This is a genomic window from Serratia sp. PL7, assembly GCF_945957435.1.
Window position 1 is genome coordinate 1 of record NZ_CAMFLB010000023.1, and the last position, 115,343, is coordinate 115,343.

Annotated in this window: 103 protein-coding genes, 1 tRNA gene and 3 pseudogenes (1 of these 107 running past the window's edge); 65 read left to right on the top strand and 42 right to left on the bottom strand. The window is 52.9% G+C overall.

The genetic code is table 11. The features are described 5' to 3' along the window. Positions 1-426: 426 nt before the first annotated feature. Both N6G83_RS43165 and bglF read right to left on the bottom strand, forming a co-directional pair. Positions 427-1,827 carry a glycoside hydrolase family 1 protein gene (locus N6G83_RS43165; RefSeq protein WP_260524165.1) on the bottom strand — a complete coding sequence of 467 codons (1,401 nt, stop codon included), beginning with the start codon at positions 1,825-1,827 and terminating at the stop codon, positions 427-429. A 23-nt stretch (positions 1,828-1,850) separates the two neighbouring features. Further along, entirely contained in the window at positions 1,851-3,728 is a 1,878-nt protein-coding gene (gene bglF / locus N6G83_RS43170) for a PTS beta-glucoside transporter subunit IIABC (protein ID WP_211136718.1), read from the bottom strand. Positions 3,729-4,360: 632 nt separating this feature from the next. On the opposite strand from bglF, the gene N6G83_RS43175 reads away from it, so the two are divergent. Further along, positions 4,361-5,110, top strand: coding sequence for an NAD(P)-dependent oxidoreductase (locus N6G83_RS43175; protein ID WP_211136719.1), 750 nt, complete (start codon positions 4,361-4,363; stop codon positions 5,108-5,110). 53 nt (positions 5,111-5,163) lie between these two features. Here N6G83_RS43175 and N6G83_RS43180 read toward each other — a convergent pair whose 3' ends face one another. The 3 genes from N6G83_RS43180 to N6G83_RS43190 form a co-directional block, all read right to left on the bottom strand. Further along, positions 5,164-5,400 (bottom strand): DUF4282 domain-containing protein, encoded by a 237-nt coding sequence (locus N6G83_RS43180; RefSeq protein WP_024485043.1) that lies wholly within the window; start codon positions 5,398-5,400, stop codon positions 5,164-5,166. 192 nt (positions 5,401-5,592) lie between these two features. Beyond that, positions 5,593-5,820: a sulfurtransferase TusA family protein gene (locus N6G83_RS43185; protein WP_024485057.1), complete on the bottom strand. Its 228-nt coding sequence runs from the start codon at positions 5,818-5,820 to the stop codon at positions 5,593-5,595. A gap of 5 nt (positions 5,821-5,825) precedes the next feature. Next, the gene (locus N6G83_RS43190; RefSeq protein ID WP_211136720.1) at positions 5,826-6,860 is read right to left on the bottom strand and encodes a YeeE/YedE family protein; all 1,035 of its coding nucleotides are present in this window, start codon (positions 6,858-6,860) and stop codon (positions 5,826-5,828) included. 249 nt (positions 6,861-7,109) lie between these two features. Between N6G83_RS43190 and N6G83_RS43195 the strand changes: the two genes are divergently transcribed. Next, on the top strand, positions 7,110-7,802 hold the full coding sequence (locus tag N6G83_RS43195; protein WP_074030011.1) for an HAD family hydrolase: 693 nt from the start codon (positions 7,110-7,112) through the stop codon (positions 7,800-7,802). A 619-nt stretch (positions 7,803-8,421) separates the two neighbouring features. On the opposite strand, the gene N6G83_RS43200 is transcribed toward N6G83_RS43195, so the two are convergent. The 7 genes from N6G83_RS43200 to N6G83_RS43230 all read right to left on the bottom strand — a co-directional run bounded on the left by N6G83_RS43200 (position 8,422) and on the right by N6G83_RS43230 (position 14,532). Next, the gene (locus tag N6G83_RS43200; RefSeq protein ID WP_199061580.1) at positions 8,422-9,666 is read right to left on the bottom strand and encodes a vWA domain-containing protein; all 1,245 of its coding nucleotides are present in this window, start codon (positions 9,664-9,666) and stop codon (positions 8,422-8,424) included. A 283-nt stretch (positions 9,667-9,949) separates the two neighbouring features. After that, positions 9,950-10,525 carry a TerD family protein gene (locus N6G83_RS43205; protein WP_024527710.1) on the bottom strand — a complete coding sequence of 192 codons (576 nt, stop codon included), beginning with the start codon at positions 10,523-10,525 and terminating at the stop codon, positions 9,950-9,952. A gap of 72 nt (positions 10,526-10,597) precedes the next feature. Continuing rightward, positions 10,598-11,176 (bottom strand): tellurium resistance membrane protein TerD, encoded by a 579-nt coding sequence (gene terD / locus N6G83_RS43210; protein ID WP_211136703.1) that lies wholly within the window; start codon positions 11,174-11,176, stop codon positions 10,598-10,600. A 56-nt stretch (positions 11,177-11,232) separates the two neighbouring features. Next, positions 11,233-12,276, bottom strand: a complete 1,044-nt coding sequence (locus N6G83_RS43215; RefSeq protein ID WP_024527708.1) for a TerC/Alx family metal homeostasis membrane protein — start codon at positions 12,274-12,276, stop codon at positions 11,233-11,235. 23 nt (positions 12,277-12,299) lie between these two features. Next, on the bottom strand, positions 12,300-12,755 hold the full coding sequence (locus N6G83_RS43220; RefSeq protein ID WP_024527707.1) for a tellurite resistance TerB family protein: 456 nt from the start codon (positions 12,753-12,755) through the stop codon (positions 12,300-12,302). A 23-nt stretch (positions 12,756-12,778) separates the two neighbouring features. After that, on the bottom strand, positions 12,779-13,945 hold the full coding sequence (locus N6G83_RS43225; protein WP_211136704.1) for a TerD family protein: 1,167 nt from the start codon (positions 13,943-13,945) through the stop codon (positions 12,779-12,781). Beyond that, positions 13,945-14,532, bottom strand: coding sequence for a TerD family protein (locus tag N6G83_RS43230; protein ID WP_024527705.1), 588 nt, complete (start codon positions 14,530-14,532; stop codon positions 13,945-13,947). The genes N6G83_RS43225 and N6G83_RS43230 overlap by 1 nt, the downstream gene beginning before the upstream one ends. Positions 14,533-14,855: 323 nt before the next feature. On the opposite strand from N6G83_RS43230, the gene N6G83_RS43235 reads away from it, so the two are divergent. The 12 genes from N6G83_RS43235 (at position 14,856) to N6G83_RS43290 (ending at position 26,925) form a co-directional block, all read left to right on the top strand. Then, complete coding sequence (locus N6G83_RS43235) at positions 14,856-15,920, top strand: ATP-grasp domain-containing protein (protein WP_024527704.1); 1,065 nt, start codon at positions 14,856-14,858, stop codon at positions 15,918-15,920. Between the two features lie 3 nt (positions 15,921-15,923). After that, a complete protein-coding gene (locus tag N6G83_RS43240) occupies positions 15,924-17,054 on the top strand; it encodes a phosphoribosyltransferase domain-containing protein (RefSeq protein ID WP_211136705.1) in 1,131 nt (376 codons plus the stop codon). Then, entirely contained in the window at positions 17,047-17,820 is a 774-nt protein-coding gene (locus N6G83_RS43245; RefSeq protein ID WP_211136706.1) for a hypothetical protein, read from the top strand. The genes N6G83_RS43240 and N6G83_RS43245 overlap by 8 nt, the downstream gene beginning before the upstream one ends. A gap of 1 nt (position 17,821) precedes the next feature. After that, positions 17,822-18,901 carry a cysteine protease StiP family protein gene (locus N6G83_RS43250; protein WP_074030004.1) on the top strand — a complete coding sequence of 360 codons (1,080 nt, stop codon included), beginning with the start codon at positions 17,822-17,824 and terminating at the stop codon, positions 18,899-18,901. Then, a complete protein-coding gene (locus tag N6G83_RS43255; RefSeq protein WP_211136707.1) occupies positions 18,901-19,857 on the top strand; it encodes an HpcH/HpaI aldolase/citrate lyase family protein in 957 nt (318 codons plus the stop codon). Before N6G83_RS43250 ends, N6G83_RS43255 begins: the two co-directional genes overlap by 1 nt. A 2-nt stretch (positions 19,858-19,859) precedes the next feature. Further along, the gene (locus tag N6G83_RS43260; RefSeq protein ID WP_024527699.1) at positions 19,860-20,333 is read left to right on the top strand and encodes an HTH domain-containing protein; all 474 of its coding nucleotides are present in this window, start codon (positions 19,860-19,862) and stop codon (positions 20,331-20,333) included. Between the two features lie 385 nt (positions 20,334-20,718). Then, positions 20,719-21,357 (top strand): vWA domain-containing protein, encoded by a 639-nt coding sequence (locus N6G83_RS43265; protein ID WP_021807361.1) that lies wholly within the window; start codon positions 20,719-20,721, stop codon positions 21,355-21,357. A 20-nt stretch (positions 21,358-21,377) separates the two neighbouring features. Continuing rightward, positions 21,378-22,022: a TerD family protein gene (locus N6G83_RS43270; protein ID WP_024527698.1), complete on the top strand. Its 645-nt coding sequence runs from the start codon at positions 21,378-21,380 to the stop codon at positions 22,020-22,022. Then, positions 22,019-22,657: a vWA domain-containing protein gene (locus tag N6G83_RS43275; RefSeq protein ID WP_074029991.1), complete on the top strand. Its 639-nt coding sequence runs from the start codon at positions 22,019-22,021 to the stop codon at positions 22,655-22,657. The genes N6G83_RS43270 and N6G83_RS43275 overlap by 4 nt, the downstream gene beginning before the upstream one ends. A 96-nt stretch (positions 22,658-22,753) precedes the next feature. Beyond that, positions 22,754-23,794, top strand: a complete 1,041-nt coding sequence (locus N6G83_RS43280) for a TerY-C metal binding domain-containing protein (protein WP_065683507.1) — start codon at positions 22,754-22,756, stop codon at positions 23,792-23,794. After that, positions 23,794-25,395, top strand: a complete 1,602-nt coding sequence (locus tag N6G83_RS43285; protein WP_211136708.1) for a PP2C family serine/threonine-protein phosphatase — start codon at positions 23,794-23,796, stop codon at positions 25,393-25,395. The genes N6G83_RS43280 and N6G83_RS43285 overlap by 1 nt, the downstream gene beginning before the upstream one ends. A gap of 30 nt (positions 25,396-25,425) precedes the next feature. Then, positions 25,426-26,925, top strand: a complete 1,500-nt coding sequence (locus N6G83_RS43290; RefSeq protein ID WP_199061590.1) for a helix-hairpin-helix domain-containing protein — start codon at positions 25,426-25,428, stop codon at positions 26,923-26,925. 100 nt (positions 26,926-27,025) lie between these two features. Here the strand turns inward: N6G83_RS43290 and N6G83_RS43295 are convergent, their stop codons facing one another. Next, positions 27,026-27,622 (bottom strand): response regulator transcription factor, encoded by a 597-nt coding sequence (locus tag N6G83_RS43295; RefSeq protein WP_211136709.1) that lies wholly within the window; start codon positions 27,620-27,622, stop codon positions 27,026-27,028. A gap of 56 nt (positions 27,623-27,678) precedes the next feature. Next, positions 27,679-27,957, bottom strand: a complete 279-nt coding sequence (locus N6G83_RS43300) for a FaeA/PapI family transcriptional regulator (protein WP_024527692.1) — start codon at positions 27,955-27,957, stop codon at positions 27,679-27,681. Positions 27,958-28,732: 775 nt separating this feature from the next. On the opposite strand from N6G83_RS43300, the gene N6G83_RS43305 reads away from it, so the two are divergent. From N6G83_RS43305 to N6G83_RS43335, 7 genes are all read left to right on the top strand, one after another. Beyond that, a complete protein-coding gene (locus N6G83_RS43305; protein WP_074029986.1) occupies positions 28,733-29,281 on the top strand; it encodes a fimbrial protein in 549 nt (182 codons plus the stop codon). Between the two features lie 44 nt (positions 29,282-29,325). Next, positions 29,326-30,051, top strand: a complete 726-nt coding sequence (locus N6G83_RS43310; RefSeq protein WP_211136710.1) for a molecular chaperone — start codon at positions 29,326-29,328, stop codon at positions 30,049-30,051. Continuing rightward, positions 30,026-30,586, top strand: coding sequence for a fimbrial protein (locus tag N6G83_RS43315; RefSeq protein WP_074029985.1), 561 nt, complete (start codon positions 30,026-30,028; stop codon positions 30,584-30,586). Before N6G83_RS43310 ends, N6G83_RS43315 begins: the two co-directional genes overlap by 26 nt. Positions 30,587-30,593: 7 nt before the next feature. After that, positions 30,594-31,313 carry a molecular chaperone gene (locus N6G83_RS43320; RefSeq protein ID WP_211136711.1) on the top strand — a complete coding sequence of 240 codons (720 nt, stop codon included), beginning with the start codon at positions 30,594-30,596 and terminating at the stop codon, positions 31,311-31,313. Then, positions 31,310-32,038, top strand: coding sequence for a molecular chaperone (locus N6G83_RS43325; RefSeq protein WP_211136712.1), 729 nt, complete (start codon positions 31,310-31,312; stop codon positions 32,036-32,038). Before N6G83_RS43320 ends, N6G83_RS43325 begins: the two co-directional genes overlap by 4 nt. A gap of 61 nt (positions 32,039-32,099) precedes the next feature. Then, a complete protein-coding gene (locus N6G83_RS43330; protein WP_211136713.1) occupies positions 32,100-34,685 on the top strand; it encodes a fimbria/pilus outer membrane usher protein in 2,586 nt (861 codons plus the stop codon). Continuing rightward, positions 34,685-35,788, top strand: a complete 1,104-nt coding sequence (locus tag N6G83_RS43335; RefSeq protein WP_260524166.1) for a hypothetical protein — start codon at positions 34,685-34,687, stop codon at positions 35,786-35,788. Before N6G83_RS43330 ends, N6G83_RS43335 begins: the two co-directional genes overlap by 1 nt. 98 nt (positions 35,789-35,886) lie before the next feature. Here the strand turns inward: N6G83_RS43335 and N6G83_RS43340 are convergent, their stop codons facing one another. After that, a complete protein-coding gene (locus tag N6G83_RS43340; protein ID WP_211136714.1) occupies positions 35,887-36,333 on the bottom strand; it encodes a hypothetical protein in 447 nt (148 codons plus the stop codon). 1 nt (position 36,334) lies between these two features. Then, positions 36,335-37,120: a winged helix-turn-helix domain-containing protein gene (locus tag N6G83_RS43345; protein ID WP_211136715.1), complete on the bottom strand. Its 786-nt coding sequence runs from the start codon at positions 37,118-37,120 to the stop codon at positions 36,335-36,337. Positions 37,121-37,522: 402 nt separating this feature from the next. Here N6G83_RS43345 and N6G83_RS43350 point away from each other — a divergent pair, with 402 nt between their 5' ends. After that, positions 37,523-37,903: a hypothetical protein gene (locus N6G83_RS43350; protein WP_211135730.1), complete on the top strand. Its 381-nt coding sequence runs from the start codon at positions 37,523-37,525 to the stop codon at positions 37,901-37,903. A 139-nt stretch (positions 37,904-38,042) separates the two neighbouring features. On the opposite strand, the gene N6G83_RS43355 is transcribed toward N6G83_RS43350, so the two are convergent. The 8 genes from N6G83_RS43355 to N6G83_RS43390 all read right to left on the bottom strand — a co-directional run bounded on the left by N6G83_RS43355 (position 38,043) and on the right by N6G83_RS43390 (position 45,381). Further along, positions 38,043-38,849 carry a hypothetical protein gene (locus N6G83_RS43355; RefSeq protein WP_211135729.1) on the bottom strand — a complete coding sequence of 269 codons (807 nt, stop codon included), beginning with the start codon at positions 38,847-38,849 and terminating at the stop codon, positions 38,043-38,045. Between the two features lie 191 nt (positions 38,850-39,040). Then, positions 39,041-39,547 (bottom strand): fimbrial protein, encoded by a 507-nt coding sequence (locus N6G83_RS43360; RefSeq protein ID WP_098929240.1) that lies wholly within the window; start codon positions 39,545-39,547, stop codon positions 39,041-39,043. Between the two features lie 59 nt (positions 39,548-39,606). After that, positions 39,607-40,086, bottom strand: a complete 480-nt coding sequence (locus tag N6G83_RS43365; RefSeq protein ID WP_098929241.1) for a fimbrial protein — start codon at positions 40,084-40,086, stop codon at positions 39,607-39,609. A 14-nt stretch (positions 40,087-40,100) separates the two neighbouring features. Next, complete coding sequence (locus tag N6G83_RS43370; RefSeq protein WP_211135728.1) at positions 40,101-40,619, bottom strand: fimbrial protein; 519 nt, start codon at positions 40,617-40,619, stop codon at positions 40,101-40,103. Positions 40,620-40,734: 115 nt separating this feature from the next. After that, the gene (locus N6G83_RS43375) at positions 40,735-41,481 is read right to left on the bottom strand and encodes a fimbria/pilus periplasmic chaperone (RefSeq protein WP_282440813.1); all 747 of its coding nucleotides are present in this window, start codon (positions 41,479-41,481) and stop codon (positions 40,735-40,737) included. An 82-nt stretch (positions 41,482-41,563) separates the two neighbouring features. After that, positions 41,564-44,089, bottom strand: a complete 2,526-nt coding sequence (locus tag N6G83_RS43380) for an outer membrane usher protein (protein WP_211135731.1) — start codon at positions 44,087-44,089, stop codon at positions 41,564-41,566. A 127-nt stretch (positions 44,090-44,216) separates the two neighbouring features. Continuing rightward, the gene (locus N6G83_RS43385) at positions 44,217-44,795 is read right to left on the bottom strand and encodes a fimbrial protein (protein WP_260524167.1); all 579 of its coding nucleotides are present in this window, start codon (positions 44,793-44,795) and stop codon (positions 44,217-44,219) included. A 34-nt stretch (positions 44,796-44,829) separates the two neighbouring features. Beyond that, complete coding sequence (locus tag N6G83_RS43390; RefSeq protein ID WP_098929244.1) at positions 44,830-45,381, bottom strand: fimbrial protein; 552 nt, start codon at positions 45,379-45,381, stop codon at positions 44,830-44,832. An 872-nt stretch (positions 45,382-46,253) separates the two neighbouring features. On the opposite strand from N6G83_RS43390, the gene N6G83_RS43395 reads away from it, so the two are divergent. Further along, positions 46,254-47,987 carry an O-antigen ligase gene (locus tag N6G83_RS43395; protein WP_260524168.1) on the top strand — a complete coding sequence of 578 codons (1,734 nt, stop codon included), beginning with the start codon at positions 46,254-46,256 and terminating at the stop codon, positions 47,985-47,987. 14 nt (positions 47,988-48,001) lie between these two features. Further along, entirely contained in the window at positions 48,002-48,589 is a 588-nt protein-coding gene (locus N6G83_RS43400) for a response regulator transcription factor (protein ID WP_211135939.1), read from the top strand. A 72-nt stretch (positions 48,590-48,661) separates the two neighbouring features. On the opposite strand, the pseudogene rhuM reads toward N6G83_RS43400, so the two are convergent. After that, positions 48,662-49,405: pseudogene (gene rhuM, locus N6G83_RS43405) on the bottom strand (RhuM family protein); the annotation flags it as partial. A gap of 298 nt (positions 49,406-49,703) precedes the next feature. On the opposite strand from rhuM, the gene N6G83_RS43410 reads away from it, so the two are divergent. The 14 genes and pseudogenes from N6G83_RS43410 (at position 49,704) to N6G83_RS43475 (ending at position 68,165) form a co-directional block, all read left to right on the top strand. Next, entirely contained in the window at positions 49,704-49,967 is a 264-nt protein-coding gene (locus N6G83_RS43410; RefSeq protein ID WP_071682755.1) for a PAAR domain-containing protein, read from the top strand. A gap of 90 nt (positions 49,968-50,057) precedes the next feature. Further along, complete coding sequence (gene tssC / locus N6G83_RS43415; RefSeq protein ID WP_211135940.1) at positions 50,058-51,518, top strand: type VI secretion system contractile sheath large subunit; 1,461 nt, start codon at positions 50,058-50,060, stop codon at positions 51,516-51,518. A 24-nt stretch (positions 51,519-51,542) separates the two neighbouring features. Continuing rightward, positions 51,543-53,285, top strand: a complete 1,743-nt coding sequence (gene tssF, locus N6G83_RS43420; protein WP_211135941.1) for a type VI secretion system baseplate subunit TssF — start codon at positions 51,543-51,545, stop codon at positions 53,283-53,285. After that, positions 53,282-54,310 (top strand): type VI secretion system baseplate subunit TssG, encoded by a 1,029-nt coding sequence (tssG, locus tag N6G83_RS43425; protein WP_211135942.1) that lies wholly within the window; start codon positions 53,282-53,284, stop codon positions 54,308-54,310. Before tssF ends, tssG begins: the two co-directional genes overlap by 4 nt. 18 nt (positions 54,311-54,328) lie before the next feature. Further along, complete coding sequence (locus N6G83_RS43430) at positions 54,329-56,074, top strand: type VI secretion system baseplate subunit TssF (protein WP_211135943.1); 1,746 nt, start codon at positions 54,329-54,331, stop codon at positions 56,072-56,074. A gap of 20 nt (positions 56,075-56,094) precedes the next feature. Beyond that, the gene (gene tssI / locus N6G83_RS43435; RefSeq protein ID WP_260524169.1) at positions 56,095-58,077 is read left to right on the top strand and encodes a type VI secretion system tip protein TssI/VgrG; all 1,983 of its coding nucleotides are present in this window, start codon (positions 56,095-56,097) and stop codon (positions 58,075-58,077) included. A 30-nt stretch (positions 58,078-58,107) separates the two neighbouring features. Then, a complete protein-coding gene (locus N6G83_RS43440) occupies positions 58,108-58,824 on the top strand; it encodes a DUF4123 domain-containing protein (RefSeq protein ID WP_094982562.1) in 717 nt (238 codons plus the stop codon). Then, positions 58,824-59,957, top strand: a complete 1,134-nt coding sequence (locus N6G83_RS43445) for a hypothetical protein (protein WP_260524170.1) — start codon at positions 58,824-58,826, stop codon at positions 59,955-59,957. Before N6G83_RS43440 ends, N6G83_RS43445 begins: the two co-directional genes overlap by 1 nt. A 13-nt stretch (positions 59,958-59,970) precedes the next feature. Then, complete coding sequence (locus N6G83_RS43450) at positions 59,971-63,864, top strand: RHS repeat-associated core domain-containing protein (protein ID WP_260524171.1); 3,894 nt, start codon at positions 59,971-59,973, stop codon at positions 63,862-63,864. A gap of 1 nt (position 63,865) precedes the next feature. Next, a complete protein-coding gene (locus N6G83_RS43455) occupies positions 63,866-64,246 on the top strand; it encodes a hypothetical protein (protein ID WP_209529072.1) in 381 nt (126 codons plus the stop codon). A 52-nt stretch (positions 64,247-64,298) separates the two neighbouring features. Next, positions 64,299-64,484, top strand: coding sequence for a hypothetical protein (locus N6G83_RS43460; RefSeq protein ID WP_209529191.1), 186 nt, complete (start codon positions 64,299-64,301; stop codon positions 64,482-64,484). Positions 64,485-64,644: 160 nt separating this feature from the next. Continuing rightward, entirely contained in the window at positions 64,645-65,427 is a 783-nt protein-coding gene (locus tag N6G83_RS43465; protein WP_209529070.1) for a DUF4253 domain-containing protein, read from the top strand. A 442-nt stretch (positions 65,428-65,869) separates the two neighbouring features. Continuing rightward, positions 65,870-66,238 (top strand): annotated as a pseudogene (locus tag N6G83_RS43470) (hypothetical protein). 262 nt (positions 66,239-66,500) lie between these two features. Next, a complete protein-coding gene (locus N6G83_RS43475; RefSeq protein ID WP_209529068.1) occupies positions 66,501-68,165 on the top strand; it encodes a DUF262 domain-containing protein in 1,665 nt (554 codons plus the stop codon). 233 nt (positions 68,166-68,398) lie between these two features. Here the strand turns inward: N6G83_RS43475 and N6G83_RS43480 are convergent, their stop codons facing one another. Then, positions 68,399-68,857 (bottom strand): very short patch repair endonuclease, encoded by a 459-nt coding sequence (locus N6G83_RS43480; RefSeq protein ID WP_209529066.1) that lies wholly within the window; start codon positions 68,855-68,857, stop codon positions 68,399-68,401. Between the two features lie 243 nt (positions 68,858-69,100). On the opposite strand from N6G83_RS43480, the gene N6G83_RS43485 reads away from it, so the two are divergent. Together N6G83_RS43485 and N6G83_RS43490 are read left to right on the top strand one after the other, a co-directional pair. After that, positions 69,101-70,504 carry a DNA cytosine methyltransferase gene (locus N6G83_RS43485; protein ID WP_245209473.1) on the top strand — a complete coding sequence of 468 codons (1,404 nt, stop codon included), beginning with the start codon at positions 69,101-69,103 and terminating at the stop codon, positions 70,502-70,504. Positions 70,505-70,596: 92 nt separating this feature from the next. Next, on the top strand, positions 70,597-71,835 hold the full coding sequence (locus N6G83_RS43490) for a type II restriction endonuclease (protein WP_209529062.1): 1,239 nt from the start codon (positions 70,597-70,599) through the stop codon (positions 71,833-71,835). A gap of 478 nt (positions 71,836-72,313) precedes the next feature. On the opposite strand, the gene N6G83_RS43495 is transcribed toward N6G83_RS43490, so the two are convergent. The 3 genes from N6G83_RS43495 to N6G83_RS43505 form a co-directional block, all read right to left on the bottom strand. Beyond that, a complete protein-coding gene (locus tag N6G83_RS43495; RefSeq protein WP_209529060.1) occupies positions 72,314-74,797 on the bottom strand; it encodes a toll/interleukin-1 receptor domain-containing protein in 2,484 nt (827 codons plus the stop codon). Positions 74,798-75,272: 475 nt separating this feature from the next. Further along, positions 75,273-76,487: a phage integrase central domain-containing protein gene (locus tag N6G83_RS43500; RefSeq protein ID WP_209529058.1), complete on the bottom strand. Its 1,215-nt coding sequence runs from the start codon at positions 76,485-76,487 to the stop codon at positions 75,273-75,275. A gap of 164 nt (positions 76,488-76,651) precedes the next feature. Beyond that, positions 76,652-76,746 (bottom strand) — tRNA-Sec (locus N6G83_RS43505). 174 nt (positions 76,747-76,920) lie between these two features. Here N6G83_RS43505 and N6G83_RS43510 point away from each other — a divergent pair. The 3 genes from N6G83_RS43510 to N6G83_RS43520 all read left to right on the top strand — a co-directional run bounded on the left by N6G83_RS43510 (position 76,921) and on the right by N6G83_RS43520 (position 79,119). Then, entirely contained in the window at positions 76,921-77,505 is a 585-nt protein-coding gene (locus N6G83_RS43510; RefSeq protein ID WP_021181316.1) for a DJ-1/PfpI family protein, read from the top strand. 506 nt (positions 77,506-78,011) lie between these two features. Next, the gene (locus N6G83_RS43515; protein ID WP_209529054.1) at positions 78,012-78,176 is read left to right on the top strand and encodes a hypothetical protein; all 165 of its coding nucleotides are present in this window, start codon (positions 78,012-78,014) and stop codon (positions 78,174-78,176) included. 10 nt (positions 78,177-78,186) lie between these two features. After that, positions 78,187-79,119, top strand: a complete 933-nt coding sequence (locus N6G83_RS43520; RefSeq protein WP_209529052.1) for an Rpn family recombination-promoting nuclease/putative transposase — start codon at positions 78,187-78,189, stop codon at positions 79,117-79,119. A gap of 366 nt (positions 79,120-79,485) precedes the next feature. On the opposite strand, the gene N6G83_RS43525 is transcribed toward N6G83_RS43520, so the two are convergent. The 8 genes from N6G83_RS43525 to xylF all read right to left on the bottom strand — a co-directional run bounded on the left by N6G83_RS43525 (position 79,486) and on the right by xylF (position 90,750). Further along, on the bottom strand, positions 79,486-80,838 hold the full coding sequence (locus N6G83_RS43525) for an amino acid permease (protein WP_211134892.1): 1,353 nt from the start codon (positions 80,836-80,838) through the stop codon (positions 79,486-79,488). A gap of 80 nt (positions 80,839-80,918) precedes the next feature. Then, positions 80,919-83,285, bottom strand: a complete 2,367-nt coding sequence (locus N6G83_RS43530) for an Orn/Lys/Arg decarboxylase N-terminal domain-containing protein (RefSeq protein ID WP_260524172.1) — start codon at positions 83,283-83,285, stop codon at positions 80,919-80,921. Between the two features lie 96 nt (positions 83,286-83,381). Continuing rightward, a complete protein-coding gene (locus N6G83_RS43535; RefSeq protein ID WP_029710806.1) occupies positions 83,382-84,071 on the bottom strand; it encodes a helix-turn-helix domain-containing protein in 690 nt (229 codons plus the stop codon). A gap of 259 nt (positions 84,072-84,330) precedes the next feature. Then, complete coding sequence (locus N6G83_RS43540; protein WP_211134890.1) at positions 84,331-85,677, bottom strand: esterase-like activity of phytase family protein; 1,347 nt, start codon at positions 85,675-85,677, stop codon at positions 84,331-84,333. Between the two features lie 115 nt (positions 85,678-85,792). Next, positions 85,793-86,971 carry a D-xylose utilization transcriptional activator XylR gene (gene xylR, locus N6G83_RS43545; RefSeq protein WP_074030883.1) on the bottom strand — a complete coding sequence of 393 codons (1,179 nt, stop codon included), beginning with the start codon at positions 86,969-86,971 and terminating at the stop codon, positions 85,793-85,795. Positions 86,972-87,022: 51 nt separating this feature from the next. Continuing rightward, positions 87,023-88,207, bottom strand: a complete 1,185-nt coding sequence (xylH, locus tag N6G83_RS43550; RefSeq protein WP_024527305.1) for a xylose ABC transporter permease XylH — start codon at positions 88,205-88,207, stop codon at positions 87,023-87,025. Next, positions 88,185-89,726, bottom strand: a complete 1,542-nt coding sequence (locus N6G83_RS43555) for a xylose ABC transporter ATP-binding protein (protein WP_115160111.1) — start codon at positions 89,724-89,726, stop codon at positions 88,185-88,187. The genes xylH and N6G83_RS43555 overlap by 23 nt, the downstream gene beginning before the upstream one ends. A gap of 28 nt (positions 89,727-89,754) precedes the next feature. After that, positions 89,755-90,750, bottom strand: coding sequence for a D-xylose ABC transporter substrate-binding protein (xylF, locus tag N6G83_RS43560; RefSeq protein WP_179248597.1), 996 nt, complete (start codon positions 90,748-90,750; stop codon positions 89,755-89,757). A gap of 376 nt (positions 90,751-91,126) precedes the next feature. Between xylF and xylA the strand changes: the two genes are divergently transcribed. The 4 genes from xylA to N6G83_RS43580 all read left to right on the top strand — a co-directional run bounded on the left by xylA (position 91,127) and on the right by N6G83_RS43580 (position 95,577). Continuing rightward, the gene (gene xylA / locus N6G83_RS43565) at positions 91,127-92,446 is read left to right on the top strand and encodes a xylose isomerase (protein WP_211134889.1); all 1,320 of its coding nucleotides are present in this window, start codon (positions 91,127-91,129) and stop codon (positions 92,444-92,446) included. A gap of 51 nt (positions 92,447-92,497) precedes the next feature. Continuing rightward, positions 92,498-93,949 (top strand): xylulokinase, encoded by a 1,452-nt coding sequence (gene xylB / locus N6G83_RS43570; RefSeq protein WP_211134888.1) that lies wholly within the window; start codon positions 92,498-92,500, stop codon positions 93,947-93,949. Positions 93,950-94,105: 156 nt separating this feature from the next. Further along, positions 94,106-94,657 carry an isochorismatase family protein gene (locus N6G83_RS43575; protein ID WP_065683450.1) on the top strand — a complete coding sequence of 184 codons (552 nt, stop codon included), beginning with the start codon at positions 94,106-94,108 and terminating at the stop codon, positions 94,655-94,657. Positions 94,658-94,659: 2 nt separating this feature from the next. Then, positions 94,660-95,577: a GlxA family transcriptional regulator gene (locus N6G83_RS43580; RefSeq protein ID WP_211134887.1), complete on the top strand. Its 918-nt coding sequence runs from the start codon at positions 94,660-94,662 to the stop codon at positions 95,575-95,577. Here the strand turns inward: N6G83_RS43580 and N6G83_RS43585 are convergent. Then, positions 95,574-96,566 carry an acyltransferase gene (locus N6G83_RS43585; RefSeq protein ID WP_211134886.1) on the bottom strand — a complete coding sequence of 331 codons (993 nt, stop codon included), beginning with the start codon at positions 96,564-96,566 and terminating at the stop codon, positions 95,574-95,576. The genes N6G83_RS43580 and N6G83_RS43585 overlap by 4 nt on opposite strands. Before the next feature lie 229 nt (positions 96,567-96,795). Here N6G83_RS43585 and N6G83_RS43590 point away from each other — a divergent pair, with 229 nt between their 5' ends. Beyond that, positions 96,796-98,040 carry an MFS transporter gene (locus N6G83_RS43590; RefSeq protein ID WP_065683537.1) on the top strand — a complete coding sequence of 415 codons (1,245 nt, stop codon included), beginning with the start codon at positions 96,796-96,798 and terminating at the stop codon, positions 98,038-98,040. Between the two features lie 45 nt (positions 98,041-98,085). Here the strand turns inward: N6G83_RS43590 and N6G83_RS43595 are convergent, their stop codons facing one another. The 4 genes from N6G83_RS43595 to N6G83_RS43610 form a co-directional block, all read right to left on the bottom strand. Beyond that, positions 98,086-99,624: an aldehyde dehydrogenase family protein gene (locus N6G83_RS43595; protein WP_211134885.1), complete on the bottom strand. Its 1,539-nt coding sequence runs from the start codon at positions 99,622-99,624 to the stop codon at positions 98,086-98,088. A gap of 219 nt (positions 99,625-99,843) precedes the next feature. Further along, entirely contained in the window at positions 99,844-101,685 is a 1,842-nt protein-coding gene (selB, locus tag N6G83_RS43600; protein WP_211134884.1) for a selenocysteine-specific translation elongation factor, read from the bottom strand. Beyond that, positions 101,682-103,073, bottom strand: a complete 1,392-nt coding sequence (gene selA, locus N6G83_RS43605) for an L-seryl-tRNA(Sec) selenium transferase (protein WP_173410065.1) — start codon at positions 103,071-103,073, stop codon at positions 101,682-101,684. The genes selB and selA overlap by 4 nt, the downstream gene beginning before the upstream one ends. Positions 103,074-103,144: 71 nt before the next feature. Then, positions 103,145-103,795 carry a DcrB-related protein gene (locus N6G83_RS43610; RefSeq protein ID WP_260524175.1) on the bottom strand — a complete coding sequence of 217 codons (651 nt, stop codon included), beginning with the start codon at positions 103,793-103,795 and terminating at the stop codon, positions 103,145-103,147. 239 nt (positions 103,796-104,034) lie between these two features. Between N6G83_RS43610 and N6G83_RS43615 the strand changes: the two genes are divergently transcribed. From N6G83_RS43615 to N6G83_RS43695, 17 genes and pseudogenes are all read left to right on the top strand, one after another. Then, positions 104,035-104,775, top strand: coding sequence for an XRE family transcriptional regulator (locus N6G83_RS43615; protein ID WP_223500593.1), 741 nt, complete (start codon positions 104,035-104,037; stop codon positions 104,773-104,775). Between the two features lie 456 nt (positions 104,776-105,231). Then, on the top strand, positions 105,232-105,774 hold the full coding sequence (locus N6G83_RS43620) for a hypothetical protein (protein ID WP_161713242.1): 543 nt from the start codon (positions 105,232-105,234) through the stop codon (positions 105,772-105,774). 3 nt (positions 105,775-105,777) lie between these two features. After that, positions 105,778-107,358, top strand: coding sequence for a DUF3383 domain-containing protein (locus N6G83_RS43625; protein ID WP_211136100.1), 1,581 nt, complete (start codon positions 105,778-105,780; stop codon positions 107,356-107,358). A gap of 9 nt (positions 107,359-107,367) precedes the next feature. After that, positions 107,368-107,808, top strand: a complete 441-nt coding sequence (locus N6G83_RS43630; RefSeq protein ID WP_161713244.1) for a DUF3277 family protein — start codon at positions 107,368-107,370, stop codon at positions 107,806-107,808. 2 nt (positions 107,809-107,810) lie between these two features. Beyond that, a complete protein-coding gene (locus tag N6G83_RS43635; RefSeq protein WP_161713245.1) occupies positions 107,811-108,218 on the top strand; it encodes a phage tail assembly chaperone in 408 nt (135 codons plus the stop codon). A gap of 11 nt (positions 108,219-108,229) precedes the next feature. Next, a complete protein-coding gene (locus tag N6G83_RS43640) occupies positions 108,230-108,406 on the top strand; it encodes a DUF6889 family protein (protein WP_161713246.1) in 177 nt (58 codons plus the stop codon). Beyond that, on the top strand, positions 108,396-110,186 hold the full coding sequence (locus N6G83_RS43645; RefSeq protein ID WP_211136101.1) for a lytic transglycosylase domain-containing protein: 1,791 nt from the start codon (positions 108,396-108,398) through the stop codon (positions 110,184-110,186). Before N6G83_RS43640 ends, N6G83_RS43645 begins: the two co-directional genes overlap by 11 nt. Beyond that, the gene (locus N6G83_RS43650) at positions 110,186-110,794 is read left to right on the top strand and encodes a phage baseplate protein (RefSeq protein ID WP_161713248.1); all 609 of its coding nucleotides are present in this window, start codon (positions 110,186-110,188) and stop codon (positions 110,792-110,794) included. Before N6G83_RS43645 ends, N6G83_RS43650 begins: the two co-directional genes overlap by 1 nt. Then, entirely contained in the window at positions 110,791-111,102 is a 312-nt protein-coding gene (locus N6G83_RS43655; RefSeq protein WP_161713249.1) for a phage baseplate plug protein, read from the top strand. Before N6G83_RS43650 ends, N6G83_RS43655 begins: the two co-directional genes overlap by 4 nt. Continuing rightward, on the top strand, positions 111,099-112,187 hold the full coding sequence (locus N6G83_RS43660) for a hypothetical protein (RefSeq protein WP_211136102.1): 1,089 nt from the start codon (positions 111,099-111,101) through the stop codon (positions 112,185-112,187). The genes N6G83_RS43655 and N6G83_RS43660 overlap by 4 nt, the downstream gene beginning before the upstream one ends. Positions 112,188-112,189: 2 nt before the next feature. Continuing rightward, complete coding sequence (locus tag N6G83_RS43665; RefSeq protein ID WP_211136103.1) at positions 112,190-112,540, top strand: hypothetical protein; 351 nt, start codon at positions 112,190-112,192, stop codon at positions 112,538-112,540. Positions 112,541-112,680: 140 nt separating this feature from the next. Beyond that, positions 112,681-113,027, top strand: a pseudogene (locus N6G83_RS43670) (hypothetical protein). A 204-nt stretch (positions 113,028-113,231) separates the two neighbouring features. Beyond that, positions 113,232-113,576 (top strand): hypothetical protein, encoded by a 345-nt coding sequence (locus N6G83_RS43675; RefSeq protein ID WP_260524173.1) that lies wholly within the window; start codon positions 113,232-113,234, stop codon positions 113,574-113,576. 42 nt (positions 113,577-113,618) lie between these two features. Continuing rightward, positions 113,619-113,996, top strand: a complete 378-nt coding sequence (locus N6G83_RS43680; RefSeq protein ID WP_211136104.1) for a hypothetical protein — start codon at positions 113,619-113,621, stop codon at positions 113,994-113,996. A 100-nt stretch (positions 113,997-114,096) separates the two neighbouring features. Then, entirely contained in the window at positions 114,097-114,711 is a 615-nt protein-coding gene (locus N6G83_RS43685; protein WP_237657403.1) for a Gp138 family membrane-puncturing spike protein, read from the top strand. After that, positions 114,708-115,061: a hypothetical protein gene (locus N6G83_RS43690; RefSeq protein WP_161713255.1), complete on the top strand. Its 354-nt coding sequence runs from the start codon at positions 114,708-114,710 to the stop codon at positions 115,059-115,061. Before N6G83_RS43685 ends, N6G83_RS43690 begins: the two co-directional genes overlap by 4 nt. Next, positions 115,058-115,343, top strand: partial view of a baseplate J/gp47 family protein gene (locus tag N6G83_RS43695; RefSeq protein WP_211136106.1) — the beginning only. Its footprint extends 908 nt past the window's final position; the window shows 286 of its 1,194 coding nt (coding positions 1-286); its start codon is at positions 115,058-115,060; the stop codon falls past the right edge of the window. The genes N6G83_RS43690 and N6G83_RS43695 overlap by 4 nt, the downstream gene beginning before the upstream one ends.

Below are 115,343 nucleotides of genomic sequence, written 5' to 3' on the forward strand. Positions count from 1 at the left end.
GACTATCAGTTACAGAAATTACCTGGCCATTGCCGCCAATCAGCTCCCTTTTAGGCAGGACAAAGCGATCACTGCACCCGACCGCAACACCGTGGCAACTCCCTTTTGGGCAGGATAAAGCGATCGCTGCACCCGACCGCAACACCTTGGCAATTCCCTTTTAGGCAGGACAAAGCGATCGCTGCACCCGACCGCAACACCGTGGTAACTCCCTTTTGGGCAGGATAAAGCGATCGCAGCACCCGACCGCAACACCGTGGCAATTCCCTTTTAGGCAGGACAAAGCGATCGCTGCACCCGACCGCAACACCGTGGTAACTCCCTTTTGGGCAGGACAAAGCGATCACAGCACCCGACCGCAACACCGTGGCAGCTCCCTCTCCCTGTGGGAGAGGGTTGGGGTGAGGGGCATGTTTCCTTCAGTAATTACTTAATTTTCAAACTGCTGCCGTTGCTGTGGATCACATCGCGATACCAGTAGAAACTCTTCTTGCGGCGGCGTTCCAGGCTACCGTTGCCCTCATCATCGCGATCGACATAGATAAAGCCGTAGCGCTTCGCCATTTCCGCTTTGGAAGCGCTGACCAGATCGATCGGCCCCCAACTGGTGTAACCCATCACCTCAACCCCATCGTCGATCGCTTCTGCAACCTGCACCAGATGGTCGTTGATATAGTCAATGCGGTAATCGTCGTTGATGCTGCCGTCGGCCTCAATGCGGTCTTTCGCCCCCAGCCCGTTCTCGACGATAAACAACGGTTTCTGATAGCGGTCATACAGCACGTTGAGCAGATAGCGTAGCCCCACCGGGTCTATCTGCCAGCCCCATTCCGAGCTTGCCAGATGCGGGTTAGGTACCATGTTGAGGATATTGGCACGGGCGGTCTTGTTCTGTTCTTCGTCGGTGGTCACACAGCCACTCATATAGTAACTGAACGAGATAAAGTCGACGGTTTCGCGCAGCGCCTGCTTATCTTCCTCGGTGATCGTCACCTGAATGCCGTTCTCACGGAAGAAACGTTTCATATAGGCCGGGTATGCACCGCGCACCTGCACGTCACCAAAGAACATCCAGTCGCGGTTCTGGCGTTGGGTTTCCAACAGATCTTGCGGCTTGCAGCTCAGCGGATAAAGAATGCCGCCCAGCAACATATTACCGATCTTACCGTCCGGCACGATCTCATGGCAGGCTTTTACCGCCTTGGCGCTGGCCACCAACTGATGGTGGATCGCCTGGTAAATCTCGCTTTTGCTGCTGTCTTCAGGCAGGCCCACACCGGTGAACGGCGCATGTAGCGACATGTTGATCTCATTGAAGGTCAGCCAGTGTTTGACCTTATGCTTGTAACGCTCGAACACCGTGCGAGCATAACGCTCAAAAAACGCAATAAGCTTACGATTACCCCAACCGCCATACTTTTGCGTCAGTGCATAGGGCATTTCGTAATGTGACAGGGTGATCAGCGGCTGAATGCCGTATTTTGCCATCTCATCGAACAGCCGATCGTAAAATGCCAGCCCGGCTTCATTCGGTACCTCTTCGTCCCCTTGCGGGAAGATACGAGTCCAGGCGATCGAGGTACGCAGGCACTTGAAGCCCATCTCGGCAAACAACGCGATATCTTCAGGGTAACGGTGGTAGAAATCGATCGCCACATCCTTGATACCGCTGTCTCCGGCAACGCGCGGCGTCAGCCCCCCAAAGATCCCTTGGGGTTGCAGATCTGACGTTGAAAGGCCTTTGCCATCCTCCAGATACGCCCCTTCAACCTGATTTGCCGCGACCGCGCCGCCCCATAGAAAATGCTGTGGAAATTTGCAACTCATCGCTTTCTCCTCAAAAAACCTGATTAACGTAATAGTGTCAGCAACGGTGCCTGTTCCTGCACCGGGCTTTGGCCGCTGGTAAGCACATCGACATAGTCGTCGCTGTTGCTGATGATGATCGGGGTGGTGGTATCGAAACCTGCGGCACGGATCGCCTCTTGATCAAACTCGATCAGCAGATCGCCCTGTTTAACGCGATCGCCCTCTTTGATATGGGCGGTAAAATGCAGACCGTTAAGCTTGACGGTATCGATACCCACGTGGATGAGCACCTCGGCGCCCTCATCCGATTCGATGCCGATGGCGTGCTTGGTTTTGAACAGCGATACCACACAGCCATTGACTGGGGCCACCACACGGCCCTGGTGCGGCATAATGGCCACGCCTTTACCCAGCAGGCCGCTGGCAAAGGTGGCGTCCTGAACCTGCTCCAACGGGATGATGTCGCCAGCAATCGGGCTGGTAACCTGCTGCTTGCGGTTGAGCGGTGCCTGTGGAGTTGGGGCTGCTGCCGCTTCAACCGGTTGTTCCGCTGGCGGTACGATGCCGAACAAATAGCTGGCAATGGCTGCAAACACAAACGACACCAAGGTACCGGCGATCGCCCCCAAGACCGTCGCATCAAAGCCGCCCGCCGGAATGATCTGGGCAAAGGTGAAAATACTGACCAAACCAAACGAGTAGGTTGCCGTGTGGAAGTAACCGATCACCGCTCCACCCAACGCCCCGCCGATACAGCCGAAAATAAATGGTCGTTTGTTTGGCAGCGTGACTCCGTATACCGCAGGCTCGGTAATCCCGAAGATACCGGCGGTAACGGCAGAGCCCGCCATCACCCGCAGCTTGGCATCGCGGGTACGCAACATCACGCCCAACGTGGCCCCCACTTGCCCCATCACCGCAGGTAACAGCAGTGGAGACAGGGTGTCACGGCCAAACACGCTCATATTGTTGAGCATCAGCGGTATCAGCCCCCAATGCAGGCCGAAGATCACACAGACCTGCCAGGCTGCGCCCATAAAGGCACCGGCAACGATCGGGTTGAAGGCATAAATGGCCTGATAACCGTTGGCCAGCATGTGGCTCAGCCAGGTGGCCGCCGGGCCAATCAGTAAGAAGGTGAGCGGCACCGTGATCACCAGACACATCAATGGCGTCACAAAATTACGCAGTGCGCTGTGCAACACGCGGTTAAATAGCGGCTCCAGGCGGCAGGATACCCAGGCGGCAAAAATGATCGGAATGACCGACGAGCTGTAGTTGATAAAAGTAATAGGAATGCCGAGGAAATACTCCGGCTGAGCCCCCGGGACCTGTGCCGCGTCAAAAGCCCCCATCATCAACGGATGAGTCAACGCCCCACCGATGGCCATGGTGACAAAGACGTTACCGCCAAATTTCTTACCGGCGGTGTAACCCAGCATGATCGGTAAGAAATAGAACAGTGCGTCGCTGGAGGCAAACAGCAGCTTGTAGGTGCCGCTACTCTCCAACAGCCAACCACAGGCCAGGCTCAACGCCAGGAAGCCCTTGAGGATCCCCGAGGCCGCCATCACACCGAGCAGCGGGGTGAAAATGCCGGAAACCACGTCGATAAAACGGCTGAGCAGGTTTTCCTGTTTATCTTCTTGTGCATTGGCTGGCGTTTCCTCACCTGCGCCAAGCTGGGCATTCAAGGCGTTATAAACCTCTCCTACGTGGTTACCTACCACCACCTGAAACTGGCCGCCGCTTTCCACGACCATAATGACGCCTGGGTTTTTCTTCAACGCCTCCGCATCTGCCTTGCCGTGTTCTTGCAGTTTAAAACGCAGACGGGTGGCGCAATGCACCAGGCTTTTCACATTGTCGCGGCCACCGACGCCGGCCAAGATCTCACTGGCTAATTCCTGATATTTCATGGTTGTATCCTTAACGCTTAACCTTGCTGCTCCCCAGCTACGGCGATGGCCAATCGTCGTGGAGGAATTCAGCGCAAAAAAAAACCTAAACCTCGCGGCCTCTGATCCCAACGTGGGGAAACAGAAACTCGAGGTTTAGGTTTTGCCTGCTAAAGCAGTGACAACCCTAAATCGGTTGAGCTATGACGGTAACATTCTGTTTTTCAGTGCGGCAAGGCTTTCCGCCGTAAAGTTGCCGAAGTGTGATCTGGTAGACAAAATCCCCCTACCGTACTCCCGCGTTTTAGTGTCGGTAATAAGCCATAAAAAAACATTATTAACACTTACCTATTTCCGAAGTGTAATTTACAGTAAAGGTATGTCTAGATAGGCAAAAAAACATAACCAATAATGACTAAAGTCATTAAATAACATTGAATTACGATTTTATTTCAACCTATTTGTTTCATTGAGTTTATGATTATACTCCTTTTTGAGTAGTGAAAAACCCGCCTTAAGTCCCCCTAAAACTCCAAGTATTATCTTAATTTACGCAAAAAATACATCAGAAAATCTAACTAAAAGATGGACAAAAATAGTTCAGAGTATTATTACTAGTCTCCAGAAAATTTGTTTTAGGGAAAGCAGTCGCCATGGCATTACGTACAGAACTTGGACGGGTGTTAATTACTGGTGCCGGTGGCCGAGTGGCGACAGCGTTCAGGCAGTTCGCTGGCCACCGTTACGACTTTCGCCTGGCGGAAAAAGAAGCAGGCCTGATCTCTCATTTGCGGCCCAATGACGAGTTACTGACGTTCGATATCACCGATATCGAGGCTTGCCGGGCTGCCTGCATCAACATCGATACCGTGCTGCATTTGGCCGCCGATCCTTCTGCGGATGCAGATTTTTGTTCTTCACTGATGAACAACAACATCCTTGGTACATTCAACATCTTCCGCGCAGCGAAAGACGCAGGCTGCCAACGCGTGGTGTTTGCCAGCAGTGCACAAGCGGTGGAAGGCTACCCACTGGATTACCAGGTGCGCCCGGACGATGCGCCGAAGCCGAAAAATATGTACGGGGCTAGTAAGGCGTTTGGCGAAGGGATCGCCGCCTATTTTGCCCATCAGGAGGGGCTTTCTGCACTGTCGGTGCGGATTGCCAACTTTACGACGTTGGAAGCGGGCCAGCAGATCAGCGCGCGGGATATGAGCGCCTTCCTGAGCCACCGGGATGCCGCCGATCTGCTCGATCGCTGCATCCGCGTTACCCACGTGCAGCATGCGGTGGTGCATGGCATCTCTAACAACCGCTATAAGCGACTGTCGTTAGAGGAGACCACGCGACTGCTGGATTACTACCCCGAGGACGATGCGTTTACCCTGCTCGGGTTTAGTTAAGCGGGCGCAGCACGGCAGCGAACCCGGTGAAGGAATGTCTGCCGTTCACCACATTACGGCTTTTCAGCAATCTTGCGCAGATACTCGTTATTTTTGAAGGCGATGATCACCATTTCAAAACCGACACGGGTAAACACGCCACCAATGATGATGCCCAGCAGACCACGGAAAAACTCACCATAGAACATCGAGCCAATCCCACCGACCAGAATGCCCAGCAGGCAAAGCCAATAAACGCCGGTAATGATTTTCGGCGTCAGCATCGCATCAAAAAAGAAAATATTTTTCATCGTGTATCCCTTCATTCGTTAAGGTTGACCGTTCCTGAGCGGCAAAGCGCCCTCAAGCTGGAATGAAGTATACTGGCCAAAGATGACAAAAGGTAAGAATACATGATGGATTGTTTTCCCTACGTTTAAAGACGTAGCGATGCTCAAGCCGGCTCTAACCCGGAAAAAACTCCCAAGTTAGAACAGATAACTCTACCCCTTCTGAATACTAATCTGCCAGCGGGCATCACCGGTCTGCTGGAAATCCGTCACGCTGTGTCCTGCCTCAACCGCCCAGCGCGGCAGATTTTCCGTGGCCTGAGCGCAGTCATATTCAATCACCAGCAGGTCACCTGAACCCAATTGCTCAATGTGCTTTTTGGCTTCCATCAGCGGGAACGGGCAAAGTTTACCGGTGGTATCCAGAGTGATCGTTTTCATAGTCCTCAAGCCTCTTTTGTTTTAATCGATTGATTCGGAAGAATAATAGTGAAATAACTGACCACCCAACTGCCCAACAGGATGCACGGAATAAACAGCCAGCCCTGCCAGGAGAACCAAGCGGTATTGACGATGGTATTACCCAGCATACAGCCCCCAGCCAATCCGCTGCCGATCCCCATCAATCCGCCCCCAAACAGGCTTTTGACCATTGTCGGGAGGCCGGGCGAGCGCAGCCGCAACTCCTGGCTTCCCCAGGCAGCCACCAGCGCACCGGCAAAAATCCCGATTAGCAGATAGCCTGCCCAGCCAAAGAAGCCGGTTTTACCCTCGGTGATTAACGAAAACAGCTGTGCGCTGGGGCCACTAATCCCCAGACCGCCAACCCGGCCCGCCTCTAGGCTGGAAGGCCATGCCAGCAACGCAATAACGCCGATCAATACGGCACTGACGAAGGGATGCCAGCGTGCTTCGAACAGCCAGTGGGCAATGCCCTGCTTGCGCGGTTTAGGTTGCGGAACGGGGAAGGATTTACGTTTCAGGTGGCGCCAGACCAGCACACCGGTCAGCACGGTTAGCACCGCTACAGCAGGCCAGGGAGACATGCCGAACGTCTGCATCAGCGAAGCGTCCGGTAAGGCAGGGGCGTTGATGGGCGCGAACAGCTGTTTGCCACCCGGCTGGCGGATATACCAACTGGCGACCACAAAACCGATCACGGCAATCATACTTCCGGCCAGCCCTTCGGCAGCGCGATAGTAAGCTCCTGTGGAACAGGAGCCTGCCAGCCCCATGCCGATACCGAAGGTTACCCCACCGACCAACGTCGCCAACCAGCGGAAATCCCCGCCGGGCAGTTTAGCCCAACCGAGGGCCACGAAGGTGAACAAGCCGATACTTTGCAAGGTGATGATAATGAGGATAGCGAGGGTCATGCGCCCGTCGCGGAACAGATAGAGGTCTCTCAGACCGCCGGCCATACAAAAGCGCCCGCGTTGCATGATAAATCCAAGAAGGAAACCCAGAAACAGACCTGTCATAAGGGAAGACTCCTTTTTATGGCGATGCCATAACCAGATTGTAAAAGGCGTACCCTGGGTAGGGCGCAGGCATTTTACTCGCTAGAGACAGAGAAATCACATAAATAGGAGGGTTATTGAGGAAGTGATCGTGTTTCCGATGTTGGTGCAGGCCAGGTTGGCAAAAATTCAACCTGCGGGGGAGTTCTGCTATCATCCACAATAATGTGGGGAAAGCCCGGTGTTGCACAGTTGAGGTATGATTTAAAGATGGATACACAGGCAAGCCGTACAACGCCAGTTTTGTCGGTTTTTGATTTTGACGGCACGCTGACACACCACGACAGTTTTATCCCATTTCTGCGTTTCGCTTTTGGGCGTCGCGTATTTGCCCGGCGCTTATTGCAGCTGGCGCAGCCTGCGTTTAAGCATATGCGCAAAAAACTCACCCGTGACGAACTAAAAGAAACCCTGATCAAGGTTTTCCTGACGGGGGTGGACGAGCACTGGTTCCGTCAGCAGGCGGAAGCCTTTTGTTCGGCCTATTGGACCAAGCTGATGCGCCCTTCCGGGCTGATTGCGGTTGCCATGGAGGTCAGTTCTGGCGCTGAAGTCACGATTTGTTCCGCTTCACCGGCCCTGGTACTACAGCCGTTTGCCGATCGTTTGGGCATCAAGCTGATTGGTACTCAGTTGGAAGTGGTCGATGGGAAGCTCACCGGGCTGATTACTGGCCATAATTGCCGCTGTGGGCAGAAGGTTGAACGCCTGGAAAGTATCTATGGCCCACTGGGGAACTATCATCTCAGAGCCTGGGGCGATACCCGTGGGGACTATGAACTGTTGGCTGCGGCCCAGGATGCACACTGGCGGCATTTCCATCCGGCCTGGTCAAAGCGCCGCTCTGCGGTCAAAAGGCTGCGCGTTGCAGAGCCTAATGTGATCAGCAAGACCGATCAGTAATCCATCCCTTCAGCAATCCGTTTCGCCCCTCACCCCAACCCTCTCCCACAGGGAGTGGAGTTGGTTCTGAGCAGCAGTCAGGTACCGTGATCGACCTGCTCCCTCCGCGAAAAACAGCTGGTACGGTCGCGTGCTCGATAAAAGAGTGCTGGTTTAATAGGGTGGTCAGGTAGATTGCTGCAACCAATCGCACACTCGATCGGTCCCCTCTCCCTGTGGGAGCGGAGCTGGTTCTGAGCAGCAGTCAGGTGCCGTGATCGACCTGCTCCCACCGCGAAAAACAGCTGGTACGGTCACGTGCTCGATAAAAGAGTGCTGGTTTAATGGGGTGGTCAGGTAGATTGCTGCAACCAATCGCACACTCGATCGGTACCCTCTCCCTGTGGGAGCGGAGCTGGTTCTGAGCAGCAGTCAGGTACCGTGATCGACCTGCTCCCTCCGCGAAAAACAGCTGGTACGGTCGAGTGCTCGATAAAAGAGTGTTGGTTCAATGGGGTGGTCAGGTAGATTGCTGCAACCAATCGCACACTCGATCGGTCCCTCTCCCTGTGGGAGAGGGTTAGGGTGAGGGGCCATCGCGGTACGTTATGTATTTATTTAACTGTCTGATATTAAGAAGTTAAAAAATAATCCGGTCCGCCTTGGCGGCGTCATACCACTCTTTAAACTCCTCCAGCAGCAGATCGTACAAACGGTCTTCTTTCATCGTGGCAAAGTCATCAATCGCGAAGAAGTTGGTGTTATCCACCCGGCGATCGGTGAAGGTATCCAGCTTTTCCAGCACGCCGTAGTTCGAGCCCCCCAGGCCGACAAACTTCCAGAAAATCGGATAGTTGGCCGAGCGCTTGATCGCCTCTTTGATCTGGCGCGTCTTGCTGATGCCGCCGTCGGTAATAAACACCACGTATACCGGCATATCACTGTGTTTAAACGTATCGATCAGCTCTTCCATCACCGGCGGCTCATTATTGGTGCCGCCCAGCTTTGGCAGGATTTCCCACATTGAGCGCTTGCCGCTGCCCTGGATCGCCTTGATATAGCCATCAAGATTATCTAACGTCACATCGGGATATTTGGCATGTTTTTCGGCAAAGCCCCAAACGTCCATCGAGCCATCATCATCAAACTGCACGGCCAGCACGGCGATGCGATCCAGTACCGCCTGCACATTGCCCTTTTTGAACTGCCCGGTCATCGATCCTGAAGCATCCAGCACGAACGCAACCTTGGCCTTTATCGACTGCAGATTGAATTTAGCCAGGCTGACGGTGACGTTCTTCGCCAGGCTCACCAAATGCGGGGCTTTATCCTGCAGTTTTTTCTCCAGGCTGACGGTCGGCGGCGGAGTAGCAGGCGCAGCTGGCTGAGCTACATCAACACCATAGTTTAACGCCAAGGGCTCCAAGCCACCGTTAAACCCTTGCCCCAGAGCACGCAGCTTCCAGTTACCGGCATGGCGATAAATTTCGGCCACAATCAGCGCTTTCTCCTGACGGCCTGGGGTTTCTACGCTGTATTGGGCAACGTTCTGCGCATCCATTTTCAGGTGTTGTAGCCCAGAGATAGCGTCCAAACCATCAATCACCAAAGTGATGGCAATCTTGCTGACATCGGCGTCAATTTTGCTTAGATCTAACGATAGGGTGCTGCTTTGGTGGGTGGTTTGTAAAACGACGCTGCGGTTAGGGGTAGCGGTTTGATTGAAGAAGATAAAATCGGCATCGCCACGAACTTTACCCTCGGCATTCAGCAGGAATACCGCGGTATCAGGCTCACTCTTAAAACCAGGGTTGGCGGGGTACTGCAGTGTCAGGTTGAGCGAGGTGCCATTGACCACCAGGTTCTGGCCGGACTGTAAAATCATCAGGATAACCTCCTGTTAAAATAGCTTTTCCATAACGGGGATATTGGCGGGTAGGCCCCTCACCCCAACCCTCTCCCACAGGGAGAGGGAGCTGAAAGCCCCTGCTCTGCAGGAAGAAAGAAGATCATCTCAGCAAAACTTGAGCGCCCCCTCATCTAAAGTCGCGTACAAGGAGAGGGAGCTGAAAGCCCCTGCTCTGCTGGAAGAAAGAAGATCATCTCAGCAAAACTTGAGCGCCCCCTCATCCAAAGTGAGCGCGAAGAGAGGGGGCTAATTCAGTGTCTTAGATATTCACGCCATGCTGCGAGGCCAGCGCGGACAGGCCACCGGCAAAACCTTGGCCCACGGCCTTGAACTTCCACTCGGCACCGTGGCGATACAGCTCGCCGAATATCATCGCAGTTTCGGTAGAAGCATCTTCAGACAGGTCGAAGCGAGCGATTTCGGTGCCGTTATCGTTGTTGTAAATGCGCATGTAGCTGTTGCTGACCATGCCGAAATTCTGTTTACGCGCTTCGGCATCATAGATGGTGACGGCGAAAACCAGTTTCTTGACTTCAGCAGGCACTTTGCTCAGCTCAATTTTGACCTGCTCATCATCGCCATCGCCTTCACCGGTGCGGTTGTCGCCCTGGTGCTCAACGGAACCACAGGTGCTCTTCTTGTTGTTGAAGAAGATAAAGCTGCTGTCGCCCAGCACTTTACCATCATCACCAACCATAAATACGGAGGCGTCCAGGTCAAACCCTTGGCCATCGGTGACGCGCGCATCCCAACCCAAGCCAGCCATGGCAATGTTCATGGTGGGTGCTTCTTTGGTCAGGGATACGTTACCGCCTTTTACGAGAGAAACTGCCATTTTAAAGCTCCTGCTTTGTAGGGGATGATACGGGCAGTGGTGTACTGCCCGTCATATTAACCAGCTTATCGATCAGGACGCGTTGATGCCGTACTGAGCACACACGGAAGCCAAGCCACCGGCATAACCCTGACCCACCGCGCGGAATTTCCACTCGGCACCGTGGCGATACAACTCACCAAACAGCATGGCGGTTTCGGTAGAGGCATCTTCTGTCAGGTCATAACGGGCCACTTCGGTCTGGTTGTCATCGTTCACCAAACGGATAAAGGCACCGGATACCTGGCCGAAGCTCTGACGACGAGCCTGTGCATCGTGGATAGTGACCACAAACACGATTTTGTCGACATCAGTTGGGATCATATCCAGTTTGATTTTCAGAGACTCGTCATCGCCGTCGCCTTCACCGGTACGGTTGTCACCGGTATGAGTCACGGAACCGTCCGCAGAGGTCAGGTTGTTATAAAAAATGAAATCAGCATCACCGCGCACTTTCCCGTTTGCGGCCAGCAAGAATGCAGAGGCATCCAGGTCAAAGTCTTGACCATCGGTGGAGCGTGCATCCCAACCCAGACCAATCAACACATTCTTCATGGTTGGGGCTGCTTTACTCAGGGAAACATTACCGCCTTTAGATAAAGAAACACTCATTGTTCTAACCTCTCAAAAAGTAAACTCATTCAAATGGATTTCAGCTGGATAGGAGATCAGCTCTCCTTTTTCTCCTCGGCGTCGGGCTTGCCTGGGAACATGACGCTCGCGAGAATACCCACCGCAAGAACGCCCAGCACGACAAAGAGACTAGCCGTTGCTGAAATGCTGTACCCATGATGCCAGATGTGGTCGGTGGCATTAAGACCCAGTTTCACCGCAATGAAGAACAGCAACACAATAACGGCTTTTTCCAGATGCGTCAGGTACTGCTTCAGGGCTTCCAACACAAAATAGAGCGTACGCAGACCAAGGATGGCAAACATCATGGCGCTGTAAACAATCAGCGGTTCACGGCTTACCGCAATGATGGCCGGTACCGAGTCAAACGCAAACATCACGTCGGACAGTTCAACCACGGCCACACACAGCATCAGCGGTGTAGCATACCGCCAGGCTTTGGCACCACGGCCAATGGTGACATCCTTGTTTTCCGGTTTAGCCAACTCCTCATCAACTTCTTTCTGGCTTAACAGGAAGTCGTGACCTCTGAGCTTCGGCCAAATCGGGAAGAACCGTTTCACCATGCGATACGCCAGGTGCTGCGAGTAGTCTTCGATCTCATCGCCGTCATCGCCACTGCGTAACATCATAACCGCCGTCCAGGCCACGATCAGCGCAAAGACAATTTCAACGTATGGCCCGAGGCTGAGCAAGCCGGTACCGATGGCAACGAAGATGCCACGGAACACGATGGCCCCGATAATGCCCCAGTAGAGCACGCGGTGACGGAAACGATCCGGCACGGCGAACCACGAGAAGATCGCCATCATGACAAACAGGTTATCAACCGACAGCACTTTCTCTAACGCATAACCGGTGACAAACAGGCTGGCCACTTCGGCGCCGTGGTGGATATACAGGAAGCCGGCAAACGCCATCGCCACCGCGACCCAGAACACCGACCATAAGGCTGCGCTCTTGAGCGAAATAGGCTTGTCATCGCGGTGCATAAACAAGTCAATAAAAATGGCCCCGACAGCCAATACTATGAAAACAATGACGGTCTCGGTCGGGAAGCCGATGTGCGTGGATACCATATTAACCTTCTGAAGATATTACATTAAAGACCGAATTCGGCCGCATCAAAGCCCAGAGCAGCCACAATTTCGCGTACCGCTTTTTGCTCATCCTGATCGAAGTCACCGTCGCTTTTGGCTACGGCGATACCAACACGGATGGCCAACTGGGCCGCTTCCGGCTGATCTTTCAGCGCCAGGATGTACTTCATGGTTTCACCTTTACCAATTTCGACATCGAACTCAAAGCTGGCGATCAGTTTGTTAAAGAATTCGATGACTTCCGTAGTCTCGAAAACCTTCAGCTCATCGGATGCGTGGAGGAAACCGATCATCTTCTGTTTTTCTTCAGAGCTGACGCCATCGCTGGCCACGGCGATACGTGCGCACACGGCCACGGTACCCTGCATGAACTTTTTGTTCTTGAAACGGCCAACCTGCTTGGTCAGCTCGTCGCGGCTGGCATTGAATGCCCCTTTAACCTTGTTGAAAAAACTCATGGTGAAATCCTCTGTGAAATTGATTACTTTGACCCTGCTCTCCAGCTGAAACCCCAGCCGAAAGCCTGATCCATGTCACTATGACCGTTAAAGAAGCGGTTGATACGCTCAACCTTGATACTGCCGTTCTCGTTAACCAGGCGTGCAATGGCACACATGTTGCGGTTGTTCTGGCCTTCCGACATCCGCGTTTCAATCGGTGGCTGCTCTGGCACGTGCAGCGTCACAACGCCGTCCGTTTTATCCCAGCTCGCGACCCCTTCGTAGATGAAGGCAAACACCAGCACTTCGCGGATATGTTTCCATTCACCCCCGTTGATATGCAGCCATTCGCCGTCCGAAACATCACCGGTACGGTCATCACCTTGCAGTTGGACAAACGGCTCGCGGTTGTAGTCACCAAAACGCTTACCAAGCGCCTGGATCACCGTTTTTTCCCCGTTGGCCATTTCAACAAACGCCCCGAGATCGAGATCGACGCCCTTGTTCGAACTGAACATCGCCCGTAAACCCGTCGGGCCGCTGCCGCGATGCCAGTTCAAGTTGATACGGATTTGCCCAAAGTTATCCCGCTTGGTCAGGCTGATAGCCGGTTTTTCTTTGGTCAACGACACTTTGCTCAGGCTGATTTTGGCTGGCTCCGGCGTTGGGGCCGGTGCAGGCGTTGGCGCTGGAGCCGCTGCCGGTGCAGGAGCATCCGCCACATCCACACCAAAATGTTCAGCCAGCGGTTTCAGCCCGCCGTTGAAGCCCTGAGCGATAAAGCGGAACTTCCATTCGCTGTTACGACGGTAAAGCTCACCCAGGATCAATGCGGCTTCCTGGCGGCCATTCAGCTCAACGGTGCCCACCAGCAGCACTTCGTTATCCGCTTCAATCTGGATCAGCAAACGTTGCAGGCCCGCGACGGTTTGAACCCCTTCACAGGTCACCGTAAAGGCGACTTTCTGCACGTCTGGGTGCAAACGGCTGACGTCTACCGCGAAGTTGGAGTTATGACCTTCTTGGGTCAGGGTAACCGTGGCGTCATCGCTCTTGGGCTGACCATAAAAGATCATGTCCGCGTCGCCCTTCACTTTGCCATCGGCATACAGGCGGAAAGCGGAGGCATCAACCGGTGCGCCGGACACCACGCGCACGGTTAATAATTTAGCTGGAACTGGGGCATTGGCCCCCGGAGTCATATTCATTAGCGCACCACGGTAGCGACGATGTCAGCATGCATGTCATCAATGGTTCTGCCGCTGCAGGCTTTGCCATGCGCGGTAAAATCCCACTGGCCATTGTTACGACGAAGTGAAGCAATCACGATACCGGTATGAGCGCCCTGCTCTTTCAGCTCATAACGTGCCAGCTCCTTGTTGGCCTGATCGACCACGCGGCAAAACGCGTTTTCCACATCGTTGAACGACTGCCCACGGAAGCTGTTGACGGTAAAGGCCAGGTATTCCACCTGAGCAGGCAGTTTTGCCAGCTCGACCAGGATGACTTCGTCATCACCATCGCCTTCGCCGGTCAGATTGTCGCCGCTGTGCACCACTGCGCCACAGCGAGACTTGAGCTGGCGGAACCAGATGGTGTCGATGGTCTTGCCATCTTTGTCCAGCAATACGCAGCCAGCATCGAGATCGATGGCATCACTGCCGCCGCCGAACATCTTGCTCAACAGGCCACCTTTCTTCTTGATCGGATCCCACCCCAGGCCGAAGTGCAGCTGGTTGATGGCAGATGACTGCTTGCTGAGCGAAACGGTCTGGTTCTTGGTTAATGAAACCATGGTCTAAGTTCCTTCAAGTTGGTATTGAAAACAGTGATTTTTTTACACCAAATTCCATGAGTAAAAAATCATATCATGATGTTGTTCTTGCACAACCCATTTTTGCTTTCAAACAGCCTTAATTTAGTTAAATACATATTTTATATTGATTTATTTTTTTCACACTTGGTAAACCTTTGGCCGAAACATTCATTTTATGCCACTTTTCAAGGTATCTTTTCACTTCCAGACTGACATCATGTTATGATTGACATCGCCATCGGGTGGCCTCAACCCACAGCGATCCTTTTAACCATCAAGCCTTGAACGGTAAAAATCAAAAAATGACACTCAAAATGTGGCTTATGGAAGGTTTATCTTCCCAGCGGGATATTATTCAAGGCATCGTTTCATTGGTGAAAGCCAAGCAAACTGCCGTGACGGTGGTTGCCTCACACCGTAATGAACGTAACGAGATCCTCTCCCAGGCAGACGTCGCCTTGTTCGAACCGAAAGAGGACGAACAGCGGCTACCCTTCATTCTGTCTACGGTGAAACAGTGCGGCATCCAAGCCATCCACACGGGCCGCAACACGCAGTGGTTCGAGGCCCATCGGCAACAGATCGAGGCTGCCGGTGTCACACTGACCACCGGTGCCACCAGCCAGGCGATGTTTGAGCTGGCCGATGACAAAGTGGCATTTGCCCAGGCCATGGAGCAACAAGGGCTGCCTGTCGTCCCCTCTCTGCGCATTGAGTCGGTGGCCGAGCTGCGCGATCTGATTAGCCGTTCCCCTTTCTCTGGCGCGCAGCTGTGCGTCAAACCGGTAAAGGGTATTTATGGCATGGGATTTTGGCGTTTTGATGAAAGCGTGGGCCCAATGGCCGCCTTTACCCATCCGGAAAACCGCAAAGTGAACCCGCAACGCTACCTCAGCGCGCTGGCGGACGCTGGCGAGTTTGAGCCGTTGGTGCTGATGCCTTACCTGCCTGGCCCTGAATACTCCGTCGACATGTTGGTTGATCGGGGCACGGTTCTAGCTGCCGTGGCACGTAGAAAAGAAGGGGCGCTGCAATATCTGGAAAACCACGGCGAGGCGTTTGAACTCGCTAAAGCCTGTGCCACCGCGATGCAGGCCGATGGCCTGGTCAACGTGCAAACCCGCAACGACACCAGCGGGCGTCCGGTGCTGTTGGAAATCAACCTGCGCCCGTCTGGCGGTATCGGTTATACCCGTTTCAGCGGCGTCAATCTGCCGGGCCTGTTTGCCCTGTATAAGCTTGGCGTAATGAGCCAGCAGGAAGTGATTGATGAGGCCAAAGCCGCATTCTCGCCAGCGATCGTCCGCTCTATTACCGATGTCGTCAGATATCACCCCGTGCTCGACAATCTGCTGGTGAAGGACTAACCCATGCTAAATACCTATTCCCGCACGCTGTCTTGCGGCACGCTGAAAGTAACCCCAACGGGCGGCACGATCGCGCTGGATGAGCTGTTTGACGTAGCCGAAAGGCGCAACCCGAAACGCGCGTTTCTGTTCGTCAGCAAGGTGCTTGGCCGCCATATTCCGGTGAAGCCGAGCGTTATGCGTGCCGTCTATCAGCAATTGGCCGTGCTGTTCCCGGCCTGTGAGCAAGGCCCGGTGCTGTTTATCGGCATGGCGGAAACCGCCGTCGGATTCGGTGCAGGTGTGTTTGACGAAGTCCGGGGCAGCGTTAGCGACCCAGTGTACCTAACGTCCACCCGTCACCCGGTAGAGGGGGGGGAGCTGCTGTGCGAATTCAAAGAAAATCACAGTCACGCCACCGACCACCTGCTTTATCTGCCACAGGATGCCGAACTGCGCCGCCGCGTGCTGGAAGCTAAAACAGTAGTGCTGATCGATGATGAAGCCACCACCGGCAACACCTTCATCAACCTGCTCCAGGCTTTACAGCAGGATGCCGGGTTACACAACATTGCCCGCGCCATCACCGTTACGCTGACCGACTGGAGCGGCGACGCCCTCGCCCAACGCAGCCCAATCCCTATTCAGTATGTGTCATTGGTTCAAGGTGACTGGCACTGGGAAAAAAATCCCGATGCTCCGGTGCCGGTGATGCCCGCAGTCAACGTAACCGCCACCGGCAGCGTACCGATCACCGGTAAACAAAGCTGGGGCCGTTTGGGTATCTCATCGCCAAGTGCGGATCTGGGGCGCGATATTCAGACGCATCCAGGGGAGAAATTACTGGTACTGGGCAGCAGCGAATTTGTCTGGGAGCCCTTCCTGCTGGCAGAACGCCTGGAAAAACAGGGGGCCGAGGTTAAGTTCAGCTCCACCACCCGTTCGCCGATTGCCACCGGGTTCGCCATCCAGTCCGCCATCGCCTTTGGCGATAACTATGGGCTGGGCATCCCCAACTTTGTCTACAACGTGGCCCACCAGCAGTTTGACCGGATCCTGTTGTGTATCGAAACCCCTGCGGCAAGCGTTGATCCCGCGTTAATTGAGGCGTTAAAACAGGTCGCCCCAACCGTTGAGGTCGTAAGCTATGAATAAGCCGGTCATTTTCTCCGATCTGGACGACACCCTGTTCCAGACGCGCCGCAAGATGGTCGATGAGCTCGACCTGGCCCCGTATCGCACCGGCGCCCTGGATCGTAGCCTGGAGCCACGCAGCTTTATGACCGAAGAACAGTCGATGCTGGTGGACTGGATGCTGGAGCATGCGGAGCTTATCCCTGTGACCGCACGTGGCACCGAAGAGATTGCCCGGGTGAGTATCCCGTTCAAGTCATGGGCGGTTACCACGCACGGTGCAGTGATCCTCACCCCACAGGGGCAGCCAGATCAGGCATGGCAGGCGCTGATGCTGGAAAAACTGCAACCTTATGCTGCCAACCTGCTGGGGATGCAACGCAAGATCACCGAGCTGATGGCCGAACGCAACATCAATGGTTGGGCGCGTATCAACTATGAATACGGTGACACGCCGGTCTATCTGGTGATGAAGCACCGCGATAGCACCCGCCTGGACGAGCTTTACGCCATCGCCGATGAGATTGAGCAGTTGTTCCCTACCAGCGGCTATTACGTCCACCGTAACAGCAACAACGTTGCCTGGCTGCCGACCGTGGTAGAGAAAGGGCTGGCAGTGACTTTCCTGCTGGAAAAACTGCGGCTTGAACGCGGCGTGTTCCCGGTTATCGGGTTGGGCGACAGCCTCAGCGATCATCGTTTTATGAAGCTTTGCACCTGGTTTGGCCTGCCGCGCCAGAGCCAGTTTGCCGAAGCGATCTCCCGCCATATTTTCGGAGAGCAGTAATATGTCTGATTTTGTGCCCTTTTCCGGCTCATACCTGCCCGAGGACGTTCACTTTCTGCTGCAACCGGTAGAAATGGAAATGACGCCGGTCGATCAGAAAGAACAGCTGATCCAGTCCGGTGCCCGTCACTACTCGGAGATGTTGAGCCAGGAACCGGAGCCGACCCCTTCACACCTCGATCTGTTTGCCCGCGCACTCGACCAGGGAGCAGGACGCCTGGCAAAAGAAGTCTCGATGCTGGCCCTTGCGCTGATTGAACGGTTCGGCGATACGCCGATAGTTCTGGCCAGCCTGGTGCGTGCCGGTGTTCCGCTGGGGGTGATGCTCCAGCAAACGCTGCGGGCGATGGGCAAAGAGTCGTATCACTACGGCATCAGCATCATCCGCGACCGAGGCATTGATTCGGTGGCGCTCGACTGGATTGAAGCGCGCCACGGCACCGAAGGGATAGTGTTTGTTGATGGCTGGACGGGCAAGGGAGCCATAACCGGCGAACTGATCCGCTCCCTCAACAACCGGCCTGGTTATCCTGCTCAGCCCCGCCTGGTGGTACTTGCTGACCCGTGTGGGTGTTCGTGGCTGGCCGCCAGCGACGACGACTGGCTGATCCCGTTTGGCATTATGGGCGCGCCGGTTTCCGGCATGATCTCACGCTCCATCTGGTCAAACGAAGGCCTGCACGGCTGCGTACAATGCGATCATCTCGCCCAGTTTGAATGCAGCCGTCTGCTGGTGGATACCGTGGCACAGTATCGCGCAACGCTAGACACAGCGGCGCTTGAGCCCTGCACGCAGGATGCGGAGAGAAAAGCGTACCTGAAACAACAAAGTGAGAAGGTGGTTAACCACCTCGCCGAAAAATATCAGATTGCCAGTATTAACCGAATTAAACCAGGGATCGCAGAGGCTACGCGCGCTGTGCTACGCAGAGTACCGGATCACGTCTTGGTCCGTGCGGTAGACGATCCCGACGTCGCGCTGCTGGTTTATCTGGCACGCGAAAAGGGGCTGACCATTACCGAAGTCGGTGATGAGATCGGGCAGTACCGTGCGGTAACCATTATCAAGAAGGTGCTCTAATGAACCAACGACTTTCCCCTTGGCGGCTGGGTGCTTCACTCTATATGCCCGCCACCAGAACGGATATCGCCGATACGATCCTCAATAGCAAGATCGCCGGTTTACGCTCGCTGATCGTCTGCCTGGAAGACGCGGTCAGCGATGAAGATATTCCCCAGGCGCTGGAAAACCTGCGCGAACTGACCCAAACCTTGGCCAAAGCCAAGGCCGCAGAGGGCAATGATCACTGGCCGCTGGTGTTCGTACGGCCTCGTCATAAAGAAATGGGGAAACAGCTGCTGGCGAGCATGGATTTCAGCGCAGTGGACGGCTTGGTGCTGCCCAAATTCACGCTGGCTTCTCTGCCTTACTGGTGGAACATGATGCAGGACTCGCACCTGTGCATGATGCCCACGCTCGAGACAGAAGAAGTGTTTGACGTGCTGCAAATGCGTGAGCTAGCCAATACCCTGCATCACCACCCGTGCTATCGCCGCATCATCGCCCTGCGTATCGGTGGCAACGATCTGATGAACGTGGTGGCACTCAGAAGGCCACGTAACCTGACGCTGTATGACGGCCCGATGGGTTATGTGATAAAAATGCTGGTCGCCGTGTTTTCCCCACGTGATTTCGCCCTGACGGCACCGGTTTGTGAGCATATTGACGATCATCAGATTATGGATAGGGAATTGGCGCTCGATATCGCCCATGGCCTGGTCGGCAAGACGGCGATCCATCCGAATCAGATCGGCAAGATCGAAAAGGCGTTGATGGTGCAGGCAAACGATCATACCGATGCGTTGCGGATCCTTAACTCCTCGCAGGCGGTGTTTAAATCACAGGGAACCATGTGCGAACCGGCAACCCATCGCCGTTGGGCGTCAGAGATCCTGGCGCGTGCTCAGGTATACGGAATTGCCAGCGAGTCATCTCAGGAAAGCCACCGGTTTAGCATTAACGCAGGCAGTCATTAATCATGCAACTCAATACGCGACAGGCACGGATCTATAAGCTGGCTATTTTGCTCAGTGCGGGTAAACCCGTATCCGCAGACAAGATCATCACAGAGTTAGACTGCTCGGGGCCAACCCTGACACGCGTGCTTAAGGAACTGAGGGAATCCTATGAGGCGGAGATCAAATACCGCAAGGCCACTCACTCCTATCAGTTGACTGCACCTGGGCATTTAGACAAGAAGACGTTTCGCCGTATGCACGATGCGCTGGCGGCTAACTCGGAGCTGAAAACCAGCGAAACCGTCAGCCGGGTGTATCTGGATAAAGAGAAGAAAAAAGCCGTGTCGCTGTCATTGAAAATGTCGGTGCTACGCAAAATCGATCGCTTATCCAGAGTGACGGAAACGACCCGCAGCGAAGCGGTGGATATGGTTGTCGAGCGCTGTATCGACGACCTGGTGCGCAGCATTCAGGCCAGCAAGCAGAAGCCGTAATACCCTCACCCTCTCCCACAGGGAGAGGAAACCGATCGAGCAAGTCTGAAAACTCGGAAACGCACCTTGGATAAGGGGACGATCGAGTTTCCTCTTTACTTCCAAAAGAGCCAGGGCTAGCAGCTGCCTCTTCCTATACGAAATGAAGGGGGCAGTCTGTGCTACAACTCAACGACATCCTCTACATCAGCTCTGTTACAGATCAACTCCAGTACCCGACCACAACTCCGCGCGGGCTCCCTCTCCCTGTGGGAGAGGGTCGGGGTGAGGGGGAGAAAGCGATCGCAAAATAAACAAATCTACTCCTGCAAACGTGGGTATTTCTGTTGAGATAACGACCAGAACACTTATTATGTAAAAACTCGGCACTCAATAAGGGAATACGATGAGAAGACTTCCGGTCTATCTGTTACTTGATACTTCGGGCTCCATGACGGGCGAACCCATTGAAGCGGTCAAAAATGGGGTGCAAACGCTGCTCTCCACCCTGCGACAAGATCCCTACGCCCTTGAAACCGCCTATGTTTCCGTCATTACCTTTGATTCTTCCGCACGCCAAGCGGTGCCCCTCACCGACCTGCTGAGCTTCAAGCTGCCAGAACTGGTGGCCAGCGGCACCACCGCACTGGGTGAGGCCCTCTCCCTGGTCGCCACCAGCATCAGCAACGAAGTGCAGAAAACCACCGCCGAAACCAAAGGCGATTGGCGCCCGCTGGTGTTCATCATGACCGATGGCTCACCAACGGATGACTGGCGCAAGGGCGTCAGCGACTTTAAAGCCGCCAGAACCGGCGTGGTCGTTGCCTGTGCCGCTGGCCACAGCGCCGAAACCAAAGTACTCCAGGAAATCACCGAGATCGTGCTCCAGCTGGATACGGCGGACTCCACCTCGATCAAAGCCTTCTTTAAATGGGTGTCGGCCAGCATTTCCGTCGGCAGCCAAAAAGTCGAGTCAGGTAAAAAGGAAGTCATTGGCCTGGACGATTTACCGCCACCACCACCCGAAGTTAACGTTGTTCTATAAAACATATTCAAGGAGATTTTATGTCAGTCAGTTTGCGTAAAGGACAAAGCGTCAGCCTGCGTAAAAACGAACACGACCTTTCCTCAGTCACCATTGGGCTCGGCTGGGATATCAATGAAGAGAAGAAAGGCCTGCTGGGTGGTCTGTTTGGCAAGAAAGAGCCGGAGTATGATCTCGACGTCATCGCCTTCCTGTGCAATGCCCAAGGCAAAGTCGCCGATCTGGGCGATGTGGAAAACGGTCGGCCTTCACTGGTTAACGGGGATATCATTTTCTTCAACAGCCTGCGCCATAAGTCTGGCCACATCTGGCTGACCGGCGATAACCGCACCGGCGCTGGCGACGGTGATGACGAGCAGATTATCGCCCAGTTGAACTCCCTCGATCCCAAGTACGAAAAAATCGTTTTCATCGTGCAGATTTATAACGGCTTGGAGCTGAAACAACACTTCGGCAAGGTACAAAACGCCTTTATCCGTGCGGTGGATGCCAAAAACGTGGAAATGGCGCGTTTCGATCTTTCGGGCGGGGCCGCCTTTGATGGCCAGCGTTCCATGCTGTTTGCCGAGCTGGTGCGTGAAAGCACCGGCTGGAAGCTGAACGCCATTGGCGAACCTTCCGAGTCCGACTCCTTCGTGTCCCACTTGAAGAACTACCTGCAATGAGAAGATTACCCGTTTACCTGCTGATTGATACCTCCGGGTCGATGCGCGGGGAATCTATCCATGCCGTTAACGTGGGCATTCAATCAATGATGAGCGCGCTGCGCCAGGATCCGTATGCGCTGGAAAGCGTGCATATCTCCATCATCACCTTTGATAACGAAGCCCGGGAGTTTATCCCGCTAACCTCATTGGAAGAGTTCCAGTTCAGCGACATTGTCGTCCCCAGCGCAGGTGGCACCTTCACCGGGGCCGCGCTTGAGTGCCTGATCCAGTGCGTAGATCGGGATATCCACCGCTCCGATGGCGATCAGAAAGGCGACTGGCGGCCACTGGTATTCCTGATGACCGATGGCACCCCGTCAGACAGCTATGCCTATGGCGAGGCGATCAAAGAAGTCAAAAAACGTTCCTTCGGTTCCATTATCGCCTGTGCGGTCGGGCCGAAGGCCAAGCATGAACACCTCAAGCAACTGACCTCTCAGGTTGTGGCCCTCGAAACGCTGGATTCAACGGCCTTTTCCGGCTTCTTCAAATGGGTGTCGGCCAGCGTCGCGTCAGGCAGTTCCAGTGCGGGTGTTAACGCCGGGCAGGATAACCTCCCGCCACCACCACCGGAAATACAGCTGGTTCTGTAGCCAACAGGCAAAGCCTCTACCCGGAGCTTTGCCTGTTTTTTCATTGCCCCATGACGCGCATTTGCAAGAAGCATCCGCCTGACGAGGTTTTTAACCATGAGAAGACTGCCCATCTTCCTGGTCTTGGACTGCTCAGAGTCCATGATCGGGGAAAGCCTGAAGAAAATGAATGATGGCCTGCAAAGGATCGTCAGCGACCTGAAAAAAGACCCCCACGCGCTTGAGACCGCCTGGATATCGGTGATTGCCTTCGCTGGGGTGGCAAAAACCATCGTACCGCTGGTGGAGGTGGTGTCGTTTTATCCCCCTCGCCTGCCGATCGGCGGTGGCACCAACCTGGGCGCGGCATTGCGGGAACTGACCCGTCAGTTGGATCAACAGGTCAGAAAAACCACCCAGGAACGCAAAGGCGACTGGAAACCAGTGGTGTACCTGCTCACCGATGGCCGCCCAACGGATGATACCGCCCCCGAAATCAAGCGCTGGAAAGAAAACTACGCCAATAAGGTCAACCTGATCGCCATCGGCCTTGGCCCTTCGGCGGATATGAACATCCTGCGGCAGCTGACCGACAACGTCTTGCTGTTCACCGACAGCCAGGAAGGGGATTTCGCCCAGTTCATCAAGTGGATCACCGCTTCTGTCTCAGCCCACAGCCGCAGTGTGGGGGAAGATGCGCCTCCGTTGCTCACCCACACCGATCATATAGTGCGGCTGGCCAAAGACGATATTGCCAGAGCCTACGACGAAAACTGCGTCACCCTGACGGGCCGTTGCAGCAAGTCACGTCGCCCTTATCTGATGAAATACGAACGCCCGGCCATCAACCTCTCCTCGCTGGATTTCAAGCTCAATATCAACGGCTTCAACCTCAACGGCTGCTTCCCGATCGATGAGGATTATTTTGCCTGGAGCGACGAATCGGCATCCGCCATTCAGGTCAATACCAGCGAACTGCACGGCGTGCCGGGTTGCCCGTACTGCGGCAATGCCAGCGCCTTTGCGATGTGTACCTGCGGCAAACTACTGTGTGTCAACGGACCCGATGACGTTATCTGCCCATGGTGCGATAAGGGACTGACGTTCAGGGAAAACGGCGGCGACTCCGATTTCGACGTGACGCGAGGGAAAGGCTGATGCAAGACGTGGAGAAACTGCGCCAGAACGTACTCATGCTGATCCTGGCAGAAACGGGCGCAACAACGGATGACGCCCAGCTTGCCAGCCTGCAAGCCGATGATGAGATCGGCACCTTGCTGACCAACCTCATCACGAAAGTGACGGCCAAGACCCCCGTAGCGGTTGAGACAACAGAAGCTTCGCCGTTGGTTGCCAATGACGATACCTTGGCCGACGAACCTAAAGTGGTCCTCACCAAGAGCGATGACATCCCTGTTGTCGCCCCAGATATCGCAGGTCTGCCAACACCAGACGACTGGCAGAAAGCACCGTTTGAGCCACTGGAAGTGCAAGGAGATGCCACATTGCCTGAAGAAAGCGCCAAAGAAAACCTGAAGCCAGGCCAGATCCCGTCCGGCACCGCTACCCCGATTAGCACACCGCAGAACAATCAGCCGCAGGCAAAAATCAACGTGGCTAATGCCCGTACCGGCGTCCCCTTCCACTCTGAAATCGATATCGTGCTGGATGATGGAATGACCGCCGAAGTGCTGGCCGTCGCGTTCTCTAAAGATATCGGCATCACCTTTGATCCGGCGACCTCTTCACTGGCAGGCACCGCCACCGAAAGCGGCGACTTTGACATCACGGTTACCTGGTCTTGCCCTGCTGCGCCGCAATGCACCACCCAAGTGCCCTTTATCGTTAACCCCGACCCGCGCAGCCTGTGGAAAATCCTCGAGCCGCCTGCCGATTCGCGCTATTTCAAACCGCACGTCGCCCATCAGCAGATCCTGGAGCCTGGCGTAAACATCGTGGCGGCCAGCCGCAGAGGGCGTTCACATGAACATGCGGGCACCTTCCGGGACGATGACTTCTACATCGCCAGCAATAGCGATAACGGCTGGAACGTCATGTTGGTGGCCGACGGAGCCGGTAGCGCTAAAAACTCGCGCGAGGGCTCGCGTATCGCGACTCAAACCGTGGGCAACTACCTGACTAATCTTTTGAATAGCGACAAAGGCCAGGAACTCAAAGCCTGCGTTGAAAACTGGGGAACTGACGATCAGCGGATAGTCTGGGAGGCGTTTAATCGCCTATTCCGCCAGGCCGCGATCATGGCCGTCAACAATATCAGCAATGAATCCATCCGGGCCGAAGAGAGCGCCAAATCCTATTCGACCACGCTGCTGGTCACCGTTTCCTTGCGTACTGGGGCCGAGCTGTTCGCCGCCTCTTTCTGGTTGGGCGACGGTGCCATTGCGGCCTACGGGCCGGTGGGCAAAGTGCGCGTACTGGGCACGCCAGACAGCGGTGAGTATGCGGGCCAAACGCGTTTCCTGGATGCCGATGCCGTGAACGATGCGAACTTCAGTAAGCGCATCAGCATCGGAAAATGGACCGAGGTCTCTCATCTGGTACTGATGACGGACGGAGTCTCCGATCCCCGGTTTGAAACGGATAATGGCCTGCAAAATAGCCAGAAGTGGGATGATCTGATCGCGGAGCTGACGCCCTGCCTGAGCGACCCTGCGCAGCCCGCAGAGCGGCTGGCCGAATGGCTGAACTTCTTCTCCCCGGGCAATCACGACGATCGAACCCTAATCGTGGCGTGGTGAATGGATTGGACTACATAGCGGGTGAGTGAAATGGCAAATATTATTACCTGTACTACCAGGGATGGCGAAACCATCCAGTATGTCGATGAGATCATCGGCTCCGGCTCGATGAAGGACGTCTACTTTTCGCCGGATAAGTCATACGTAGTCGCGTTCTATAAAAAGCCGCAGAACGAGCAGGCGAAAGAACGCATTGAGATGATCACTGGCCGCTACCGGCAGAACATCTTTGAGCAAGCCGGTGGGGATTACTGGCAAGGGCTGTTTTGTTGGCCCACCAGCATAGTGGAACACGACGGCAAAATCGGCATCGTGGTGCCCACCTACCAGAGCCACTTCTTTTTTAAGTACGGCTCCAAGAATAACGACTTCCTGGGGATTAAAGGCCGCGAGAAGGAAGGCAAATGGTTTGCCAGCGCCAATAACCAGAACAAGTTCCTGGATCCGCGCGAACGTGGCAACACCCTGAATTACCTGAAGGTATGCCTGCTGCTGACCCGGGCCGTCCGGCGTATGCACGCCGCTGGCCTGTGCCATAGCGATCTGAGCTATAAAAACGTGCTGATCGACCCCGAACAGGGCCACGCCTGCATCATTGACGTCGATGGGTTAGTGGTGCCAGGTAAATATCCCCCAGACGTGGTGGGCACACCGGACTTTATTGCCCCGGAAGTGGTGAAAACCAGCCACCTGCCGAAGGAAGATCCGCAGCGCATTCTGCCAAGCATTGCCACCGACAGGCATGCATTATCCGTCCTTATCTACATGTACCTGTTCTTCCGTCACCCGCTGCGCGGCGGCAAGATCCATGACATGGACGATGAGATGCGCGATGAATCGCTGGCCATGGGTGAAAAGGCGCTGTTTATTGAACACCCGACGGACCACAGCAATGCGGTCAAACTCAACCAGGTCAGCCCTTCTTCGCTACCTTGGGCCGATCCGCAGAAAGTGCCCTACACCATTATGGGCCCCTACCTGACACCGCTGTTTGAAAGGGCGTTTATCGAGGGTCTGCATGAACCCACAAGACGGCCAACTGCCGATGAGTGGGAAACGGCGCTGGTGAAAACGGTGGATCTGATCCAGCCGTGCCAAAACGCTGCCTGCGAACAGAAATGGTACGTGTTCTCCGGTAAAAACCGCCCAGCCTGCCCATATTGTGGTACGCCGTTCAAGGGTAAGCTGCCGATCCTGAACCTTTACTCCTCGCGTAAAGCCGGGAGCTTCCGCCCCGACGATCATCGCCTGATGGTATGGAGCGGCCAGTCGATTTACGCCTGGCACGTTAACCGCCTGATAGCCCCCAACGAACGCACGCCGGACGCGCAGAAAAAACGCGTGGGCTATTTCGTATTCCATAACGATCAGTGGTGGCTGGTGAATGAAGGCATCAGCGGGCTGCTCTCCTTGCCGGATAAAAACCCGGTGGCGATCGGTGACAAGCTGGCGTTGAACGACGGTGTCCAGTTCGTGCTTTCCACCGAAGAAGGCGGCAGGCTGGTGGTGGTGCAGTTGGTGGAGAACTAAGCTTTGGTGAGTGCGGGGTGTGGCCCACCTCGCACTAGGTTATGGGGGAAAGGAAGGCCCACATCTGTACCCCTTAAAAAAACAACCATTAGTGCTTTCATTAACCTTTCACCCTTGGCGTAACATCCTCTCCCACAGTGCTCCTCAATCTATCTGGGCTGCATTGCCACAACCAGTGGTACAGATCGTGACTGCGCTGGAATCCCAATTTTCGCATGGATGCCTGTTTATGGGCGCTGACGGTCTTGGTGCTGATCTGCAACTTTCTGGCGATCTGTGTAGGCGATAAGCCTGCTGCTATCGCCTGCAAGACTTCTCGCTCTCGCCGAGTGATCTTTTCGTAGTCAGGTACGTAGGGGGCATTATTATTGAGCTGCACGTCTAACAGACTATCCAGCAGTTGCATCACCGCCTCGGGTTTATCATTCAGGCCGATGTCTCCCTGTTGATAGGTGACCCCTTCTGTATTTTTTTTCCGTATGAGGATTTGGTAGTGTTGATACCCATCCCCCCTCCAGTCGGCGTTGTTCTTGACAATCAGATCCGCAACGTTCAGATCAATAATACTCTTACCGTCTGCATGGATAAATAGAGGGGATACTCCCCGGAGATAAAAATACCTTTCAAAAAGGTGGCGAATGCCTTGTAAGAAATAAAAATTGTTGCCCCACAGAGCAATGACCATGTGTGAGTTCATATTGACCCCTTCGCAGCCTAATTCTTTTTAAATAGTACCGTTGATTATGCGATACATCATTGGGATAAATCCCTAGCCCAGGTAGGTGTTGCAATACACCAGCGTAAGCTCTTTTGGTCTGGCACCGATGAGACATACGCCTTCTTTTTCTTTACCAGTTTCATCAGGTAGTAGCGAGAAACATAAATGTTGGTATCACAGTAATCGGCAATATCCCGGGTCTTGGGCCATTTATCTTGCGGAGGCAATGTGCCGAGCGGGCAATCAACACGGCTCAACACCTGCAACGCCGTCAGAACCTTGTCGAAGGCTGCATTATGTTTTTTATATTTCATTAGGTTAAACCTTTTCTCTTACGAGCTTTCGTGATGAGTCAGCCCGCGTTACAGGCCAAAGCCCACCGGTCAAAGCGGCAAACGGCATGCAGGTCCCGTCTGCTTGGCTTTCTGAGCGTATTTAATACCACATCGGAGTAAAGTATTTATAAACGTTACAATAACGAGTTTTAAATCTGACAAAATTAAATTTGCGATATAAAAATCCAGTTCAATAATGATGAACACGATAATAACTCGCAATTTAGCCATAAAAACCACCTGCCAAGGCATTTATTGCGAAATTGCTTTGCTTATCAAAAAACACTTTTCAAAAATAAGGTTGGCCGTGATAATCCCGGCCTAAATTGATGAACAAGAAACATCTTAAGAATATATGAAATAAGCGTAGAGATTAATCCTAACAAAAATGAAAGATCAGGCTTTCGATTTAGATAATTATTGGGTCCGGAAAACCGTCCACGTCCAGCTCAGCCAAACTGTGTATCCAGTGATGGAAAGGCAGCAGCACACTGAAATTTAACAAGTCTTTCACGCTTGATGGATAGCCAACCTCTCTCAATCCATTAGGCACAAAGTCTTGGCTTAAAAGCGCATAGGAATAGCATCAGGATGCTTTGCTCACTTCTTAAAAAAACTGACGGCATCAGTAGTGATGATTTTATTGAAGATACTTTGTCTGTTCGGATTGTTCAGATAAATGATGGCTCGTGGCTAATAATCAGCTACGAAATGATTGCATTCACTTTTTTAATACGTAAATAAGGAATTCATTATGCGTAAGTCTATTTTTACTCTGGCTCCGGTTGTTGCAGCTCTGTTGGCAGGATCTGGCGTGGCTCAGGCCGCGTCTAACGCCCAGATGACCATTACCGCCAACGTTGTGGCAGCGACCTGTGACGTTTCTCTCTCCAACGCTAGCCTGGACCTCGGTAACCATTCCAAATCTGCCTTCACCGCTGTGGCAACCCCAGTTGCCAACAGTGTGAAAACCTTCACCGTGGGTCTGAACAACTGTGAAACCCCGGCAGCAGCAGGCGATCAGGCAAGCCTGATTGTAAGCGGCCAGACGCTGGGGGGTAACCCGAACATCTTTAACAGCACCGGCACCAATACCGGCGTCATGTTAAGTGAAGTAACCACACCAGCAGCCTACATTACCGCTGGCCAAAAATTATCGGTAGCCAAAGCAGGTGAGACCCCGGAAGCAGGCGATTTCAACGCGAAATCCTTGAGCCTGCAGGCTGGTTTGGCCTCTACGTCTCTCACGCCGGATATCGGTATGGTTAGCGCCCCAATCCTGTTCAGCTTTGCCTACAACTGATGTGTTCCAGCGGGCCGATGGCCCGCCTTTTCGTGAGCCACAATATGACACGCTTTATCTCCCTGTTTTCGCTGCTAGTGGCCCTGCTGGGTGCGCCGTTGGCTGGCTGGTCCGCCGGGTTTGGCATTAATGCCACCCGCCTGATTTACTCGGAAGGGGCCAGCAGTATCAACGTAACCGTCCGTAATACCCTCAGCGATAAGCCTTATCTGGTGCAAGCCGCGATCAGCAGTAAACAGGATGCACAGACCGCCGCCCCGTTCACCGTGACGCCGCCGCTGTTCCGTCTGGAACCTCAAAGCACCAATCAGTTACGTATCGCCTTTACCGGCCAGCCGCTACCCGGCGATCGGGAGTCGGTGTTTTATTTGCATGCCACCGCGATCCCGGCCAGTACGCAAACGGATCCGGCTCAGCAGCGCAATGACGTGCAAGCCCAACTGCGTTTCGGCGTAGGCAACATTATCAAGCTGTTCTACCGGCCTGCGAGCCTGAGCGGATCCTCTGCCGCCGCCCAAAAAGAGTTGCAGTTCTCCCGCGTGGCTGGGGGGCTGAAGGTGACCAATTCCTCTCCCTATTTTGTCAGCCTGGCCGCCTTGAGGGTGAGTGGGCAACAGCTGGCCTTGGACACGCCGGCTGCACTCATGATCCCCCCTTTCGGCAACCATATCTGGCCGGTTAAAACGCCGTTGGCAACCGGCAAGCGAGTGCAGTGGCAGACCATTAATGATACCGGAGGCACCGATGCGTTCAGCGCAACGTTACCTTAAGACCGTGCTGGCTGTCGTGCTGGCAGGCGGTGGAGCGGTATCCGCCCCGGTGCAGGCCGTGACGCTGGATTTCTCCGCCGTGCTGACCAATGGCACCTGCACGCTCAGCCTGGATAAAAGCACTCTGCCTTTGGGTGTCATCGCTAAATCTCAGCTGCGCCCAAACCAGCTGGTTGCTCCACAGCCCTTTACCCTGTCCGTGCAGGACTGCACCGGTTCTGCGGGCGGCAGCCTCAAGCCTGTCGTGACTATCACGGGCACCGGTACCACCCAAGACAGTAAATGGCTGTTTCGCAATGCCGGATCGGCGGCGAATACCGGGATATTGGTGATCCAGAGTGCCTCCGTGCCGGATTACAGCCAGCCCGAAGTCAAAAACAACAGCGTGATTTCACTGGCGAACCCCGGACAGATACCGGTCAACCAGACGTTCACCTTTTATGCCGGTGCCAGTTGTGGCGGCGGCACCGGGTGTGCCGCAGTCGCGACCGGTGACGTGACGGCCACTCTGATGTTTGAGTTTGTCTATCAGTGAGGGCCCGATGACACAGCGATTTCATCAGGTGCTATCAAGCCTGCTGTTCACTTTTAGCCTGTCCGCACAGGCCGGGAGCGGCGGCATCAGCCTGGGGCAGACACGCGTTATTTTTTCTTCAGCAGATAAAGCGCAAACCCTCACCGTCAGCAATAGCGGGCAACAGGCTTATCTGATCCAGGCCCGAGTACAAAACGGCCTGGACGATACGACCCCTGCGCCGTTTATCGTTACGCCACCGCTGTTCTCGCTGCAAGGCGATAGCCGCCAACTGCTACGACTATTGCCACAGGGTGCCACGCTGCCCACCGACCAGGAGTCGCTGTTTTATCTCTCTATCTCGGCCATTCCTGCACAGGCTGAACCCGTAACGGCGGCCAATCGGCTGTCGGTAGGGGTACGTTTTGTGATCAAGCTGTTTTATCGCCCGCAAGGGTTGGCGTTGCCAGCGGACAACATCCCTTGCCTGCTGACGTTCAAGCGTGAAGCACACGGCGTGCGGGCCATCAATCCCACCGGCTATTTTCAGACCCTGGGGATGTTGGCTGTTGACGGGCATACCGTGGCGCTAGACCAACAACCAGCGATGGTGCCTCCGCACAGCAGTATCACCCTGGCCGTTGACGGGCCGGTGAATAAGGTGGCCTGGCAGACGCTCACCGACTATGGCGGGCTCTCCCAGACCTGCCAGCAGACAGGCTCAGCCTCCACGGAGACCACACCATGAAATACCCGATTTATCTTCTGATGGGCCTATGCCTGTTGGTCAACAAAATGGGCCTGGCACAGGACAACGTCTCGCCGGGGATATCCTTTTACGTGCTGCGGGTGATTTACCCGGAGGGCGAAAAACAGGGCGTAACGCTGACCGCCTACAACAAAAGCCCCGCCCCGTACCTGATGCAATCATGGATCCGCCCGGTCGATCCGGCCACCGGGGATGTGGATCTGAGCTGGCATGGCACCCCGGTGATGCCGTTTATTGTCACACCGCCGCTGGCTCGCCTGGAAGCGAACGGTGAACTGGCGCTGCGTATCCGCCGCAACGATATACCGCTGCCTAACGATCGCGAATCGGTTTTTTTTATCTCCATGAAGGCGCTGCCCACCCAGCAGCCCGACGGTGAGCAGATGGTGATGACGGTCGTGAGCAATATCAAACTGTTTTATCGCCCGGCGGGATTGATGAAACGCGCCGTGGCAGACATGGCCCCGAAGCTGACCTTCAGCCGGGCAGGCGACCAACTGACAGCAACCAACCCGACCCCCTATTGGCTCACCTTCTCCCGCCTGGCGGTGGGGAATGTGGCGTTGGACAAACCGGCTCTGCGCCTGATGGTACCGCCTTTCGGCAAGCAGTCTTACACCCTGCCCGCCACCGCGAGCGGGAAAGTCAGCTGGCAACTGATTGATGAAGATGGCTGGGATACCCCGGTTGCCCAACAGGATTGACGATTTCGCCCTTCCTGGCTCGTTACCGAGAGCCACGTTCTTTCAGACGGATAGGATAACCATGAAAATTCACCCTCTTGCTCTTTCCCCATTTCTGGTGGGCAGCGCATTGATTGCAGGCACGTCTCCAGCCTGGAGCCGCGACTACTTTGACCCGGCGCTGTTGTCGCTGGGTGGTGGCCTGGAAGCCGTCACCGACCTGAGTGCGTTTGAAAGCGCCGGACAGACCCCACCGGGGACGTATCTGGTGACGGTGCTGGTCAACCGCAGCGAACGTGGCCAATACCGCGTCGTGTTCACCCCGGGTGATAAGGGCCAGGTCAGCCCGGAATTGACCCCAGCCTTCCTGGCGGAGATGGGGGTCAATACCCCCGCATTGCCGGCTTTTGGCGGGTTGCCGGTCGACAAGCCCGTCAGTGATCTGGCCACCCTGATCCCTGATGCCCGAGTGCACTTTGATTTTCAGCAGCAGCGCCTGGAACTCAGCATTCCCCAGGTGGCGATGAAGCCGGACGCCAGCAGCGTGGTTAACCCTGCGCTATGGGACCAGGGCATGACCGCGTTTTTACTCAACTATACCCTCAACGGCGGGCGCAGCCGCCAGGACGGACAATCGGGCCAATCCACCAGCGAACAGACCAACCTGTTCCTTGGGCTGCACAGCGGATTGAACTGGCAGGCCTGGCGCCTGCGCAGTGACATGACCTACACCCACAATAATAGCCGCAGCGGCTATGGAGACACGCAACGCAACCAGCAAACCCGTTTCTCAAATACCTATCTGCAACGCGATATCCAGGCCTGGCGTTCGGATGTGCTGGTTGGGGAGAACAATACCGGCAATGACGTTTTCGACAGCATTCCATTTCGCGGGGTGAAATTGAGCTCCAGCGAAGACATGCTGCCGTTCAGCCTGCGGGGATTTGCCCCGGTGATCAGCGGCATTGCGCAGAGCAACGCACGGGTTACCGTCAGCCAGAACGGGAACGTGGTGTACCAGGCGTATGTCGCCCCGGGGCCGTTTCGGATCAATGACCTGTACCAGACTGGCCAAGGGGGAGATCTGACGGTCACGGTGACCGAAGCGGATGGCAGCGTACGTACCTGGACCCAGGCCTTCTCGGCGCTGCCGGTGATGCAACGTCCGGGTGGGCTGAAGTACGAACTGACCGCCGGGCGCTACAACGGCGGCATCACCACCGGCTCCAGAGAGGCCCATTTTGCGTTGGGCACCCTGATTTACGGGCTGCCTCATGACATTACGCTGTACGGCGGCGGGCTGATAGCGGAGAAATACGCCTCGGCGGTGGCGGGCAGCGGGATTTCGCTGGGGGATTTCGGCGCCATGTCGGCGGACGTGACCCTCTCATCGGCCCGCATGTATGACGAAAGACAGAGCGGCCAGTCATACCGGGTACGTTATGCCAAAAGCCTGCTCAGCACGGGCACCTCGGTGGATCTGACGGCTTATCGTTACTCCACCCGGCACTATTACAACTTTGCCGACTTCAACAACAGCGGTTATCAGCTCAGTGAAGGCCAGGTGCCCTGGGCACTGGCCCGACAGCGTTCGGATTTCCAGGTGCGGGTAACCCAGCAACTGGGGGATTTTGGATCGCTGTACCTGTCGGGTGCGCGCAGTGATTACTGGGGCGATGAGCAGGTGAACAACACCCTGTCGGCGGGTTACACCGGCAGCTGGCACGGCGTGAGCTATGGCCTGGCCTACAGCGTTGACCGGATAAAATCCGACGGGGATTGGCCGCAGAATCGCCAGTTGGCGTTCAATATGCAGGTACCGTTCAGCCTGTTCAGCGCACAGCCCGCCCTCAACCGCAGCTACGCCAGCTACCAGATGACGCACGACAGTGAAGGCCGTGTGCGGCAACAGGTGGGGGTGAGCGGTTCGGCGGCAGAAGACCGCCTTTCCTACAGCCTGATGCAGGGGTGGAGTAACAACAACCAGAGTGGTGACGGGGGGAGCACCAGCAACCTGAATCTGGGTTGGCAGGGGAGCCAGGGCATGGTCAGCGCCGGGTACAGCCACAGCAGCCGCTATAACTCACTGAATGTGAGTGGTAACGGGGGTCTGGTGGTTCACCCCAACGGGGTGACGCTGAGCCAGCAACTGGGCACCTCGGTGGCAGTGGTTCGCGCACCGGGCGCTGCCGGGGTGAGCGTGATGAACGGCGGGATCCGCACCGACAGCCGCGGGTATGCGGTGGTGCCGTACCTCTCGCCTTACCAGAACAACACGGTGAGCCTGAACCCGTCGACGCTGCCGGAAGATGTCGACCTGCCGCAGAGCAGCGCCAATGTCTATCCCACCAAAGGGGCGGTGGTAGCGGCTACGTTTACTCCACGCACCGGCTATCAGGCGCTGATAACCCTGACCCAGGCTGGCGTGCCGGTACCCTTCGGCACGCTCGTGACACTGGCCGGGGAAGGGGCGGAGATCAACAGCGGCATCGTGGGTGATGCAGGCCAGGTGTACCTGAGCGGGTTGCCGGAACAGGGGAAATTGCGCGCGGTGTGGGGCCGTGGGGCTGCACAGCAGTGCCTGGCCCACTTCAACCTGAGCAAGGCGGCAGTATCAGCAAACAATCCGGTGCGCATGCTGAATGCGCAATGTGAGGAAGGACAGTGATGAAACAGCGTTTAATAAAGACAGCATCATGCGGTATCGCCAGCATCGCCTTAATGATGCCCCTTGCTGCCCCCGTTCTGGCGGAAACCATCACCATCGGCAAGGGTACGGGGATCCTATGGGAGGGCATGCCGTTTAACGCGACATTAACTGGCCCTCTCGATCATCCACAACTGAATCCCATATACGGACTCTTGTCAGTCTCTAGATCATCGACCCGGTGTATGGCTTCAAATGAATTGAAGAACATTGGTGGCTATTTGGCCTTCCCACTGACCGGGGTACCTGGAGTCGGATTGATGCCTCGGGCCTCGGGTAGCGCCACTTATACCCTAAATAACAATTCACAGGGGAAGTTGACTGGCACCATTGGCCAGCCGGAAACCAGAGGCTCCTCGACGTCACAAGATAATATTATCTCGCCACCAAACTATACATGGTGCCTGCCCCCTGCCATGTCGATAAATACGGCATTTTACTCGGGTTCGGGTCCTCGTACGGCAACGCTCTCAGGCACTTGGGTTCTGGTGGCAGACGGCAGCCAAAAAGCTGGAGAGGGGTCGGTTCCACCCATGTATTTTGGCAGCTTTTCCGCCACTGGCTCGGGGGATAGAACTACCTCTATATTGCCCACCAATATTTCCCTGCGCATCTCCACGCTGGAATGTAGCGTGAATACCCCGACAGCCATTAACTTTGGTTCGGTCATTCGCAATACCCAGGTTAATGCAGAACTGGCGGTAAAGCCCGTGCAACTGGTTGCCACCTGCGGGCAGCCTACTGACCAGATAAATGCCAATATCAATCTGCAGTTCCGCGCCATCAGCGGTCTGTACAACACTACCGCTTCACGGCTGGCATTAAATCAAGGGGGAGGCTATATCACCGGAGAAATTGATAACGGGGTGACCGGCAGTGGCGACTGTAAGGCAACAACCGGCCTACGCTTTGATAACTCGCTCATAAAACTGGGCAGTATCGCCAGTGCGGAAAGCAGCAAAACCTTGACCAATCAGCTCACCTGGCGACTGTGTTCGGGAGGCAGCAGCGTGCCAATCGGTGCGGTCACGGCCTCTACGGAAATGCTGGTAACGTTTAACTGAGCCGCATTTGGCGCTGCTGACGGTTGGGCTGATTTCCAGCCGTCCAGCGTATTAGAGACGAGCCTAGTTTACGCTGGATATAAATTGATATTACTGACTTAAGCTTCTGTGCACATCATAAGGATTTCATTAGGTAAGGAAATCATGTAAACGCCATAATTTAATTTTGTTAACTTCATTTTTATGTTGTCAAATTTTAACACATCAAAAATATCAGCAAACTTACCCCCCCCTCCTCTAATATAGAAGGAATAATAGTCCCCCTCTTTACTATAAGTAAAGTTAACAACACCATCTACATGAGTCGGCATGGCATTTGGACATGAATAGGACCCTGATATCAGCAGATATCCTTGATTTTTTCCATTAATGGATAGGAACAGATCAAAAGCGCTAGTCTTATTACATATTTTAGTTTCCACTTCACGATGCACCTGTGCTCGACAGGTAAAAAATGGCCCCTGCGCCATCTGTTGCCAAGCGGCGTAGCCCCCAACCCCCAGTATCATTAATAAAAGTAAAATAACCAACAGTTTATTCTTCATTTTATTTCTCATATTTAGACGCATAGTAATTTTCACAGGGCGCATTACTCATATAAGGGCAATAGGCGAGTAAATGCCTGATGCTCGCGCGACCCGATGAATCCACCTTTTTATCAGCGATAAAATAAACATTGGCTTGACGCTGACAATCCAGACTTACATTATTAACCATAGTTTTAATCGTATTAACGTTACTGGTTATATCTTGTCTCTTGGTTTTTTCATCCGCCAGGTAGAATTGGCATTGCTCAACGCTAAAGAGCAATGTCCTGATAGATTGCAATCTGAAATAGTCATAAATACCGGGTAAAAACAGCGTAAATAATAATACAGAGGGTACCAAAACCCCCATGACCTTCCGACGCCAAAATGAAGATGGGACTTTGACATCACCACTGACAGCATCATTTTCAGGGAAAGCATTTTCTATGCTGTTTTGTTGGCAGGAGAGTGAATCATCATCGAAAGAAATCTCCGCCTCAAACAGAAATCCATACTTAGGTATGGTGCAAATCAGGCCGTCACAGCCACACCGTGCCAACGCTTTTCTCAAAAGGGAGACATAGCTATTCAAATTATTACTGGATGAGCTCAATCCTCTTTTTTCCCACAGCTGATTTAAGATAGCCTCTCTGCTTAACGGGATACCATTATGCTTTATCAACAATAACAACAGATCGCTGGTAACACGGTTTAACGTAACCATATCCATACTGTTATCAAGGCAATATAGCGTTCCGTCTAATATGTTAAATCTCACCACACCATTGATAATGATCTGCCCCATAACCCCCTCCCTCAGTATTTCCCCGGCCCTTCACTCTGATTTTTCAGTATAAAAAACGTTCAAAAAAACACTTACACCACCGTGCTCAGGAAAACTGTCATTTTATACCACAGGTGAAAAAATCACAAAACTTAGGATTAAAATCTAAATAATTACAAAAAGAAAAACAAAAATCTGTTGGTATGGCTAAATTATTTATATATCAACACGAGAAATATCTTATTGATAGGGTATACCCCATAGACACGGCAACGATTGAGCATGCCACAAACCGGTTATGGAGAGTTTCAACAACACCATATAGCCAATTAAAAAAACCTATAGAACCATGACCTAAAACTATTTTTAGGTAGCTACAGCTTTAATCAAAAAATGATAATCGCATAGGGGAATAATGTCATCATGAATAAAAATATAAAGGAAATTTCATATCTTGAAGATAGTTCACTTATATTAGACAACAACAAGCTCATTACCAAAGATGAGAGAAAAGAGGCCATTTTAAGCAAAAACCAAAAATACCTCTTACTCTGTTTAATGAAAAAAATCAACGAGAAGAATGAAATAATCAGTTGTATCTGGGATAAAGGAAACTGTAAGAAAAATAGTTATAATCAGTTAATTTATCAAACTAGAGAACTGCTGACGCGCAGCGGATTTCCACCCAATATAATTATCACCATCCCACGTTATGGTGTGTATTTAAACCAAGAAATGTTAACCACAAAGCCTAAGATAGATGAACGATTTTTAAATGTATCAAATTTACATACTCTTTTTTAGCAGTATTACGGCCAAACACGCTCATCGTTACACCCTAGAAAAAAATCATGCTAATAAGCTGACACTGAATATGCCGCCTGACTGCTACTTGCTATCAATATAATGTAGTATCACACGCGCCCCGTCTCGGGGCGCAAGGTTATTGATAATCCGCCCGTAATACCGCGTTCGCGCGGTAGTCTCCCCCCTGCATTTCATCCCCCTGTAGAGTAGCTTCAAATAGCAAATCTGTACCACCCGGAGGTGATGCCACATATATCCCATCGCTACCAACCACTTGACCGTTCGCCTTTAATGTAGCCTTAAGTCGATCGGATAGCACAAGCGGATTAATTAAGGATAACCGCACGACCATGGTGCTGTCACAACGCAAGCGTTGTGTCTGTGCGATAGACAGGCCGTCCGTCTTTCCTGCCGCCACTGGGCCAAAAGGGAATACCATGGACGCCAGCGGCTCACAGGATACCGCCACTGGTGGCGGTGGCGACGACTGCTCCAAAGGTATACAGGCTATGCTGCCCGATACAGCACCTGATACATTGGCGCTCAGAGACTGAAAATAAGTCACGGTCACACATCCTCCGTTCCTTTTTGACTTTTCCCAGATTAAACGATTTATCTCCCATGTTAAGTGACCACTCGTTCCATGCTTTTGCGTAAACAAAGAGTAGATCTCTGCTAACCCTGTATTACTTTTTGGCACTACCACACTAACCCATGGGTCCTCCACCCTACCGCATAGTGGACAAGATATACCTATACCAACCACTGTATTTGCAAGATTTGTTTTATAAGAACTGGGGCCCTGACTCAGCCACTGCCAATCTATGTCGATTGTTACATTGGGCGCCGCATGGTACCCAGACTCTCGAATGGAAGCCATAAAATCTGCATTCGCGCTCCAGGCTACAAGGAATAAAATTACTGCCAGCCATTGTCGTCTCATTTAGTTATCTCTTTTTTGGTCAAAGCCGTTGCCCAGTACAAATCACAGCGACAATATTCAATAGGTGTTGAAGCCATTACCCAACGCAAAAGCCATTTTTCTGCTTTTACTGGTTATTTCTCCACATGGGCCCCCCACCCTATAATCAAGCGGGGTAAAAAGTGAGTCAGATAGCAGGCTGGTAACGCCGCTTACTCATACTCTAGGCTGAAAGTGGCCACCGCATTAAACGGCCCACGATTGATAGTTTTTTCGGCTAACGCTTCAGGCTCACCCTGTACATAGGCTTTAAACACCATCAGATTGCTTCCCTTGGCTAACAGATAACGTTCCCCGGCATGATTCAACGGCAGCGGTTTGCCATCAGCCGCTTCCAGGCCGATGGCAATACCGGAAGCCTGGCTGGCGGCGTCCAACGCCAATAATCCGGGTAAACTCACATTCTCATTGCCTCTGAATGTCACTCTCACACCGGTGCTGCCCAGCGTCAGGTCGCATTCCGCCAGAGGGATAGCAAACTGCTGCCCATGGGTGCGTTGGTTAAGATAGAGGTACTTATCGATCACCGTGCCAAAATCCAGTTGGATACTCTCCTCACCCGGCGGGATCACACAGGGCTCGGCCACCAGAGCACCGCGAAAGTGAAGATTGTCGGCCCCTTGCACGTTACAACTCCACAGCAGCGTTACTCCTATCATGCCCAGCCATATCCCATACCTACCGTTTTTACGCTCTATTGTCATTGCATTAGCCCACGTCACTGGTATTGCGCCCGTAAGGTCGCCGAGGCGACAAACGCGTCTTCTTGTAAGGTTGCCCCCGGCGTTTTGACCGGTACGGCCTCTAGCTTGGGTGGGTTGTTCGGGTCTACATCAATGGGTGTGTCGAGCGTAAACGGTTGGCCATTGTGTAATATCCGGATGCCTAAATCGGCCACGTTGGTTTGTATCGCCGCGTCATCATAGCCCGTTTGCTGCCCACTCAAGGTGAGGGTCATGTCGAGGCCCATGGCATCAGGCTCGCAGCGAATAAGGTAGTCTATGGTTTTCACATAGTTCACACCATCCACCTTATTGACCCCAACTCGGTCGCCAAAATCGATCTCTACGTCGTTAATGGTGCAAGATGGTGGTTCGATCAAGGTGCCGCGAAACAGCAAATTGTCCGCCGCTGATACCGGTTGGCTGAATGACGAACCCAACACCAGTAACAGGCTTACGGTTAAAAATCGGATCATCGTTTTGCTCCCTTTTACTGGTAACCCACTTTCAATACCGCCCCTGCGGAAAACCCTCCCGCTTGCGGCGTAGTGCCAGGAAACTTCACCGGCACCGCGGCTAAGCCAATCACATTGGGATAGGTAAACCTGATCGGACTGTTGATGGGGATAGGCTGGCCATCGCTCAGCATCATGGCAATCCCTAAATTGGCTTTATCCGTGCCCAATACATTAAAGCCAAAACCCGCGCTAGTACCCTGGATCTCGAGTGTCATTGCATTAGAGGTAGCCCCTTGGCAATCCAGGCTATAAGGCACTGGCTTCCTATAGTTGTGCCCATCCACTCTGGTGGTGATAAGGTCATCACCAAAGTCGACTTCAATCGGCTGACCACCATTAATCTCACAGGGGGCCGCCTGTACGGTAACGGTAACCGTCACCAAGCTGGCTGACGGGGCAGCCACTGTCAGTGGGCTAGCCAGCAACAGGGTTATATACAATCCCCCTATCGCCCATGGATGAACAACCGCTCTATTCAATGCGTTAGTCATAACTCAGCCCAAGATTGACCTGCGCCCAATAAGTACCGGCGTGAAAACAGGAAGAAACCCCTTCCCCATTGTTCCTGCTGCATGCATCACTCCTTTTCCGCATTACCCAACGCTGCTATCGGCGGCCGTCTTTCACCGGCGTGGCCTGGCAACTGTTGCCGCTACAGCTAAACTGCAATTGCGGACGCCCACCATAGTCATTGATATAAGTCAGCACCGGGCTGTTGCCCAACGCACTGGCGCTAGCTTTGAGAGTGCCTTTCCCTTTCGGATCAATCATCAGTGGCTCAAAATCTTTCGCCGACTCACCCTTCACCCTGTCGCTGCCGTCCACCAATGTGACAAAATACGGTGTAGGGTTAATCACCACGTAGTTATTGCCCTGTCTGCTTAAGGTGATCTTTTCCTGCCATGGCGTCGCCATCTCAGTAGTGGTTTGCATTAATCCCTTGGGCCGATAGAACAGTTTGATGCGCGTCTGTAAGGCGATTTGCAACGTGTTAGGTTTATCGCTACGCGGTGGTATTTCACGCAAGTTGAAGTAAAACAGCGATTCCCGATCCTGCGGCAGACTACTGGCGGCCGGTAATCCCTGCACCTTCACCTGGCTCTTCTCTCCCGGCTCAATACGCTGCACAGGTGGCAGTACGGTTAACGGGCTGCTGATCTTGTTACCCTGCGCATCTTCAATCCATCCCTGCGCCAGATAGGGCAGCCGTTTATTCTCATTGCTTATGTTCAGGCTGAGCGATTTCTGCCCGCCGTCATAAATGACCCGGGTGCGATCCAGCGCGATGGCGGCAAGTGCCGATTGCGCCATCAAGATCGATAGCACCGTCCCGGCAATAAAAGCTGTTTTCATCTTCAATTTCATAGGGTCGTTCTCTTTCAAAAAATTTGCAGTTTTCCGTTGGTGTGAAAACATCGCTGCCAACGGTAGTGAGTCAAGTCCCTTGCTCGCTCAACAGGCGACACGGCAGCAGTAAATCCGTCTGGCTGCTGTTCGATAGCACAGCCGGAAGCACCATCTCGCACTGTGCTTTCCCTCCCCAGTGCACGGTCATTGATTCCCCCGTATTAATGCCGCTCAGGTACACACTGCCACCATCGTTGACGATGCCAACATCTTGCTTTTTCTGGTTCAAGACCGTGGCACCAAACGGGGGTGTGGAACCATCAGCTAGGCGGATCACCGCCATTGCCTTCTGGCCAGCAACCACATCAAATTTGCGATAGCCAATCGCTCCTTCGGTCAGAGTGGCCTGCACTACAGAGCGAAGGGCCTCGGCGTTGTCCGGCATTTTGTTCAGATCAATGTTGATCCGGTTGCGGTAATAACTACTCACATCAGCAATCACCATCTTGCCAAAGCGGTTGGTTTCGGCCGTTGCGCCATAACCATGGATTGGGATACCGGCAACGCCATCGGTATCCAACATCACCCTGGTACCGCCCAATATGCCGGCGCGGTGCAATGCCACCCCCTTCGGCGTTGCGGTCGCCCCCCCCTGGAGCGACATGCCTACCGAGGAGTAACTCCCTTCTCGATAGCTGGCGTTGGCATTCATTTGCGCGATATCACCCTGATGGTTGTAATAACCACTCGCCATCGCACCGCTGCGCGATATTCCCGTACTCACTTGATAGCTATCGTAGTTATTCACCCGATCGTAATAACTCACCTGATGAGAGTTATCGCTTTGATCCCAGGTATTGCTGTAACTGATGGAACCGCTGTTACCCCACGGCATCGACAGCGACAGGTACATACCATCGTCATAGGTACCATTATATTTATTGCGATATCCCGTCATCGACAGGCTCAGGTTTTTCAACCGACCCATATCAAAATAACGCGCTAACGTCAGGTTATAACGTTCATTCGTCGGCCTATCCCAATAGGTCTGATGGTTGTAGTTCAGATAAGCACTCAGCCCCAAGCTCCGGAACTGCTGGTTAAAGGTGATGGTGTACATCTCCTTGCTGTTCTGCGAACGGGTACCATAAGTCCGAGCATCCAGGTACTCACTCATGCTCATATAGTTCTGCTGCGAGAAGCGGTAACCGGCGAAGGTCACCTGGCTGTCGTAGTCGTCAAAGCGTTTCGAATAGCTCAGGCGGTAAGAACCACCGGATAGCGTCTTATCTTCTTGCGGCAAGGCGGCACGTGATTGTGTCGCGTCAAACGACAGCGCACCCAGTATCATCAAGTCCCGACCGATCCCCGCAGCGAGTGCGCCGTAATCCCCGCCAACCACGCTGCCGCCGTATAACGACCAGCCGTTGCTGATCCCCCAGGAAAACTCACCTGTGGCAAACAGCGGGCCATTGGTATGGTGCTGCCAATCGTTAGGACGGCCGCTCGCCAGCTTATAGCGCACCGTGCCAGGCCGGGTCAGATATGGAACGCTGGCAGTATCCAGCTTAAACTCCTGCACACTGCCGTCCTGTTCTTCCACCCGGACATCAAGCTGGCCGGAAACCATGTCGTTGATGTCTTGAATACGGAATGGCCCGGCTGCGACCTGCGTTTCCTGCAACAGACGCCCTTGTTGGCTGATAATCACTCTGGCATTGGTTTTGGCGATGCCGGTTACTTCTGGCGCATAGCCACGTAAGTTCGGCGGTAACATGTTGTCGTCGGTTACCAGGCTGACACCGGCAAAGCGGAAGCTATCAAAGATGTCAGAGTTGAGGTAATTCTCCCCAATTGTCAGTTTGGCCCCCAAACGCGGGATAGCTCGGTAAGCGTAATAGCGGCTCCACTCCCAATTTCGCTGCGTGCCTTGGGCAGAACCGGTCCGATGCTCTATGCGCGTTTGCCAATCGGCGCGTAAACGCCAGGCACCAAGATTGCCACCAACAACACCATTACCGTTGAAGCTAGAGTTTCTTGCTCCTTGCCGCTGTTGATTCTGGGTCTGGACGTTGACGTTATAATCAAGCAGCAGTCCCGGAATGCCATTGTCCCAGCGCGACGGAGGGTCCCAATTATTCGAGGTATATTCCAAATAGGCCTGCGGAATACCCAGGTAGAGTTTGGCCGCCCCTAAATCCCCTCTGGCAGTCATACCCTCCAGGCTACTGACGATCAGACATTGCCCCTGATGCCCCCAAGTCAGCTGGTTTTTCATTGCAGGCTTCAGACCAAATTGCTCTGCCAGCTCCGGTGTCACACAGGGCTCACTGCCTTTGGGATCGTTTTCCGGAACGACGAAAGTCACGAGCTGTTCCAACAGCTCTTGCTTATTAATATGGACCGACATTACGTAGTCACCCGGCATAATGTAACCACTGCGGGAGAACCGTTCTAAATCTATGTTTTCACGCTCTTTAACATCAAGAACATCGGTGTTGAAACTGAATTCACTGGCATGGGCAGAAAATAGTGCACCGCTTAAGATATAGCTAATGACCAACCCCAGGACACATGGGCGTGAAGGCAACGCCTTTGAATAGGATAACGCCATCATTTTCAGACCTTTTATATTATTCCATTAATGACTACTTCCATCATTTAAAACAATGATCGTGCGCTAAATTAAATGAATACCATCAAGTACGTAATCGTCACCCCGATAAAGTTACCCGGTGTACTCAGTAGTAATCCATTTTAAACTTCACCGTAGAGGAATATTGCCCAACATGTAACGACTGATGATTACTCACTAAACGCAGGGAGTAATTCAACTGCATCTCATTTGCGGCAATCTCACCGACGGGTAATGGCGTCCCTGGTATAGCAATATTTCCATAACTATCTGTAATTTGAAGAGCAATACCTTTAGCTTCACCTTCAATCCCAAACAGACCCGCATCATTATCACCTTCAAACGTGATTTGAAAATGCTGCCAGTTCGGTAACCACTTATCTTCTCTTGCCAAAATACAATTCACGAGTTGAATAGAGAAGGGGCGTATTCCGCTTTGCCCATCACGAGCAATTTGGCTCGCAGGCAATGAGCCCAAATTAATCGTTTGATCTTGACTAAGAGTACCTATCGCACAGGCGGTTTTAATAATGGCACCCGCCATATTGACTCGCCCCCAACCTTGAGGCTGTGCAGATTGCACCGGTCCCACAAAAGCGATATTCAATAACATAAAAAGAGCGGTACCGCCTATTTTTCTTAGCATAGACATGCTGCTCAACAGTGATAACCAGTGAAAATGCATGTGGGAAATCCCACATGCATGAGCGTAAATAATCTTACTGATAATCAAGAGTGAAGTTAGCGGTACTCTTGAAATCACCCGGGACGATGCTCGCAGAAGCACCGTCACCTTGCAGATAAGCAGAGAATAAGAGGGTGTTGTTGCCATTCTGCAGAGCTTGCGCAGTGATCGCCTCGTTCAGTTTAATGATCTTGCCTGAACCATCAACCATCGCGATGCTAGCCCCTTTCGCAGAACCAGTCATACCGAGCAGGCCATCAGTACCGCCAGGAGCACCGGTGAAGGTCGCCGTCACAGACTTACCTTTGTCACCGATGTTGCATTTTTCCAAGCGGATTTCAAAGTTCTTTGGCGTAGAAGTCCCTTTGTTACCATTCTCAGCCAACGCAACGTTAGAAATCTGGCCCAGCTTGACGGTCTGATCGATGGTGTCTGGGTCGATAGAACATGGTGCGTCAATGATAGAACCGGTGAAGGTTACGGTACCGTGGCCTTGGTCTTTAACAGGAGTAGGATCGGCTGCATGGGCATAAGAAGCGATACCCAGAGCCAAAGATACGCACAGTACAGTTTTGTTCAGTTTCATTCTATATTCCTTTAGATAGTAATAATGAGAGTTTTTTGTTTAATGGCCTAAAGCCCCTAAACCCCTGACTCTCTGATTTCCCTACGCACAGAGGTAACGATATATTTCGTTAAAAACCCACATGAACACCCAGATTAATGAGGAAAATATGAATCAAAACGAAATCCATCAATATCCTGTGCGCACGCTTGGCATGAGTTGATATCAGTTCACGCACAAACATTAATAAAAGCAATTTTAAACACTTAGCTTACAGCCAAGAACGCATGCCAAAAAACCAAGCCCTGCGTTGGTTTAAATTATTACAAAATTAGGCATGAAATTAAAAGAGCAAGAAAGATCTTATTGCAAATTCGCAGCAAATCCCTAAAAAAATAAAAATCACGTAATGAATGAAAAATAAATTACCAGAAAACACACTTCAAAAGTCAATAACTCCAAATTACAAAAACAAGCGGTATTTAATTTCAATTTTCCATAAGAAAACATATAATAACGCTAAAAACAGCATGTTTTGACGCTAAAAAAGACAGATGGAATGCTCGTGGAACAGGCAAAAAAGAACGAAAAAACAATTAAATCAATGAGATAATAAATGAATGAAAGATCTAAACACCAAGATATAGACTAACACATTGATAAAAATGAAGAAAATGGCACCCTCTCAAACTTATAGCGTGCCGCTTATTATTCTAGCGATGGAACGACAGCCTTATGTCCAAAGAGAATCCCACTCATTGACATAATGCCTTCTGCCAGCAGCCATTCCATCTGTTATTCCCTGGAATAAATGGAACCTTAACTTATGCGACATCAGGTGTGTAAAGCTTTCAACTGCCGCACGATAATGGCTAATTCTATCCGGTGAAAACATGCATCATCATAAAAAGACTTTGCAATTTCTCAGTCTGTCAGGCCTACAAATTTTACCGCTATGGCTGCTACTGGTTTGGTTACTCTTTATCATCCCTTTAAAACTGCCTAATATGGGTGGCAGCGGCCTCAATCTGCCACAAAATATTGTTTCTTGGGCCGTAATGGCAGGTGTAGTCACCACCATCTGGTTGACGCTTCCGGCCAACAGGAGCCTCTATCTTACCGTGACAGCTCGCTGGCTGTTATTGGCCATAGTGATGCTATTTATCCCGGTAATGTACACCTTACCGCAATGGCGAGATGCTGCACTGGCACGTTGGCTTGGATTAATGGGCGGCTGGGTTTTCTATGTCTCGTTGTTGCAATATCCCCTAACTCGTTTTGGCCGCCACGAGCTATTTTACGGCATATTAACAACAGCCACGCTCCAGGCGTTTATTGCTCTATTACAATTCGTTGCACCAGAAAGCGTTCCTATGTGGTTGGATTACCCGCATCTGAATGGCCGCCCTTATGGCGTATTCCAGCAAGTGAACGTGCTGGCCAGTTTTATCGCTACCGGACTGGCGCTGGCTTTGATGCTGTTTCTGCTTCCCAGCTTTACCTTTGCTCGTATAAGAACAGAGCGTTGTCGGCAATATATCCTGGGAGGATTACTGGTTTTGTTCTCCCTAGTATTAACGTGGTTGCAGTCACGGGCTGGTTGGTTAGGCGCAGGCACGGTCTGCGTATTGTTACTGTTACTGGGCTGGGGGCAGGCGAAAAAACAGACGCTTATTGCCATAGCTCTATTGGCCTGCGGTATCACTCTCGCCGTGATCCTCCAACTGGGGGGAGAGGTAGCCCATAGTGGTTCAAACCACGCTCGCCTGATCATGCTGCAAGATACCTTGAAAATGATTGGCGAAAGGCCTTGGTTGGGTTGGGGCTACGGTGGGTTCGAGTACAGCTTTCAGCACTATCGTCTTGACTTAGGGCTATCAACGCTAGGGTTGGGTGTCGTTCGCCATCCCCACAATGAAATCTTATTATGGTGGGCAGAAGGAGGCATCATTGCACTCGCGGGCATGGCCATTTTATTGTTTGCCGGATCAAGGCTGGCATGGCGGGCCTGGCGGCAAATCCGCCAACATCGGTCCGGTGAAAGTGCGGCATTGGTTATCGCACTGCTACCTTTGCTTTTGCATACGCAAACGGAATACCCGTTTACACTTTCCACTACACATTGGGCCATTTTTTTACTGTTGTTGGCGCTGTTAGACCACCCGCTAGGTGCCATAGCTGAACGTACCGCTATTGCTCCGGGCGCAATGGCATGTGTGAGCCGCGTGCTCCCCACCCTATCCACCGCAGTTTTCTTCATGGCGTGTACTGGATTATTCGCCAACCTCTCTTTAACCACCTTTGAGCGAGCTCAGTTCTCGAATGTAGACCCCGCACGTCGGTTGATGGCGTTTGATACTTGGGTTAACACCGAGCGCTGGCATTACGATCAACAAACGCATGCGCTACTGACGTTTAACCAAACGCGCGAGCCCCAGTTGCTCAGTAGCTATGTCAATTGGGCACAGCATTATCTTTCCCGTCGGGTTGATAAAAACGTTTACGCAACCTGGTTAACTATTGCGCAATACCAACAGGATCGCACGGCCCACCATCGTTTACAGCAAGAAGCCCAAGCATTATTTCCTGATGACCCGCGTTTTTTGGCAGATTTTGTTTATCAATAGCAGGAGGCTATATTATGACTCGCATGTTAAAAGTACTGATCGTCGACCCGGATCACTTTTTTGTTTCAGGTTTACAGCAGATTATGCTAAAGCACTTTCAAGCTAAAGGCATTACTGTCTCCTTTATGAATAATCAACTGTCTTATCCTATGGCAGATCTGATCATTTGGGCGCCAGGTTACTCAACGACCCTGATGCCGACAAGGCTGCTGGCAAGAAAAGCTCATCAAGCACCATTGATTATCATCATGTCGCGACAGATAACACATTTATCTACGCACACCATGCCATGGGTGTTCTATCGCCATGAGTGCCACACCATTTTATTAGCCTTAATTGACCAAGCATTAATTGCCTCTGCTATTGAAAAAAAAAGAGAAGGCTCTAATCAACAATTAGAGAACGATTATAAATCGCTTAGCCTGCGACAGCGTGAGGTTATACGCTATGTTTTAAAAGGCATGTGCTTAAACGAAATTGCCAATAAATTAAAAATCCATATAAAAACGGTTAGCAGCCATAAGCGCGCGGCTATGGATAAATTACAAGTCAATCGGACAGCCGAACTCCATCATTGGTTCATCCGCAACCCCATGCCCTAATACAGGAGGAAGAGGAAGGGGTGCTCTCAATTATCTATTTTATCCCTTTATTATCAGCGAGATTTTCCTGTGGTCCTGATTGAGGTAGTTTTTCGCCACCGTTACATCGCTTTTACGCACCTCTTCGCCTTTATAGCTGCTCAACCCCATATGAGGCTGGCTGGCATCGGCACGCTGATGGATGAGTTCGGCAGCGGTATGGCCGGTACAGGCAAAATGCAGTTTGTTCTGGATGGTTTGAAAAAACAGCGTGGTCTCTTTGAGTGAGGGCTGATAGTCGGCGGCTAACGCAAAGATCTCTCGTACCCGCAAATAAACCCGGCGCTCGCTGGCGCGGATATCGCGGATGCGTTCCAGCATCTCGTCGAAATAGTCAGGTACAGACGATGTTCCAACGGGCGGATTTTTCAGCCGTTCGTCATCCATCACGAAGCCTTTGATCAGGTATTCCTGGAGAGTTTGGGTGGCCCACTGACGGAATTGGGTGCCTCGGGCTGATCGGACGCGGTAGCCGACCGCAAGGATCACGGGCAGGCTATAGTGAAGCATATTGCGGCTTACCCTACGGCTCCCTTCCTGTTGAACTTGTAAGTAAGACTTACAGGTTGCGTTTTGTACAAGTTCACCTTCTTCGTAGATCGCTTTGATGTGTTGCGTAATGGCTTGCGGAGTGACCTGGTAAAGGTTCGCAATGGTCGCTTGAGGCAACCACAGTGTTTCGTGCTCAAAGCGGCATTCAACGCGCACCTCACCGTCATCACTGGCAAACATCACAAATTCGCCCGCCGGGGATTGAGTTAAGTGTTTATCTGCCATGCCGCCTCCGCTTTAATCCGACTTACCATGCTGTATCTGCTTAGTATGCCAGAGATAGCTGTTGGAGCTCATTACACGAATGGTGTTTATTTTGCGTGCAGTTACGCAGAAACAACCGCTGACCTCGTCCTGGTTAAGGCAATGCAATGAACACTTTATCAATGCCTCCAGATTGATGCTAAAAGATCCCCTTTATCCCTATGCCGCTCACAGATTCATTACTCGCTGTTATCTTTCGACTTCTTTCAAATGTATACATCCTGTAATCTATTAAGAAAATACTAACTATGGTGGGCGTATGGCAGGGAAAGCCGTGATTTTACAAGGCGACAAAACCTCTCATGGTGGAGTCGTGTTACAGGGATCGTCAGTGATGCAGTTCTGCGGGACGAACGTAGCGCTGGTGGGGCATTTGGTTTCCTGCCCGCAATGCAAAGGTGTCTTCCCCATTGTCAGTGGTGCAGAAACTGCACTGGTCGGTGGGGTGCCTGTGGCGCTGGAAGGCATGAAAACCGCCTGCGGGGCCGCTCTGATTGCTTCACAACATGAATGTAATGCCTGACGGCAACGTCGTTCAGCGCTAATCACTCCGCCAGAACCGGCAGAGTCGCAAAATAATGGACAAGACTCTTCACCAGGGAGCAAGGATGCCGTGGCTACGTTAGATACGCTACAGACCGATTCAGACATTTTCCCACCGCGCACCTCACTGGCCGCCGGGCTGCTTGCAACGCTGAATGGCAGTGAATATGCGGTGAGCCACGCGGACATCGCACTGTTGCTGCGCGCCCTGCCGGAACAAGGCCATGGCGTCACCCTCAACATTCTGCTGATTGATCGCCTGCTGCGGGAACTGGAGCGGCGCCTGAGTGCCCAGATGGACGCAATCCTGCATGCTCCGGCGTTTCAGCGCCTGGAATCGACCTGGCGTGGGCTGGCCCTGCTGGTCGATAACATCCCGTTTCATGAAAACATTCAGCTGACGCTGCTCCATGCCACCCAGGAAGAGCTGCTGGCGGATTTCGAATTCTCCCCAGACATTACCTCCTCGGGCTATTACCAGCATGTCTATTCGGCAGGCTATGGCCAGTTTGGTGGGGTGCCGGTAGCGGCGGTGATTGGCTGCTACGATTTCACCCCCGGTGCAACCGATATCAAACTGCTGCACTACCTCAGCGTGGTCAGCGCCATGGCGCATGCGCCGTTCCTTTCGGCGGCAGACGCCACCTTCTTCGGCGTTGATTCATTGGCCGATCTGCCCTCTATTCTTGATTTGGACGCGGTCATGGCTGCACCGACACATATCCGCTGGCAGGCGCTCCGGGCTACCCCGGATGCCCGTTATCTGGGGCTGACCGTGTGCCGTTTCTTGCAGCGCGAGCCTTATACCCCGGCGTCACAGCAGGTCCGGCAATTTGTCTATCAGGAACAGATCGGAACACATCAGCACCTGCTGTGGGGCAACAGCGCCTTTTTACTGGCGCTCTGCCTGGCGGGCAGCTTTGCCCGTTATCGCTGGTGCCCGAACATTATCGGGGCGGAGAGCGGCGGAGCGTTCCGTAACCTACCCGCGCGCTACACTGCGGCGCTGGGGCGTTGGCAAGAAAAGATCCCAACCGAGACGCTGCTGTCGGACCAGTGGCAGTACCGCTTGTCGATGGCCGGGTTTATTCCGCTTGGGGTGCGCAAGCAAGGGCAGGACGTGGTGTTTTATTCAGCCAACTCAATCCAGTCGCCGCAATATACCGACCTCACGCCTGAGGGGATGAACGCTCGGGTCAATGACCAGCTGGGGGCGCAACTGCCTTACCTGTTTATCATCACCCGGCTGGCGCACACCATCAAGGTATTGCAGCGTGAACGGCTGGGTAGCTGGCGCAATCGGGGCGACCTGCAGCATCAGCTCAACAACTGGTTAAAACGCTTTGTCTCCGATCAGGAGAACCCACCCGCCAGCGTTCGCAGCCGCCGCCCGTTACGCGCTGCACGCATTGAGGTGCAGGAAGTCGCGAATGATCCCGGCTGGTATCTGACACAGCTGCATGTGCAGCCGCATTTCAAACACATGGGCTCCAACTTCGTCCTCGCCTTGACCGGGCGTCTGGATAAATAACCTCCAAGACAGGATGTCTTCAGCATGAACCGGGATAAACATCGGCCATTCCCTCCAGCCCGTCGGCGCAAAGCGCTACACCAGGCTGCCGAGGTGCTGCAACAAACACATGCCCCGCTGGTTTCCTTCCTGACCGCCCCCAACCACGACCCCGATGTGGAGCGGCAACTGGAGGGCATGGCCTGGATGACCGGGCAGTTAGAGGGGCAGTTGGCAGACCAGCTCCCGAACCTCACCCACCATATGCTGGCCCTGTTGTGGCCCTATTTTCTGCGGCCCACCCCGAGCATGACCGTGCTGGAATGGCAGCAGGATTACCTGTCGGATCCCGCGCAGGCTTGCCCCCAGATTGCCAAAGGGGCCACGGTGGTCAGTATTCCGCTGCCGGTAACGACCGGTAAGGAAACGCTGCGGTGTCATTTCCGCACCTGCCGTGATACCCGGCTGTGGCCGTTACAGGTGCAGGCGGTAAGCCGCGAGCAGCGGCACGGCCATGACAGCCTGTGCCTGCAACTGGTCACCACGGCGGATCGGCCGCTGGATCTCACTAGCCTGAACGGCCTGCGGCTGTATCTGGGGGAAGACCTGCACACCGGGCAACAGCTGCATTTGTGGCTGAGTGAATACCTGAGCCACGCCACGCTGGAAGTGGGGGGAAAGACGTGGCCGCTGCCTGAGCTGGCGCTCACGCCGGTCGGTTTCAACGACGAAGAGGCCCTGCTGCCCTGGCCACAGAATGCCGATCCCGGCTATCGCCTGTTGCAGGAACACGCCTGTTTCCCCAACGCCTTTTTATTTATGGACGTGACGGGCTTCCCCAGCCTGCCTTCACTACCTGCCCCTCACGGGTTTACCCTGCGGTTCACCTTCTCCCGGCCTTTACCGTCCGCCCTGGTTATCAACCGCCAGACAGTTCGCCTGCATTGCACGCCCGCCATCAACCTGTTCAGCCATTACGCTGACGGGGTCAACCTCGATGGTACGCAATCAGAGCTGCCGTTATTCCCCAGCGTGCGCCATCCTGAGGATTACGACGTATTCTCGGTGGATGAAGTGACCGGCGTATCAGCCCTGAGTGATAGCCCCCGCCACTATGCGCCGTTTGAACGCTTTAGCCAGCAACAAGACGCGGGGTATTACCATGTGCGGGTCACCTCGTCGCCCGCGGGGGGCTTGAACCATCACCTGGCGTTGATCCGCCACGGTGAAAACCTGGACAACCTGCCGCCGGAATCGGTGTCCGTCCGGCTCACGTGCAGCCACCGCCGCTTGCCGTTGCACCTGAAAGTAGGAGAACTCCGCCAACCGGCCACCGGCTGCCCGCCTGGGGTTCGCGTACACAATATCACCCGCCCATCGGTCCCCCTGAGCCCAAGGTTGGATGCCACCTTGCAGGCGGCCCTGCTGCGTAATCTCTCGTTGAACAGCCGCTCACTGCTGACGCTGACGGCACTGCGGCAGGTGCTGAGCGCCTGCGATCTGCCCGCCTGGCACAGTGAACTGGCGGCAGGGGTCTCCCGGCGGCGCAGGGAGGGGTTACTCAGCCTGACCGTGCGCCCGGCTGAACGCCATATCGACGGTGTGCCGATCGATGGCCTGGCCTCCACGCTGACGGTGCGGCTCCAAGGGGCGTTTGACTCGGAAGGCGAGCTCTATCTGTATGGTCGGGTACTGGCACGGTTCCTGGCCCAACGTGCCAGCGTCAACCATTTCCATACCCTCACCGTGGTTAACCAAGATAATCAGGAGTCTTACCGCTTTCTATGATCCCTAGTGCAGAGCAGGAGCAGCAGCTCCAGGTTATCGCCGATAACGTTAGCCAGTATGACTTCTACCGCCTGGTGGAAGGGTTGAACCGGCTGGCGGGCATCGATCCGGCCCGCACACTCGGCCTACCGCCGAACCGTGAGGCGTTGCGCTTTACCGCTGCGGCCGGGTTGGGCTTTGCCGCCAGCGATGTGGTGGCGTTGCAACATGAGCCAGGTGGGCCGCTGCGCCTGGAGGTGAGCTTTCTGGGCCTGCAAGGCAGCCAGTCGCCCTTGCCCTATTACTACCTGGATGACATTGCCGGGAGCACTGCGCAGGGAGAGACGCGGCTCAATGATTTTCTGGCGGTGTTCAACCATCGGCCCCTGTCGTTGGCGCACCAGATTTGGCGCAAATACCGCTATGAGATCACCTTCAAACCGGGGGGCCGCGATGCCACCTCGGGGCGTATTTTTGCCCTGATAGGCCTGGGCCATCCGCAGACGCGAGAGCAGTTGGGTATCAATGCCGAAACCATGCTGGCCTACGCCGGTCTGCTGGCCTCACCGGGTCGTTCGCCGGAGGTGATCGCCCGCCTGGTCGGCCACTTCTTTTCACTCCCAGATGTGACGGTTCAGTCTTGTATGCCCCACGTCATGACGTTGAGTGACGAACAGCAAAATCGCCTGGGGCAGGTCACCGCCGTGCGCGGGCAACGCCATCAACCCCGTTCGCTGCTGGGGGGTAACTTTGTCATCGGTAGCCGGATGCGCGATCGCAGCGTCAAATTTCAACTGTCGATCAATGAGCTCTCGCAGGAACAGTACCTGTCGTTTTTGCCTGACGGTAAGCAGCATCGCCTGCTGGTCAATTTTGTCGAGTACATCCTGCGCGAACCGCTGGTCTGGGATCTGCGCCTGACGCTGGCACGGCATCAAGCCGGGGGGCTGAAGCTCGGCGACACACAGCGGACCCAGTTGGGGTGGACCACCTTTGTGGGGCAACCCGAAGAGAAACCCTACACCCTGTTGCCTGTGCGCAGGTAGCCAACGTCAAGGATTGATATGAACTTTACCGATCATCTCAGAGAGGAACATGCCTACCTGCGTGCACTGGCGGACAAGGTGGGGCAGGAAAAACCCGCACTGGCCGCGCAACTGGGCCGCCATGCGGGCGATCCGGATGTGGAATGCCTGATCCAGGGGGCGGCAATGCTGAATGCCGGGCTGCGGCAACGCCTGGAGGACGGCTTCCCCGAAGTCACACAGGGGCATCTTGCGCGTACCTGGCCCTTCCCCCTGCGGCCTATTCCGGCCTGCGGCGTGGTGAACGTCAGCGCCAAAGCCAGCACGCTGGATGCGCCGTTAACCTTGCCCGCAGGAGAATCGCTCTCCCTGTTATCCGACGGACGTACGCAGGTGTTCCAGACCTGCCATGCCTTGACGCTACAGCCGCTGGCCCTGATTGACCGGCAGTTGCTGGTCACCCACTCCCACAGCGAGATCCGCCTGACGTTTCAGTACCAGGGGCCGGGGAATACCTGGCCAACCCAGCCGCTGTCGCTGTTTCTGGGCGATGATCCGCAGGTGGCGGCGACGCTGACCCTGTGGTGTGAACAGCATCAGGATCGGCCCGTGCTACAGGTGGAAGGACGACAATGGGTGCTGGAGACGGTGTTGTCCTCCCCACGGCCCACTGCGGATAACCGCATCCTACCGCACGAGGGGGAAACCACCTGGGCGCTGCAGAGCCTGGCCGAATACCTGTACCTGCCCCATGTGAATGATTTCCTGACGCTGGATTTTGGCCCGATGCACTCAGGGCTGACGTTGGGGAACAGCCGCACTTTTACCGTCATCCTCACGTTCAACGGGGAGATCCCGCTCACCCAGGCCCAACTGGCGTCGGCCTTTATGCTGCACTGCGTCCCGGTGATCAGCCTGGCGGCACAGAAAAGCGCCCCCCTACGGCTGCACCCCGGGCAGAGCGTTTACCCGCTGCCGTATGCCGACGATCGCTGGGTGTATGCCATCACCGGCGTCAGCATGCTGGAAGAGCCGGATACCCTGCGGCGGGGCCGACGGGTGCAATTCCAGCCCGACAGCGAACTGACGCCGGAATCGCGTTATGCACCCGACGCCGGGTTGGCGCTGTTTTACACCGTGCGGGTCAGCGGTGATGTCCTGGGGCGGATGCAGCATGAACTGGTGCTGTGCAACAGTGCCGGGGAGCCGCTGACCGAGCCCCCTTGCCGGGCCGTGGTCTGCGATCTGCTCACCACCTCGGCGCACTCGCCCACGTTACCGCTTGGCTCCCCTTTCCTGCTCGGCATGGCGGTGACCGACACCTTGGACGTCACTACCGCCACCCGATTTTCGACCCCGTACCCGGCGGTGGTGGACAGCCATCACCATTGGCGGCTGATGGCCTGCCTGTCGTTCAGCCCCGCGCTTCTCAACCACCGGGAAACGGTGCAGCGGGCGATCGACGACTTCTGCCTGCACGCCCGGCACAACCTGCCCCAGGTCCGGCACATTCGCCGGGCGGTAGAGGGCATCACCGCCGTCAAGACCGAACCGGTCAATACCCTGATGGGGGAACGGCTGCGGCGCGGTTTGCAGATGACCCTGACGCTCGATGACCCGGCGTTCGACAGCCCCGGCGAAGCCTACACCTTTGCGGCGGCGCTGAGCGTCTTCTTTACCCATTGCCTGACCACCAACAGCTTCCTGCTGCTGGATGTGATAACCGAACCTTCACAGCGGCGCTGGGCATTGCCCCTGGCGCGCGGCCAACGAGCCATGATGTGAGACACCACAAGGAGTGAACGATGGACAGTGGATTATTTTTCAGCAGCCAACTCGGTGAACTGCCTCCGGACACCTTTGACGTGGCCGGTTTTACCCTGGAAGAAGGGTTGTCGACCCTGTTTACCCTGACGGTGAACCTGGTCAGCACCCGGTCAGACATCGAACTGGAAGCCCAGTTGCTGCAGCCGGGGGCATTGACCGTCACCGTCAGTGGCAAGGAACAGCGCACGATCCCAGGGCTGATCGCCAGCCTGACTCAGGGCGAAAGCGGTTTTCGCCGCACCTACTATCAGGCGGTGATCCGCCCGGATGTCTGGGTACTCAGCCTGAAACAGGACAGCCGGATCTTCCATTTCCTGTCGGTGCCGGACATCGTTAATCAGGTACTGGACGAACACCGCATCCCTTACCAGAGCCAACTCCAGCAGACCTATCCACCGCGTGAGTACGTGACCCAGAAGCGCGAAAGCGACCTGGACTTCATCCTGCGGCTGATGGCCGAGGTGGGGATCAGCTTCTGGTTTGAAGATAACGAACTGGTGTATGGCGATTCGCACCTGAGCATGACGGAAGGTATCCCGCTGACCTTCAACCCGCATATCCAGTCGCCAACCCAGGGCGACATCGCCCATCGGCTGACCCTGGGGGCGTTCATGCAGTCACGGGAAAGCGTGCTCAAGGACCGCGAACACCGGCGGCCCGATCATCCCCTGCAGTTTAAGCAGAGCGACCCGGCATTGGGCGGTGAAGCCACCCAATACTCGGTATTTGAGAGCTATGGCCGTTATCAGGATGACCAGACCGGGCCGCAGCTCAGCACCGTGCGGCTGGAGGCCATGCAAGCGGGTACCCAACAGGGCGCGGCAGAAACCAACAGTATCCGGCTGATGCCGGGCACGATTTTTACCTTGCAGGGCCATCCGGTGCAGGCGCGCAACGATCGCTGGCAGGTGATCACCGTCAGCCACCGTGGGGAGCAGCCTGCCGCGCTGGAAGAAGAGAGTAACGGCAGCGGCACCACCTTCACCAACTCGCTGACCTTTGCGCCGGGGAATATCGACTGGCGGCCAAACTACCGTTACAAACCGTTGGCCGACGGGGACGAGGTGGCCACGATCGTCGGGCCCAAGGGCGAAGAGCTGTACGTCAACGAACTGGGCTGGGTACGGGTGCATTTCCACTGGAACCGTTACGACCCGGCGGATGAAAAAGCCTCCTGTTGGGTGCCGGTCTCCAACCAGTGGGCGGGGGACGGTTTTGGCTCGGTGACGCTGCCCAGGATTGGCCAGGAAGTGCTGGTCAGCTACCTCAACGGCGATATCGATCGCCCGGTGGTGAGCGGGCGTTACTACAACGGCCTGAACAAACCGCCGTATCCGTTACCGGCCAACAAGACCAAATCGGTCTGGCGCACCAAATCGCACAAGGCCGAGGGCTTTAACGAACTGTCGTTTGAGGATGAGGCGGGCAGCGAAGAGATTTACCTGCACGCGCAGAAAGACCTCAAGGCCCTGGTCAACAACGATGCGCACTGGGACATTCGCGCCAACCAGAGCAGCAAGATTGGTGGCAACAGCCTGAGCGAAATCGAGGGCAACCGGGAAAACCGCATCAAGGGCGAACTCACGCTCCACACCAGCGGCAAAAAGTCTGAACTGGCCGACGGCGAATCCCATTTGCAGGTTGGCAGCGCCTATGTGGTGAAGGCTGGGCAGGAAGTGTCGGTAGAAGCCGGGGCCAAAATCACCCTCTCGGCGGGCAGTGAACTGACGCTCAAGGCCGGGGGCAGCTTTATCAAACTGGCACCGGGGGCCATTTTCACGTCGTCGTCGTTGCAGGTAGGCAGTGGCTCTGCGGGCAGCGGGCAGGGCGTCAACCTGAAGATGCCGGGTGTGGTGCCGTTGTTGGCCGCTCCCACGCTGATCCAGCAGGGTGTGCTTAGTAGTGATGCCCCTTATTGCGAAGAGTGTGAGAAATGTAAAGAGGAAGGGTGCGCAATTTAATTGGCCACTCATCGTCAAGGAGGAATAAAGATGCAACAGACCGTACAGGACTGGGCAAGAAACACGTCGGGAACGCCGTTGTACGCCGTCTTGGCCAATACCAACGGTGCGCAAGGTATCAAGGCCTATTACCGGGAGGATGGAAGCCGCACGCCGTACGGGCTTTATGCCAATACGCCGTATGCCAACTGGTTCGAGGTGATGCCGGTGCTGGTGCCGCTCACTGACGGCAGCCCGTTTCTGCGCTGGGTGGCAGAAACGCCCCTGCGCAACTGGGGCTGGTTGGCGCGTTCACCGTTGCCGCAGGTTGCCCTGGCGGCCCACCTTGCCGGTTTGACTCAGGTGATCATGCCTGGGGGTAAAGCGGTGTTTTTCCGCTACTGGGATGGGCGTTTTCTGCCGGCACACCTGCGTTATATGGGAGAGCACTGGATAGATGTTCTGCCGGTGTTCTCGGATTACTGGATAAACGGCGAGGTGCTTACCTGCCCGGTAGATCCCACGGCGCAAGCCCAGGTCAGCCCCTGGTGGCAGGTGCCGCAACGTCTGATTGACCAACTTCTGAAAACGGATCCTGGGCCGGTGATTGCCCAGGCATTACAGCAATTGCAGGAAACCCGTGCCGATCTCTATGGGCGTTTTTCCCCTGCCTTACTGGAGATGAAGATCCGACATTTACTGGTGCAAAGCCATGGGCAGCGTGAAGGGCTGATGGCTCGCATCGTCACCACATTGGAGAGTGAGTGATGAGTTATTATGGGTATGGCAACAACTCGACGACGTATACCAGCAGCGCATACGGGAATTACAACAAACGGGTGACGATCCCTTCTGCCCCCATCGACCCTGAGAGGCTTTTCCAGAAGACGCTGAACAATTTTAAATCCTGCCTGACGCGTTACCACGATACGACAGAGTTTCCGCTATTGGGCAGCTTGCTGTTGATGGATCAAGAGGTGAAGGTCGGGGACTTTGTCATTGCCACCAAGCGGATAGACAAGGGCACGCTTAACGGCGTCATGCAGTGCACCCTTAATCAACCCATTACCCTGACGCACGCCTTTGAAGCCAAGGGGTATATCCCAATCGCGGGTTCGCCCTTCAAGATCATCAAACGTAAGAAAAAGACCCCGGAGCAATTTCGGCAGATAGCCTACATGAGTGTCAACCAGGCGTACGGGCCTTATTACAACAACATGACGTCCTCGGACTTTGAGGACATCACCGTGCTAGATGGCCTGGCTTTCGATGACAACGGGATGGCCACCATTAATCTGCCCGAGTGCGACGATGCGTATACCTATCACGTTGTCGTCAACGCCCAGGCCAGCAGTGAAAGTAACCTCCAGCGGCTGGATGAATCCTACAGCGAGCTGATCGTCAAGTGTACCAACCTGCTGGAAACCCAGTGGAAAACACACCAGCAGGCAGCCTGGAAGGATTTTACAGACAGAGGCGCTCAGGTGGACTTTACCCAGGCGTTCAAAGCGTTTTTTGCCGGGTTACGCGACAAAATCCTCGAACTGTACGAGACAGCCAAAAAGATCGTGCAATGGGTCACCAGCGAGAACCTGGACGCCATGCTGGCTTATATCGGCAAAAAGGGGGTGGATAAAATGAAAGAGCTGTATGACACCGGCAAAAAAGAGATTGCCGATACGTTGGTGATCCTCTCCGATGAGATGCTGATGTTTATCTGTGCCCACGCCCTGTACAGCTACTTTTGCCTGCTGACACCGCAACAGATCGCCGATTTTGCCGGGGGAGCGGCAGGCGAATTGGTCATGATGCTGTTGCTTTACATCGTGCTACCCGGTGCCGTAGCCAAATTAGCCCTGGATGGGTTGGATAGCTTAGCCGGTATTAGCCCGGCCCGATAATCAAGGAGAGTCAATGAAACCGTTATTTCGTGCCAATGCCGGTGCAGGGAAAGCGATCATGGGGGGGATAAAAGAAATCATTTCCCTGATCAATGAACACGTCCCCCATTATTTGGCCAAGAACCCTATTCGGGCAGGGGCTGTTCCGTTAAATATCAAAAAAACCGCGAATATCGACTCCGCTGGCTTGGGCAAGAGCCTGGAAAATCAGAGCAGTCTACCCACTGGGTCCAATAACCTGCATGAAACCAGGTTTGAATCGCCGGTCACCCAAGCCAACAGCAGCGGTCAAAATCCGCAGGGCAAGGCGACGCCAAGAAGCGAGCACACTGATAAGGACGGCGATCCGGTTTCGTTGTGCACCGGCGAAGAACTGTTGACGATCAGCGAAGGCAGCCTGCCGGGGCTGCTGCCCTTCACCTGGCAGCGTTTTTACCGCACCAGCGCCTGTGAGTTGGATCTGGGTTTGGGGTACGGCTGGAGCCATAGCCTTTCCCACCGCCTGCATTTTACCGACGACACCATTGTCTGGCATAACGATGAAAACCAGCGGACCCCCTTCCCCTATCCGAATGCCGAACACCCAATCCTGACCAATGTGCTCGGGGGCGCGGTGCTGGCCCTCGGTAGCCACGAGAACGAATACAGCCTCACCTTTGGCGGTGGCGCAGGGGTGTATACCTTTGTGCGTGAGGGAGAATGGGGGCGGTTGACCGCCCTCAGCGACAAATATCACAACCGTCTGCAACTGGAATATGATCGCCAGCAGCGCCTGATCCACCTACAGCATGCGCAGGGCCGGTTGTTGTTCCAGTACACGGATGATGACTCGGCGCACATCGCGCAGGTCCATTTGCAGGCACTGATCCGTGAAGAGGCCTATCGTGATGCGGTCTGGGTGACGCAGCAAGTGCTGGCACATTACACCTACAACGCGGCCGGGCAACTGGCCAGCGCCCTGAACGCCTGTGGGGAACAAGAGCACTACCAGTACAACGAGGCCCATGTCATCACACAGCGCCAGTTGGCGGGCGGCGCCTGTTTTAACTGGGCCTGGGAAGGCGTGGGGCCAGCATCACGCTGTATCCGTCAGTATGGCAATTTCGCCCAGTTAGATACCCGTTACCTGTGGGACGATAACCAGCGGCAGGTGACGCTAAGGCGCTGCGACGGCAGCCAGGAGATCTATCAATACGACGGCCAGGCCCGGCTGATTTTCCGGCGGGCAGCGAACGGTGCAGAAACCCGCCATACGTACAACGAAGAGGGGCTACGCGTCAGCACCACCGATGCGTTGGGCCAGCAGACCCGTTATTTTTATGACGACGCGGGTAACCTGGTGCTCGAACTGAGCCCGGATGGCAGCATGACGCGCTACACCTATCTGGACGGTCAGCTCAAGCGGGTGGCCAAGGGTAGTGGCCGCCTGGAGCAAGTGTGGCTCAATAGCATTAATGAACATGGGGATATCTACGCGGCGCGCTCACCCGGGGAACAGGTGACTGAGTACGACTATTTCCCGAACGGGCAGATGCGTGCCGTTACCCATCCTGACGGGGTGACACAAACGTATCGTTGGGATAACGTAGGGCGTTTACTGGAGAGTACCACCAGTGGCGGTAGCGTGCGCCGTTACCGTTATACCCCCCTTGGCACCCAGCCGATCGCCGTCACCGATGAAGCAGGTAATACCACTCATTTTGTCTGGGATGCGTTGGAACGGTTGCTGGAGCAGACCACGCCGGACGGCCGCACCCAGCAATACCGTTACAATGCCTATGGCAAGGTGACCGAATCCCGCGATCCGGCCGGTTTGGTGACCCGCTACGAGTACGCAGCCCCCCTGCATCTGCTGACGCGCAAGATCCTGCCAGATGGCAGTGCGCTGGAGTACCGTTACGACAACACGCACCTGCAGGTCAGTGAGATCCTCAACCCGAAAGGGGAAAGTTACCGTCTGGCTTACACGGCGACAGGCCTGCTGAGTGAAGAAATTGGCTTTGACGGGGTTAAAACCGCGTATGCCTACGATCTGAACGACAGGCTGATTGAAAAACAAGAGTACGGCAATCAGCCAGATGCAGAGCCGCTGGTCACCACCTACCAGCGCGACTGGCAGGGAAAACTGCTGCGTAAGACCCTGCCGGATGGGCAGGTAGAGCAGTACGACTATGATGCCCTGGGGCGGTTAATTGCCGTCAATGACGGGCAGATGCCGCTGGCCTGGGAATACGACATCGCCAATCGCTTGGTGGCAGAGCACCAAGGGTGGGCAACGCAACGTTATCAGTACGATCCACATAGCGGGTTGCTGAAAGGCAGCCGACTGCCGGACGGCCAACAACTGGGCTACCACTACCAGCATGGCCGGGTGCAGGGGATCACGCTGAACGAACAGCCGCTGCTGGCGTTCAACCACGACAACGCCGGGCGCGAGCAGGAGCGGCGACAGGGCAACGGATTGGTCAACCGCTACCAGTACGATAGTCTGGGGCGTATGGTAGAGCACCGCTTGCAGGGACCCGGCGAGATGGGGCTACAGCCACTGTGGGAGCAGCATTACCGTTACCAGGCGCAGGGTGAACTAGCGAGCATCACGGGCAATGCCCCACGGGAATACGGCTATGATGCGCGGGGGCAGTTACTGAGTGCACAATTCCCCGGCAGCCACACGGTGGTAGATCGGCACAGCGTGGCAGGGGAAAACTTCCTGTACGACGGGGCCGGTAACCGGGTCAGTGAACATAGCGAGCGGGACAGCGCCCCTGGCAACCGGCTGGCGTTTTTTGGTGACAGGCACTTCGAGTACGATCGCTTTGGTAACCTGGCGGTAGAGCGACGCGGCAAGGCCCACAAATTGGTGACCACCTTTGCCTATGACTGTCGGCACCGGCTGATAAAGCGGACCGATCCGCACGGGCAAGTAACCACCTACACCTATGATGCGTTTAACCGCCGGACCAGTAAAACCGTAGAGGGCCAGACCACGGAATACCTGTGGCAGGGCAATAAGCTGATTGCGGAAACGGACAATCAACAGCACTGGCAGACGTTCTTGTATGAACCGGGCAGCCACCGGCCAATGGCGACGATAGTAGGCTCTGCACGGGTGAACAGCCCGAAGGTCAGGACCTATTGGTACCAGAATGACCACCTTGGCACACCGCACAGCCTGACGGACAGCCAGGGCAACACCGTATGGCGGGGGCAGTACAGCGCCTATGGGCAACTGACGGAGGAATGGACACCGCCAGATGCACGGGATGAACACCCGCAACCGAAGGTGAACAACCCACTGCGTTTTCAGGGGCAGTACGAAGATGCGGACAGCGGGCTGTATTACAACCTGAACCGGTATTATGATCCTGAACTGGGCCGATATTTGACGGCGGACCCGGTAAAACTCGATGGTGGGTTGAACTCTTATCAATATGTTGATGGGAATCCTGTTGGTTGGGTGGACCCACTAGGGCTGTTTAAAACTGATGCTACAGGTGCAGAGAAGAGTTCGGTTAATACAGGAGCCCCGCAACTTCCTGAAATTCCGTGGTCAAACTCATCTGTTAAAAGAGCGTCAGATCAACTAGACCGAGGGGCAAAAGATGTCTATGTTAATAGTCGTGCTGAAGCGGAGGAATTATTTAGAGGGAAATATGTAGGTCAAGGATATAGGAATGCAGAGAATTTCAACTCAGTGACAGCCAAAGATTATTTCAACATGGCGGGTAATAAAGAACCTTATTATCATTGGGATGACGTACCTGTCTCAGATATAGATACAAGGAGAATTTACATGGCAAATCATGGCGTTAATGACCCTCATGGTGCTATGCCTCACTTGCAACTCCATCCTGTTGATGATAAAGCAAAAAGAATTTTCTGGCCAAATAAATTTGAAGGTAAATAATATGGGAATCTTAAAAATACCTCAAAAGGTATGGAATGGTATAGAATTCGGCTCTTACACTAAAATAGCACAGGAGGTATTAACAAACAGCGATTCCAAGAGAAGGTGGATTGCTATATACGCCAATTATAAATTGGACTTCGTTAATAATGAATATTATTTTTTTCTTGAAAAAACAAAAGAAAATATGTTTTGCATAATTGATTTTGAAATGGACAACACACTTGTGGAACTTCATGAAGGCATTAATTCCGATGAGGATTTATTAAACTTAAAAATATATAAAGCAAATAACACTGAAGAACTATCTCACTTGCTTGACAGGGAAGGCATCAATCAAGAGTTATTTGTTCCAGAGTGGCGGTGTGATTATCCACTTTAATTTTATGCCCCTCTCCCCGCTCTTACCAACTGGAGCGGGGATTATATAGGTAATGAATTTAACCAAAGAAATAGGTATGGCATCCGCGCTAAGTTGGCTTGATCATGATGCAGACGCACAGGTCAAAACGTTACAGGCAGATCTGACCTTGATTTTGCAGGGTGAAACGGTGAACTCTGTAACAGAAAAAACAGGGATTTCACGAGCTACATACTTTCGGCTGAAAAGAAAAATTTAAATGATGATGAAAATTAACAACTTTCTCATTTAAATTCATAGTGATATGACGTGAAGGTGGGAGTTTTGGAGGAAATGTGTACGGAACCCCCTAGAGAGTCCGGGGCGATTTACTTATGATTGCTCACTCACTCGAGTAACGACAAGGGGCAGACCACTATATGGATATCGAATTTCGCGGCAATGGGATGAGTGAGAACCCGTCTGTAGGTACATGTGATGAGTACGGCGTGAGCGGGATTACCAGCTTTGACGATCTGACCGAAGCTCGTCGTAAGATTGGTGCATCGCACCCAGGCTTTAAACCTCTGTTCTCGCTAGATGACCTGCACCAAGCCCGCTACACCTCATGGCATGTGCGCAATAATTTAGGGATGGACGATGCATCAGAGCAGGACATAGCGGGCTTACCTCCAGAGTGCTTCGAGAATGGCGAATACATAGGCTATCCGACTACGAAAGCGGAGTTCGCAATCTGCCTTCGCAATTTCACAAATTTGGTTGCAGCCACGTCTTTCGAGGATGCTTGCGCTCATGGTTTGACGCTTGATGAGCCTGCCTTGCAGGAATGGATCGGCTACCAACACAACCCTATCTCCCTTCTAGAGCAGCCTCTTTCAGCGCTCTTGGTACCCGTTCAGCATTCTTGCCAGGCACTTGCGGCTTTTCCGAATGGATATTTCACTTCCGACCTTGATCCTGCGAAAAACTTTGCGGTTGCACGTCACTTTTCAGAAGCGCATGGCTATGAGCTGATGGGCGTGGGGGCGTCTTACCTCGGCTTCATGCGTGAGGTGCCGTCTGATACATCAGTCGCTAACGCTGTGGCCCAAGACTTCTGTGCGCTCTACAACACTAGCGATGAAAACCTACAGGCACGTGTTTCCAAAGTTGCGCAAGCGATCTCGGGTCGGACGCACCTTTGGCTGCGTTACGTGGAATGAGCTCCGTGAATAGCCAAGGCCCAGTTGGTTAAATACCTTATGCCGGCTGGATCCACAGAGAAACTCACCCAAACCTGCCGCCACCGGTTAACCGAACCTTCAATGAGCTACAGGTTCGCCTTTAGCGATGCTCCTATCAGCTTGCCGCGCGGATGCGGCAAGCTGAAAATCCCACCGCGTTCAGCACTAATCATATCATCTTGGCGGGCTTTTTAGCCCATTTCTCCGTGTTACACGCGTAACTCGCCCATACCCATCAGGTGTTTTCCAGCCATCCAAGGGTTTGACAGGGCGAACAACGTAGTCAACTGAGCGCTTATTAACCCCTTGCATCCCCCCACTCGTTGACCTGATTACACTCATTCCCCTTCGATAGCACGACTTTCTGCCCACACTGGGATGGATGTCCCCTACGCCTAAGGCCGTGCGGAGAAACAACATGATGTACGCAAAATCCTTCATGGCATCAGACGGTAATCAACGCCTGACTGGTGCCAGAACTGCAAAAACGGCACCTTACAACCGTTGCCATCTTTGCGGCAGCACGATGACGTTCCATCCGGAATATCACACGGAACGCCCCCCAAGTTTGAACATCGGCACCGCCCGAGGACGAGAAAGCCCCGATGCCCAGCCAGAGCGTACAGAAATAAGGTGTATCGAGATGCTGTGCAGCTATATCACTGATACTCAAGCACGAGTACGGAAAGTGAGTTGGTGCTTCACAAGTTCCAACACCGGGTATTAAGGAGAGCGCTATTGCCTTGTTTGCCAGACCGGTGAGCACAGCATTGAGCACTCTGGTAGCTAATCTCTTATCTTTTCCTCGCCAGCAGCTACCGGATTGCCTGAGACTGCTGTAATAACAATGTTAACAATGGTGATTGTATGGCTAATAGCATATGAGTAAGATTAGTTCTCTGCTTCAGTGCAAAGACCGCTTCATGGCTGAGGTGTTACTCGATGAGGAGAAACTCCAGTGTTAACTGCTCATGTAATCTTTGAGATTAAATCATTTGGGCAAAAAGTTGCTGGATGAAAAAAGTAATCACAACCAAAAAAAGGAGTTAATTGTGGCAACCAAAGCTCAGGCTGACCAAGAAATTCAGACCATTCTGTTGCGGCCGGAAAATGTCAACAAGAAGTATGAAGCACTTTTTCTCGAAATTGATTCTGGACAAATAAAGTTACCTATGTTCCAGCGGGAATTTGTTTGGGACAAAGAACAGAGTGCCCGGCTGATTGACAGTCTTTTAAAAGGTTACCCCATTGGTACTTTCATTTTCTGGAAGACAAGAGAAGCCCTCAGGTCGGTAAAAGATATTGGCAACCATTCATTGCCTGAAACCCCCCGTGGCGACTACGCCCAATACATTCTGGATGGGCAGCAACGAATTACATCTCTTTATGCGATTCGTAAGGGGCTACGCATTTCAAAAGATGGTAAGGAAATCAACTACAAAGACATTTATGTGAATCTTGACTATGACCCGTTAAACGATGAGCAAATCGTGACGAGTCAGAAAAACGGAGATAAAGTTTATGTCTCAGTGTATGACCTTCTTAATGAAAAAATGGGAGAATTGTTCAAGCAGGTTGGTTTTGACAAGTCTGATCTTGTTGAAGAATACAAGACTAGGCTCACCACATACGACTTTGCCACTATCACAATCAAAGACTATCCAATAGACATTGCTTGTGATGTTTTCTCCAGAATCAACACCGGTGGCAAGCCTTTGACACTCTTTGAGATCATGGTCGCCATGACTTATGACGAGGCGAAGGATTTTGATCTGGCACTGAAATATGATGAACTACTTAATGGGAGTGACGAAAACGATAAGAGTCTGAGCAAGGCTAAATTTGATACGATTCCAGCTGCTACCGTTCTTCAGGCTGTGGCAGCAATTACTGTAGACAGCATTAGGGCTAAGGATATTCTGAAAATCCGCAGGGATAAATTCATTGCTAATTGGGAGCCAATGGTCTCTTCCATGTTCACAGCAGTGGATTTTATTAGAACTAAGCTGTATGTCCCTGTTTCACAATTACTTCCTTATGCTTCTCTACTGGTCCCGTTTACATACTTTTTCTACAAAAACAATAACAAAAAACCAACAGAAACTCAGGCAAACCTCCTGAGACAGTTTTTCTATTGGGTTGGTTTGAACTGGCGATATAGCGGGGCAACCGAAACCAAGATCGCCGAAGATCTTAAGAAAATGAATATGATTCTTAGGGGGAAAATGCCTGGCTATCCTTCGGGGGAACTCAATGTATCAGCTGATGATATCAAAGATACATGGTTCACCGCAGGTAACTCCAATATAAAGGCTATTCTCTGCCTGTTTGCGTCTCATAAACCTCGAAATCTTGATGATAACAGCGATGTTATTCTTGATAATTCAAATCTAAAAATTGCTACAAGTAGAAATTATCATCATTTCTTCCCAAAAAAATATGTTGAGAAGAATTGCCCTTCGATGGAGCCTAATCTGATCGCTAACATAACCCTGATTGATGCAGCTTCAAACAACAAAATTAAAGCGAAGGCCCCTAGCCTTTATGTAAATCAGTTAAAAGCTGAAAATTCAAAGCTGGGTTCTTCACTTCGTTCCCATTTAATCAAAAGTCCAATAAATTTTGGAATCCTGGAAGATGACTACGAAAAATTCATTCAGAAGCGGTCTGAGACAATTGCAGAAGCTCTCAATGAGGCTTTGAATCCCGAAATCTGAGTTATTATCGTCTCATAGGTAATTAACCTCCCTGAGACGATCCCTTCCGGTAAGTCGAGGCAACCTAAGGGGATCTCACCGAAGCTGGCTAACCGGCTTCGTTTTCTGCTCGCTAAATATGGCCTTATTATATCGACCTCAGTCAATATGGTCTTCGCTGTACACTTACGGGCCATCAACTGAAAAGATAAATGGACACTTTTGGCTCGTTGTTGACACAAGTTGACGGGCACTTATCTATCACCACTACAGACATAGTCTGGCCAACTTAGCGTCACGATATCGCCTTTGATATACTCTGGTAACCAGCTGATAGAATCATCGTTTCGGTTTCTGAAACCACACTCCCAGATTTCGAATACACGCCATCCTGCAGTATGTAGCTGCATCTTGACCAGGATGTCACGTTGCCTGTTGGCTGCGAATTTCTTCATCCAGAATTCTGGTCGGGTTTTTGGCGTCGTCGCATACCGGCATCCATCATGTCGATGCCAAAAGCACCCATGTACAAAAATGCACAATTTGTATCGTGGTAAGACAATATCAGGTTTGCCCGACAGGCTGCTTACATGCAGCCGGAACCTAAAACCTTGCGCATGCAAAAACCTGCGTATAATCAACTCCGGTTGCGTATCCTTCCCTTTGATACCGGACATCATGCGTGAACGTGTCTTGCGATCGACGATATCCATCAGATTCCCTCCTTTTGCCGTCTTCCCAGCACTTGGGAGTTAACATTGCCAAAATTCGCTTTATGTTCTGTTAAAAAAGCATTGGTGTCTTGGCCCAAGCTCGCTCTATATCGCTCAACACACTAAACTATCGAAAAAAGATCATGTATGTTTATACAGGGAACAATTTTGTGATATTCTATCACTAACTTAACCCAGTAGGGCTTGCACATGAAAGAATTACAACCGATCGTCAAACAATTGATGGAAGAGTCACAGCAGGCCACTCAAGCCCGCATGGTCGAAGATCTTGCCCTGCTAGGGAAGGTGCTGGAAATCTATGACCAAAAAACTGTAGCAGATTGTTTGCGCTCCGTCAGCGGCAACGACTGGACTAGAGAATCAGTAAATCGTTGGTTTAATGGTAAGGCATCGCCAAAGCAGCTTGTTGATGTTGAAGTGAAAATGCTCAAAAACATGCTGCCCAAACCGCCAGAGCACCACCCGCATTACCAATTCCGTTTTATTGATCTCTTTGCCGGTATCGGTGGCATACGTAGCGGATTTGAGGCTATAGGTGGACAGTGCGTCTTTACCAGCGAATGGAACGAACATGCTGTCAGGACCTACAAGGCAAACTGGTACAGTGACGAAAACGAGCACACTTTCAACTCAGATATTCGCGAGATCACCTTAAGTGAAAACCATGAGATCCCAGAGTCTGAAGCGTATGCAAATATCGACAAGCATATACCCCAACATGATGTGCTATTAGCAGGGTTTCCATGCCAACCTTTTAGCCTTGCGGGCGTTAGCAAAAAGAACTCGTTGGGCAGAGCTCATGGCTTTGAATGCGATACCCAAGGAACTCTTTTCTTTGATGTTGCCCGTATCATTGCGGTCAAAAAACCACCTATTTTTGTACTTGAGAATGTTAAAAACCTCAAAAGTCACGACAAAGGGAAAACCTTTAAAGTCATTCAAGATACTCTGGATGAACTGGGCTATGACGTTGCGGATGTAGATGTTTCAGGATCTTCAGATCCGAAGATCATCGATGGAAAACACTTCTTACCCCAACATCGTGAGCGTATCGTATTGGTCGGTTTTCGCCGTGACCTCGATTTGGCCCAGAATTTTACTCTGCGTGATATTCAGAAATTTTATCCTGCTGAACGACCTGCCTTTAAAGACTTACTTGATGACGAAGTGGATGATAAGTACATCCTCACGGTGAAACTCTGGGAATACCTCTACAACTACGCCAAGAAGCATCAGGCAAAAGGAAACGGGTTTGGTTTTGGTTTGGTTTCGCCAGAGGATAAGAACGCGGTAACCAGGACGCTCTCAGCTCGCTATCACAAAGACGGTTCTGAGATCCTTATAGACAGAGGCTGGGATAAGGAGAAAGGTGAGAAAGACTTTAGCGATGCCAACAACCTGGAAAATCGTCCCCGTAGACTAACTCCTCGTGAGTGCGCACGTCTGATGGGGTTTGAGAATCTGGGGGAGTCAAAATTTCGCATACCCGTATCCGATACCCAAGCGTATCGTCAGTTTGGCAACTCAGTCATAGTCCCGGTGTTTGCTGCCGTGGCAAAACTGTTGGAGCCATACATCCAAAAAGCAGTTAACAAAACAGACTTAAACTTGAAAAAAGCAGGTTAACGTAAGCAGGGCTAATAAAATGTTAGCCCTGATCATTTAATTTTTTTCCTCTACGTGTAAATTAGCCTATCCACTGTTGAAGGATTCCCCTTATGGATAGCAGGCTAAGAGACAGTTTTCAAATCGCTGCAGGAAAATACTTGAGTGCTGTTGATGCAGATTTTTCGCGCTCGCATCAGCATGAAATCGGTGGATTGGTTAAGGTTGGATTTGGCGAAGTACTGGGTAAACCAGGCAAAACCGAAACGTCCGAGTTCACCTGTAAGATGGTCTACATCAATGATGAAATGGAAGATCCGCTCATTGTTGATGACCATGTCACTTGGTATGACTCTCGCCGTCGTTCGCTCACTCGCCGACCTGAATATCGCCTTTACTACCGAGATAACTCTGTTACAGAACTCATCCAGGAAGGGGATTTCTTCCTCATAGCCCTACAAAACAACGGCACGCTCCTCATGTGCTTCACGCCCGCAGATACGTACATAGAAGCACAACTCCGAAACCTCTTTGGTCTGACCGGTGAGCTACATGAGAAATTTCAATCTTCGGACATAGGAGATAAAAAACTTCTCCTGCCGGTGCAATTGTTGCTCGAACAGGTCGGCTTATCCTTCGAACCGGAACAGCAAGGTGATGAAGAATTACTGGCATTTCTGCTTGAGCGTTATCCGAATGGCCTTCCTAAGTCACATGAATTCTCCGAGCTTGCCCGTTCACGCAAACCAGCAAACCCGCTCGAAGATCCCGATGATGCATTGATAGTTTGGCTGACAGAAGAAGAGCATCTATTCAGAACCTATGAACGGCATTTAGTCCGCACACGATTGTTACAAGGGTTTGGAGAAGATGGTGGTGATGTTGACGCGTTCGTCGATTTTTCTCTAAGCGTTCAAAATCGAAGAAAATCTCGTGTCGGATTCGCGTTCGAGAATCACTTAGGTCATTTATTTACCCTATATGGCCTGCAATTTGAAAAAGGCTCCTCCAAAAAAACAACGGAAAATCGCTCAAAACCTGACTTTCTATTCCCTTCCTTCGAAGCCTATCACGATGAAGAGTTTCCTACAGAAAACTTGTTCCTGCTTGGAGCAAAGACAACTTGTAAAGATCGTTGGCGGCAAGTTTTAGCTGAAGGGGATCGCGTTACAACCAAATATCTGGTAACTATTCAGCCAGGTATCAGTAATTCTCAACTAGCCGAAATGAAGAGTAAATCACTACAGCTTATTGTACCAATTCCAGTATGGGAAACGTATCCGAAAGAAACTCATATACAACTCATAAGTGTACAATCATTTATCAAAGAGGTGAGGAGTTATAAAATATAATAATTTAATCTATCCAAAATAATCAACGTCGAATTAATCATTATGGTAAGTCATCCGCTGACTTACCAATTTTCATTGCCGAAATATAAACTTCCGCATACCAAAAATATTATTAAAAAATATTTTAAGTTATTATCCATGGCCTTAAAAATGAAAATTAATAATTTTATTATCTACAGTTAGCCGCTGAGTTTCTGAGAACGGCCTACGCTTTCAGGAAGCAATAAAAATTAACACCCATAACCCTTAATACTGGATGTATTAACTCACTTACCAACCAAATACTACAGTCAGTTCAATGAGTTCTTGTTCTACTCTGATACTTCCGTTAATACCGTTAATGCCTCCCACCTTGTAACATCCTTTTAATCACACAAAGTGTAGCCTACCATTCACTGACGTACACAGCACGATTAAAATACTAAAATTTGAGATGAGGTTGTTATTTAAATCCAAAAACAACCTCACGTGCCTTATGTTACTTAGACGTATATGCTTTACAAGTATCGATAATGCGCTGGAGCTTTAAATAGCCTACCTCAGTAAACTTAGAACCATACTTATCTAATAACGCCACTGCTTCTGGGAAGCGGGAGTTATAAGACAAGTACCCGATATGAACACGAGCAAGATCTACTTCAATCAACTTATGAGAGCTTTTATTTCGAACTCTACCTGTAGATACTTCATTGTATACAACATCATATTGAGAATGCTTATCTTTTTGACTCAATAAGTCTAGCAATGCTATTTTTAATTGTGTATTTAATCTACCCCTATGAATAAATGTATCATTTAGTGTTTGATTATCACCAGAAACATACACATCAAACATAGTTTCTCTAACAATATGGAAAGCAGTATCAGAGCGTTCATCTGCTATTTTCAACTTTTCCAAACAAGTTTCAATTTCGTATATTAGAGATTTATTTTTACTTTCTTTATATAAAGACAACAACGCCCATGCTTTAACATCTAGTATATATGGATTGTACTCCACTATTTCCAAGGCTTTATTGGAAAAATCTAGAGATTTTTGGTACTCACCCTCAAAACAATATATATATGCCATTTCCCTATATAAAGGTATATCTTTGCTTGGTTTATTAATTATTTTTTCCAAACAATTTTTAGCAAATCTAATATCACCATTTAATCTACTATGGAACGCTTGAACAAAATAAAACAATAATTCACTCCTTTCAGATTTATTTATTTTATTATATTCTTTTATAAAAAATTGATAATCCTCCCAATTTTCAACCCTAGAAGAAGCCTGGCCAATAATTCTCCAGCACTCTAAAACACCATCATTACTAAGCTTACTTTTTTGACAATATGCTTCTTTAGCCAATTCAAGCGATGACTGAAATCTCTTCTTATCGTATTGTCTTTTTGATGCCTTTAGCTGTTGAATAGGCATAACAAAACTTTTTTCTAATATTGATAAATCATCTCCTAATGCTAATTTCTCAATTATTCTAGCATCTAATAATGATAGTGATACAAAGTCTTTATCATCAATACCATCGATAGAGTGAAGCAGTATCTTTTGAATATCGAGCAACTCTGATGAGTACACTTCAGAGTAATCAGAAGACAACCTAGCTAAATAATAAGGAAGTTTGTAATAACCATCATTAAAAATAATAAAGCCTGAATCAAGAAGCGTTCTAAATGCAACTTCAAATATTGGCCACTTGGTGGCAATAAGTTCAACCTCTTCGTATGAAATAATATTTGCAGAACCAAAAAGCCCCAAAACCTTTCTGGGCTCAACATCATTTTTTATTAAATCAACAACCATTTTTTCAAGCTGTTCTCTAACCAATCGAATAATACTTCTACTGGTTTTTGAAGGCCTGTAGTGTGGGTTTTTATTAAGGTATGCGATCACATGATTTATTAATCCCGGGTGTCCTGCGACTGAGTCAATAAATACCTCCTTGTCAACTTTGCTTGGAATTTCAACTCCACTCTTATGCAAAAGCATATTAAATAAATATTCTGAATCCGCTTTACCCAACTGAGCCAATGCATAGTAGACACCTTTTGAATCGACGCTTGCAGGGATGCCTCTTCTTGACAGAAAGATTACATATGGGTAATCGTAATCCAGTAAAGAATCCATAAGTTTTATTAAATATGGGTTCACTTCATCACCAGTGGTATATACACTACCTAATAGATCGATAATCAAGGCTTGTTTGTAATCTACTGTTATAGTTTTTATAAGAACCGATATTTCTATTATTTTATCATCATCAGCCAAATCATTAAAATAATTCATTTTTGAAATGTAATCTGAAACCCGCCAATTTGATGAAAAAACCAAGAGTTGTCTATACAAATCAGATAAATCAAAGTAGTCATCCAATGATACAGTCGCCTGACCAATCAAAATACCAGAGTATAAGTTGCTATAAACTTTTTTAATTAGCGTTTTACGCCCAATACCATCAGGGCCAGAGATAAAGATGTACGGTGGAACTCCTCGTTCATTCTCCCAAATATATTTGGTTATTTTTTTCTCATCCTCTTCACGACCAAGACATCCAACATCTATAGTGTTTTCAAGCTTATTTAATTCACTAACAATCCTGCTGGCTACTGCTCTTGGTGATGGTAAGGAGTTAACGACATATCGTCTAAGCCATTCATCAAGACTTCCCCAGTTAGTATCATCAAGTTGAAAAATTAAAAATTTCTTTAATAATGAATTACTCTTTAATTCATGAGAAATATCAATTTCGTCTTTTACCCAATTACTTTGTAAAGAAGCTTTGGACAGAAAGAGGACATAAATACCAGCCTCTTTCATCTTATGTCTGATTTCATGAACCAGATCACTGTTATTTTCAAAGGACCTCACATCAAAAATAGCTTTTGCCCCGCCGAGCTCTTGATATACTTTCTCAACGAAATCTTTATCAAACGAATTATGAGATAGGAATGCTTTCATTTTTACTCCATAAGTATTTATGTTACAATATTCCATTGAACCATAAACATAAATTAGAAAATGTAAAGTTTCCAATTTTTCTGAAAAAATATATAGTAAAAGCACACTCTGGCAAGCATGAAAAAACAAAAGCAAGCTAATGATTTTATTAATAATTCTTCATTTCACATATCTAAATAGCTAGCTGAAACGGTCATTCAAGTATTCCCTACAATACGCAAGATGTTCCCCTCCTGATGACTACTTTCGCTCTACCCTATCCATAGCCAACAAAGCAACACACCAAACTTTGCCTACAAACTTCATTTCAAGCATTACCTACCGTCAAGCATAGAGCTTCATAGACAGTGACCACCAATAAAAATCGACCTAACTTCTTCTATTGATTTCATAGTAACCCAAAAAAACCGCTCCCGACCAACAGCGCCAGCATCACTGCTGGCGCTGCAGTTCCCCTCAGAAAAACCACCTCACCCTAAGCACGAAGCCCAAACTCCCCATGTACCACATTCCCATCCCGCTCAAGGTTATCCATATAGTCGGCATACCACTGCAGCATCTCACGCCGTCCATCCAGATACTTCGCATGGTTGTAGGTACCACGGATGCTGTTCTTATCCACATGTGCAAGCTGTGTCTCAATCCAGGCCGAGTTATAGCCTTGCTCATGCAAGATGGTACTCATGGTGTGCCGGAAGCCGTGGCCGGTCAGTCGCCCCTTGTAACCCAACAGCTCGATGACCTGATTGATGCTTTCCTTGCTGATTGGCTTACGCTGATCGTTCCGACCAATGAACACCAAGGGATAGCCGCCAGTCATTGGCTTGAGAGAGTTGAACAACTCGATAACCTGCGTTGATAATGGAACGACATGCGGTCGCTTCATTTTCATCACTTCAACCGGTATGTTCCACAGACCCTTGTCGAAGTCGATATCCTGCCAACGCGCAAATCTCAGCTCCTGGGTTCTTACCCCCGTCAGCATGATGATCTTGGTTGCAGTTTTAGTGATGACACTGCCAGTGTAACCAGATAGGTCTTTAAGGAAATGTGGCAGTTCCTGAGCCGTCAGGAAGGGAAAGTGCTCTTTCTTAGGCGTTGCCAGAGCGCTGGCGAGATCGGGAGCAGGATTGTAAGTAGCTCTGCCAGTGATGATGGCAAAACGAAATACTTCTCCGCAGCGTTGGCGAACCTTACGCATTTTCTCCAGCGCTCCGCGCTTCTCCATTTTGCGCAGTGCTTCCAGCAACTCCATCGGCTTGAGATCGGCAATCGGCCGCTTGCCAATATAAGGGAAGATGTCTTTTTCGAAGGTATCAATGATTTCATCACGGTAGCGCAGTGACCAGCGGTCGGCTTTAGCCAGATGCCACTCGCGGGCAACGGCTTCAAACGTGTTCTCCGAATTCAGTTTCTGTGCAAGCTTCTCAGCTTTTTTGGTTTCACCAGGATCGTCACCTGCAGCCAGAATCTTTTTAGCTGCATCGCGTTTGTCACGGGCTTCTGCCAGAGATACATCGGGGTAAACGCCAAAGGCAAGACGCTTCTCTTTCTCGCCGTAACGGTACTTCAATCTCCAGTAACGAGAACCACTGGTCTTTACTTCAAGGTAAAGCCCTCCTCCATCGAAGAGCTTGTACGGCTTGTCTTTTGGTTTAGCGGTTTCAACTTGTCGGGCTGTTAGCTTCATAGGGGGCACCTCAAAAATGGGGGCATCACCAGTGCCCCCTATGGTGCCCCCAGACTACACTTGATTTGGGTAGACACGAGTTGACATCAGGAGAGCGAAAGTGGCTTAAGTTACGGGTATTACAAGGGATTTATTGACGTTAGTGGAGTTCAGAATACATCGAATGGCGAAAGATCACAGGAGTCGAACCTGCCCAGGACCGCTGGCGGCCCCAACTGGATTTGAAGTCCAGCCGCCCCACCGGGGACGAGGATCTTCCTCTGGAAACAGGAAGCAAGTCGCAGATTATAGCGCGAATCCCCCTAGCTGCTAAGAGGGAATTCATGTTTCCGCGATCCCCTTCGTACACTTGCTCTCCCGCACAAAACTCCCGCCTTTTATCTGCTACCCTAGCCGAGCCCGGGTTATTAACCCGTACATTGCTGGAGATGCTATGACCAAGAAAGTTGCCGTCCTGCTGAGCGAAGGATTTGAAGAGGCCGAGGCGGTTATCGTGATCGACGTGTTACGTCGTATGGAGATAGAGGTAGAGCTGCTGTCCTGCCAGGATAGGCTGGAGCTGCGCAGCTATCACCAGATACGTATGTTTGCCGATGCTCTGTTGGAACGCCGCATGGACCAACTGTACGATGCCGTGGTGATCCCCGGTGGGCCGCAGGCTACCGCCGCAATGGCGGAAAACGAGCTGGTCGTGGAGTTTATCCGCCGCCACGATCGTGCCGCCAAGCTGATCTGCCCGCTGTGTTCTGCCGCTGCTCGCGTGCTGGCTGCCAACAAACTGCTGCAAGGCCGCCGTTATGTCTGTTCTGGCGATCTGCATCAGGAGATCGAAGATGGTACCTACGTGGCTGAAAGGGTTGTGGAAGATGGCAATCTGATCAGTGGCCAAGGGTTGGGGGCCGCGTTTGATTTTGCCTTCACCGTGGCCTACCGCCTGACCGGCGATCGCACTACCACGCAAGAGCAAGCCGTACATATCTATCACGAAAACTGGCAAGCCCCACAGGCAGTGCATTAATCGCTACTGCTGCTAACTAGGCGCGGCACAGTTTGCGTTTTCCGGCTCCGATGCCGAAAGCGAAAATTGTTACCGCGCTTTCTGTTTTTTACGGCTACTCCTCGGTATTCAGGTACAACGTTTTGATCCCGCTTTTGCTACGTTTTGCGGCAACCAACGCATAACAATGACCTGTAACTGTTTTACCAGATTAGGCGAAGCCGTGGTCAGTAATACCACGATCATCTGCACGCCGGTAAAAATCCCCCCTAACCGGCCCATCATTTTTTAACCACGAAAAAGAAATGCGGGAATAAGCTGCACCTTTGGCGAAAGTTATTCAGATTGATGACATCATGGCTATTCTTCTGAATTTTTCGGGGCAAATATATTCGATCGTAGGGTCGAAGTCAGTTGAAGTAACCATGACGTAGCCAATACCTCTTCCCCTGTAATAGTCGGTAGTCCATAATTACACCATGCAATGCCTTCACGGGATCTATGCTAAAAAAGAGAGGGAATTCTTTATGGGTATGCCACAAACAAAATCTGAGTTAATTTCATATCTTAATAAAAACATCGGTGATTTAATAAATGTCCTGAATACAGGTTCGCCGGAGCTTGCCTCAGATAAATCAATGGAGAGATATGCAAAAAATAATAACGTCAGCTTAAAATCAGTATCGGAGTGAAATGATTATAATGAAAAAGAAAAACAACACGCCAACGCCCCACGATGCCACATTCAGACAGTTCCTGACCCAGCCAGAGGTTGCCCGTGATTTCATGGAACTACACCTCCCGGCAGAGCTGCGTGCCATCTGCGACCTTGACACCCTGAAACTGGAATCAGGCTCCTTTGTGGAAGATAACCTCCGCCAGTACTTCAGCGACGTGCTCTACAGCCTGAAAACCACTGCTGGGGATGACGGTTATGTCCACGTGCTCATCGAACACCAGTCCACCCCGGATCAGCACATGGCTTTCAGGCTCATCAGGTACGCAGTAGCGGCCATGCAGCGCCATCTGGACGCGGGCCACAAAAAGCTGCCTTTGGTAATACCGATGCTATTCTATACCGGTAAGCGCAGCCCATACCCCTATTCCACCCGGTGGCTGGATGAGTTTGCTAACCCAGAGCTGGCCGGTAAACTTTACAGCGCTGCTTTTCCGCTTGTCGATGTCACCGTCATCCCTGATGACGAAATCGCAGGCCATCGCAGCATGGCGGCTCTGACACTACTGCAGAAGCACATTCATCATCGGGATCTGGCGGAACTGGTGGATAGGCTCGCTCCCATCCTACTGGCCGGATATCTCTCTTCATCACAGGTTGTATCGCTGGTACACTATATTGTACAGGCGGGCGAAACGTCAGACGCCGAAGCATTTGTACGCCAACTGGCACAGCGAGTGCCGCAACATGGGGACACACTGATGACCATCGCACAACAGCTTGAACAGAAGGGCATTGAGAAGGGCATTCAGCTTGGTCGGCAGGAAGGGCATTCAGAAGGCGAGCGCGATGCTACGCTGAAAATTGCCCGCACCATGCTGCAGAACGGTCTCGATCGCAATACCGTCATGAAAATGACCGGTCTGACCGAAGACGAGCTGGCACAGATCCGCCACTAATCTTATTAGATCAATGTTCTAGCCTTACTGTCGGACCTTGCCAATATCTGAATAGTCGCAAAGGTACTATTTTTAGTGGGGCTATTACCTGATGATATAGCAAGGTTTGGCAAATAACGGCGAAATGTAGAATTGCCGCGTAGCCTCACCGCTAGAATATTACGCAAAATTGAAAGTAACGCGTTTAATTAAAATGAACAACCAATAATGGCAGGGTCTTATATCTCCCCTAAAAGGGGTGATTCGCTGTATTTTATTTGTCACCGTCATAAAAAGCCTCCTCCCAAGGAGAAGGCTTTGAGATAAAAGAGCCATTCACTGTTGCAGTAACGCCTTCATTGTTACCGCGCTTTCTGTTTTTTACGGCTACTCCTCGCTATCAAGGTACAACGTTTTGATCCCGCTTTTACTGCGTTTTGCCGCAACCAGTGCATATAACGGGATGGTGAGCATCATCATCAATACCCCCCAGAACATGGCATTGCCTCCCGATCCGAACAGGGCAAACAGACTGTAGAGAATGCCAATCACCGCCAACGTGCAGTAGAAAATGAAGGCCCCGCCCTTATTCAAGGATTTGGCCACCATGATGATCGGTAGCGCGACCAGCGCATAGATATAGGGCAGTAAAGAGGCAAACACCGACATCAGCACAATCACCTGAAACTGTTTTGCCAGATTAGGCGAAGCCGTGGTCAGTAATACCACGGTCATCAGCACGCCGGTAAAAATCAGCCCCTTCATCGGTACATCGTTTTTGTTCACCACGGCAAAGAATTTCGGGAATAGCCCCTGCTTCGCGCCAGCTTTTGGGGCTTCAGACTGCAAGATCAGCCAGCCAGAGATCGAGCCGAAACAGGCGATAATGCTCAGTGCGGAAACCACTTCCCCGGCAAATTCACCAAACATATAACGAGCGGCGTCGGCAAAGGGGGCGGCGGAATTCACCAATTCACTATGCGGTACCAATCCCATAATCACCGAACAGCTGGTGACATAACACACGGCGGCAATCAGCAACCCCAATACCGTCGCCTTGGGCACGGTGGACTCGGGGTTTTCCACCTGCCCGCTGGATACCACTGCGGATTCCACACCCAGAAAGCCCCACAAAGCCAAAGATGCGGCGGAGAGGATTGCCGAAGCGTCGCTACCCTTGGTGCCATTATAAACTTCGGTGAACAACGCGGGTTTGAACCAGAACCAGCCAATAAAACCGATGCCCAATACCACCACCAGCATGCAGCAGGCGGTGAATGATTGGGAGCGCCCGGCTACCCTTGCCCCCAAAGAAGCCAGAGCGATAAACCCCCAGAGGATAACAATGGCGGTGATAGAGCTGACAAGCGGATCTTTGAGAATGGGGAAGAAATAACTCAGGTAACCCACACCCGCCACCAGCAGCGCCACGTTACCCACCCAGGCGCTGATCCAGTAACAGATGGTGGTCTGAAAGCCAATAAATGGCCCAAACGCGTCGCTGGCATAGGCAATAATGCCGCCATCACGCGGTGTCACCATGCTGTTCTTGGCAAACACCAGCGCCAAGGCAATCACGCCGACAATGGTAATCACCCAGCCAAATAAAGAGATAGACCCGATGCCCGCCAGATTGGTTGGCAGCATAAAGACCCCGGATCCCATCATGTTAGAGGCAGTCACCAACGTCAGGGCGACCAACCCCATTTTTTTTACGGAGGCAGTATTAACAGAAGCCATGATATTTCCCATCATTATTGCGTTGATACAAATCTTGAAGAGGGTGCGGATCGCACCCATGGGGATAATGCGCAGGCCGATTAACGCATGGTGGAAACAGGAACCTTGTCGGCAGCGCTGGCAGGCGTTTCTTTTATGCACCGTACCCAATAAGTGCCGTTCTCATCCACTTCCACCCCCTGCAGTTCATGTTCAAAGCCGGGGAAGCGCTGGCCGAAGGTCTGCAAGGCCACCAGGTAATCGACGATGGCCCGTGATTCTGACGTCACCTTTTCACCCGGCATGATGAGCGGAATGCCCGGTGGGTAAGGGGTTATCATCACGCCCAGCGTGCGGTTGTTTATGTCGGCAGCCTTGACCTGCTCGGTTTGGTCGGAGATCAGGCATTGATAGGCCTGGGAGGGGGTAAGAACGGGGATGGCCTCTGCAGAACAGGCAAGCTCCAAAAGCTCGGCAATTTTCAGCTCGATATTGGCCTGATGGATCGACCGGCATAAATCACCGATGCCCATGTTGTGATAGGCGGGGAAGCTGGCCGCAACCTGCGGAAGCACCAAGGTCAGCGGGGTATTCTCGTCATAGTGATGTTTAAATATCATCAGCATGTCGATCAGGGTATTCCATTTGCCCTGGGTAGAACCCAATGCAAATAATACCAGAATGGTGTAGTCGCCGTTGCGGGCCGGGATAATACGCTGGGTATCCAGGAATTTTGCCACTACCGGCGCGGGGATGCCGAAAACATTCATCTTTCCTTGCGCGTTCAACCCAGGGCAGGTAATGGTGACCTTGATGGGATCCAACATCGCATAACCTTCCGGCAAATCGCCGAAGCCATGCCATGCCTCTCCCGCTCGCAGCTGCCAGCAGGTGGGATCGTTGGCTAGCACCTCGTCGGCAACCTGGGTGAAGGGAACCTTTTTGCCCTCCTGCAGCAACGTGCTCGGCTGCCAGACATCGAAGAACCATCCCTTGTCACTTTTTTCCGCTTTGAGCTTGTCTGCGACGGTCACCAGCGTCTTGCGGAAGCTGATAGCGTCGTGAATAGCTTCATCGACCAATGTCTTACCGGCTTGCCCCTCCATCATGGCGGTCGCCACATCCATCGAGGCAATAATCGGATAGAACGGTGACGTGGTGCCGTGCATCATAAAAGCCTGGTTGAAAATGTCGTAATCCACCGGCGCACGCTTGGAATTGCGGATATGTATCATCGAGGCTGAAGAAAAGGCCGCCAGCATCTTGTGTGTCGATTGCACGGCATACAGCGTTGGGCCGTTGTCTTTATCTTCAGGGACATCCATGGCGAAACGCCCCTGATAGAGGGGATGGAATTTCGCATAGGCATACCAGGCTTCATCAAATTTGATCCGGGGTACCGACTTGGCCAGCGTTTGGGTGACGGCGGTGACGTCATAAATCAGACCGTCGTAAGTGCAGTTAGTGATGATGGCATAGGCGGGGCAGCGGTCTTCTGCCTGATAAGCCAGCACGCTGTCATCAATTTTTTGCTGGATCGCTCTGGCTTCAAACTGATCGGGAGAGATCAAGCCAATAATGCCGAGCCCATTACGCGCAGGCTGGAAATAGACCGGTTTAGCCTGGGTGATGGTCAGCTCATGGTTGACAGACTTGTGGCAATTGCGGTCAACCAGGATGATTTTATCTTTTAAATCAATTGAGTGGCCCACTATCTGGTTAGACTGGGATGAGCCCCCTGTCACATAGAAGGTTTTGTCCGCGCCAAACAGTTTGGCAGCTCGCGTTTCCGATTCGCCCGGCGCTCCCTTATGTTCAAGCCAGTCCCCCATTTCCGGCGTAGAGATACCGATGTCTGCCCGCATCAGGTTTTCGCCAAAGTAATTGATAAACTCACGGCCTACCGGGTGCTTAAGGTAGGCAACGCCCCCTTGATGCCCCGGACAATCCCAATAGTAAGGGCTGTCTAACGCGTAACTTTTTAGCCCGGCGAAGTAAGGCGGCAGCAGGTTCTCAACATACTGGCGTATAGCCAGATGAATGCGGCCAGCAATAAACTTGGGCGTATCTTCGCTGATGTTGATGTACTCATGGATCTCTTGAATCACCTCCGTCGATAAACGCCCTAACAAAGGCACACTTGACGAAAAGAAGATGGGCAACCGGCTGTTTTTAGCGCGGATCACGCGAATTATCTCCTTGATAATGGGAGACCCCTCACCCAGGTTAGCCCCATCACACTCATTAATAATGATACAACCGATACCCGCTTCTTTTCTGGCCATCGCCAGGGCCGTTTCATTGGTTTCCGCGTGGATAAAATGGTAGTTATTTAATGCCAGCACCTCCTTTATCGCATGATAGCTATCATCGACCTGTATTTTATTATCGCGTACAGAAACAATTAATATTGGAAAATCAAGATTGCTTGCATAACTCATTGTATGACCTCTTCTCATCCATGTCATTGAGATATCAACTGGGATGCCAGATGATGAAAGCGAGCATACTCTTGAAGCGCAAACAATAAACTGTACCAAAGGTACAGTTTTGTAGTGAGATGATTAGCGGATGATATAACAGGGTTTAGAAAATAACGGTGGGATATAGAATTGCCATTGCTGCTTTCTGGCAAAAAATATAAACTCCCGTGTGGTTTCACAATGGACTTTCGCCAGAATGTTACTTTTATGGAACTTTACCGTTCTCAGCGTTCTGTTGAGAATACCGGCAATCTCCTTCTCCGCCATGCCTTGTAACAACAGAAAAGCCACGACCCATTCCTTAGCGGATAAAATCTCGGAGGGACAAGCAACGGTTAATTTACCGATGCCGTCACCAGAGACAAAAAAGCGCGGTGTGATAGAGTGCAGTGGCTTGATATGACTGATAATACCGGAGCAATGAGCCTGTTTGTCGTAGTAGGGCATGCGTTCACAATAAAACACGCTGAATATGCGTTTGCTATCAATAGGGAGGATCCCTACTGCCTCAATCTTCCTCACCTCATCAATAACGCGTTGGTCATGGATTGAGATAAAGGGCTTAAAAGGGGCCAGTGCAGAAGGTCTCCCATTTCCTTCCGGTTTTAGCAATAGGCCATATCTGGCATTGGCATACACCGGCTTTTTATGCACGTCCTTTAAACACCAAGCCTCATCACTAGACTCCCACGCAATCAAGATCTCCAAAGGAATAGCAATAGCTAACGAATTTAATTTCGCAATAATACTTTCGGTACTGACACGAGACATTTTCCCACCTTCAATCCTTGGTGCCATTATTCACAATACAAATGGCGACATAGTGTAAAACGCCCAGAGCAGACTACCAGAAAGCCAACCTGAAGCGGCAAGATTGAAAGTAACGTTTTATTAATATACTTACCTGAAAATGACTGCGTCTATATCTACTATGCTTCCACCCAAACGGAGTTACTTAACGTATTCCTTTATCACCGGAATAAAAAAGCCTTCACCCCATCAGGAGAAGGCTTGGCGATAAAGGAAAATTTTACGGTTGTAGCAGGGCTTTCACATCCAGCAAAATAAATTCGTTATCATCCGCCACGTTGGGTTCGCGGCTGGAAGAGAACGGGAAGTTATTGTCGTTCCCCACGATGATATGGCTGCCATCCACCACGTCGACATTCTCGATAGTGAAGAACGGGAAGGTCAGCACGCCGTTATTCAGCGGTTTACGCGCCAGCTTCTGCGGGTCCTGAATGTTCAGCAAATCGATATACGCCAGTTTTTCTACCGGTTTGCCGACGTTGGCGTCGGAAAACGCTATTTTGTAGACCCGTTTGAATTTGGCGATCTGGCTGAAGCAGTTATCCGTTGGCGCGCCTGCCGCACAGGCTTTATCGGCTGTGCCTTCACCATTATCACGTTCGATCACCAGGCCATGATTGGCGTCGATCATATTGAAATCACCGATGGCGTTCTGATTGTCTTCCAACACATACTGCCAGCTGCGGCCAGTCCATGCCTGCTGTTTGACGTCAAACTCCAGCACCCGCAGGTAGCGTTTGCCCGCCACGTTCTCGAACTCTTCGCCATCCCACAGCGCCCCTTCCAACAGGGGATACAGCTTACTACCGTCTGGTGACACCGCCATTCCTTCAAAGCCCTTGGAGCGCGCCACCTGGAAGTTCTGCTTGCCATCCGGCGCACCTGGCAGCGTCAGCGTCGGGTTATCCGGCGATTTCACTACCTTGCCGTCAACCTGGGTATCAAATACCGCCAGCACCTTGCCGTTCAAATCCGCTTTAATCAGGTAAGGGCCAAATTCATCGCCGATCCATAGGGCATCGTCGGCAAACTGGAAGCTTTCCGGGTCGAAATCGCTGCCGGTCAGGTAACGTTTGTCGCTGCTTTCATTGACGATATGGAACGGCACTTTTTTATCGGGATCGTGCAGGAACAGCGTTTTTAGCGGCGTTACCGTGCCTTCCTTGAAATCGATACGGTAATGGTTGAGATACAGCATGGCGTCCGGCGAGTTGGCCTTGCTGCCAAAGCCGTTGTCGGTCAGCACCCAGTAGGTGCCATCCGGCATGTGTTTGATACCGGAATGCCCCTGCAACGGCTGGCCATTGATGGGTAGCCCGATGCCGGTCAGCCGATCGGCAGATTTCCCCGCTACGCTACCCAGTTCGGTGATGCGTTTGCCGCTGGTGTATTTACCGCTCTGTTGCAGATCGGTTGGTGCATCCTGGGGGGCAGTGACGCTGGACTTCACTGGTAATACGGCGTGCCCGGCCAGCACGGCGGGGACTTCCTGAGCCTGCGCCCATAGCGTGGTGCTGAATGCCAGGCAACTGGCCAGCAGTGCCAGGCGGGATGGTAAATTATGCATATTATGTACTCCCTGATAATGGTTTTGCCCAAAGGTAAAAAGCAACGCCACTATAGGGAGCCGTAATGACAGAAATATTATGTGCCGCGTGACCAACAGTGCCGGTACTGCGGTTTCAATAGCCAGCCTCCCCAAAACGGTCGCGGCACTCTTTGGGCGTCATGTCATAGCCTTTCTTGAACACCGAATAGAAGTACTGCAACGATGGGTAGCCACACATCTGGGAAATTTCATTGATGGGCAATGAGGTCGCGGTGAGTAAATTGCGGGCGCGATCGAGCTTTTCTTGGTGGATGGCGTTATGGATCGTCTGGCCGGTTTCATCCTTGAAGCGCTTTTCCAGATTGGAACGTGACATGCCCACCGCATCCAGTACCTGCTCCACCTTGATCCCCTTGCAGGCATGGTAACGGATATAGTGCATGGCCTGGATCACCGCCGGGTCGCGCAGTGAACGGAAATCGGTAGACCGCCGTTCAATCACCTTCACCGGCGGCACCAGAATACGCTGTAGCGGCAGATCACGCTGATCAAGCAGTTGATGTAACAGCTTGGCGGCACGATAGCCCATCTGGCGCGTCCCCTGCACCACCGACGACAACGCCACGCGCGACAGATAGCGCGTCAGCTCTTCGTTATCGATGCCAATCACACAGAGTTTTTCCGGCACGGGAATATCCAGGTGCTCGCACACCTGTAACAGGTGGCGCGCCCGCGCATCGGTAACGGCTATAATCCCGGTCTGCTGGGGCAAAGTCTGCACCCAGTCCGCGAGGCGATTCTGGGCGTATTGCCAGTTCTCCGGCGCGGTTTCCATCCCCTGATACACCACCCCTTGATACTGTTCCGCCGCCACCAACTGGCGGAAAGCCTGTTCACGTTCCTGCGCCCAACGCTTCCCCCCCTCGGCCGGCAGGCCATAGAACGCAAAGCGGTTCAGCCCTTTTTCTTTCAGGTGCATAAACGCCGCTTCCACCAGCGCATGGTTATCGGTCGCGATGTAATGCACCGGCGGGTAATCCGCCTCCCGATGATAAGAGCCCCCGACGCCAACCAGCGGCACCTGGACATTACGCAACAGTTGCTCAATATTCCGGTCGTCGAAATCGGCGATCACGCCGTCCCCCAACCAGTCCTTGATATTATCGATACGGCAGCGAAAATCCTCTTCGATAAAGATATCCCAATCACTTTGCGACGCCTGTAAATACTCCCCAACGCCCTCCACCACCTGGCGGTCATACACTTTATTGGCGTTGAACAGCAGCGTAATACGGTAGCGCTTCTTAAACATGGGGGCTCCCCAGCAATAAATACGGTCACAGCTACAAGTGTAAAGCCGCGCCTAGACCCGGCGTTTGGTCGCGGAATCCATCCACACCGCCAGCAGCAGGATCGCGCCTTTGACGATATATTGCCAGAACGTCGGCACGTCCAACATGCTCATGCCGTTATCCAATGAGGCCATGATAAACGCCCCCATCACCGCTCCCGCCACGCTACCAATCCCCCCCGCCAGGCTGGTGCCACCGATCACGCAGGCGGCGATAGCATCCAGCTCGGCAATGTTACCGGCAGAAGGCGAACCTGCCCCCAGGCGCGAACTGAGGATCAGCCCGGCAATCGCCACCATCAGGCCGTTGATGGCAAACACCGCCAGCTTGGTACGCTCAACGTTAACCCCGGAAAGCCGCGCGGCATCGATATTACCGCCGATGGCATAAATACGGCGGCCAAAGGCGGTACGCGACGCCATAAAGATCCCTGCCAGCATCAATGCGGTCAGGATCAGCACCGGCGTTGGCACCCCACGATAGTCGTTCAGCAGGTAAATCGCCCCTAATACCAGGATTGCCATGATGCTCTGCCGGGTGACATCGCCGCTCGCTGCCGCTACCGGCAAGCCCAGTTGCGTACGTCTACTACGCCGCCGCCACTGCCAGGCCACAAACAGCATCAGACCGACCGCGCCAATGCCAAAACCCACTCCGTTGGGCAGGTAGCTCTGGCCAATCTGTGACATGGCATTGCTGGTGGGTGACACGGTGGTGCCATTGGTAATGCCGATCAGAATACCGCGAAACGCCAACATCCCCGCCAGAGTGACGATAAACGAAGGGACTTTACGATAGGCTACCCACCAGCCATTCCACGCCCCCAGCAACAGCCCCGCCAACAGCGTGACCACAATGGTCAACGGCAGCGGCCAGCCGAACCAGACGTCAAAGATCGCCGCCGCGCCCCCCAACAGCCCCATCATTGAGCCAACGGAAAGGTCGATCTCCGCCGAAATAATCACGAACACCATGCCCACCGCCAGAATGCCGGTGATCGCCGTCTGGCGCAGCAGGTTAGAGATGTTACGGGCGCTGAGATAGGCCCCTTCGGTGGTAAAGGTAAAGAACAGCATGATGACGGCGATCGCCGCCAGCATCACGAACACCTGCAGGTTGACGGTTTTCAGCCCGAACGGCGGCTTTTTTGCCTCCACTGGCGGCAGGCTGGCTTCAGATTGCGTGCTTTTCAACATGTGTTTCACTCCTCAAGGCCGCTTCCATTACCTGTTCCTGGGTCAGATCGCGGTTCACCAGATCGGCTTTAATCTGCCCCTGGTGCATCACCAATACCCGATCGCTTAACCCCAGCACCTCCGGCAATTCGGAGGACACCACAATCACCGCGAGCCCCCGCTGTGCCAATTGATTGATTAACTTGTAAATCTCTTGCTTGGCACCGATATCAATGCCGCGCGTTGGCTCATCCAGAATGAGGATTTGCGGGTTCAGCAACAGGCACTTCGCCAGGATGGCTTTCTGCTGGTTACCCCCGCTGAGACGGGCAATAGCCAGCTCCGCAGAAGACGTTTTTACCCGTAGCCGTGCCAGCGATTGTTGGATAGTTGCCTGCTCCTGTGCATCATCCAGCACCGTCAATGCGCCACTGAAATCCCCCAGCGCCGCCAACGTCATATTGGCCCCCACGCCCATTACCGGCACGATGCCATCGCGCTTGCGGTCTTCTGGCACCATGGCGATGCCATATCGCATTGCCTCGCGGCAGTTGGTGATGGTGGCGGCCTGCCCTGCGATGGTGATCTTGCCCTGCCAACGCCCCGCATAGGCGCCAAACAGGCACTGCATGGTTTCGGTACGCCCGGAGCCAACCAGCCCGGCCACGCCGAGGATCTCCCCACGCCGTAGGGTAAAAGACACATTATCGGCCCGGCGGATATGGCGGTTGACCGGGTGCCAGGCAGTGAGGTTTTCCACCTGCAGGACCACCTCACCGATGGTATGGGGTTCCTGCGGATACAGCTCGGTCAGCTCACGGCCAACCATCATGGCGATGATATCGTCCTCGCTCATCTCCGCCGCAGGCCGGGTGCCAATGTGCTTGCCATCGCGGATCACACAGATAAAGTCCGAGATCGCTTTCACCTCGTTGAGCTTGTGCGAAATATAGATACAGGCGATCCCGTGATCGCGCAGATCCGCAATGATCGCCAGCAACGTGGCGGTTTCACTTTCGGTCAATGAGGCGGTGGGTTCATCGAGTACCAGCAGGCGCACCTGTTTGTTCAAGGCCTTGGCAATCTCCACCAACTGCTGTTGGCCCAACCCCAGTTCACCCACGCGGGTATTAGGGTCAACCTCCAGCTTGACCTGCGCCAGCATGCGCTGGCAGCGCAGGTACATGTTGTCGTAATCCATCACCCCATAGCGGCCCCACTCGTTGCCGAGAAACAGGTTCTCCAGCACCGTCATCTGCTTCACCAGGGCCAATTCCTGGTGAATGATGGCGATGCCTTTCTGCTCGGTATCGCGAATGGTTTTCGCCGTAACAATCTCGCCCGAAAAATAAATATCGCCCTGATAACTGCCGTGCGGATATATTCCGCACAGCACTTTCATCAAGGTAGATTTTCCTGAGCCATTTTCACCGCACAAGGATAATACCTGCCCCGCTTCCAAGTGTAGGCTGACATTATCCACGGCTTTCACTGCGCCGAATTGTTTAGTGATATTTCGCATTTCTAACAGGCAGGGCATTATTCACTCCCCCCAGATGGCATTGCCATTAATTAATATCGGATTGCTTATGGAAACCATCGGCAATAACCGTACTGTCGATATTCGTTTTATCCACCTGTACCGGGGTTAATAACCAGGCCGAAACCTCTTTACTGCCATTATTTAATTTGGCATTGGACTTGGGTTGTTCCCCTTTGCCCAGCTGCACGGCGATATCCGCCGCTTCGTCGGCCAGCTTGCTGATCGGTTTATAGACCGTCATGGTTTGGGTGCCCGCCACGATGCGTTTTACCGCCGCCAGATCGGCGTCCTGACCAGAGATCGCCACCTTCCCCGCCAGCCCTTGTGCAGCCAGTGCCTGAATGGCTCCACCGGCGGTGGCATCGTTGGAGGCCACGACCGCGTCGATATGGTTATTGTTGGCCGTCAGGGCGTTTTCCATGATCTTCAGCGCGTTTTCCGGCAGCCAGCCGTCGGCCCACTGATCGCCCACCACCTTGATCTTGCCGCTGTCGATCAGCGGTTGCAGCACGGTCATCTGCCCCTTGCGGAACAGCTTGGCGTTATTATCCACCGGCGAGCCGCCCATCAGGAAGTAGTTGCCCTGTGGCACGCGCTGCACCAGGCTTTCCGCCTGCATTTCACCCACTTTCTCATTATCAAACGAGATGTAGAAATCGATATCGGCATTGTTGATCATCCGGTCATAGGCCAGAACCTTGATACCTTCACGCTTCGCCTCGCTGATCACGTTGCTCAGCACCTGGCCGTTATAAGGGATGATCACCAGAACATCGACGCCGCGGTTGATCATATTCTCGATCTGCGCCATTTGGGTTTCTTCATTGCCGTTGGCCGACTGAACAAACACATCGGCCCCCAGGGCGTTGGCTTTCTTGACAAAAATATCGCGGTCTTTTTGCCAACGCTCCAGACGCAGGTCGTCAATGGCCATACCGATTTTAATCTGTTGGCTGTAGCCCGGTTGGCTGGCCAGTAGCAGCAGTGCGCAAGCAGAAAGCAAGAGTGGTTTGAATTTCATTTTATAACCCTTGAGTTGTGTAGGGAAATAGTTATCCGTACGCTTTCAAACGGCAAAATTGAAAGGTGACGAGATAAAACACGAAACTTCCCGTGGATTGTTGTCGCTTATGCGGTGTTCAGCAATTACAGATTTTCACCAGTGAATTACGGTTTTTGGTTTAATGTTGATTTTATGATGGCGGTCATGTTTTAAACCTGTGAAATAACCCGCGGCCAATAAAACTGGCCCTTCGTTGAATTATGAGATCCCGCGCACATTTAATAATTCTGTGAATTTAAGTGTGAAATAACGTAATTGAGCATTCCGCCGCTTACTCCGAAGATGAGCGCATCCCGCATCCCTTACGCCGGGCACCGTTACCAAGGAGTCACTCATGCAATCCTATTTTGATCAGCTAGAACAGGTTCGTTACGAAGGCACCAGCAGCAATAACCCGTTGGCTTTCCGCCACTACAACCCCGATGAAATCATCCTCGGCAAACGTATGGCCGACCATCTGCGCTTCGCCGCCTGCTACTGGCACACCTTCTGCTGGAACGGGGCAGACATGTTCGGCATCGGGGCCTTCGATCGCCCTTGGCAACAGCCGGGCGAAGCGCTGGAGCTGGCCAAACGCAAGGCCGATGTGGCGTTCGAGTTTTTCCATAAGCTGAACGTGCCTTACTACTGCTTCCACGATATTGACGTGTCACCGGAAGGGGCCACGTTAAAAGAGTATCTGAACAATTTTGCGACCATGACCGATGTGCTGGCTGAGAAACAGCAAAGCAGCGGCGTGAAGCTGCTGTGGGGCACCGCCAACTGCTTCACCCATCCGCGTTACGGTGCCGGGGCGGCGACCAATCCGGATCCGGAAGTCTTCAGCTGGGCAGCCACTCAGGTGTTCACGGCCATGAATGCTACCCACAAACTGGGTGGTGAAAACTATGTGCTGTGGGGCGGCCGCGAAGGCTATGAAACCCTGCTCAATACCGATCTGCGCCAGGAGCGTGAACAGATTGGCCGCTTTATGCAGATGGTGGTTGAGCACAAACATAAGATCGGCTTCCAGGGAACGCTGCTGATCGAGCCCAAACCCCAGGAGCCGACCAAGCATCAGTACGATTACGACGTCGCCACCGTGTACGGTTTCCTTAAACAGTTCGGCCTGGAAAAAGAGATCAAGGTGAACATCGAGGCCAACCACGCCACGCTGGCCGGGCATTCGTTCCACCACGAGATCGCCACCGCCATCGCGCTGGGGATTTTCGGCTCGGTCGATGCCAACCGGGGCGATCCACAGCTAGGTTGGGATACCGATCAGTTCCCGAACAGCGTGGAGGAAAATGCACTGGTGATGTTCGAAATCCTCAAGGCCGGCGGTTTCACTACCGGCGGGCTGAACTTTGATTCCAAGGTGCGCCGCCAAAGTACCGACAAATATGATCTGTTCTACGGCCATATCGGCGCTATGGACACCATGGCGCTGGCGCTGAAAGTGGCCGCCCGCATGATCGAAGATGGTCAGCTACATCAGCAGGTTGCCAAACGCTATGCCGGTTGGAACAGTGAGCTGGGCCAACAGATCCTGCAAGGGAAACTGTCGCTCGAAGCGCTGGCACAGCACGCCGAGCAACAGGTGCTAGCCCCACAACATGCCAGCGGGCATCAGGAAAAGCTGGAGAACCTGGTCAACCGCTACCTGTTCGGCTAACTCTCTACGGCGCGGTGGGTCCGCTCACCGCGCTTCAAAGGATCCGTGCTCATGTACATTGGAATCGATCTCGGTACTTCCGGCGTGAAAGTCATCCTGCTAGGCGAGCAAGGCCAACTGCTGGCCAGCCAGAGTGAACCACTGCCCATCTCACGCCCCCATCCCCTATGGTCTGAACAAGACCCGCAAGATTGGTGGCAGGCCACCGACCGCGCCATGTTGGCATTGGCTAAACAGCATAGCCTGCAACAGGTCAAAGCCATTGGCCTGACCGGCCAGATGCATGGCGCAACCTTACTGGATAAACAGCAGCGGGTATTACGCCCGGCCATCCTGTGGAACGATGGCCGCAGCTTTGCGCAATGCCAGGCACTAGAACAAACCGTACCCAACTCACGGGAAATCACCGGCAACCTGATGATGCCCGGCTTCACCGCCCCCAAGCTACTGTGGGTCAAGGAGCACGAGCCACAGATTTTCCAGCAGATCGATAGGGTGTTATTGCCGAAGGATTACCTGCGTTGGTGCATCACCGGCGAGTTTGCCAGCGATATGTCCGATGCCGCAGGGACAATGTGGCTAGACGTCGCCAAACGTGACTGGAGCGACGCCATGCTTGATGCCTGCGAGCTGACGCGTGAGCAGATGCCTGCGCTGTTTGAGGGTAACCAGATCACCGGGCAAGTGGATAGCGAACTGGCCCAACGTTGGGGGATGGCGCCGGTGCCGGTGGTAGCTGGCGGGGGTGACAATGCCGCCGGGGCGATCGGCGTTGGGCTGTATCAGGCCGGGCAGGCGATGCTGTCACTGGGAACCTCTGGCGTCTACTTCGCCGTCAGCGACGGTTTCCTCAGTAACCCGACCAGTGCGGTGCACAGCTTCTGCCATGCGCTGCCGCAGACCTGGCACCTGATGTCGGTGATGCTCAGCGCAGCGTCCTGCCTGGACTGGGCCTGCCAGTTAACCCATGTCGATAGCGTTGCCACCCTGCTGCGTAATGTTGAGCAGGCCGCTCCTGCTGAAACGCCGTTGTGGTTCTTGCCCTATCTTTCCGGCGAGCGTACGCCACACAACAACCCGAATGCCAAAGGGGCCTTCTGGGGCTTTACTCATCAACATGGGCCGAACGATCTCGCACGAGCGGTGCTGGAAGGGGTGGGTTATGCACTGGCTGATGGCATAGACGTGCTGCATGCCAGCGGCCTGCAACCCACGGCTATCACCTTGATTGGCGGCGGCGCACGTAGCCCGTTCTGGCGCCAGATGCTGGCGGATATCAGCGGCCAACGGCTGGAATACCGCACCGGTGGTGACGTTGGCCCGGCATTAGGTGCCGCGCGTCTGGCACAGATTGCGCTGAACCCTGGTGTGTCATTGAGCACCCTACTGCCCGAATTGCCGTTAGAGCAGGTGCATGAGCCGGATACCGAACGGCATCAATATTACACCGCCCAACGCAACACCTTCCGCGAGCTTTACCGCTGCCTGCAGCCGCTGATGTAACCCCTCCCTAACTGCACATAACCCCTCTCAATCGATGAGGGGTTTACCTCCCTTCAACGTTGGTCCGTTGTTGCCATCATGATGGCCGTTTTTGGCCTTCTTTCAGACTGACTACTGGAACAGTATGGTGTTACACCAAATTGAGGAGGGCCGAAAATGTCACATAGCGCACTATTGATCATCGATGTTCAACAATCCTTTCAACACCGCCCGTTCTGGCAGGAAGACGATCTGCCTGCATTTCAACAGGCGCTGACACGCCTGATCGCGGGTTGCCAGCAACAAGGGGTGCCGCTGGTCGACGTGTTCCATGTCTCGCCTGAGGGGCCGTTCTCTTTGGCGTCTGGCCACGTGAAACGCCTGCCGTTTCTGAGCCATCAGGCTGACGTTACGGTGCAAAAGCGAGTACACAATGCGCTGACCGAATCTGGCCTGGATGCCTGGCTGCGTGAACGCCAGATCGACCATCTGATTATCAGCGGCATTCGCACCGAGCAATGCTGTGAAACCACCACCCGCGTCGCCTCGGATCTAGGCTATAAAGTGACGTTTGTGACCGAAGCGACGCTCACTTTCCCGATGCATCACCCGGACGGCAGCCTCTTTACCCCCGAGCAGCTAAAGCGGCATACTGAAACCGTGCTGGTCGACCGCTTTGCCACCATTGCCAGCGTCGATGAAGCATTGACACAACTTTCACAGGAATAATCATGCCCAAGGCCGTTTACTTTCTGATGCTCCCCAACGTGCTGTTACTGGATGTCAGCGGCCCGGCTGAGGTATTGCGGCTTACCGGGCAGTTCCAACTGCACTATGTCAGCCCGGTGCCGCAGATTACCTGTTCCATCGGCATGACGATCGGCCAGCTAGCCCCCTTACCACAACAGTGGAACGAAGGGGATATTCTGGTGATACCGGGGGTGGCGGACTCAACGCATTACTTTGCTAGCGAGGAAGCGGCTCTGGCGCGCAATTGGCTCCGGGCCTTGCGCCCGGCTTTGGCCCAGCGGCAGATTGACCTGGTTTGCGTCTGTTCCGGTGCGCTATTGGCCGCCCAGGCAGGCTTGCTCGACGGCTATCACTGCACCACTCACCACGCCGTGCTCGACCGTCTGCGCCAGCAGGCACCGGCCGCGCAGGTGAAGGAAAACCGTATTTTCGTTGAGGATCGTGGGGTGTTTACCAGCGCGGGTATCACCGCCGGTATCGATCTGGCCCTGCACCTGGTCAATCAACACTGTGGGGCTGACCGCGCGTTGGAGATTGCCCGTGAGATGGTGGTTTATTTCCGCCGCTCCGGCGACGATCCGCAGCTTTCCCCGTGGCTACGCTATCGCAATCATCTGCATCCTGCTGTGCACCGGGCGCAGGATGTCATGGCCGCCGCGCCGGAGTCCGAGTGGTCGGTCCCCCAGGTGGCGGAGAAAGCCCACGTCAGCAGCCGCCATCTGGCCCGGCTGTTCCGCCTGCATATCGGCCTCAGCGTACGGGAATATCATGAACAGCTGCGGCTGGCGGTCGCACAGCAACGGCTGCAACAGGGCTACGGTCTGGAAAAAGCCGCGCTAACCGCAGGCTTCTCCTCTGGCCGCCAACTGCGGCGGGCACAGCAGCGCTGGCAGGCTTAAGACACCAGCCGCCGGGTATCCACTTTCTGTAACCCCATCGACAGCAGCAGGCTCACGCCAAGCGCCATGCCAAACACCCAGAAGATATCCAGCAGCGGGTAGGCCGGAAACTCCCAGTGGCGGTTACGCATCACGTTAACGATCAGGGCGTGAAAACCGTAGATCGCCAGCGAGTGGCGGGAGATCACGCCTAGCCAGCCGATTGGGTTCGGCAGGCAGTTTTTGCACCACACCAGCAGCGAGACCGCCGCCACAAATACCAAGGGGCCGGTATACATATAAAACGTATCGGCGAAGCTGCCGTTGATAAACATCTGGCTTTTGGTGCCACGGATAATCAGTACCACGCCAGCGACAAAGCACAGCACTGCCAACAGGCTCATACCGCGCCGTTGGGTAGCCATCATGCCGATCGCTCGCCCTGCCAAGGCATAAAGCAGGTAGTAGAAGGTATCACCATAGATGTACAGGTTCACCGGTAGCAGATGCACATTATCCAGGGTCAGCTTGCTGGTATTCGGGTTGGCGATAATCGCCAGAATGACAATCACCCCGGCCAGATAGCGGCCAGAGACCGGTTTGACGCTGATCAGCGGCGAAAGCAGGTAGACCACCGCAATGGCGTAAAAGAACCACAGGTGATAAAACACCGGCTTTTGCAGGATGGAGCGTAACGAGGGCCAAAAGCCGATGCGGGTAAAACAGGCAATATAAATCAGGGCAATGGCGCTGTAGAACAAAATACAGCAGGTAATGCGGATAAAGTGTTTTTGGTTGGCACTGCGCTCACCAAAAAATAGAAAGCCGGAAATCATAAAGAATAGCGGCACCGAAGCCCGTGAAATCGAGTTCAATACGTTAGCCATATCCCAGTTATGTTCACCCACTGCCACACCGTTAGCGACGTAGTAGGTGGTCGCGTGGATCATCACCACCATCATGCACGCCAGCGCACGCAAGTTATCTATCCAACCAATTTTATTGCTCATTGCTGCCCGTCGGTTGCCTATAATTCTGTCATAAAGAAATGTTAATCAGAGGTTATAGCTCAGGGGGCGCAGCACAACGCTTAAACGCACTATTAAGAATGAGCCTGAAAATCACCTTATGATTGCCAAGGTGAACAATTGGCGGCAAAATAGCCGCCACAACTCGCTCAGTTTGCGCATCCCCGCCCTGACAGTTCCTTATTTCTTCTTTGCTATCAGTAATATAAAAATGAAAACATCATTACCCCCTGCGGCACTTTTAGGCCGACAGGCGCTTTTATTCCCACTTTGTCTGGTGCTGTTCGAATTTGCGACCTATATCGCCAACGATATGATCCAGCCCGGTATGCTGGCGGTCGTGGCCGACTTCAACGCCGGTGTGGAATGGGTGCCCACCTCAATGACCGCCTATCTGGCTGGCGGCATTTTCCTGCAGTGGCTGCTTGGCCCGCTGTCAGATCGCCGTGGCCGCCGCCCGGTGATGCTGGCCGGGGTGCTGTTCTTTATCGTCACCTGCCTGGCCATTCTGCTGGTCACCAATATCGAGCAGTTTATCGTGATGCGCTTCCTGCAGGGGATCGGCCTGTGCTTTATCGGCGCGGTGGGCTATGCCACCATTCAGGAGTCGTTTGAAGAGGCGACATGTATCAAGATCACCGCGCTGATGGCTAACGTGGCGTTGATCGCCCCGCTGCTAGGGCCGTTGGCCGGGGCCGCCTGGGTTCACGTAGCCTCCTGGCAAAGCATGTTTGTGCTGTTTGCCGCGCTGGCCGCCATTGCCTTTGTTGGTCTGTGGAAAGCCATGCCTGAAACCGCCACGCTGCAAGGGGAAGCCTTCTCGGCGGCCAACCTGTGGCGGGACTATCGCCAGGTGCTGGTCAATCGGCGCTTTATCTGTGGTTCATTGGCTATCGGCTTTGCCAGCCTGCCGCTGTTGGCCTGGATTGCCCAGTCTCCGGTGATCCTGATTAAGGGTGAGTCGCTCTCGGCGCTGGACTATGGCCTGTTGCAGATCCCGGTGTTTGGCGCGCTGATCCTGGGCAACCTGACGCTGGCCCGCGTGACTGGCAAACTCAGTATTGAACGCCCGATCAAGCTGGGCGCATGGCCGATGCTACTGGGCCTGCTGCTCGCCGCGCTGGCCACGGTATTTTCCGCCCACGCCTATCTGTGGATGACCGCCGGGCTGAGCCTTTATGCTTACGGCATTGGTTTGGCGAACGCCGGTCTGTATCGCCTGACGCTGTTTTCAAGCAACGTGAGCAAAGGTGCCGTTTCGGCCGTGATGGGGATGCTGAGTATGTCGGTGTTCACCATCGGGATCGAGCTGGCCAAGGTGGCCTATGTCTGGGGCGGTAACGGGTTGTTTAGCCTGTTCAATCTGATCAGCGGCCTGTGCTGGCTGATGCTGACGGCGTTGTTCCTCAGCAAACACCGTGGTGGCGCCACTCCCGCACCGAGTGCCACAGTGTAATGGTTAACCAGCCCTCTCCCTTTGGATGAGGGCTGGCGTGAAGGCTTAGAACAGCCCCATCGGTTTCTCAGAGTAGCTCACCAGCAGGCACTTGGTCTGCTGATAGTGCTCCAACATCATCTTATGGGTTTCCCGCCCGATCCCCGACTGTTTGTAGCCGCCGAACGCCGCATGTGCCGGGTAGGCATGGTAGCAGTTGGTCCAGACGCGGCCCGCCTGAATGTTGCGCCCCATCTGGTAAGCAATGTTACCGTTGCGGCTCCACACCCCGGCTCCCAGGCCAAAATCGGTATCATTAGCCAGCGCCAGCGCTTCATCCATGTCTTTGAAGGTGGTCACCGCCAGCACCGGGCCGAAAATCTCTTCCTGGAATACCCGCATGCTGTTCTTGCCGAACAGAATGGTGGGCTCCATGTAGTACCCTCGCGCCAACCCGCCATCCAGCGCCTTGCGTCGGCCACCGGTCAGCACCTTGGCCCCTTCCTGCTTGCCGATCTCGATGTAGTTAAGGATGGTCTTCATCTGCCCTTCGGAGACCTGCGCCCCCATTTGGGTGCTGGCGTCCAGCGGGTTGCCGCTACGGATGCTCTCAACCCGTTTGATCGCCCGCTCCATAAAGCGCTCGTAGATCGATTCCTGCACCAGCGCCCGGCTCGGGCAGGTACAGACTTCCCCCTGGTTAAAGGCAAACAGCGCAAAGCCTTCCAGCGCCTTGTCGAAGAACGAATCCTCTTTGTCCATCACGTCAGCAAAGAAGATGTTGGGTGACTTGCCACCCAGTTCCAGCGTCACCGGAATGATGTTCTGGGTGGCGTAGCCCATGATTTGGCGCCCCACCTCGGTCGAACCGGTAAAGGCCACTTTGGCGATACGCTTCGAGGTCGCCAGATATTCCCCGATTTCACCGCCTGCGCCGTTGACCACGTTGATCACCCCTGGCGGCAGGATGTCCTGGATCAGTTCCATCAGCACCAGCACCGATAGTGGCGTCAGCTTGGCCGGTTTCAACACGATGCAGTTACCCGCCGCCAGCGCCGGAGCCATCTTCCAGCAGGCCATCAGCAGCGGGAAGTTCCACGGAATGATTTGTGCCACCACGCCCAGCGGTTCGTGGAAGTGATAGGCGACGGTTTCGGAGTCGATCTCGCTGATGCCGCCCTCTTGCGCTCGTACGCAGGCAGCAAAGTAGCGGAAATGGTCGATAGCTAACGGAACGTCGGCATTGACGGTTTCGCGGATCGGTTTGCCGTTATCCCAGGTTTCTGCCGCCGCCAGCAGATCGATATTCTGCTCCATGCGATCGGCGACCCGGTTAAGCAGGTTGGCGCGCGCCTGCACCGACATCTTCCCCCATGCCCCTTTGGCATCGTGGGCCGCATCCAGCGCCAACTCGATATCCTGGAAGGAGGAGCTGGCCACTTCGCACAGCGTCTGGCCGGTGATCGGCGTCAGGTTGGTGTAATACTCGCCCTGTACCGGCGCCACCCAGCTACCACCGATAAAGTTGTCGTAACGTTTTTTCAGTTTGAGAGGAAACCCGGTGTTTTCAGGCGTGAGGTGACTTGCCGTAGTGGTATTCGCCATTTGTATCTCCTTTTAACGAGGCTGCAACCTTACCGCCCGCAGACGGTAAGCAGGTTCACGGCACCATGGCCGCAGATCCGGTGATCAAACTTAAGAAGCGGTGAACTATCTCTAGCCGGAATGATAGGGGTTTATGAGGAGAAATGGCGAAACAATGCTCAAACGCATGAGGGGTGTCACAATCTTTTAAACTGGGTGCAACAATATGCACCCATAATTTCAACCGCCAAACAGCCCGCGATCCCGCAGCAGATGCTGGTTCCCCTTACGCCGGGTAAAGCCGCTGCGATCGAAGAATTCCAGCACCTGGATCGCCAGCTTGCGGCCAACCCCCAGCCGATCGCGGAAATCACCGGCATTGGTGCTGCCTTGCGTGGCGTCCAGCTCGCGGATCATCGCGGCAAACTGTTCGATACGCTGGCTGAGGTAGTAGCGATCGACCACCACGGCGGTGACGTAGCCAAGCTGTGCCGCTTTGCGCAACGCGGCGCGAACGCTGTTTTCCTCTTCGCCCAACGAGGCGGCCAGATCGCGCACCCACCAGGGCTCTTCACCAAACAGCGGCTCAATGCGGCTCCACAGCGCCTGTTGCTCGCTGCTGAATGCCAAGCCGTGGTCTGGCAGATGCAGCCAGCCGCGCGTATTACGCAGCAAACCCGCCGCCAGCAGCCGATCGATCATCATAAATACCAGCGGCTCATGCAGCGCCGGTAACGCCATACGGCGCAGACGAGCGCGCCCCAGGCCTAGCTGATCGGCATGTTGCTGATGGTATTCGGCCAACACCTGTAACAGGCGCTGCTCATGCGCCTGCACATTGCCCGGGGCCAACGCCATCTCGCCAGAGATCATCAGGGCATAACCCGCCAGCAGTTCCTGTAGGCCCTCATCCGTCAGTTGTCGCGCCCAGGCAAACGCGGCCAAATCCAGTGCGCCACCCGGCAAACGCAAATCCAGCACCTGTCCATCGCTGGATGCCTGAGACAGCGCGGCCAGCCAGGCCAGATACTCCGGCTGACGCTTGCCCCGTTTCGGCGAGGAGAGCCCCAGCACGCGGGCAGCCCCCAACGTTTGGCGTGCGCTGATATCACGCAGCACCAGCCGGTCATTTTCCACCAGCCACAGCGGGCGATCGAGGATCAGCTCCGCCAGGTTGTCGGCCAGCAACGCAATGCGCCCGGTGATATGGCTGGCAGCATGGTGAATATGCAGCGACTGCCAGTGCTGGATCGGCGCGTCGGCCTCTATCGCCACCAGAATACGTTCTGCCGCCGCTGGCGGTTGTTGCGCCAACAGCCAGTCGCCGCGCGTTAGCTGATCTTTGCTGACGTCACCGCTGATATTCAGCGCAATACGTTGCCCGGCAACCGCCTGTTCTGCCGCCTGATTCTGCGCATGCAAGCCGCGCACCCGTACCGGCACATCCGCACCGGTCAGCCATAGCGTATCGCCTACCGCCACGCAGCCGCCCAGCGCCGTCCCTGTCACCACCAGCCCGGCACCCTTGACGCTGAAGGCGCGATCCACCGCCAGGCGAAAACGGCGTGATAGTAAGTGCTCACCGGGTTGCAGTGCCAACAGATGCTGGCGCAGCTCATCAATACCTTCCCCCATGGCCGCCGCAGTAACAAATACTGGCACATCATGCCAGCCCTGCTGCGCCAATTCAGCCAACACCTGGGTTTGCACTTCGGCGACTCGTGCAGGTTCCACACGGTCGGCTTTGGTTAACGCCACCGTCAACTGCGCTCTACCGCTCAGGCGCAGGATCGCCAGGTGCTCGCGGGTTTGTGCCATTACGCCATCGTCGCAGGCCACCACCACCAGCGCATGGTCGATGCCGCCAATGCCCGCCAGCATATTAGCGAGGAATTTTTCATGGCCGGGAACGTCGATAAACCCCAGCACGCGGCCATCTGGCTGCGGCCAATAGGCATAACCAAGATCGATGGTCATGCCACGGCGTTGTTCCTCCGGCAGGCGATCGGCATTGATGCCGGTGATCGCCTGTAGCAGGGTGGTTTTGCCGTGGTCAACATGGCCAGCGGTGGCAATAATCATGCGCTCAGCGCCTCAACCAGTGCGCCCTCCTGTTCCAGGCAACGCAGATCGAGCCACAGCTTGCCGTCGTTGATACGGCCAATGACCGGCTGCGGCAAACCGCGCCACTGCTGAGCCAAACCTTCTAGCGTTGCGCCTCGTCCATCAAGTGGGGCAAAGGTCAACGCGTAGCTCGGCAGACGATCTACCGGCAACGAGCCGCTGCCAATCTGTGACCAGCATGGCTCGCTGCGCAGCTCGAAGCGGCCAGAAAACAGCGGAGCCAACTGGCCTTGCAAACGTTCGGCTGTTTCCTGCATCTGTTGCTGTGGACGGGTTAGTAAACGCAAGGTAGGCAAGTGTTCTGCCAGTAGCTCAGGCTGTTGATACAACCGCAGCGTGGCTTCCAGCGCCGCCAGCGTGATTTTGCCGACGCGCAGGGCGCGCTTGAGTGGGTGCTGTTGCAGACGGGCGATGAGATCTTTTTTACCGACGATAATCCCGGCCTGTGGCCCGCCCAGCAGTTTATCACCGGAGAAGGTCACCAGATCGACACCTGCGGCAATTAGGCGTTGCGGCATCGGTTCGGCGGGCAAGCCGTATTGCGCCATGTCGATCAGCGAGCCACTGCCCAAATCGGTCGCCACAGGAATGCCGTGTTCGTGGCCCAACACCGCCAGTTCGCTTTCATCGACCGCAGCGGTAAACCCTTGAATACTGTAATTACTGGTGTGTACCTTCATCAACAGGCCGGTTTGCTCGTTGATGGCGGCACGATAATCTTTCAGATGTGTACGGTTGGTGGTGCCGACCTCCACCAGTTGGCAGCCCGCCTGGCGCATGACGTCCGGGATGCGGAACGCGCCGCCAATCTCCACCAACTCGCCACGTGATACCACCACCTGCTGGCCCGGCGCTACCGCCGCCAGCATCAATAGCACCGCCGCCGCGTTATTGTTGACGATACAGGCATCTTCCGCCCCGGTGAGCTGGCAGAGCAAGTCCGCGATGGCCCGATCGCGATGCCCACGGCCTGCGCCATCCAAATCGTATTCCAGCGTCACGGCACTGCTCATGGCACTGACCACCGCATCAACCGCCGGTTGCGCCAACAGCGCTCGCCCCAGATTGGTGTGCAAAACGGTGCCGCTGAGGTTAAACACGGGTTGCAACGCCGGGCGCTGTTGCTGCTCCAAGCGGGCATGTAGCGCCTGCGGCCAGTCCTGACACCAGGTGGGCAACTGTTGCTGCGTCTTGATGGCTTCACGCGCCTGCGCCTGCATCTGGCGCAGCAGTTCACTGATGAGCGTCTGGCCATGTTTAGCGACGGCGGTTTCAATCGCAGGGTCGCGCAGCAGGCGGTCGATGGCAGGTAACTGGCTGTATAGGTGCTGGGATTCAGTGCTCATGGTCACTCGATTTTTCAGTGTCCGGTTATCGGCAAACTGGCTTATTGGCGTGCCGAGCTAAACCAGTCAGGTTATTTAACCTGCATGGTATCAATAATTCGCTGTACCAGGGCATGATGTAGATCCGGTGTTTTAGCTGGCGTTAACAGTTGCAACGTCACGACCCGTTTATTGAACACCGTCAACACGATGGTGGAAACCAGTTTTTGCCCGTTGACCGTCTGTTCGGTATCCAAACGATGGAACTTCTGCTTACCGACGGTGAAATTCTCTTCTTTGGTTTTCTTGATGTTCTGATAGCGGTCGGACAGTTCGGTAATGATACTTTGCGTCAGCTCTTTGAGCATCGCATCGCTGGTATTGATCTTCATGTTTGCTGGCGGGATCACTTCCGAAGCGACGGTGCGCTGGCGCGATTTGCTGTCGAGGAACAGCTGAATGGTCGACTTGTCGTCGTTGATGATGCCGCTCAGCTTGGTCTGATCGCTGAAACCCGGCGGCAGTTCAAAGGTGATTTGGCCTTTTTGCAGCGAGACGTTCAGGCCGGGGGCGGGCTTGGGTTCTTCCACCGGTGGCGCTGGGGCTGGCGTTACGGGTTGTGTCACAACCGGTTTTGGCGCGGGGGCGGGGACTTCCGGCTTTTTGCTGTCCTGGTTATCGCAGGCTACCAGCCCGGTAAGCAGCACGGCCAGCGCCGCGCCTTTGGCAAGGGTCTTCAACATCATGTCTTCCTTTCGCGTTACGCGTCTTGACGTAACGGTAGCAACTCGCTTCCCGGTTTGCCAGATGTCTATTCTGATATTGGCGGTAATCCATGGGCAGGTTCAGCTGAGGGAATAGGCTACTCTTCATACAGGTTAGTGCTCATTTGGCCGTAACAATCCGCTTGATAACGCATAATGCTTCATTAATGTGCGCAACCTATCTTGCGTATCACGCACATTAATGAAAAAATCGCCGGATGGAAACCGAAAAAAAACTCCCCAAAGAAATCGATCCCACCGTGGGTCGTAACATCAGGCACCTTCGACTTAAGAAGGGGCTAAACATTGCCGATCTCGCTAACGCGGTGAGCAGTGATGTAGGCAATATTTCACGCCTTGAGAGGGCTAAGCAGGGCTATAGCGATGAAATGATCAGAAAGATTGCTGATTTCTTTGGCTGCCCGGTTGCCGACCTGTTTAAGGCCGATCTCCCCTTCGGGCACGCATCAATAGAGTCTGATGTGCAGCCCACCAGGCTAAAAGCGACAGTATGGGAAGATGGGGAACAAGACAACGAAGAGTTTGTAGAAATACCGCTGATCGATGTTCATTTCTCTGCAGGCAGCGGATGTATGGAGCTGACTGAAGAAGAAGAGTTTGCCCTGATTTTTCGCCGCTACTATCTACACAAGCTGGGCATTTCAACCACGGCAGCAAAACTCGTTCGTGTGATCGGCAACAGCATGGAGCCACGTCTGGCCGATGGCGACGTTGTAGGAATAAACACCGACGACACCAGGATCAGGGATGGCAAAGCCTATGGCATACGCCATGGCGATTTATTACGCGTTAAATACCTGATAGAACAGCCCGATGGCGGTGTAGTGATCCGTTCGATGAACCGCGAAGAATTTGCTGACGAACAGCTCTCATATCAGCAAAGAAAAGAACAGCTAGTGATCCTTGGCCGCGTTTTCTGGTCATCTTCCACCTGGTAATCCCTTTTTAGTCCCCCATAATCCTACTCACTTAACCCAGCAAGGTCTCTTGCTGGGTTTTGTCCGTTATACGACACCGAGTGTAGACCCTACATCCAATCAAAAACCCACGCATAAAATCACGCAAAAATAGTTCATCAAACATTTCAATACGTTAGATAAATGCGCATCAAACCTCGCAAATATGCATTTGACGCATTTGCGCATAATGCATATGCTGTATGCATAAACAGTATTTCTGGTAGAAAACCACACAGGCAGACGCATCGGGTGAGCGACGTAATCACCCACCGACCCCGAACAGGGACCGATCGGTAAGCTCTTTATGGAAAAACTGTTTTAAACAGCCACCGTCAATACGAAATGGCAAAGGCAAAAACGTGCAGATGGGTCAACAACCCCTTTGCACCCTCTGCATTTAGTGTCAATTGCTGCCATTCGGCGGAGGGAAAATGAATGAATAACAGCTCTGAACCCGGCTATTTGACCCCGCGGCAGTCACTCCAACCGGATGATCTGGCGTTGGAGCAATTACTGAGCCGGTGGGTATGCGGCGTTTCAGGGTTACCGCCCGAGTCGGTACTTTTACGTTGGCAACCTGATCAACCTCCCCAGCCCGCCACCAATGTGGATTGGTGCGATCTGGGGGTGATGACGCTGACTACCGATAACGCCCCAGCCTTGGTCAATCAATCTGATGACAGCCTCGAACTCTGGCGGCACGACGGCGTGGAAGTGGAGATCAGCTTTTATGGTCCTAATGGTCAGCGCTTTGCACGCTTGTTCCGCGACGGCCTGGCCCTCCCGCAAAACAATGTCGAACTGAACGCTGCGGGCCTGTCATGTGAGTCCTACGGCCCTGTTGTATCGGCCCCCAAGCTGGTCAATGACCAGTGGTTACGCCGCTACGACCTGCAAGTCCAGTTGAACCGCAAAGAAATCCGCGAATACGGCGTTAAATCGCTGGTGGCCGCGCCTGTTAAATTTTTTGGAGAATAAAACATGTCACTACAGGGATTACCCGTATCCAATATTGTCAATGCGACAATCAATATGAGCGCTCGTGCCGCGCAGTCGCGTAACTTTGGGGCATTGTTGGTGGTCGGTTCCTCACCGGTGATCGATGCTGGTGAACGGATCCGCGCCTACAGCGATATTTCGGGGGTGGCCGCCGACTTCGGCATGAACACGCCGGAGTATGCCGCCGCCAACTTGTACTATCAGCAATCGCCACGTCCGGTCACGCTCTATATTGCGCGCTGGTTGGAGTCTGACACGGCTGCCGTGCTACGCGGGGCCCAGTTTACCGCAGAACAAAAAGCCCTCAGCCGTTTTACCGCGGTAAAAAATGGGGCGATGAAAATCACCATTGACGGCACCGCCAAAACGCTGAGCGCACTCGACTTTTCGGCAGAAACCAACCTCAACGGGGTCGCAGCCAAACTGAGTACTGCGCTGGCTACGGCTACAGTGACCTGGAACGGCAACCGGTTTATGGTGACATCAAAGACCAATACCGCCGCATCCGCTGTCACCTTTGCTACCCCTGGCACTGCCGGAACCGATTTATCCGAATTACTGGGCCTGACGCAAGATACCGGGGCACGATTGATCCCCCGCCAAGAGAAAGAAACTATTCAGGCCTGTATCGCTGAACTGGCAAACCTCTCTACCGCCTGGTACGGCCTGGTTATCGCGGATAGCGACCTGAGTGATGATGATGTGCTGGCCGTAGCCGCATTTATCGAGGCTGATGGCGTATCACGTATCTATGGCCATACTCTGCTGGATCCCGCAGGGCTGGAAGCCTATCTACTCACCGAGCGCAGCCTGGTTATCCAGTCAGAAGATGAGAATGGTCTACTGGTAGAACCTACCGGCGCTGGCACCCCAGCCAATCTCTCAGCCTTTAGCGCCGACGCTGACATTATCAGTAAGCTGAAAGCAGCCAAGTTTTCGCGCACCTTGGTGCAATATTCCAGTACCACCCCTTATGCTGCCGCTTCGCTGTTTGGCCGCGCCTTCAGCGTCAATTTTAACGGCAACAACACCACCATCACCCTGAAGTTTAAGCAGCAGCCGGGCATCGCAGCCGAGACATTAACTCAAACGCAGGCAAACGCTCTGTCCGCGAAAAACTGCAACGTATTTGTGAACTACAACAATGATACGGCCATTATCCAACCAGGGGTGATGTGTAACGGCGACTTTATCGATGAGCGCCACGGGCTGGACTGGTTGCAGAACTTTGTCCAGAACAACCTGTTCAACCTGCTGTACACCAGCACCAGCAAGATCCCACAGACAGACTCCGGTGTGACCCGTTTGCTGACCAACGTAGAGGCCTCACTGGCACAGGCCGCCAATAACGGCTTGGTGGCACCAGGCGTCTGGAATGGTGGCGCGGTGGGTATTGTGCAACCTGGGGATACCCTGACAAAAGGTTACTACACCTATGCAACCCCAATCGCCGAGCAGGCACAAGCCGATCGTGAAAAACGTCTCGCCCCAGTGATCCAATGTGCGATCAAGCTGGCTGGCGCAGTGCATTTTGCCGATGTGATCATCAATGTAAATCGCTAAGGAGCGAACATGTCTACTTACAGCTTTATTGACGTATCGGCCAGCCTGGTTGGCCCAACAGGCGTTATCGACCTCGGTTATGGCTCAGCCACCTCAGATGAGGGGATCACCATTTCAATGGCGGAGGCCAAAAATACCATGACCTCCGGTGCTGATGGCGAGGTTATGCACAGCCTACATGCGGGTAAGAGCGGCACGCTCACGGTCACCTTGCTCAAAACCTCACCCACCAACAAAAAGCTCTCTCTGGCCTATAACGCACAGAGTCAGTCGTCGGCATTATGGGGCAATAACGTGATCACGGTACGCAACAGCGCCTCTGGTGATACCACGGTAGCCCGCAGTGTCGCATTCCAGAAACAGCCCGATCACGCCAATGCCAAGGTGGGTAATACCGTTGCCTGGGTATTCGACTGCGGCAAGATTGATCAACTGCTTGGGGAGTTTTAACGGTGGAGTTTGAACTGAAAGAACATCACTACCGGGTAGCGAAAATGGACGTTTTCACCCAGTTCCGCTTATCCCGTAAGCTCCTCCCTATGTTGATGGGCGTGGTGGGGGATCCTCAGGGCGCAAAAAGCGGCAGCACCAGCATGGAGAGCCTACTACCCAAAATGGCAGAGGTGATTTCAAGCATGAGCGACGAGGACTGTAACGCCGTGATTTATCCTTGCCTATCTGTCGTCTCACGCCAGAACGGCAAAACATGGTCGCCGGTGTTCTCACAGGACGTGCTGATGTTTGACGATATCGACATGATGGACATGTTGCAAATTGTCGGCCGCGTCGTGGGGGATGCGCTGGGGAGTTTTTTGCCTACAACCCGCGCCAACGAGATGGACATCCTGCCAGTGGGTTAACCCTGGATGTCTTGACCGGTGGTGAAGACTGGATCCTACGCCCGGTTGATGCCGGGCTTATCCCCTATACCGCCCTCAAAGACGGTGCCGTTGATCTGGGCGATATCGCCCTGATGAACGACTACCTCGATCTCAAAGCAGATAACGCGGCGCGGATTGATAAATGGAGAAACGATCATGAATCCTGATGCGATGCGGGGTTTGTTAATCGGCTTTGATGAAACGACGAGCACCCGCGTGACACAAAGGCTGGAAGATATGACCCAGCAAGTCAGGCAGTTGGAAACGGTCATGAGTTCTTATGATATGCATGATCTTTTCCTCAACCCTGACTTTGCTGTGGATCAGACGGGGGCAACCCGCCTGGTCCAAACGGTGCAAGACATCACGGATAAAGCCGTGAAAATGGGGGCTGCGGTACAAACCATAGCCCTTGAGGTGGTAGCTTTCACGGTCAAAATAGCCAGCAATCTGGATCAACTCTATTTCGCCGCCCAACGTACCGGCGGCAAGGTAGAGGGGATTGAGAGCATCAATTATGCAGCCTCACAGGTTGGCGCATCCGCGCCAGCCGCACAGGGTTCACTGGCAAATTTCACGCGTTTTTTGCAGCACTCACCCGATGCGGAAGGCTATCTGCAACGCCTCGGGGTACAAACGCGTGATGCGCAACAGCTCCCACTCAGCCCGGAAAATGTGTTCATCAGGTTAGCCAATCGTCTGAGTCAGATGCCCGTGGACAGCGCCAATCAGCATGCTCAGGCAACCGGTATCAATGAAGATACTATACTGGCCATGCGTAATGGTTTGGGCCAATACAGTACCAGGTACAACGAGATGGCAAAAGCCATCGGCTATAACGCCGAGCACTCCGCGCACCAAGCCAACCAGTTTATGACCGCAATACGCGATTTGACCACGCAGTACGGCATGGCGCAAAACAAAATCGGGGGTGAACTTGCCGGTGGCCTGGCTGTGGAGGTTGAGCGGTTCCGGCGCGGTATTATTGATCACTGGCCACAGATTGAAAAAATCCTTGATAGGCTAACCAAAGGCATACTGTGGCTGGCCCATAACATCAGGATCCTGGTCATGCATGCCATCGATGGCATCAGCTCACTGATAGATTGGTGGGAAAAGCTGGATGATGGCACCCAAAAGATGCTTGCCGGTGCTGGTGCACTGCTGGTGGCCTGGCGGCTGTTGAACGTCGCGTTTATGACCACGCCTTTGGGGATGATCCTGGCACTCGCCGCTGGATTACTGGTGCTGGTGCAGGATTTTCAAGCCTGGCAAGAAGGGAGCGAAAGCCTGATTGATTGGGGAAGATGGGAACCTCAAATCAATTACGCCAAGAAGGGCCTGAAAGAGATCGGCGAGAGTTTCATCCCCGTAGCGGACAATGCCGGTGAATTGTTGAAGGCGGTAGGCGATCTGGTGGTAAAACTTGGCGAGATGGCAGGGATCGACCTGAGTAAAATTTCGCTAAGATCGATTTCTGACGGGATTATTGACAGCATCAAAACGGCAAACGCGCTGCTTGCAGCCTTAATACACTCGCTCACGTTACTGGTAAAAGGTGATTTTGACGGAGCCTTCAAGTCGCTGAAAGATATTGTGCTCGATGATAAACTTTTGGGTTTCGCACCTAGCGAAAAATTGGGGAAATTTGTTACTGATAAATTGCTTGACCAGATAAATAATATTGAATTGCCCTCTTGGCTCCCCTTGCCATCAGTGGAATCAATGCAAGAAATATATCATCGGATTGGGGAAACCATGACCCCTTACAATAACGGAATGATGTTCGGCGCAGGGCGATGGAATACCGGGCCTGCTGTTAATCAAAAAACATATATTACCGTTAACGGTTCCAGCAGCCCGCAGGAAACGGCATTTTCCATCGCCGATCGGCAGGTTGATGTCAATGCCCGGCTGACGCATCAAATGCAAAGGGGTATAAGCTAATGGATATGCTATCGGTTTTATTTTCGCAGCAAAAACGGCGCATTGGTGCCATCGTGCCAAGCGTCGTCATTTCTGAACGTCACTCCGATGTGCTGGAAATCACCGAGCATCCCGTGGAACAAGGGGCGCCGATTAACGATCACGCCTTTAAACGGCCGGCTGAAGTCACCATGGCGCTGGGCTTTGCCGGTGGCGGATCGCTGCTGGACGTGGCAGACACCACCAGAATGTTTGATATGAACACCGGGCTATCCATGGGCACCTCCCCACGTGACATCTATCAGCAACTGCTCAAACTGCAAAATGACCGCCAACCTTTCGATGTGACCACCGGCAAGCGGCACTATAAAAATATGCTGCTGCGCTCTCTTGATGTCACCACGGATAATCACAGCGAAAACGTGCTGATGTGCGTATTAACCCTGCGGGAAGTGATTATCTCACAAACGTATACCAATGCGGTTGCCCACAAAGAGAATATGGCGGCAGGGGTTAGCACGTCCCCAGTTCACAACACGGGGATGAAAGCACCTATTCCGGCAAATAAAGCCTTGGTTCGCGATGCCATCAATAAAAATCAGGGTGCGTTACAAAGGGGAGCCAGATGAATATACAGGAAATTCCGCTCACCCCGATCAACCAGCAATTTAGCATCTCGCTGGGTGGGCAACTAGTGAATATGCGAATTAACTGGCGTGATGACGCCGGGTGGATATTGACCTTGATAGGTAGCACCGGGGAAACGCTGGCTAATGGTATCCCCTTGGTTCCAGAAGTTGATCTGCTGGAGCAGTATGCGCACCTGGGCATTAACGGTTCCTTGTGGGTGGTTAACGACATCGCCGCAGGCGAATACCCGACCAAAACCGATCTTGGCATCACTAGCCATTTATATTTTGTGCAGGGGGAACCATGAGACAAAACTGGATACGCCACTTCGAGCTACAGTTGCTGAATAATAATGGCGTGGGCGTTAATCTGTCGGAGTTCAAGGTTACCTTCAAGATTGAATGGCATGATATTAATCAGCCCCGCATCGCGACCTATATTAAGATATATAACCTATCGTCGGATACCACCAACAATATTATCGGCAACGAATATTCGAAGATCCGCATTATCGCAGGCTATAGCGGCATTGCACCAGATGTTGACGCTAGCCAGGTGGGGGTGATCCGGCCAGTGGACCCAACCCAAAGCGGGCAACGGGATGGGCAAAACTTCGGGATGATATTCAGCGGTGACATTCGTTTTGCCATTACCGGCAGGGATAATCCGACCGATACCTTTGTGCTAATCCAGGCGATCGATGGGCATAACGCCTTTATCAACTCAACCATCAGCCTAACGCTGGCCGCAGGCTACACGCTGGAAGATGAGTACAATATTCTGGTAAACAACCTCGCACCGTTCGGTATTGTTTCCGGCTTCAGGCCCGTTTTTCCTCTGTCACGCTCGCCACGTGGCCGGGTATTCCACGGCATGACGCGGGACTACCTGGATAATATTGCCTACCAGTGCAAGGCAAGCTGGCAGTTTGTCGATGGCCGCCTGGATATGGTGCCAAAAGATCAGGCTGCCCATCCGGCCATTGTGCTTAATAGCCAAAACGGCCTGATAGGGATGCCGCAGCAGACTATGGGGACAGGGGTAAACGTGCGTTGCCTGATTAACCCGAATATCCGGCTTAACGGGTTAATTCAGCTCGATCAGGCCTCGATCTATCGCATCGAACTGCCTGAAGATGCGATCCGAGCCGCCAAGAACAAGATCGGCTCCGTCGAAACAAACGGTATTATTACCACAGAGATCCCAACCACAAACTCAGACTCAAACGCGGAAAATCGCCCCGCTAGCCTTGCCACCGATGGGGTCTATATAGTACGGTCTATCACCATAACAGGAGACACGCGCGGCCAGGCTTGGTATATGGATATGATGTGTCAGGCGCGTGGAATTACTACCCAGCCATCGAAGCCTTACTTCGACAAAACGGAGTGACAATGAAGAATTCGAGTCGACTTTTATTTATAATCATTTTTTCCTTTTTTGGATTCAATGCACATGCAGCTTTTCAATGTGCAGGCTGGAAACTGACAGGAAATGATGATGGCTGGGTTCGGATAAATGGTGAAAAAGTCACATCGCAGAAAGTAACAGAACTGGGAGCCAAAGGTGATGGGGCTAATACTAAATGGAGCATGGGTCTCATGCCATCCCGTGATGGCAATATGTATGGCTTTGAATTTATCAAACGTGATGGCAAAGTCTGGCTTAACGTTCAACTACTCCGCGCTAGCATGAATGCTCCGCGAATTATCGGAACATTCGACTGCGTAAAAGTTAAAGACTGATGCTAATATAAGCTGGTTATCTCCTAACTCAGCAGACATACGCGGCTAGGACTGGTATATGGAAATGATGTGTGAGGCGCGTGGAGTAGCTGACATAGTTAGTCAGAGTACAATGCAGAAAACAAACTATTGAGGTAGGGATGAAACAGATTTATGGCGCGTTTTTTTTAATGTTTTCATTTTTGCCACTTCATGCCATAGCCGATTCTCAGTGTGGCGACTTCAAAATACATTGGTCAGAAGATGGTTGGGCCAGGGTTAATGGTGCCAAACCAGAGTCTCAAAAAGTTACCTTTCTAAAAGATAATGGTGACTACAACAACGTAAAAATACAGTGGGTAATAGCTACCGACCAACCGGGCGATGGGTCGGACTGGAGTTTATAGGGCGTGATGGTAAGGCAATTCTGAACACTCAGCAGCTCCGCGCCAGCATGGACGCCCCAAAGATTTTTGGAACGTATGACTGCGTAAAAATTAAAAACTAAGCGAGATCAACTCGTTTATATCGAATCGTTCTGCCTAACAGGACGATTCGAGTCGCCAAGAACAAGATAGGTTTCGTCGAAATGGGTAGCATTATCAATATAATAAGTGACATACGCGATTAGGCTTGGTATATGGATATGATGTGTGAGGCGCGTGGAGCGGAGAATTTACTGGATAACGCAACAAAAAATAGGACGGCTTAAATGTTGAAGATGGTGGTACCTCTTGCTTTGATATTTATTTCTTCTTCGTGTCTAGCTGATACTCAATGTGGACCATTTTTGATTACTCCGGGGCCTGACGATGGTTGGTTTCGTGTGAATAATGCAAAACCAGAATCTCAGAAAGTTACCTTTCTGAAAGCAAAAGAAGATTACGACAACATCAAAATAGCGTGGACCATGGCAACCACTCAGCCAGGGCTATGGCTTGGTATGGAATATATAAAACGTGATGGCCAGGCAATTCTTAACACTCAGCTACTCCGCGCCAGCATGGATGCCCCTAGAATTTTCGGAACATACGACTGCGTAAAAGTTAAAGGCTGACAGCAAGGTAAGCGACGCAACAATTTTAAAACCCGGAGCATAATGGAAAAGCTATTTAGATTATTAATTATTTCATTCTCTTTGCTTGCGCCCAGTGCTGCTTTTTCAGCGGGAAAGCCGTATATGAGGTGTGGCGATTTTGTGTTTTCAACCAGCGGTAATAACGATGGTTTTGTTCGTATCAATGGCGCAAAACCAGATTCGCAGAAGATAACCTTCCTGAAAGCAAAAGAAGATTACGACAACATAAAAATGGAATGGACCATGGCAACCACTCAGCCAGGGCTATGGATTGGTATGGAATACATAAAACGTGATGGTAAGGCAATTCTGAACACTCAGCAGCTCCGCGCCAGCATGGACGCCCCAAAGATTTTTGGAACATACGACTGCGTAAGAATTAAAGACTCAGCGAGATAACCCGTTTGGTTTAACTCTCGGCGCTTAAAAAATAATGCTGACCCGGCCATTGTGCCGGGTTTTTTTATGGGAATTTGTGATGACAATATCCACTGAATCAATGACCGGTCAGCTTTCTGAAACGCTCAGGGCTGCCACTAACGGGCTATCTAGCCAATTACGCGTCTGCCTCCCCGGTATCATACAATCTTTTAATCCGCAAGATGTTACCTGCGTCGTGCAGTTGGCGATCAACGGGCAGGACGGCGATAGCTCCATTATGTTGCCGCTGATACCCGATCTACCGGTGGTTTTCCCCCGCGGCGGCGGCGTCACGCTCACTTTCCCCATTGCTGCTGGCGATGATTGCATGGTGGTGTTCTGCGATCGTCGCATCGATTTCTGGTGGCAGAACGGCGGCGTCCAAGAGGCCGTAGCCACACGCCAGCACGATCTCTCCGATGCTTTTGTGATCGTTGGCCCGCAATCCCAGACGCAGAAAATCAGCGATATCAGCACTACGGCGGCTCAGTTGCGCAGTGATGATGGCAATACGGTGATCGGCATCAACCCCACCAGCGGGGCCATTTCTGGGACGGCACCAGGGGGATTCGATCTGAACGGTTTAAAAATCCTGCCGGATGGCCGCCTGCAATTGGTGGGAGGCGTCATAGTCGATAGCCACGTACACGGTGGTGTCGAATCCGGCGGCAACAGTACCAGGGGGCCACAATGAGATACCGACGCGAAGATTCAGACGGCGATTACGTTTTTGGCAGTGGGGATAACAATTTCCTCACCAATTCTCCTGAAGCGATCGCGCAAGCGGTAAAAACCCGCTTTGAGCTGTGGCAGGGGGAATGGTTTCTAGATGACCGCGAGGGAACCCCCTATAAGCAGGAGATACTCGGCAAACATCAATCTCCCATCTATCAACTGGCGATACGCGAGCGCATCCTCACGACACAGGGAGTCACCGAGATCGAAACCCTCGAGATCCAATTCGACACCGGCTCACGCCGGATCGCCTTTACTGCCACCCTCAACACACTCTACGGAAAAATCACCGTTAACAGCGAGGCATAATGCTAAATCTCAATACGCTTGGGCTGGCGGCCACCATTGATGCCAGCGGGATCGGTGCGCCCGATTATCAAACCATACTCAGTACGCTGACGGGTTATTTCCGGCAGATATACGGCGAGGATGCCTATTTAGAGGCAGACAGCAAAGACGGACAAATGCTGAGTATTTTCGCCCTGGCCCTGCATGACGCCAATAACTCGGCGATTGCAGTGTATAACAGCTTTAGCCCGGCAACGGCGCAGGGGCGAGCGCTGGAATCCAACGTCAAGATTAACGGCATCA

Excerpts from the sequence above, each read along its gene's own strand:
- N6G83_RS43645 (WP_211136101.1), top strand. The coding sequence starts at position 108,396 with ATGAATCCTGATGCGATGCGGGGTTTGTTAATCGGCTTTGATGAAACG.
- N6G83_RS43220 (WP_024527707.1), bottom strand. The coding sequence starts at position 12,755 with ATGAGTTTTTTCAACAAGGTTAAAGGGGCATTCAATGCCAGCCGCGAC.
- N6G83_RS43320 (WP_211136711.1), top strand. The coding sequence starts at position 30,594 with ATGACACAGCGATTTCATCAGGTGCTATCAAGCCTGCTGTTCACTTTT.
- N6G83_RS43625 (WP_211136100.1), top strand. The coding sequence starts at position 105,778 with ATGTCACTACAGGGATTACCCGTATCCAATATTGTCAATGCGACAATC.
- N6G83_RS43310 (WP_211136710.1), top strand. The coding sequence starts at position 29,326 with ATGACACGCTTTATCTCCCTGTTTTCGCTGCTAGTGGCCCTGCTGGGT.
- N6G83_RS43590 (WP_065683537.1), top strand. The coding sequence starts at position 96,796 with ATGAAAACATCATTACCCCCTGCGGCACTTTTAGGCCGACAGGCGCTT.
- N6G83_RS43350 (WP_211135730.1), top strand. The coding sequence starts at position 37,523 with ATGAATAAAAATATAAAGGAAATTTCATATCTTGAAGATAGTTCACTT.
- N6G83_RS43495 (WP_209529060.1), bottom strand. The coding sequence starts at position 74,797 with ATGAAAGCATTCCTATCTCATAATTCGTTTGATAAAGATTTCGTTGAG.
- N6G83_RS43325 (WP_211136712.1), top strand. The coding sequence starts at position 31,310 with ATGAAATACCCGATTTATCTTCTGATGGGCCTATGCCTGTTGGTCAAC.
- xylA (WP_211134889.1), top strand. The coding sequence starts at position 91,127 with ATGCAATCCTATTTTGATCAGCTAGAACAGGTTCGTTACGAAGGCACC.
- N6G83_RS43540 (WP_211134890.1), bottom strand. The coding sequence starts at position 85,677 with ATGCATAATTTACCATCCCGCCTGGCACTGCTGGCCAGTTGCCTGGCA.
- N6G83_RS43530 (WP_260524172.1), bottom strand. The coding sequence starts at position 83,285 with ATGACATGGATGAGAAGAGGTCATACAATGAGTTATGCAAGCAATCTT.
- N6G83_RS43260 (WP_024527699.1), top strand. The coding sequence starts at position 19,860 with ATGCAACTCAATACGCGACAGGCACGGATCTATAAGCTGGCTATTTTG.
- N6G83_RS43680 (WP_211136104.1), top strand. The coding sequence starts at position 113,619 with ATGGAAAAGCTATTTAGATTATTAATTATTTCATTCTCTTTGCTTGCG.
- N6G83_RS43595 (WP_211134885.1), bottom strand. The coding sequence starts at position 99,624 with ATGGCGAATACCACTACGGCAAGTCACCTCACGCCTGAAAACACCGGG.
- xylH (WP_024527305.1), bottom strand. The coding sequence starts at position 88,207 with ATGTTGAAAAGCACGCAATCTGAAGCCAGCCTGCCGCCAGTGGAGGCA.
- N6G83_RS43335 (WP_260524166.1), top strand. The coding sequence starts at position 34,685 with ATGAAACAGCGTTTAATAAAGACAGCATCATGCGGTATCGCCAGCATC.
- N6G83_RS43430 (WP_211135943.1), top strand. The coding sequence starts at position 54,329 with ATGAACTTTACCGATCATCTCAGAGAGGAACATGCCTACCTGCGTGCA.
- N6G83_RS43515 (WP_209529054.1), top strand. The coding sequence starts at position 78,012 with ATGGGTATGCCACAAACAAAATCTGAGTTAATTTCATATCTTAATAAA.
- N6G83_RS43250 (WP_074030004.1), top strand. The coding sequence starts at position 17,822 with ATGTCTGATTTTGTGCCCTTTTCCGGCTCATACCTGCCCGAGGACGTT.
- selB (WP_211134884.1), bottom strand. The coding sequence starts at position 101,685 with ATGATTATTGCCACCGCTGGCCATGTTGACCACGGCAAAACCACCCTG.
- N6G83_RS43520 (WP_209529052.1), top strand. The coding sequence starts at position 78,187 with ATGAAAAAGAAAAACAACACGCCAACGCCCCACGATGCCACATTCAGA.
- N6G83_RS43440 (WP_094982562.1), top strand. The coding sequence starts at position 58,108 with ATGCAACAGACCGTACAGGACTGGGCAAGAAACACGTCGGGAACGCCG.
- N6G83_RS43275 (WP_074029991.1), top strand. The coding sequence starts at position 22,019 with ATGAGAAGATTACCCGTTTACCTGCTGATTGATACCTCCGGGTCGATG.
- N6G83_RS43370 (WP_211135728.1), bottom strand. The coding sequence starts at position 40,619 with ATGACTAACGCATTGAATAGAGCGGTTGTTCATCCATGGGCGATAGGG.
- N6G83_RS43205 (WP_024527710.1), bottom strand. The coding sequence starts at position 10,525 with ATGGCAGTTTCTCTCGTAAAAGGCGGTAACGTATCCCTGACCAAAGAA.
- N6G83_RS43450 (WP_260524171.1), top strand. The coding sequence starts at position 59,971 with ATGAAACCGTTATTTCGTGCCAATGCCGGTGCAGGGAAAGCGATCATG.
- N6G83_RS43215 (WP_024527708.1), bottom strand. The coding sequence starts at position 12,276 with ATGGTATCCACGCACATCGGCTTCCCGACCGAGACCGTCATTGTTTTC.
- xylF (WP_179248597.1), bottom strand. The coding sequence starts at position 90,750 with ATGAAATTCAAACCACTCTTGCTTTCTGCTTGCGCACTGCTGCTACTG.
- tssG (WP_211135942.1), top strand. The coding sequence starts at position 53,282 with ATGATCCCTAGTGCAGAGCAGGAGCAGCAGCTCCAGGTTATCGCCGAT.
- N6G83_RS43385 (WP_260524167.1), bottom strand. The coding sequence starts at position 44,795 with ATGCATTTTCACTGGTTATCACTGTTGAGCAGCATGTCTATGCTAAGA.
- N6G83_RS43615 (WP_223500593.1), top strand. The coding sequence starts at position 104,035 with ATGGAAACCGAAAAAAAACTCCCCAAAGAAATCGATCCCACCGTGGGT.
- tssF (WP_211135941.1), top strand. The coding sequence starts at position 51,543 with ATGAACCGGGATAAACATCGGCCATTCCCTCCAGCCCGTCGGCGCAAA.
- N6G83_RS43230 (WP_024527705.1), bottom strand. The coding sequence starts at position 14,532 with ATGGTTTCATTAACCAAGAACCAGACCGTTTCGCTCAGCAAGCAGTCA.
- xylR (WP_074030883.1), bottom strand. The coding sequence starts at position 86,971 with ATGTTTAAGAAGCGCTACCGTATTACGCTGCTGTTCAACGCCAATAAA.
- N6G83_RS43445 (WP_260524170.1), top strand. The coding sequence starts at position 58,824 with ATGAGTTATTATGGGTATGGCAACAACTCGACGACGTATACCAGCAGC.
- N6G83_RS43360 (WP_098929240.1), bottom strand. The coding sequence starts at position 39,547 with ATGATAGGAGTAACGCTGCTGTGGAGTTGTAACGTGCAAGGGGCCGAC.
- N6G83_RS43620 (WP_161713242.1), top strand. The coding sequence starts at position 105,232 with ATGAATAACAGCTCTGAACCCGGCTATTTGACCCCGCGGCAGTCACTC.
- N6G83_RS43580 (WP_211134887.1), top strand. The coding sequence starts at position 94,660 with ATGCCCAAGGCCGTTTACTTTCTGATGCTCCCCAACGTGCTGTTACTG.
- N6G83_RS43510 (WP_021181316.1), top strand. The coding sequence starts at position 76,921 with ATGACCAAGAAAGTTGCCGTCCTGCTGAGCGAAGGATTTGAAGAGGCC.
- N6G83_RS43555 (WP_115160111.1), bottom strand. The coding sequence starts at position 89,726 with ATGCCCTGCCTGTTAGAAATGCGAAATATCACTAAACAATTCGGCGCA.
- N6G83_RS43410 (WP_071682755.1), top strand. The coding sequence starts at position 49,704 with ATGGCAGGGAAAGCCGTGATTTTACAAGGCGACAAAACCTCTCATGGT.
- N6G83_RS43610 (WP_260524175.1), bottom strand. The coding sequence starts at position 103,795 with ATGTTGAAGACCCTTGCCAAAGGCGCGGCGCTGGCCGTGCTGCTTACC.
- N6G83_RS43290 (WP_199061590.1), top strand. The coding sequence starts at position 25,426 with ATGGCAAATATTATTACCTGTACTACCAGGGATGGCGAAACCATCCAG.
- N6G83_RS43465 (WP_209529070.1), top strand. The coding sequence starts at position 64,645 with ATGGATATCGAATTTCGCGGCAATGGGATGAGTGAGAACCCGTCTGTA.
- N6G83_RS43270 (WP_024527698.1), top strand. The coding sequence starts at position 21,378 with ATGTCAGTCAGTTTGCGTAAAGGACAAAGCGTCAGCCTGCGTAAAAAC.
- N6G83_RS43455 (WP_209529072.1), top strand. The coding sequence starts at position 63,866 with ATGGGAATCTTAAAAATACCTCAAAAGGTATGGAATGGTATAGAATTC.
- N6G83_RS43535 (WP_029710806.1), bottom strand. The coding sequence starts at position 84,071 with ATGTCTCGTGTCAGTACCGAAAGTATTATTGCGAAATTAAATTCGTTA.
- N6G83_RS43195 (WP_074030011.1), top strand. The coding sequence starts at position 7,110 with ATGGATACACAGGCAAGCCGTACAACGCCAGTTTTGTCGGTTTTTGAT.
- xylB (WP_211134888.1), top strand. The coding sequence starts at position 92,498 with ATGTACATTGGAATCGATCTCGGTACTTCCGGCGTGAAAGTCATCCTG.
- N6G83_RS43255 (WP_211136707.1), top strand. The coding sequence starts at position 18,901 with ATGAACCAACGACTTTCCCCTTGGCGGCTGGGTGCTTCACTCTATATG.
- N6G83_RS43660 (WP_211136102.1), top strand. The coding sequence starts at position 111,099 with ATGAGACAAAACTGGATACGCCACTTCGAGCTACAGTTGCTGAATAAT.
- N6G83_RS43235 (WP_024527704.1), top strand. The coding sequence starts at position 14,856 with ATGACACTCAAAATGTGGCTTATGGAAGGTTTATCTTCCCAGCGGGAT.
- bglF (WP_211136718.1), bottom strand. The coding sequence starts at position 3,728 with ATGAAATATCAGGAATTAGCCAGTGAGATCTTGGCCGGCGTCGGTGGC.
- N6G83_RS43245 (WP_211136706.1), top strand. The coding sequence starts at position 17,047 with ATGAATAAGCCGGTCATTTTCTCCGATCTGGACGACACCCTGTTCCAG.
- N6G83_RS43330 (WP_211136713.1), top strand. The coding sequence starts at position 32,100 with ATGAAAATTCACCCTCTTGCTCTTTCCCCATTTCTGGTGGGCAGCGCA.
- N6G83_RS43345 (WP_211136715.1), bottom strand. The coding sequence starts at position 37,120 with ATGGGGCAGATCATTATCAATGGTGTGGTGAGATTTAACATATTAGAC.
- N6G83_RS43300 (WP_024527692.1), bottom strand. The coding sequence starts at position 27,957 with ATGAAATATAAAAAACATAATGCAGCCTTCGACAAGGTTCTGACGGCG.
- N6G83_RS43285 (WP_211136708.1), top strand. The coding sequence starts at position 23,794 with ATGCAAGACGTGGAGAAACTGCGCCAGAACGTACTCATGCTGATCCTG.
- N6G83_RS43185 (WP_024485057.1), bottom strand. The coding sequence starts at position 5,820 with ATGAAAACGATCACTCTGGATACCACCGGTAAACTTTGCCCGTTCCCG.
- N6G83_RS43675 (WP_260524173.1), top strand. The coding sequence starts at position 113,232 with ATGTTGAAGATGGTGGTACCTCTTGCTTTGATATTTATTTCTTCTTCG.
- N6G83_RS43180 (WP_024485043.1), bottom strand. The coding sequence starts at position 5,400 with ATGAAAAATATTTTCTTTTTTGATGCGATGCTGACGCCGAAAATCATT.
- N6G83_RS43375 (WP_282440813.1), bottom strand. The coding sequence starts at position 41,481 with ATGAAAACAGCTTTTATTGCCGGGACGGTGCTATCGATCTTGATGGCG.
- N6G83_RS43575 (WP_065683450.1), top strand. The coding sequence starts at position 94,106 with ATGTCACATAGCGCACTATTGATCATCGATGTTCAACAATCCTTTCAA.
- N6G83_RS43225 (WP_211136704.1), bottom strand. The coding sequence starts at position 13,945 with ATGAATATGACTCCGGGGGCCAATGCCCCAGTTCCAGCTAAATTATTA.
- N6G83_RS43380 (WP_211135731.1), bottom strand. The coding sequence starts at position 44,089 with ATGGCGTTATCCTATTCAAAGGCGTTGCCTTCACGCCCATGTGTCCTG.
- N6G83_RS43390 (WP_098929244.1), bottom strand. The coding sequence starts at position 45,381 with ATGAAACTGAACAAAACTGTACTGTGCGTATCTTTGGCTCTGGGTATC.
- terD (WP_211136703.1), bottom strand. The coding sequence starts at position 11,176 with ATGAGTGTTTCTTTATCTAAAGGCGGTAATGTTTCCCTGAGTAAAGCA.
- N6G83_RS43500 (WP_209529058.1), bottom strand. The coding sequence starts at position 76,487 with ATGAAGCTAACAGCCCGACAAGTTGAAACCGCTAAACCAAAAGACAAG.
- N6G83_RS43315 (WP_074029985.1), top strand. The coding sequence starts at position 30,026 with ATGCGTTCAGCGCAACGTTACCTTAAGACCGTGCTGGCTGTCGTGCTG.
- N6G83_RS43165 (WP_260524165.1), bottom strand. The coding sequence starts at position 1,827 with ATGAGTTGCAAATTTCCACAGCATTTTCTATGGGGCGGCGCGGTCGCG.
- N6G83_RS43175 (WP_211136719.1), top strand. The coding sequence starts at position 4,361 with ATGGCATTACGTACAGAACTTGGACGGGTGTTAATTACTGGTGCCGGT.
- N6G83_RS43240 (WP_211136705.1), top strand. The coding sequence starts at position 15,924 with ATGCTAAATACCTATTCCCGCACGCTGTCTTGCGGCACGCTGAAAGTA.
- N6G83_RS43685 (WP_237657403.1), top strand. The coding sequence starts at position 114,097 with ATGACCGGTCAGCTTTCTGAAACGCTCAGGGCTGCCACTAACGGGCTA.
- N6G83_RS43200 (WP_199061580.1), bottom strand. The coding sequence starts at position 9,666 with ATGATTTTACAGTCCGGCCAGAACCTGGTGGTCAATGGCACCTCGCTC.
- N6G83_RS43295 (WP_211136709.1), bottom strand. The coding sequence starts at position 27,622 with ATGAACTCACACATGGTCATTGCTCTGTGGGGCAACAATTTTTATTTC.
- N6G83_RS43355 (WP_211135729.1), bottom strand. The coding sequence starts at position 38,849 with ATGAGACGACAATGGCTGGCAGTAATTTTATTCCTTGTAGCCTGGAGC.
- N6G83_RS43395 (WP_260524168.1), top strand. The coding sequence starts at position 46,254 with ATGCATCATCATAAAAAGACTTTGCAATTTCTCAGTCTGTCAGGCCTA.
- N6G83_RS43340 (WP_211136714.1), bottom strand. The coding sequence starts at position 36,333 with ATGAAGAATAAACTGTTGGTTATTTTACTTTTATTAATGATACTGGGG.
- N6G83_RS43665 (WP_211136103.1), top strand. The coding sequence starts at position 112,190 with ATGAAGAATTCGAGTCGACTTTTATTTATAATCATTTTTTCCTTTTTT.
- N6G83_RS43490 (WP_209529062.1), top strand. The coding sequence starts at position 70,597 with ATGGATAGCAGGCTAAGAGACAGTTTTCAAATCGCTGCAGGAAAATAC.
- N6G83_RS43630 (WP_161713244.1), top strand. The coding sequence starts at position 107,368 with ATGTCTACTTACAGCTTTATTGACGTATCGGCCAGCCTGGTTGGCCCA.
- N6G83_RS43190 (WP_211136720.1), bottom strand. The coding sequence starts at position 6,860 with ATGACAGGTCTGTTTCTGGGTTTCCTTCTTGGATTTATCATGCAACGC.
- N6G83_RS43690 (WP_161713255.1), top strand. The coding sequence starts at position 114,708 with ATGAGATACCGACGCGAAGATTCAGACGGCGATTACGTTTTTGGCAGT.
- N6G83_RS43525 (WP_211134892.1), bottom strand. The coding sequence starts at position 80,838 with ATGGCTTCTGTTAATACTGCCTCCGTAAAAAAAATGGGGTTGGTCGCC.
- N6G83_RS43585 (WP_211134886.1), bottom strand. The coding sequence starts at position 96,566 with ATGAGCAATAAAATTGGTTGGATAGATAACTTGCGTGCGCTGGCGTGC.
- N6G83_RS43280 (WP_065683507.1), top strand. The coding sequence starts at position 22,754 with ATGAGAAGACTGCCCATCTTCCTGGTCTTGGACTGCTCAGAGTCCATG.
- N6G83_RS43650 (WP_161713248.1), top strand. The coding sequence starts at position 110,186 with ATGGATATGCTATCGGTTTTATTTTCGCAGCAAAAACGGCGCATTGGT.
- N6G83_RS43655 (WP_161713249.1), top strand. The coding sequence starts at position 110,791 with ATGAATATACAGGAAATTCCGCTCACCCCGATCAACCAGCAATTTAGC.
- N6G83_RS43400 (WP_211135939.1), top strand. The coding sequence starts at position 48,002 with ATGACTCGCATGTTAAAAGTACTGATCGTCGACCCGGATCACTTTTTT.
- N6G83_RS43485 (WP_245209473.1), top strand. The coding sequence starts at position 69,101 with ATGGAAGAGTCACAGCAGGCCACTCAAGCCCGCATGGTCGAAGATCTT.
- N6G83_RS43305 (WP_074029986.1), top strand. The coding sequence starts at position 28,733 with ATGCGTAAGTCTATTTTTACTCTGGCTCCGGTTGTTGCAGCTCTGTTG.
- N6G83_RS43460 (WP_209529191.1), top strand. The coding sequence starts at position 64,299 with ATGAATTTAACCAAAGAAATAGGTATGGCATCCGCGCTAAGTTGGCTT.
- N6G83_RS43265 (WP_021807361.1), top strand. The coding sequence starts at position 20,719 with ATGAGAAGACTTCCGGTCTATCTGTTACTTGATACTTCGGGCTCCATG.
- N6G83_RS43365 (WP_098929241.1), bottom strand. The coding sequence starts at position 40,086 with ATGATCCGATTTTTAACCGTAAGCCTGTTACTGGTGTTGGGTTCGTCA.
- N6G83_RS43480 (WP_209529066.1), bottom strand. The coding sequence starts at position 68,857 with ATGGATATCGTCGATCGCAAGACACGTTCACGCATGATGTCCGGTATC.
- selA (WP_173410065.1), bottom strand. The coding sequence starts at position 103,073 with ATGAGCACTGAATCCCAGCACCTATACAGCCAGTTACCTGCCATCGAC.
- tssI (WP_260524169.1), top strand. The coding sequence starts at position 56,095 with ATGGACAGTGGATTATTTTTCAGCAGCCAACTCGGTGAACTGCCTCCG.